General features: G+C 57.5%; 104 protein-coding genes (2 of these 104 only partly in view). 52 read left to right on the plus strand and 52 right to left on the minus strand.

Annotated elements, in window-relative coordinates:
• From K5845_RS10335 to K5845_RS10370, 8 genes are all read left to right on the plus strand, one after another.
• On the plus strand, positions 1–1,464 hold the 3' portion of the coding sequence (locus K5845_RS10335) for a SulP family inorganic anion transporter (RefSeq protein ID WP_287958939.1). The gene continues 291 nt to the left of window position 1, outside the view; only the last 1,464 of its 1,755 coding nucleotides appear in the window; the start codon falls outside the window, past its left edge; the stop codon is at positions 1,462–1,464.
• Between the two features lie 162 nt (positions 1,465–1,626).
• Positions 1,627–2,097: a CreA family protein gene (locus K5845_RS10340; RefSeq protein ID WP_090229385.1), complete on the plus strand. Its 471-nt coding sequence runs from the start codon at positions 1,627–1,629 to the stop codon at positions 2,095–2,097.
• Between the two features lie 100 nt (positions 2,098–2,197).
• A complete protein-coding gene (gene ku, locus K5845_RS10345) occupies positions 2,198–3,145 on the plus strand; it encodes a non-homologous end joining protein Ku (RefSeq protein ID WP_046479198.1) in 948 nt (315 codons plus the stop codon).
• Positions 3,142–5,622 carry a DNA ligase D gene (ligD, locus tag K5845_RS10350; RefSeq protein ID WP_287958940.1) on the plus strand — a complete coding sequence of 827 codons (2,481 nt, stop codon included), beginning with the start codon at positions 3,142–3,144 and terminating at the stop codon, positions 5,620–5,622. Before ku ends, ligD begins: the two co-directional genes overlap by 4 nt.
• A 107-nt stretch (positions 5,623–5,729) precedes the next feature.
• The gene (locus K5845_RS10355) at positions 5,730–6,455 is read left to right on the plus strand and encodes a VIT1/CCC1 transporter family protein (protein WP_046479199.1); all 726 of its coding nucleotides are present in this window, start codon (positions 5,730–5,732) and stop codon (positions 6,453–6,455) included.
• A 78-nt stretch (positions 6,456–6,533) separates the two neighbouring features.
• Entirely contained in the window at positions 6,534–7,484 is a 951-nt protein-coding gene (locus tag K5845_RS10360; RefSeq protein ID WP_090229383.1) for a DnaJ C-terminal domain-containing protein, read from the plus strand.
• 3 nt (positions 7,485–7,487) lie between these two features.
• Positions 7,488–7,826 carry a chaperone modulator CbpM gene (locus tag K5845_RS10365; RefSeq protein ID WP_046479200.1) on the plus strand — a complete coding sequence of 113 codons (339 nt, stop codon included), beginning with the start codon at positions 7,488–7,490 and terminating at the stop codon, positions 7,824–7,826.
• A gap of 57 nt (positions 7,827–7,883) precedes the next feature.
• Complete coding sequence (locus tag K5845_RS10370; protein WP_287958941.1) at positions 7,884–8,801, plus strand: ribokinase; 918 nt, start codon at positions 7,884–7,886, stop codon at positions 8,799–8,801.
• A gap of 24 nt (positions 8,802–8,825) precedes the next feature.
• Here K5845_RS10370 and mdoH read toward each other — a convergent pair whose 3' ends face one another.
• Positions 8,826–10,763: a glucans biosynthesis glucosyltransferase MdoH gene (mdoH, locus tag K5845_RS10375; protein WP_052743883.1), complete on the minus strand. Its 1,938-nt coding sequence runs from the start codon at positions 10,761–10,763 to the stop codon at positions 8,826–8,828.
• A complete protein-coding gene (locus tag K5845_RS10380) occupies positions 10,760–12,385 on the minus strand; it encodes an OpgD/OpgG family glucan biosynthesis protein (RefSeq protein WP_287958942.1) in 1,626 nt (541 codons plus the stop codon). The genes mdoH and K5845_RS10380 overlap by 4 nt, the downstream gene beginning before the upstream one ends.
• A 350-nt stretch (positions 12,386–12,735) precedes the next feature.
• Here K5845_RS10380 and K5845_RS10385 point away from each other — a divergent pair, with 350 nt between their 5' ends.
• Together K5845_RS10385 and K5845_RS10390 are read left to right on the plus strand one after the other, a co-directional pair.
• Positions 12,736–13,902: an OpgC family protein gene (locus K5845_RS10385; RefSeq protein WP_046479202.1), complete on the plus strand. Its 1,167-nt coding sequence runs from the start codon at positions 12,736–12,738 to the stop codon at positions 13,900–13,902.
• On the plus strand, positions 13,902–14,675 hold the full coding sequence (locus tag K5845_RS10390; protein ID WP_502814131.1) for an SGNH/GDSL hydrolase family protein: 774 nt from the start codon (positions 13,902–13,904) through the stop codon (positions 14,673–14,675). Before K5845_RS10385 ends, K5845_RS10390 begins: the two co-directional genes overlap by 1 nt.
• Before the next feature lie 8 nt (positions 14,676–14,683).
• On the opposite strand, the gene K5845_RS10395 is transcribed toward K5845_RS10390, so the two are convergent.
• Positions 14,684–14,929: a hypothetical protein gene (locus K5845_RS10395; RefSeq protein WP_287958943.1), complete on the minus strand. Its 246-nt coding sequence runs from the start codon at positions 14,927–14,929 to the stop codon at positions 14,684–14,686.
• 279 nt (positions 14,930–15,208) lie between these two features.
• Positions 15,209–16,039, minus strand: coding sequence for a hypothetical protein (locus K5845_RS10400; RefSeq protein ID WP_287958944.1), 831 nt, complete (start codon positions 16,037–16,039; stop codon positions 15,209–15,211).
• A 462-nt stretch (positions 16,040–16,501) separates the two neighbouring features.
• Here K5845_RS10400 and K5845_RS10405 point away from each other — a divergent pair, with 462 nt between their 5' ends.
• Positions 16,502–17,065 carry a PRC-barrel domain-containing protein gene (locus K5845_RS10405; protein WP_090228735.1) on the plus strand — a complete coding sequence of 188 codons (564 nt, stop codon included), beginning with the start codon at positions 16,502–16,504 and terminating at the stop codon, positions 17,063–17,065.
• A gap of 229 nt (positions 17,066–17,294) precedes the next feature.
• The gene (locus tag K5845_RS10410) at positions 17,295–17,492 is read left to right on the plus strand and encodes a CsbD family protein (RefSeq protein ID WP_046479205.1); all 198 of its coding nucleotides are present in this window, start codon (positions 17,295–17,297) and stop codon (positions 17,490–17,492) included.
• A gap of 85 nt (positions 17,493–17,577) precedes the next feature.
• Here the strand turns inward: K5845_RS10410 and K5845_RS10415 are convergent, their stop codons facing one another.
• Complete coding sequence (locus K5845_RS10415) at positions 17,578–18,378, minus strand: response regulator (protein WP_046479206.1); 801 nt, start codon at positions 18,376–18,378, stop codon at positions 17,578–17,580.
• Between the two features lie 221 nt (positions 18,379–18,599).
• Here K5845_RS10415 and K5845_RS10420 point away from each other — a divergent pair, with 221 nt between their 5' ends.
• From K5845_RS10420 to K5845_RS10430, 3 genes are all read left to right on the plus strand, one after another.
• Entirely contained in the window at positions 18,600–18,899 is a 300-nt protein-coding gene (locus K5845_RS10420) for a NepR family anti-sigma factor (RefSeq protein ID WP_046479207.1), read from the plus strand.
• A complete protein-coding gene (locus K5845_RS10425) occupies positions 18,896–19,471 on the plus strand; it encodes a sigma-70 family RNA polymerase sigma factor (RefSeq protein ID WP_280136708.1) in 576 nt (191 codons plus the stop codon). The genes K5845_RS10420 and K5845_RS10425 overlap by 4 nt, the downstream gene beginning before the upstream one ends.
• Positions 19,472–19,649: 178 nt before the next feature.
• Entirely contained in the window at positions 19,650–20,153 is a 504-nt protein-coding gene (locus K5845_RS10430) for a Dps family protein (protein WP_046479208.1), read from the plus strand.
• Positions 20,154–20,227: 74 nt separating this feature from the next.
• On the opposite strand, the gene K5845_RS10435 is transcribed toward K5845_RS10430, so the two are convergent.
• The 3 genes from K5845_RS10435 to trxC all read right to left on the minus strand — a co-directional run bounded on the left by K5845_RS10435 (position 20,228) and on the right by trxC (position 22,828).
• Positions 20,228–21,136, minus strand: a complete 909-nt coding sequence (locus K5845_RS10435; RefSeq protein ID WP_197540864.1) for a formate/nitrite transporter family protein — start codon at positions 21,134–21,136, stop codon at positions 20,228–20,230.
• Positions 21,137–21,245: 109 nt separating this feature from the next.
• Positions 21,246–22,343: an NADH:flavin oxidoreductase/NADH oxidase gene (locus K5845_RS10440; RefSeq protein ID WP_287958945.1), complete on the minus strand. Its 1,098-nt coding sequence runs from the start codon at positions 22,341–22,343 to the stop codon at positions 21,246–21,248.
• Positions 22,340–22,828 carry a thioredoxin TrxC gene (trxC, locus tag K5845_RS10445; protein WP_046479210.1) on the minus strand — a complete coding sequence of 163 codons (489 nt, stop codon included), beginning with the start codon at positions 22,826–22,828 and terminating at the stop codon, positions 22,340–22,342. Before trxC ends, K5845_RS10440 begins: the two co-directional genes overlap by 4 nt.
• 312 nt (positions 22,829–23,140) lie before the next feature.
• On the opposite strand from trxC, the gene K5845_RS10450 reads away from it, so the two are divergent.
• A complete protein-coding gene (locus K5845_RS10450) occupies positions 23,141–24,799 on the plus strand; it encodes a CHASE domain-containing protein (protein ID WP_160298704.1) in 1,659 nt (552 codons plus the stop codon).
• 454 nt (positions 24,800–25,253) lie between these two features.
• Complete coding sequence (locus K5845_RS10455) at positions 25,254–26,669, plus strand: sensor histidine kinase (RefSeq protein ID WP_046479212.1); 1,416 nt, start codon at positions 25,254–25,256, stop codon at positions 26,667–26,669.
• A gap of 132 nt (positions 26,670–26,801) precedes the next feature.
• On the opposite strand, the gene K5845_RS10460 is transcribed toward K5845_RS10455, so the two are convergent.
• The 4 genes from K5845_RS10460 to K5845_RS10475 form a co-directional block, all read right to left on the minus strand.
• Positions 26,802–26,981, minus strand: coding sequence for a DUF1328 domain-containing protein (locus tag K5845_RS10460; RefSeq protein WP_046479213.1), 180 nt, complete (start codon positions 26,979–26,981; stop codon positions 26,802–26,804).
• A gap of 86 nt (positions 26,982–27,067) precedes the next feature.
• Positions 27,068–27,505 (minus strand): universal stress protein, encoded by a 438-nt coding sequence (locus K5845_RS10465; protein ID WP_046479214.1) that lies wholly within the window; start codon positions 27,503–27,505, stop codon positions 27,068–27,070.
• Positions 27,506–27,688: 183 nt separating this feature from the next.
• A complete protein-coding gene (locus K5845_RS10470; RefSeq protein WP_046479215.1) occupies positions 27,689–28,633 on the minus strand; it encodes a GGDEF domain-containing protein in 945 nt (314 codons plus the stop codon).
• Positions 28,634–28,806: 173 nt separating this feature from the next.
• Entirely contained in the window at positions 28,807–29,940 is a 1,134-nt protein-coding gene (locus tag K5845_RS10475; RefSeq protein ID WP_502814132.1) for a threonine synthase, read from the minus strand.
• A 123-nt stretch (positions 29,941–30,063) separates the two neighbouring features.
• Between K5845_RS10475 and K5845_RS10480 the strand changes: the two genes are divergently transcribed.
• Positions 30,064–31,152 carry a zinc-binding metallopeptidase family protein gene (locus K5845_RS10480; RefSeq protein WP_287958946.1) on the plus strand — a complete coding sequence of 363 codons (1,089 nt, stop codon included), beginning with the start codon at positions 30,064–30,066 and terminating at the stop codon, positions 31,150–31,152.
• Here the strand turns inward: K5845_RS10480 and K5845_RS10485 are convergent.
• The 9 genes from K5845_RS10485 to K5845_RS10525 form a co-directional block, all read right to left on the minus strand.
• On the minus strand, positions 31,149–32,024 hold the full coding sequence (locus tag K5845_RS10485) for a transglutaminase family protein (RefSeq protein ID WP_046479217.1): 876 nt from the start codon (positions 32,022–32,024) through the stop codon (positions 31,149–31,151). The genes K5845_RS10480 and K5845_RS10485 overlap by 4 nt on opposite strands.
• Positions 32,021–34,564, minus strand: coding sequence for a circularly permuted type 2 ATP-grasp protein (locus K5845_RS10490; protein WP_287958947.1), 2,544 nt, complete (start codon positions 34,562–34,564; stop codon positions 32,021–32,023). Before K5845_RS10490 ends, K5845_RS10485 begins: the two co-directional genes overlap by 4 nt.
• Positions 34,565–34,804: 240 nt before the next feature.
• Positions 34,805–38,101, minus strand: a complete 3,297-nt coding sequence (locus K5845_RS10495) for a transglutaminase family protein (RefSeq protein WP_287958948.1) — start codon at positions 38,099–38,101, stop codon at positions 34,805–34,807.
• 54 nt (positions 38,102–38,155) lie between these two features.
• Entirely contained in the window at positions 38,156–39,199 is a 1,044-nt protein-coding gene (locus K5845_RS10500) for an alpha-E domain-containing protein (RefSeq protein ID WP_287958949.1), read from the minus strand.
• The gene (locus K5845_RS10505; RefSeq protein ID WP_287958950.1) at positions 39,196–40,677 is read right to left on the minus strand and encodes a circularly permuted type 2 ATP-grasp protein; all 1,482 of its coding nucleotides are present in this window, start codon (positions 40,675–40,677) and stop codon (positions 39,196–39,198) included. Before K5845_RS10505 ends, K5845_RS10500 begins: the two co-directional genes overlap by 4 nt.
• 265 nt (positions 40,678–40,942) lie before the next feature.
• Entirely contained in the window at positions 40,943–41,737 is a 795-nt protein-coding gene (otnI, locus tag K5845_RS10510; protein ID WP_046479220.1) for a 2-oxo-tetronate isomerase, read from the minus strand.
• Positions 41,738–41,803: 66 nt separating this feature from the next.
• On the minus strand, positions 41,804–42,226 hold the full coding sequence (arfB, locus tag K5845_RS10515) for an alternative ribosome rescue aminoacyl-tRNA hydrolase ArfB (protein ID WP_170832454.1): 423 nt from the start codon (positions 42,224–42,226) through the stop codon (positions 41,804–41,806).
• A 43-nt stretch (positions 42,227–42,269) separates the two neighbouring features.
• The gene (locus K5845_RS10520) at positions 42,270–42,794 is read right to left on the minus strand and encodes a flavin reductase family protein (protein ID WP_197540865.1); all 525 of its coding nucleotides are present in this window, start codon (positions 42,792–42,794) and stop codon (positions 42,270–42,272) included.
• A gap of 141 nt (positions 42,795–42,935) precedes the next feature.
• The gene (locus K5845_RS10525; protein WP_287958951.1) at positions 42,936–44,543 is read right to left on the minus strand and encodes a phytoene desaturase family protein; all 1,608 of its coding nucleotides are present in this window, start codon (positions 44,541–44,543) and stop codon (positions 42,936–42,938) included.
• 213 nt (positions 44,544–44,756) lie between these two features.
• Between K5845_RS10525 and K5845_RS10530 the strand changes: the two genes are divergently transcribed.
• Positions 44,757–45,038: a hypothetical protein gene (locus tag K5845_RS10530; protein WP_046479223.1), complete on the plus strand. Its 282-nt coding sequence runs from the start codon at positions 44,757–44,759 to the stop codon at positions 45,036–45,038.
• A gap of 401 nt (positions 45,039–45,439) precedes the next feature.
• Here K5845_RS10530 and K5845_RS10535 read toward each other — a convergent pair whose 3' ends face one another.
• On the minus strand, positions 45,440–46,336 hold the full coding sequence (locus K5845_RS10535) for a branched-chain amino acid aminotransferase (RefSeq protein WP_046479224.1): 897 nt from the start codon (positions 46,334–46,336) through the stop codon (positions 45,440–45,442).
• Positions 46,337–46,556: 220 nt separating this feature from the next.
• Here K5845_RS10535 and K5845_RS10540 point away from each other — a divergent pair, with 220 nt between their 5' ends.
• The 3 genes from K5845_RS10540 to K5845_RS10550 all read left to right on the plus strand — a co-directional run bounded on the left by K5845_RS10540 (position 46,557) and on the right by K5845_RS10550 (position 49,444).
• Positions 46,557–47,135 carry a MarR family winged helix-turn-helix transcriptional regulator gene (locus tag K5845_RS10540; RefSeq protein WP_090229380.1) on the plus strand — a complete coding sequence of 193 codons (579 nt, stop codon included), beginning with the start codon at positions 46,557–46,559 and terminating at the stop codon, positions 47,133–47,135.
• Positions 47,136–47,172: 37 nt separating this feature from the next.
• The gene (locus tag K5845_RS10545; RefSeq protein ID WP_082101105.1) at positions 47,173–47,877 is read left to right on the plus strand and encodes a response regulator; all 705 of its coding nucleotides are present in this window, start codon (positions 47,173–47,175) and stop codon (positions 47,875–47,877) included.
• A 139-nt stretch (positions 47,878–48,016) separates the two neighbouring features.
• Positions 48,017–49,444, plus strand: coding sequence for an ATP-binding protein (locus K5845_RS10550; RefSeq protein ID WP_082101104.1), 1,428 nt, complete (start codon positions 48,017–48,019; stop codon positions 49,442–49,444).
• 2 nt (positions 49,445–49,446) lie between these two features.
• On the opposite strand, the gene K5845_RS10555 is transcribed toward K5845_RS10550, so the two are convergent.
• From K5845_RS10555 to K5845_RS10575, 5 genes are all read right to left on the minus strand, one after another.
• Positions 49,447–50,154 (minus strand): TetR/AcrR family transcriptional regulator, encoded by a 708-nt coding sequence (locus tag K5845_RS10555; RefSeq protein WP_287958952.1) that lies wholly within the window; start codon positions 50,152–50,154, stop codon positions 49,447–49,449.
• A gap of 92 nt (positions 50,155–50,246) precedes the next feature.
• Positions 50,247–50,654 carry an arsenate reductase (glutaredoxin) gene (gene arsC / locus K5845_RS10560; protein ID WP_287958953.1) on the minus strand — a complete coding sequence of 136 codons (408 nt, stop codon included), beginning with the start codon at positions 50,652–50,654 and terminating at the stop codon, positions 50,247–50,249.
• Between the two features lie 97 nt (positions 50,655–50,751).
• Positions 50,752–51,576, minus strand: coding sequence for a pyrroline-5-carboxylate reductase (proC, locus tag K5845_RS10565; protein ID WP_046479227.1), 825 nt, complete (start codon positions 51,574–51,576; stop codon positions 50,752–50,754).
• Between the two features lie 31 nt (positions 51,577–51,607).
• A complete protein-coding gene (locus tag K5845_RS10570) occupies positions 51,608–52,105 on the minus strand; it encodes a type III secretion system chaperone family protein (RefSeq protein ID WP_046480679.1) in 498 nt (165 codons plus the stop codon).
• 288 nt (positions 52,106–52,393) lie between these two features.
• A complete protein-coding gene (locus tag K5845_RS10575; RefSeq protein WP_046479228.1) occupies positions 52,394–52,651 on the minus strand; it encodes an accessory factor UbiK family protein in 258 nt (85 codons plus the stop codon).
• Positions 52,652–52,836: 185 nt separating this feature from the next.
• On the opposite strand from K5845_RS10575, the gene lgt reads away from it, so the two are divergent.
• The 5 genes from lgt (at position 52,837) to K5845_RS10600 (ending at position 58,151) form a co-directional block, all read left to right on the plus strand.
• A complete protein-coding gene (gene lgt / locus K5845_RS10580) occupies positions 52,837–53,664 on the plus strand; it encodes a prolipoprotein diacylglyceryl transferase (RefSeq protein WP_046479229.1) in 828 nt (275 codons plus the stop codon).
• The gene (locus tag K5845_RS10585; protein WP_287958954.1) at positions 53,661–54,788 is read left to right on the plus strand and encodes a class I SAM-dependent methyltransferase; all 1,128 of its coding nucleotides are present in this window, start codon (positions 53,661–53,663) and stop codon (positions 54,786–54,788) included. The genes lgt and K5845_RS10585 overlap by 4 nt, the downstream gene beginning before the upstream one ends.
• A gap of 40 nt (positions 54,789–54,828) precedes the next feature.
• Complete coding sequence (pgeF, locus tag K5845_RS10590) at positions 54,829–55,614, plus strand: peptidoglycan editing factor PgeF (RefSeq protein WP_287958955.1); 786 nt, start codon at positions 54,829–54,831, stop codon at positions 55,612–55,614.
• Between the two features lie 199 nt (positions 55,615–55,813).
• Entirely contained in the window at positions 55,814–56,890 is a 1,077-nt protein-coding gene (locus K5845_RS10595; RefSeq protein ID WP_287958956.1) for a hypothetical protein, read from the plus strand.
• 283 nt (positions 56,891–57,173) lie between these two features.
• The gene (locus K5845_RS10600; protein ID WP_046479231.1) at positions 57,174–58,151 is read left to right on the plus strand and encodes a ribose-phosphate pyrophosphokinase; all 978 of its coding nucleotides are present in this window, start codon (positions 57,174–57,176) and stop codon (positions 58,149–58,151) included.
• Positions 58,152–58,188: 37 nt separating this feature from the next.
• On the opposite strand, the gene K5845_RS10605 is transcribed toward K5845_RS10600, so the two are convergent.
• The 3 genes from K5845_RS10605 to K5845_RS10615 all read right to left on the minus strand — a co-directional run bounded on the left by K5845_RS10605 (position 58,189) and on the right by K5845_RS10615 (position 60,120).
• Positions 58,189–58,500 (minus strand): cupin domain-containing protein, encoded by a 312-nt coding sequence (locus tag K5845_RS10605; protein WP_287958986.1) that lies wholly within the window; start codon positions 58,498–58,500, stop codon positions 58,189–58,191.
• Positions 58,501–58,698: 198 nt separating this feature from the next.
• Positions 58,699–59,010, minus strand: a complete 312-nt coding sequence (locus tag K5845_RS10610; protein ID WP_052743874.1) for a MoaD/ThiS family protein — start codon at positions 59,008–59,010, stop codon at positions 58,699–58,701.
• Between the two features lie 27 nt (positions 59,011–59,037).
• Complete coding sequence (locus K5845_RS10615; protein ID WP_046479233.1) at positions 59,038–60,120, minus strand: WD40/YVTN/BNR-like repeat-containing protein; 1,083 nt, start codon at positions 60,118–60,120, stop codon at positions 59,038–59,040.
• A 91-nt stretch (positions 60,121–60,211) separates the two neighbouring features.
• On the opposite strand from K5845_RS10615, the gene K5845_RS10620 reads away from it, so the two are divergent.
• From K5845_RS10620 to K5845_RS10630, 3 genes are all read left to right on the plus strand, one after another.
• Entirely contained in the window at positions 60,212–60,658 is a 447-nt protein-coding gene (locus tag K5845_RS10620; RefSeq protein ID WP_046479234.1) for a MarR family winged helix-turn-helix transcriptional regulator, read from the plus strand.
• A gap of 125 nt (positions 60,659–60,783) precedes the next feature.
• Positions 60,784–61,716 (plus strand): AEC family transporter, encoded by a 933-nt coding sequence (locus K5845_RS10625; protein WP_139165329.1) that lies wholly within the window; start codon positions 60,784–60,786, stop codon positions 61,714–61,716.
• A gap of 918 nt (positions 61,717–62,634) precedes the next feature.
• Positions 62,635–64,044, plus strand: coding sequence for an SLC5/6 family protein (locus tag K5845_RS10630; RefSeq protein ID WP_046479236.1), 1,410 nt, complete (start codon positions 62,635–62,637; stop codon positions 64,042–64,044).
• A 76-nt stretch (positions 64,045–64,120) separates the two neighbouring features.
• On the opposite strand, the gene K5845_RS10635 is transcribed toward K5845_RS10630, so the two are convergent.
• Positions 64,121–65,704 carry an OmpA family protein gene (locus K5845_RS10635; protein ID WP_244512415.1) on the minus strand — a complete coding sequence of 528 codons (1,584 nt, stop codon included), beginning with the start codon at positions 65,702–65,704 and terminating at the stop codon, positions 64,121–64,123.
• Between the two features lie 257 nt (positions 65,705–65,961).
• Between K5845_RS10635 and K5845_RS10640 the strand changes: the two genes are divergently transcribed.
• The 3 genes from K5845_RS10640 to ychF all read left to right on the plus strand — a co-directional run bounded on the left by K5845_RS10640 (position 65,962) and on the right by ychF (position 68,617).
• Positions 65,962–66,615, plus strand: coding sequence for a 50S ribosomal protein L25/general stress protein Ctc (locus K5845_RS10640; RefSeq protein WP_046479237.1), 654 nt, complete (start codon positions 65,962–65,964; stop codon positions 66,613–66,615).
• Positions 66,616–66,713: 98 nt separating this feature from the next.
• Entirely contained in the window at positions 66,714–67,457 is a 744-nt protein-coding gene (pth, locus tag K5845_RS10645; protein WP_287958957.1) for an aminoacyl-tRNA hydrolase, read from the plus strand.
• Positions 67,458–67,519: 62 nt separating this feature from the next.
• A complete protein-coding gene (ychF, locus tag K5845_RS10650; protein ID WP_287958958.1) occupies positions 67,520–68,617 on the plus strand; it encodes a redox-regulated ATPase YchF in 1,098 nt (365 codons plus the stop codon).
• An 80-nt stretch (positions 68,618–68,697) separates the two neighbouring features.
• Here the strand turns inward: ychF and K5845_RS10655 are convergent, their stop codons facing one another.
• A complete protein-coding gene (locus tag K5845_RS10655) occupies positions 68,698–70,113 on the minus strand; it encodes an aminotransferase-like domain-containing protein (RefSeq protein WP_287958959.1) in 1,416 nt (471 codons plus the stop codon).
• A 109-nt stretch (positions 70,114–70,222) separates the two neighbouring features.
• Between K5845_RS10655 and K5845_RS10660 the strand changes: the two genes are divergently transcribed.
• On the plus strand, positions 70,223–70,438 hold the full coding sequence (locus K5845_RS10660) for a YjiS-like domain-containing protein (RefSeq protein WP_046479241.1): 216 nt from the start codon (positions 70,223–70,225) through the stop codon (positions 70,436–70,438).
• A gap of 16 nt (positions 70,439–70,454) precedes the next feature.
• Here the strand turns inward: K5845_RS10660 and sthA are convergent, their stop codons facing one another.
• The 4 genes from sthA to K5845_RS10680 all read right to left on the minus strand — a co-directional run bounded on the left by sthA (position 70,455) and on the right by K5845_RS10680 (position 74,887).
• Entirely contained in the window at positions 70,455–71,879 is a 1,425-nt protein-coding gene (gene sthA / locus K5845_RS10665) for a Si-specific NAD(P)(+) transhydrogenase (protein WP_090229376.1), read from the minus strand.
• Positions 71,880–72,069: 190 nt separating this feature from the next.
• Complete coding sequence (locus K5845_RS10670) at positions 72,070–72,879, minus strand: class II aldolase/adducin family protein (protein ID WP_287958960.1); 810 nt, start codon at positions 72,877–72,879, stop codon at positions 72,070–72,072.
• Positions 72,876–73,967 carry an S-methyl-5-thioribose-1-phosphate isomerase gene (gene mtnA / locus K5845_RS10675; protein ID WP_046479242.1) on the minus strand — a complete coding sequence of 364 codons (1,092 nt, stop codon included), beginning with the start codon at positions 73,965–73,967 and terminating at the stop codon, positions 72,876–72,878. The genes K5845_RS10670 and mtnA overlap by 4 nt, the downstream gene beginning before the upstream one ends.
• Before the next feature lie 389 nt (positions 73,968–74,356).
• Positions 74,357–74,887, minus strand: a complete 531-nt coding sequence (locus K5845_RS10680; protein ID WP_082101101.1) for an adenine phosphoribosyltransferase — start codon at positions 74,885–74,887, stop codon at positions 74,357–74,359.
• Between the two features lie 148 nt (positions 74,888–75,035).
• On the opposite strand from K5845_RS10680, the gene K5845_RS10685 reads away from it, so the two are divergent.
• Positions 75,036–75,464 carry a hypothetical protein gene (locus K5845_RS10685; RefSeq protein WP_287958961.1) on the plus strand — a complete coding sequence of 143 codons (429 nt, stop codon included), beginning with the start codon at positions 75,036–75,038 and terminating at the stop codon, positions 75,462–75,464.
• Between the two features lie 82 nt (positions 75,465–75,546).
• Here the strand turns inward: K5845_RS10685 and K5845_RS10690 are convergent, their stop codons facing one another.
• The 5 genes from K5845_RS10690 to petA form a co-directional block, all read right to left on the minus strand.
• Positions 75,547–75,762: a 2TM domain-containing protein gene (locus K5845_RS10690; RefSeq protein WP_046479245.1), complete on the minus strand. Its 216-nt coding sequence runs from the start codon at positions 75,760–75,762 to the stop codon at positions 75,547–75,549.
• Positions 75,763–75,899: 137 nt separating this feature from the next.
• Positions 75,900–76,775, minus strand: a complete 876-nt coding sequence (locus K5845_RS10695; protein WP_287958962.1) for an S-methyl-5'-thioadenosine phosphorylase — start codon at positions 76,773–76,775, stop codon at positions 75,900–75,902.
• A 194-nt stretch (positions 76,776–76,969) separates the two neighbouring features.
• The gene (locus K5845_RS10700; RefSeq protein WP_046479246.1) at positions 76,970–77,851 is read right to left on the minus strand and encodes a cytochrome c1; all 882 of its coding nucleotides are present in this window, start codon (positions 77,849–77,851) and stop codon (positions 76,970–76,972) included.
• Between the two features lie 31 nt (positions 77,852–77,882).
• Entirely contained in the window at positions 77,883–79,181 is a 1,299-nt protein-coding gene (locus tag K5845_RS10705) for a cytochrome b (protein WP_046479247.1), read from the minus strand.
• An 18-nt stretch (positions 79,182–79,199) separates the two neighbouring features.
• Positions 79,200–79,772, minus strand: coding sequence for a ubiquinol-cytochrome c reductase iron-sulfur subunit (petA, locus tag K5845_RS10710; protein WP_046479248.1), 573 nt, complete (start codon positions 79,770–79,772; stop codon positions 79,200–79,202).
• Between the two features lie 337 nt (positions 79,773–80,109).
• Between petA and K5845_RS10715 the strand changes: the two genes are divergently transcribed.
• The gene (locus tag K5845_RS10715; RefSeq protein WP_287958987.1) at positions 80,110–80,595 is read left to right on the plus strand and encodes a tRNA (cytidine(34)-2'-O)-methyltransferase; all 486 of its coding nucleotides are present in this window, start codon (positions 80,110–80,112) and stop codon (positions 80,593–80,595) included.
• Between the two features lie 20 nt (positions 80,596–80,615).
• Here the strand turns inward: K5845_RS10715 and K5845_RS10720 are convergent, their stop codons facing one another.
• Positions 80,616–82,466, minus strand: coding sequence for an ABC transporter ATP-binding protein (locus K5845_RS10720; RefSeq protein WP_287958963.1), 1,851 nt, complete (start codon positions 82,464–82,466; stop codon positions 80,616–80,618).
• Positions 82,467–82,710: 244 nt separating this feature from the next.
• On the opposite strand from K5845_RS10720, the gene hemF reads away from it, so the two are divergent.
• Positions 82,711–83,613, plus strand: a complete 903-nt coding sequence (gene hemF / locus K5845_RS10725; RefSeq protein ID WP_046479249.1) for an oxygen-dependent coproporphyrinogen oxidase — start codon at positions 82,711–82,713, stop codon at positions 83,611–83,613.
• Positions 83,614–83,841: 228 nt separating this feature from the next.
• On the plus strand, positions 83,842–84,624 hold the full coding sequence (locus K5845_RS10730; protein WP_287958964.1) for a DUF2147 domain-containing protein: 783 nt from the start codon (positions 83,842–83,844) through the stop codon (positions 84,622–84,624).
• A gap of 243 nt (positions 84,625–84,867) precedes the next feature.
• On the opposite strand, the gene K5845_RS10735 is transcribed toward K5845_RS10730, so the two are convergent.
• Positions 84,868–86,265, minus strand: a complete 1,398-nt coding sequence (locus K5845_RS10735; protein ID WP_287958965.1) for a hypothetical protein — start codon at positions 86,263–86,265, stop codon at positions 84,868–84,870.
• 104 nt (positions 86,266–86,369) lie between these two features.
• Between K5845_RS10735 and K5845_RS10740 the strand changes: the two genes are divergently transcribed.
• From K5845_RS10740 to K5845_RS10750, 3 genes are read left to right on the plus strand one after another with little or no spacing between them, the layout of a single operon-like run.
• The gene (locus K5845_RS10740; RefSeq protein ID WP_046480692.1) at positions 86,370–87,038 is read left to right on the plus strand and encodes a CoA pyrophosphatase; all 669 of its coding nucleotides are present in this window, start codon (positions 86,370–86,372) and stop codon (positions 87,036–87,038) included.
• Positions 87,035–87,322 (plus strand): DUF6111 family protein, encoded by a 288-nt coding sequence (locus K5845_RS10745; RefSeq protein WP_046479250.1) that lies wholly within the window; start codon positions 87,035–87,037, stop codon positions 87,320–87,322. Before K5845_RS10740 ends, K5845_RS10745 begins: the two co-directional genes overlap by 4 nt.
• A gap of 10 nt (positions 87,323–87,332) precedes the next feature.
• Positions 87,333–88,616 carry a CCA tRNA nucleotidyltransferase gene (locus K5845_RS10750; RefSeq protein ID WP_287958966.1) on the plus strand — a complete coding sequence of 428 codons (1,284 nt, stop codon included), beginning with the start codon at positions 87,333–87,335 and terminating at the stop codon, positions 88,614–88,616.
• Between the two features lie 76 nt (positions 88,617–88,692).
• Here the strand turns inward: K5845_RS10750 and groL are convergent, their stop codons facing one another.
• From groL to K5845_RS10765, 3 genes are all read right to left on the minus strand, one after another.
• On the minus strand, positions 88,693–90,327 hold the full coding sequence (groL, locus tag K5845_RS10755; RefSeq protein WP_287958967.1) for a chaperonin GroEL: 1,635 nt from the start codon (positions 90,325–90,327) through the stop codon (positions 88,693–88,695).
• A 56-nt stretch (positions 90,328–90,383) separates the two neighbouring features.
• Positions 90,384–90,698, minus strand: a complete 315-nt coding sequence (locus tag K5845_RS10760; protein WP_287958968.1) for a co-chaperone GroES — start codon at positions 90,696–90,698, stop codon at positions 90,384–90,386.
• 453 nt (positions 90,699–91,151) lie between these two features.
• Positions 91,152–91,535, minus strand: coding sequence for an H-NS histone family protein (locus tag K5845_RS10765; protein WP_244464948.1), 384 nt, complete (start codon positions 91,533–91,535; stop codon positions 91,152–91,154).
• A 1,033-nt stretch (positions 91,536–92,568) separates the two neighbouring features.
• Here K5845_RS10765 and K5845_RS10770 point away from each other — a divergent pair.
• Positions 92,569–93,162, plus strand: a complete 594-nt coding sequence (locus K5845_RS10770; protein ID WP_046479252.1) for a superoxide dismutase — start codon at positions 92,569–92,571, stop codon at positions 93,160–93,162.
• Between the two features lie 379 nt (positions 93,163–93,541).
• A complete protein-coding gene (locus tag K5845_RS10775; protein WP_244464949.1) occupies positions 93,542–94,777 on the plus strand; it encodes a patatin-like phospholipase family protein in 1,236 nt (411 codons plus the stop codon).
• A 20-nt stretch (positions 94,778–94,797) separates the two neighbouring features.
• Here the strand turns inward: K5845_RS10775 and K5845_RS10780 are convergent, their stop codons facing one another.
• The gene (locus tag K5845_RS10780) at positions 94,798–96,288 is read right to left on the minus strand and encodes a helicase HerA-like domain-containing protein (protein ID WP_046479253.1); all 1,491 of its coding nucleotides are present in this window, start codon (positions 96,286–96,288) and stop codon (positions 94,798–94,800) included.
• 267 nt (positions 96,289–96,555) lie between these two features.
• On the opposite strand from K5845_RS10780, the gene K5845_RS10785 reads away from it, so the two are divergent.
• From K5845_RS10785 to K5845_RS10795, 3 genes are all read left to right on the plus strand, one after another.
• Positions 96,556–98,523, plus strand: coding sequence for a methylmalonyl-CoA mutase family protein (locus K5845_RS10785; RefSeq protein ID WP_287958969.1), 1,968 nt, complete (start codon positions 96,556–96,558; stop codon positions 98,521–98,523).
• 118 nt (positions 98,524–98,641) lie between these two features.
• Positions 98,642–100,804, plus strand: a complete 2,163-nt coding sequence (gene scpA / locus K5845_RS10790) for a methylmalonyl-CoA mutase (RefSeq protein WP_090228656.1) — start codon at positions 98,642–98,644, stop codon at positions 100,802–100,804.
• Between the two features lie 639 nt (positions 100,805–101,443).
• Positions 101,444–102,244 carry a 2OG-Fe(II) oxygenase gene (locus K5845_RS10795; protein WP_090228655.1) on the plus strand — a complete coding sequence of 267 codons (801 nt, stop codon included), beginning with the start codon at positions 101,444–101,446 and terminating at the stop codon, positions 102,242–102,244.
• Positions 102,245–102,258: 14 nt separating this feature from the next.
• Here K5845_RS10795 and K5845_RS10800 read toward each other — a convergent pair whose 3' ends face one another.
• The 3 genes from K5845_RS10800 to K5845_RS10810 all read right to left on the minus strand — a co-directional run bounded on the left by K5845_RS10800 (position 102,259) and on the right by K5845_RS10810 (position 105,294).
• On the minus strand, positions 102,259–102,846 hold the full coding sequence (locus K5845_RS10800; RefSeq protein ID WP_287958970.1) for a hypothetical protein: 588 nt from the start codon (positions 102,844–102,846) through the stop codon (positions 102,259–102,261).
• A gap of 104 nt (positions 102,847–102,950) precedes the next feature.
• Complete coding sequence (locus tag K5845_RS10805) at positions 102,951–103,352, minus strand: hypothetical protein (protein ID WP_046479258.1); 402 nt, start codon at positions 103,350–103,352, stop codon at positions 102,951–102,953.
• A gap of 73 nt (positions 103,353–103,425) precedes the next feature.
• The gene (locus tag K5845_RS10810) at positions 103,426–105,294 is read right to left on the minus strand and encodes an alpha/beta hydrolase (RefSeq protein WP_244512413.1); all 1,869 of its coding nucleotides are present in this window, start codon (positions 105,292–105,294) and stop codon (positions 103,426–103,428) included.
• A 276-nt stretch (positions 105,295–105,570) separates the two neighbouring features.
• Here K5845_RS10810 and meaB point away from each other — a divergent pair, with 276 nt between their 5' ends.
• From meaB to K5845_RS10825, 3 genes are all read left to right on the plus strand, one after another.
• Positions 105,571–106,572 (plus strand): methylmalonyl Co-A mutase-associated GTPase MeaB, encoded by a 1,002-nt coding sequence (meaB, locus tag K5845_RS10815; protein ID WP_046479259.1) that lies wholly within the window; start codon positions 105,571–105,573, stop codon positions 106,570–106,572.
• A gap of 57 nt (positions 106,573–106,629) precedes the next feature.
• Positions 106,630–107,247 carry a pyroglutamyl-peptidase I gene (locus K5845_RS10820; RefSeq protein WP_046479260.1) on the plus strand — a complete coding sequence of 206 codons (618 nt, stop codon included), beginning with the start codon at positions 106,630–106,632 and terminating at the stop codon, positions 107,245–107,247.
• Positions 107,248–107,312: 65 nt separating this feature from the next.
• Positions 107,313–108,647, plus strand: a complete 1,335-nt coding sequence (locus tag K5845_RS10825) for a TIGR03808 family TAT-translocated repetitive protein (protein WP_287958971.1) — start codon at positions 107,313–107,315, stop codon at positions 108,645–108,647.
• Positions 108,648–108,727: 80 nt separating this feature from the next.
• On the opposite strand, the gene K5845_RS10830 is transcribed toward K5845_RS10825, so the two are convergent.
• A complete protein-coding gene (locus K5845_RS10830; RefSeq protein ID WP_046479262.1) occupies positions 108,728–109,738 on the minus strand; it encodes an asparaginase in 1,011 nt (336 codons plus the stop codon).
• A gap of 321 nt (positions 109,739–110,059) precedes the next feature.
• Between K5845_RS10830 and K5845_RS10835 the strand changes: the two genes are divergently transcribed.
• The 3 genes from K5845_RS10835 (at position 110,060) to K5845_RS10845 (ending at position 115,010) form a co-directional block, all read left to right on the plus strand.
• The gene (locus tag K5845_RS10835) at positions 110,060–112,375 is read left to right on the plus strand and encodes a Tex family protein (RefSeq protein WP_287958972.1); all 2,316 of its coding nucleotides are present in this window, start codon (positions 110,060–110,062) and stop codon (positions 112,373–112,375) included.
• A gap of 188 nt (positions 112,376–112,563) precedes the next feature.
• Positions 112,564–113,973: a DUF1254 domain-containing protein gene (locus tag K5845_RS10840; protein WP_090228652.1), complete on the plus strand. Its 1,410-nt coding sequence runs from the start codon at positions 112,564–112,566 to the stop codon at positions 113,971–113,973.
• A gap of 11 nt (positions 113,974–113,984) precedes the next feature.
• Positions 113,985–115,010, plus strand: a complete 1,026-nt coding sequence (locus K5845_RS10845) for a DUF1254 domain-containing protein (protein WP_090229358.1) — start codon at positions 113,985–113,987, stop codon at positions 115,008–115,010.
• A gap of 162 nt (positions 115,011–115,172) precedes the next feature.
• Here K5845_RS10845 and K5845_RS10850 read toward each other — a convergent pair whose 3' ends face one another.
• A protein-coding gene (locus tag K5845_RS10850; protein WP_287958973.1) for a hypothetical protein crosses the window boundary here: on the minus strand, positions 115,173–115,343 show its 3' portion. Its footprint extends 48 nt past the window's final position; 171 of the gene's 219 nt are visible here — the last part of the coding sequence; its start codon lies beyond the right edge, outside the window; its stop codon occupies positions 115,173–115,175.

Genomic DNA, 115,343 nt, shown 5'->3' on the forward strand with positions numbered 1-115,343 from the left:
AGCCGTTTTCAGATTGGCGGGCCCGCCGGCGCGTTCATTGTCCTTATTGCCACTATTGTCGAGCGGCACGGCTACGACGGGTTGGTGCTCGCCACGTTGATGGCCGGCCTCCTGATGATGGCGATCGGGTTCCTGCGCCTGGGAACCTACATCAAGTATATTCCGTATCCTGTCACGATCGGCTTCACGGCAGGCATCGCCGTGATCATCCTTTCGAGCCAGCTCAAAGAGTTTCTTGGGCTGGCCGTTGAGAAGGAACCTGCCGCTCTTATTCCCAAACTCGAAGTTCTCGTTGGAGCGCTGCCAACGTGGAATTCGGCTGCCGCTGCCGTCGCCGTTTTATCCATCGCGTTGATCTGGTTTGTTCGAAGAGTGCGGCCAACGTGGCCGGCATTCCTGATCGCGGTCGTGGCTGGTTCTGTACTGGCCTACGTATTCCAGCTTGATATCGCCACGATTGGTACACGGTTCGGTGGGGTACCCTCCACGCTGCCCCAACCCGCGTTGCCCGCCTTTAGTTTTGAAAAGGTGCGCGCCGTCCTTCCTGACGCCATCGCAATTGCTTTGCTCGGCGCTATCGAGTCGCTTCTGTCCGCTGTCGTTGCCGACGGGATGACTGGGCGCCGCCATAGATCGAATTGCGAACTCGTGGCGCAAGGCGGGGCAAATATGGCATCGGTTGTCTTTAGCGGCATGCCCGCAACGGGGACGATTGCGCGTACGGCGACGAATGTGAGGTCTGGAGCCAAGGGCCCGCTCGCCGGGGTGTTCCACTCCGTCTATCTTCTTCTATTCATGGCCGTGGCCGCCCCATTGGCGTCATACATACCCCTCGCGACCTTGAGCGCGGTGCTCGTGGTCGTCGCCTGGAACATGGCCGAGCGAGAGGAGTTCATTGCCCTCATCAAATCCTCGACGGGGGATCGCCTGATCCTTCTTGCCACCTTCCTGTTGACGGTCTTTGAAGACCTCACCATGGCAATAGGTGTCGGCGTTGTCCTAGGAGCCTTCCAGTTCCTGCATCGCATGGCCGAGTCCACTCGGGTCGACAGCGAAATCCCCTTGGTCCCCGAGGATGTCGCCGACGATGTGGGATCCACCCGCACCTCTTACGAACCATCACAGATGGGACGCGACGTGATCGTCTATCGGGTTCGCGGAGCGCTGTTCTTCGGAGCAACAACCGCCGTCAGCAGCGTTCTCGACCGTATCGGATCGACGCCGAAGCTGTTCGTGCTCGATCTTACGGAGGTGCCGCTGGTGGACAGTACGGCAGCGAACGCACTTAAACGCTTTGCCAGCAAACTCCAGGCTGCGGGCGCCACGGTTTATCTGACAGGAGCTTCAAAAAGCGTGCGGCGTTCGCTCTTGCGCGACGGCTTGCGCCGGCCGTTGGTGCGGTACGCAAAGGATGTGGAGACAGCGTTGGCTTATACGCAAACAGAAAATGTGGAGTTGGGCTGACCGCTTCTCGCAATCTGGCGGGAACGAACTATGTCTCAAGACGTTGATTGCTGCCGCATAGCTCGGTTGGTCGTCGGCACGCGTTCCCGAGATCACCAAGCGTCATCGAGAGGCCCGCTGTTGCGTATCCCCATTCTCCTGTCAATATGTGCCACCATCGTTATGGGAACCGGCAACGCTCAAGCCGACGATGAGCCGGAGCTCATCTTCAAAAAGACAACCGTCTGGAAGTTCCTGTCGCCGGACCATAAGCTCGCGACGTATGCGATCGACGACCCAGATGTTCAGGGCGTGACATGCTATTTCACGGTGCCGGAAAAGGGTGGATGGACCGGATGGCTCGGCGTCGCCGAACAACTATCGGATGCCTCCCTTTCCTGCCGTCAGGTGGGCCCTGTCACATTCACCCGGCAACTGGAGCAAGGAGCCGAAGCGTTCCGCCAGCGGCGCTCCCTCTTCTTCAAAAAGATGCGCCTCGTTAGAGGCTGCGACGCGCGAAGAAACGTGTTGGTTTACGTAATTTATACGGACAAATTGATCGAGGGCAGCCCGAAGAACTCCACGTCCTCGGTGCCAATCATGCCCTGGGGCACGTCACAGCCGACGCGTTGCGCCGACTGGATCAAGGACTAAAATCGTCGGGAAGTGCACGACACGCATGAGGACACGGAACCAGTCCTGAAAAGCCGCGTTTCAGGTTAATACAGACCGTTTGTAACGCGTAGGGTTTGAAATGGTTGCGGTCCGCACATTTTGGAAAGGGCACATGCGCCTTGCGCTGGTGACCATCCCCATCAGGCTGGTCAGCGCGATATCGTCCGAAGAAAAGATATCATTCCATCAAGTGGACCGCAAAACGAAGCAGCGGATCCGATACAAAAAGGTAGCCGGAGAGGGTGGGCGCGAAGTCCCCTCACAGGACATCTCCTACGGTTATGAAGTCGAGCCCGGCAACTATGTGTTGTTTGACAACGACGAGCTTGACGCGCTGAAGCTTTCCTCGCGCCATACGATCGAGTTGACGGAGTTCGTGGACGCGTTCTCGATCAATCCGCTCTATTTCGACCGGCCTTATTATATCCTTCCGGACGGCGAGGTGGCGGAAGAGGGTTATTGCGTAATTCGCGACGCGCTTCAGAGCGCAAAAAAATGCGGAATTGGGCAGATCGCCATGCGCGGCAAGGAAAACCTTATCGCTCTCATGCCGGCCGGAAACGGGCTCATGCTCGAGACCCTTCGTTATGACAGCGATGTGCGCGACGCGGATGACATCTTTTCCGGACTCGGAACGCAGAAATTTCGGCCTGGCCTGATTGATATGGCGAAGCAGCTCATTGAAGAGCGGTCGACCGAGTTTGATCCCAGCGCCTACAAAGATCATTACGCCGAAACGGTTCGAGAGTTCGTCAAAGAAAAGCTCGCTGGCGGCGAAACGGTTGCGGTCAGTAGTGGCGAAGAAGCGGCCACCGGTGCGGGTACCGTCATCGACTTCATGGAGGCACTCAAGCGCTCGGTCGAGAAGGCTCCTGCCAAAAAGGGCGGTCGGTCAGAGCCGAAACGCGCGGCGGCAGCCTCGACAAAGCGCGATCCCGTAAAGCGATCCAAAGCACCTGAGAAATCAGCTGGCCGAGGCTCTTCCGGCTCAAAGGGCCGATCCGCAACGACGAAGAAAAAAGCGTGACCTCCCGCACCAAAACCCAAGCCCTGCGGCTCAATACGTATGCGGCCAAGCGCGACTTTAAAAGAACACCGGAGCCGCCTCCGACCCGGGGAACTGCACGAAACAAGTCCCAGTCTCATATCTTCGTTGTCCAGCACCACATCGCCCGCCGCGATCATTTCGATCTGCGCCTCGAGATCGATGGAACGCTCAAAAGCTGGGCGGTCACGCGGGGGCCGAGCGCACTCCCTGGAACACGCCGCCTTGCCGTACGGACGGAAGATCATCCTCTGGATTATGCGAGCTTTGAGGGCGTTATCCCGGAAAAATCCTATGGTGCGGGCACCGTCATGCTGTGGGATCACGGCACTTGGTCAGGTGCTTCCGACAAAGAAATGCTACACAACCTCACGCAAGGTCATCTCAAATTCACCCTGCACGGTGCACGCATCCGCGGACGGTGGGCACTCGTGCGCATGGGGCACGAAGGACAGCGCGAAAACTGGCTGCTCGTCAAAGACCGGGACGCTTATGCGGAAGATGACGACAGCCTTGCCGCGCGCTATTCAACCAGCGTTGTTTCGGGACGGTCGATGGACGAAATCGCGGAGGGGCGAGCCTCCTACCGTCAGGCTTCTTCGAGCAGGAAAACGACATCCCTTCTCAAGTTTATCCCGCCGATGTTGTGCACGTTGGCCGACAAGGTGCCCGAGGGTCGCGACTGGCTCTACGAGATGAAATACGACGGCTACCGTACGGAACTCATCACAGGAAACGGCGCGGCGCGACTGTTCACTCGCAACGGCCATGACTGGACAGATCGATTTCCCGACATCGCCGAAGCAGCCGCGACGATTCCTCCTGCAATCCTGGATGGGGAAGTCGTCGTATTCGACGCGCATGGGCTCTCTGATTTCGGCGCGCTTGCCGCCGCGCTTGGCTCTGGGCCTAAAGCTCCGATGACCTTTATCGCCTTCGACGTTCTGCGAACAGGCAAGCGTGACGTGAGGGGCCAATCTCTGAGTAAACGCAAAGCGCATTTGGACACGCTACTGGCCACCTTCGGAAAGCCGGAACTCATTCGGATCGCACCCACCTTGCAAGGAAGCGGCCCCAAGCTTCTGGAAAGGATCGCGAAATCGGGAGGCGAAGGCATCATCGCGAAACGCGCGGGATCGACCTACCGCTCTGGGCGCTCGAAGTCATGGCTTAAGATCAAAGCAATTGCTCGAGAGGATGCGGTCGTCATTGGCTTCACGCCGTCGAGCGCCGGCCGGCCCTTCGCTTCGCTTGCTGTCGCGCAGTCTGATGGCGACAGGCTGCGTTATTGGGGGCGCGTTGGCACCGGGTTTAGCGCGCGGACGGATAATGAGTTGGGCGCGAAGCTTTCCAGACTCGTACGCCCATCACCGCCAGAGGGCTTGGAAGGTTTGGATCTTGTTCCTAAAAAGGTGCGTTGGGTTGCCCCGGAACTCAGGATCGCTGTTCAGCATCGCGGAAAGACGGTCAACGGATTGTTGCGAGCTGCGCGTTATGTTGGCTTGCGCGAAGATCTTTCCAGCGGCAAATCCCATCGATCTAGCTTGCGAGGGTCGCCCGTGCCAAGTCCGTCACGCCAAACGGTTAGCAGGGATACCAAGGTGCCCTTGACGCATGGCTCTCGCGTCATATTCCCAAAGGTGGGCCTGACCAAACGTGACCTCGCCGACTACTATGCCGAGGCTGCGGATCTCATCCTCCCGCATCTGGAAAACCGACCCATCAGCGTTGTACGCGCGCCGGACGGTATCGATGGTGAAACTTTCTTCCAACGCCATCCCATGAAGGCCATGAAAGCCGGGATCATCAGAGTTCCGGACCCCGCTAAATCACATCCCGACTATATGGCCCTCGACGGCAGTCCCGGTCTTGCGACCGTCGTGCAATTTGGTGGCATCGAACTTCACGGATGGGGGGCGAGGCTTCCCGACCTTAATGCCCCCGACCGCATGGTCTTCGACCTCGATCCGGATGGTGAGGTCTCCTTTGCTACAGTGCGGGACAGCGCCTTTCTCGTGAAGGAGGTGTTGTCCAGCGCCGGGCTCAAGAGCTTTGCAATGGCCACCGGCGGCAAAGGCGTTCACGTCGTCGTCCCGCTCAATCGCACACAGACTTGGGACGATATATCCGGGTTCGCCTCTGGCTTAGCGCGGCGGCTTGCTAAGCTCGAGCCGGGTTCGTTTGTCGCCACGGCGAGCAAGTCGCGACGCAAGGGCCGCATCTTTATCGATTGGCTGCGTAACAAAGCGATGGCGACGGCAATTGTGCCTTATTCGGTTCGAGCGCGAGATGTGGCGTCAATCGCTTGTCCGATTTCATGGTCAGCGCTGAAGGACCTGGAGAGCGCCAAACCGTACACTGTTAAGACTATCCGCCTTTCAGGCCGTCAGCCGTGGGCTGGATATTTCAATGTGGATCAGGCGATTGCGCCGCGCGCGCTGGAAATGATGACGTCTTGATCCTTTGTGAAGATATAGGCTCCAATACAGTTCATCGGGTCATACTGTTTCATCGCGTCTGTCGTCCTTCTGATCGGCAACGCCTTTCCATAGGGAGCTGCGGATCAATGGCACCAATACTGGAACACGGGCATACGCCTTCCGAAATTCGTCGGCGTCTCGCTTCCGGTGCGCAGGTTAGCTACACGCGTGACTGGGTCTATGGCGGCATTGATGGAACGGTCACGACCTTTGCTGTTGTTGCCGGTGTTTCAGGGGCGGAGCTGTCCAGCCAGATTATTCTGATCCTCGGCACGGCGAACCTTCTGGCCGATGGTTTTTCGATGGCGGCGGCCAACTATAGCGGCACCAAGACGGAGTTGGACGAATACGAGCGCTTCCAACGCATGGAAGAACGCCACATCAAACTTGCTCCAGATGGAGAACGAGAGGAAATTCGGCAAATATTCCAAGCAAAGGGGTTTGAGGGTGCGGATCTCGAACGAGCCGTTGAAATCACCACGGCGACGAAAGAGCGTTGGGTCCAAACTATGTTGACGGAAGAACACGGGCTGCCTCTGGCGAAGCGGTCTCCCCTACGCGCGGCCGTGTATACCTTCTCCGCATTCGTCGTCTGCGGCCTCCTACCTCTCATTCCCTTCATATTCGGTTTTCATGCCGGTCTGTTCATCGCCACGATTTTCAGCGGGCTGGCATTCATATTGATCGGGTCCCTCAAAAGCCTATGGTCCGCCCGCAGTTGGTGGCGCTCAGGGCTGGAAACATTGGTTATCGGCCTCGCCGCAGCGGCCCTATCTTATTTGGTTGGGCATCTCCTCAGAGGTTTGGCTTGACCATATCTGGAACCGAGGCATTGACGCCACCAAAACGCCTTGGCCATCATCCTGGCGTTTCTTTGGTCAGAGGGTGCGATGGAGTTTAAGGACTATTACAAGATCCTTGGGGTTGAGCGTGACGCGTCCCAAGACGAGGTCAAACGGGTTTATCGTAAGCTCGCACGCAAATATCATCCCGACATCAACAAAGAAGCTAACGCGGAAGCGAAGTTCAAAGAGGTCGGGGAAGCTTACGAGGTCCTTGGCGACGCTGAAAAACGCGCCGCCTATGACCAGCTTGGCTCCGGATATACTCCCGGCCAGGACTTCAGACCGCCACCGAACTGGGATACCGGTTTTGAGTATTCCGGACGCAAAGCGGACGGCGCTGACCACGACTTTAGCGACTTTTTCGAAAGCCTGTTTGGCGGCATGCGCGCTCGCCGCAGCGGTTTTTCAACGCGCACCCAATTTCACTCGCGCGGTGAGGACCACCATGCCCGGGTTGTTATCGACCTTCACGACGCGCTTGAGGGGGCAACGCGGACCCTGACACTAAGGGTGCCCCACGTCGACGAAACGGGACATGTTTCCGTTCAGGATCGAACACTCAACGTCAAGATTCCCAAGGGCGTGACGGAGGGCCAACAAATCCGTCTCAAAGGGCAAGGGACGCCTGGAGTCGGAGGTGGAACGGCAGGCGATCTTTATCTGACGATCGAATTCGCGCCGGATCGGCTCTACCGCGTCGATGGTCGTGACATCTATCTTGATCTGCCGGTTGCGCCCTGGGAAGCTGCGTTGGGCGCTACGGTCAAAACACCAACGCCGGGCGGTCCTGTTAACTTGAAGATTCCGGCGGGTTCCGCGCAGGGGCGTAAACTTCGCGTTAAGGGCCGCGGGATCCCGTCCCACCCGCCTGGGGACTTTTACGCCGTTTTGCGGATCGCCTTACCTCCAGCCGATACGGAGGAGGCCAAGGAAGCCTACCGGGATATGGAACGCCGCTTGAAGTTTGATCCGCGCGCAACATTTGGAGGCTTGTGAACCATGGCCGAAAAGCAAAGTTCCGTTCACACTGCCGAACTCGTCAGTTCGACGACACGCTTGACGATTACCGAGATCTGTCAGTCGTGTAATGTTGATCGGACGTGGATTTCAGAGCTTGTAAGTGAAGGCGTTCTCGAACCCGAAGGACGCTCCGAAGGTGAATGGCGATTTGCGGCCTTTACCGTGAGCCGCGTCGCGACGGCCCGACGCCTCGAACGCGATTTCAATCTCAACATCCCAGGCATCGCTCTGGCGCTCGAACTTCTCGACGAGATTGAGGGATTGCGCGCACGCCTGCGCGCTCTGGAGATACCTTCCGAGGAACCCGAGGACCAGTGATCGCGTCTTTCTCCCACTGTCACCGCAATAACATCGGTTCCCCATGGGCCTGAGCATATGACGATACTGGTGGTCGGCAACTGTGTCGTCGATCGTTCCTACAAAGTGGATCGATTGCCGCGGCCCGGGGAAACAATGATCGCGCGGGAGGCGCGCATTGATTTCGGTGGTAAGGGCCTCAATCAAGCTGTCAGCGCAGCGCGTACGGGCGCGCCTGTCGCGTTTGCAACAGCCGTGGGAGATGATGTTTACGGTCGGGAAATCGTAGACTTGCTGCGGCGTGAAACGATCGATGTCGGACCGACACACATCAGACCCGGACCAACGGACGAAGCTGCGATTTTCGTGCTCCCAGATGGAGATAACTCGATCATCGCGTCGACACATTCGGCGCAGCATGCCGGGCCCGATATCGGCCTGAAAGCGATGGATCGGCTAAAGCCTGGCGATTGGCTGGTAATGCAGGGAAACATCGATCGGGCGACAACCGCGGATACGCTCGAAGCAGCGCGGGCGAAGAATGCTCGCATCGCGGTCAATCCTTCGCCTATCCTTTTCGACTACGAAGGGCTTTGGCCGCTTATAGACTTGGCTTTCGTCAATGCCACTGAGCTGGCGGACCTATCCGGCCTCTCAGAGCCCAACGCAGCTGCAGCGCGATTGATTGAACTCGGATGCGACACGGTTGTTGCGACGCTTGGCTCCGCAGGTGCCCGGCTTTACGCGCGAGGCCGTTCAGAGCCGTGGACCGCGCAGCCACCTGCTGTGAAGGCTATTGATGCCACCGGTGCGGGCGACGCCTTCTGCGGTGTTTTCGTGGGTTCACTTGCGCGTGGGTTATCCCCCGAAGCTGCCCTCTCCGTTGGGGTCCATTGCGCTTCTTTGAGCGTAACGCGGCAAGGCAGCCTGGCCGCCCTACCGACCCGCGAAGAAATTTCAGCGACGGCGCGCGAGTTCGCCACCACGCCGGGATGACAAACTCACGCTTGAACCCATTCCTCAGGTCAAGGGGGCAGGTGCACCGGGTAAGGGTGTAACGCTCACCTCTTTCGTCTTCGTGTCCGTTCTTGCTGGAGACTCGCAAAATCGTCTCCACCGAGCGGCCCGCGTTTCCACCCTACTCACGATATCCGGGACCTTTAAATCTTCGTCGGTGGCGAGCATCAGTGAAATTGACGGCAACGAACATCGGGATGTCAGCCACGTCACCCACGGGGCCAAGATCAGGCCGAGCACGACAGGCGCCATCCAAGCCAGAAGCCACCACGATACGCTTACCGAAATCGCAGCCAGCACTAAGCCGATCATGACGTGCCGCACGTGAAACCGGATTGCCTCCGCAAGGGTAACGCCATCAGCGTCGCGCCGTTGCGCCGCCCAACCGCTATCCCGACCACGTATGATTTCAACGATAGCTTGTAGATGCGTCATCAAAAGGATCGGTGCCAGCAGAACCGATAGGATGACCTCAACGACGGTGCCGGCAATGGTTTGCAACGCAGACGCCACTGATCTCCGCGTCGTAAGAAGCCAGTTCACAAGGCCCAGCGCCTTAGGAAGGAAGAGCGCGCTGACTGTCATAACAAGAACAGTCACGGCATCGCCTGTTACCAGTTCATCCACGTTGGCCATGTTGGCTTCGTCACCCGTGAGAAACGGGAGGGAGAGCGCCATGCCGACGAGCATCAAGGCAACCCAGAAAGCCGAAACGAGATAGCCATATGCGCCCATGAACAGGTGCACACGGCTGGTCAACGTCAGCCCGCGTACCGTGATCAGGCCCAGATGCTGCAAGTTGCCCTGGACCCAACGCCGGTCGCGGATCGCCATGTCGATCAGCGTGGGCGGACTGGATTCATAGCTGCCGGTGAGCTGAGGCGCCATGTACACGGCCCAGCCAGCCCGGCGCAGCAGAGCTGCTTCAACAAAGTCATGACTTTGGATGTGCCCGCCGAAAGGAGGCGCGCCATCGAGCTTCGGGAGGCCTGCGTATTTGGCGAACGGCCGCGTCCGAATGATAGCGTTGTGCCCCCAGTAGTTTGCCGACTGACCCGACCAAGCTGAAAGCCCCCGCGCCAAGATCGGCCCATAGGCCGCGTTCGCAAACTGCTGCAAACGCGCAAAGGTCGTCGTACTGGAAATGAGCTTGGGCACGGTCTGGATGAGCCCGGCGTGAGGGTTGTGTTCCATTGCTGCCGCGAGCCGAACCAGCGTTTCTGCTGACATGACGCTGTCGGCGTCAAAGATCACAAACTGCTCAAATTCGCCGCCATGCCGCACGATCCAGTCCTGGATGTTGCCGGCCTTCTTGCCGACATTCTCCTCGCGATAGCGATAGAAAACCTCCATCCGGCTGGCGACTATTCTCTTCAAAATCTCAAATGTTTCGACCTCAAGATCGCGATCTTGACCCGGCCGCGTGTCGCTCAGGACGAACACAGAAAACTTGTCGCCATGGCCCCGGTCCGCAAGGTCTTTGGCCAATTCTTCAATGGTCGCCGCGATCCGCGCAGGGCTTTCGTGGTAGATTGGAAAAAGTAGTGCTGTTTTTGTTGCGAGCGGCGTATCCGCAGATGGAATGACCGGTATGGCTGGCGCCGCACCGAAACGCATCAGGATGAAACCAAGCAATGCCGCAGACGTGCCGACACTCACCCACACAAAGCAGGATGTCGCAAGAAAGATGAAAACCCCTTCCCACACGTTGATACCGGACGGCGCCAAGGCGCCATAAAGCCAGTAGGCAAAAAATGCGGTCATCATCAGCGTCGCGGCAGTCACGGTAAGCCGTGCCGCCCACGTCGTCGCCGGCGAAGTTCCTAGCTTGGGTTCGGTGTCACGCTCCGCGCGATCCCAAAGCTCCTGCGGAGGCATGAAAACCCCGGCATCAGGAGGAACTTTTGGAGGCGGTAGAGGAAACAGCCTAGCTGTAATCATTGATGCATGCCTTTCGTCCAACGGTACAGCCAAGTTTCCGATCCGCCTTGCAGGGCTGATAAAGCCACGCGCAATTCGGCGGTCTCGCTTGCTTCGGGATAAAACTTGAACGCAACGCGCAACGTGCCGGCCTCTCGATTCACCTGAACCTGGGCTTTGCTGAGGCGGCCTTCGCTTGTTTGCATGGTTGGCAAAATTTCAACTCGGTCGCTCTCGCCTTCGATGCCGTCATACTCAATGACAAACTGCACAGCGCCTTCGCTGCGATCCGAACCGATGCTAAGCCCGGCCATTGTGCGCATGATGCGGACTTTGGGACCAATGTCGCGGAAGGTATCTGGCCACGATAATCTGTAAGCCAGCCGATATGCTTTGCCTGGGGCAAGTGCCTCGTCAGGCCGCCAGAACGCGACGATGTTGTCGTTGGCTTCGGTTTCCGTTGGCAGCTCTACGAGTACGACGCTACCGCGCCCCCAATCGCTCTTGGGCTCAACCCAAACGCTCGGCCGTAAATGGTATTTGGCTTCGAGGTCCTGGTAGGCTGCGAATTTACGTTCGCGCTGCTCAAGACCGAACCCTTTGGGACCATCATCCTGAAACATGCTTACTTCGATTTGTCGCGGATTAGAAAGTGGGCGCCACAGATACTCGCCGCTGCCGTTGTGGATGGTCAGACCATCGGAGTCGTGCACGGATGGGCGAAAGTCACTGACGCGGGTACGATCGCTGCTGGAGACGAGATACATGCTCGTCAGCGGGGCCAATCCGATTTGTGAGATCTCTGTACGAGGAAAAAGTGTCGCCTCGATGTCGATGACCGTTGTGTCGCCCGGATCAATCTTGAACAGGTAGGCACCCGCCACGGACCTACTCTCTAATAGCGCATGCACCACCAATTTATTGGCATGAGGCTCAGGCCGCTCGATCCAGAACTTTGTAAAACGCGGGAACTCTTCGCCACCAATAGCGCCGGTACGCAAGGCAAGCCCACGCGCAGAAATGCCATAAACTTGTCCACGCGACAAAGCTCGGAAATAACTTGCGCCCTGGAAAACGATAATTTCATCGCTCACGTCAGGACTATTCAACGGGCCGTTAATTCGAAACCCTGAAAGGGGAACCCCTTTTGAGAAAGCTGCGACTTTCTTCAATGTTCCCCAATCGAACATATCCGGATCGGCGCGCACGGGGGTTGAAACACCGTTGTCTACAAGAGCCAGCTCAACCTCTTCGTTGTGTATCCACGCGGTGGGCAAAAGTTGCAGCCGGTACTTGCCGACCTTGTCGAGCTGTATCGCTGCTTCAGGACGAAATCTCGCCATTCGATATTCGTCATATGTCCCCGCCAACTCCTTTGCCGGGTCGTGATCGCGCGGCGGGGGTGCGACATATGGCTCGCTGGCGAGCGCTTTGGCTTCTTGGATGACGGCGTCCTGACTGAAGTGGGCAATTGGCCTCTTCAATGCCGGGGGCAGCGCTTCCGCTGCGACCGCGTGCACCTTCACCAAGCCTGCGACAGAAGCGCCCAGGATCAGTAGTAAGCTGCGAATTCCGCTGCCCTTTCTGAAGGTTCTGGACGCAGTCTTTTGACCGTCGAATTTTGCAAAATCGAAGAGTGTCATGATCCACAGATGTTTGTGATTGGCGCGAACTCAACGCAATTCACCGCGTTTGGTTCCTCCGCTGCTGAGTTCAACCCACCAGGTTCTCAGGGGAGGCTTCTCGAGTCTGCGTCATGGAACGCGGACCGGCGCGCTTCCGCCGGTCCGCATCGGACATGCGCCCCGAACGGACATCGCTCGTGTGACGACTCAGAGAGTATGCGCGCATGGTGGCAAAAGCTTGCCGTCGCGACGCAGGTCGGGAACCCCGCCGTCTCACCCGCCATTTTAGAGCTAAGGAAACGCCCGAATCGTTACCTAAGAGCGGGGTACTCACCGTGAAGGCCGCAACTGCTGGAAATATATCGCTTATGCAAAAGAGCCAGGCACCCGTACAAAAACGCGACGTGCGCATCGATTTTTTTCGAGGCCTCGCCTTACTTTTTATTTTCGTCGACCACATTCCCGGGAATTGGCTGGCGGATCTAACTATGCGTAATTTCGGTTTCGCAGATGCTGCAGAAGTTTTTGTATTTCTCGCTGGTTTTTCCGCTCTGCTCGCTTACAGCAAGACCTTCGAGAAGGAGGGCTTCCGCTCCGGGACTTCGCGTGTCGGGCGTCGCATCTTCGACCTATATGTTTGGCACATCGGAACGGTTGTAGTCAGCTTGCTGCTCCTTAGCGCGGCAGCGCTTTTCTTTTCGCAGCCCAACTATCTGAACCACATCGGCCTGCAGTATTTCATCAACTACCCTTCGCATGCGATTCCTCAGGCTGCGGTGCTCTACTATCAGCAAAACATGCTGAACATTCTGCCGCTATACATCCTTCTTCTGGCGTGGTTCCCCGTTATGTATTGGCTGCTGCGCCGTTCGCACGCACTCGTACTCATTATATCCGCTGCGATCTGGCTGGCTGCTTATGCCGGAGGGCTGGGATTGCCGGGGCATCCGGTGTGGGGCTGGTTCTTTAACCCCTTCGCCTGGCAGCTCCTGCTGACTTTGGGTGCAGTGGCTGCAGACCGGGTACGCAGAAATATGCCGCTCTATGAAGCCGTTCTGCTTCCGCCAGCGGCCGCCTATGCGCTCTTTGCGTGCTTAGTTATTGCGCCTTGGACCCGCATTCCCGGGCTGGAAAGCACGCGTCTTCTGCCGGGCGATCTACTTGGCGCGATTGATAAGACGAATTTATCACCTCTTCGCATCTTGCACATTGTGGCGCTCGGGTACATTGTCGCCGCTTGTGTCCCGGCGTCAGCGCGTTGGCTGACGTCACCGGGCGCAGGGGTCATTTCACGTTGCGGTCAACATTCACTAGAAATCTTCTGTCTCGGCACGCTCTTGTCGTTCAGCGGATGGGTGGTGATGCAGGAAGCTGGGACTGACCTCACTACGCAAATTGCTGTGAATACAATAGGTATCTCTGTATTGGGTGTTACCGCATGGTATCTCGCGCAACGCAAGCTGGGGCGCAGTGTCGGGCTCGTTTGGCCCTCCGTTCCGCTTTTCAATCGTGTTTTGCTGCCGCCATCGCGCTGATGGCGGTCGGGTATGTGTCGTCAGCGCATGCTCAAGCAGCCCAAACTGCAACATCTCCTCCAAAGAAAGCCTGTAAGGCACCCAATGAGCTGGTTCATCTGGACTGGCCCATGCCGCGCCTGACCGCCGCTTTTCGGAAGGGAGAAGTCATCCGTATCGTCGCGCTTGGTTCGTCCAGCACACAGGGTGCAGGGGCATCCAGCAAGGCAGCCTCTTACCCGTCGCGCCTTCTGGTCGAGTTGCAACATCGTTTTCCAGAACACAAGTTCGAAGTCGTTAACTTGGGGATCGGGGGACAGCTTGCACGCGATATGCTCGCGCGGATCGCGAGCGCGGTGCTACCGTTGGACCCGGACCTCGTCATCTGGCAAACCGGCGTGAACGATGCGATCCGAGGCGTAAAAATCAGCGAATTTCAATCTACAGTGGATGCTGGTCTAGACCTCATGCAAAAGCATGGGATCGATGTGGTTCTGCTCAATCATCAATACTATCCGGGTGCGGCGCGACTCCCTAATTTCCCGAGCTATTTGCGCATCATGAAAGCGATTTCCACCGAGCGAAAAATCCCTTTGCTGCGTCGTTACGAAATCATGCAGCACATGGTCACTTCGTCACAATTTTCGGTCGAAGAGCTTCTTGCGCCAGACAAGTTCCACCTGAACGACACGTCATATCGTTGCTTGGGCGAGGTTATGGCTGATGCATTGGCGGAGGAACTAACAACTGTTGCCTCTAGAGCCGGGCTGCGGACTCACGTGAGCGGACCATAGTTGGCAAGCTATTCTGTAGAATCCTGCAGCGAGGGGGCTGCTGTCGTCACCCGAGCCAGGGCCAACATAATGTCGTTGATCGCATCGATACGGCTAATGTAGTGGCTGATTTCGCTGGCGGCGGCAGGACCGCTCGCCAGCAAAGCCTGAAGTTGAGCCCAGCACGCACACCGCTCGTCCTGAAGCGTCGCGAGCGATTGCTCTACGTCGTTCAGTGTCTCCACGTGCGTATGCGTCGGCTTATCTTCATGCATAACGTCGGCCATCCCGATAATGACGGGCTACGGGAAGACGCTTCTCTCGTCGCAACGGAGCGACAGTCGGTTCTGAAGCGTTATCACTCTTATGCGCCACTTTTAGTCGCAAAATTCGTTGGCGTAATTCAGCCAGCGGGTGAAGCGGCTTAGGCCTGTAACCAATATTCATTGGGCATAGCTCCGTTCATCTGTTGGCGATCGTGCCCAGACAAACGTTACTACGTATTCACCGTTCCGGTTGTCATTGTCGCAGGGGCTGGGACATTGACATCAGCTCTAAAGCCGGGACCGGCGCGGATAACAAGCTTTGCCCCATGCGCTCACCGAGCAACCTTTGGCCGGCACCGCAGACCACTCTATCGATGGAGCGGACAGGCCCACATTCGCCGCCGAGACGGTTGACGGGGCCCATGCTGCCCAAGCAATCGACGCGACAACGCCCAATCCGACCATTGCCGCCAGAACAAAGGCTGGCCTCGGATAAAACGCGTTGTGATACGGCGTCCTTTCGCTCGGCGTTTTGCCCTGCGGCGATGTCTGTGCGAAAGAGGACTTTAGGTTTCGCCATAACCGGCGCCGGAGGGAAAACGGCAATGCGTACAGAAACGGGACTATCAATTTTTCTCGCGGACTTACGGTCTTTTTGCCGACGTTTTCGACCGCAATGCTATTGTCTCGACGAGCGGAGGCGAACGTCAGCTTCTTGAATTTGCGCATCGAAGACTTCGCAAAAAAAGCGAACCGCTTCTTAAAAGTTTCTAGTCGCGAAGACGCCGGCTTCTTGGGTTCGACGACGTATGTCGCGTTGCCTCTGTCCAGGGCTGTTGCTGTCACCTGACGCGGGCGGCTCGGTATGCGCGGCGCCCCGGCGAAAATCGAACGTGCGATGGACATTTGCGCGCGGACTTCATCCAACATGTCTTGGGCATCATCAAAACACCGCACAAAGCGTTCTTGCGCCTCGGCATTTGGGTTCCGCTTTATTGTCGCTTTGGATTGGGCATCATGCCGGATGCAAGCGCGCGCCGCTTGAATTTCAGTGATCGCCCCGATTATTGAAGCGTCCAACGCGTTCCAATTCAGCGCCGCTCTCGACGGATCGGCCATTTTCATGCTCCGACTCTAAGAACAAATTACATTCGATTCTTAACCAAGTCTGCGTTGCATATATAAAATAGCCGTTAAGCGTAGACAGAAATCAGATCATTTTTTCAGATTTTCATTTAAGCTCCGCTTCTCCCCAAAATAAAAACGCGTTTCTTCCTCATATTCTTATTTTGCAAACGCGTCGCTCCGCGCTTGGCTTGTATGTCGTAATAATTTCCGGTTCCCTCCTCGAATAGTTGCCCCAACAATCAAACTGATCGCCCTACAAATATTTACCGGCGAATTGGCGCATGCGCCTGCTGCTGCCTTAAAACAGCTGCGAATCTCCGCAACACCGGCGGACACATGTGCGTGCCTTTGGTGTCCTCGGCTCCTACCGGGGAACCAGATGACGTCACATGAATTTTAAGAGCGTGGCATGTTGCACATCGTTGCCCGCCACTAAACAGGAGGAGATCATTGATGCGCGGATTCTTGCTGACAGCGAGCGCCATTGTAGCTCTATCGCCTGCGTTCTTCGCAGCGCCGGCGATGGCTCAAACAGCAACAGATACCGCTAATAGCTCAACGTTAGAGTTTATTTCCGGACCGAGCGCGGATGAGGTCAGAGCCTCTCGCTGGATCGGCGCGCCCGTGAAGAACAATGCGGACGAGAAGATCGGTGATGTCAACGATTTGGTCTTGTCGCCTTCGGGGCAGGTTCAGGCTCTCGTACTTGGCGTCGGTGGATTTGTTGGGCTTGCTGAAAAGTACGTTGCGGTAAAGCTTGCCGATACTGAGTTGCGCAAGGAAAAAGATGGATCACATATCGTAATCGTTGACACGACAAAGGAAGCCTTGCAGGCGGCCCCGGAATTTAAAGTCGCTGGCGAGAAGACCATGCGCGACCGGCTTGATGAGGCTTCAAAGGCTGTTAAGAGCGGATACGAGACCGTGAAGGAAAAGGCCAAAGAGGGCTACGAAAAGGCGAAGGAAGCGATGCAAGGCGATGGTTCCAAGCAGCCCGCACCAGCCGAAAAACAATAAGACAACTTAATTTAATCTCGTACCGAGGGGAGCGGTTATCCGCTCCCCTTTTGTTTGTCTGCACCCTGATATTATTCATATTTTTCTGATACTTATTTCTCAATCTTTGAGAAATAAAAACAGGAACCTCCCCGGGTCATCATCCGTTATTCATGCAAGCCGCTCACGAGCGCAGATTGCTCGTGTGGTCCAATGAAAAATATGCTGCAACCGTTTAAGGAGTTTATCCATGAACTGGGATCAAGTCGAAGGTAACTGGAAGCAATTTAGCGGTAAGGTCCACGAACAGTGGGGCAAGCTGACCGACGATGAACTTGACCAGATCGCCGGCAAACGCGAACAGCTCGAAGGCAAAATTCAAGAACGATATGGCATCGCGAAGTCAGAAGCGAAACGTCAGGTCGAAGAATGGATGCGCCGCTGGTAAGCTGGTTTTGTCCAATACAATGCAAAGCCCCGTATCGCCAGAAGGCGATACGGGGCTTCTTTAGTTTTGGCGGCACTTGCTGTTATCAGGCTGCTTTAGAACCAGCTTTCTGTTCGAAGAACAGCGCCTGACTGATAAGAGCTTTGAGCATGGCGGGCTGGAAAGGCTTGGTCAGAAGGAACGTCGGTTCCGGACGCTGCCCGGTCAGCAACCGCTCCGGGTAAGCCGTAATGAAGATCACCGGAACTTCGATTGAGCCCAGAAGTTCGTTGACGGCATCGATCCCCGAACTTCCATCGGCCAGTTGTATGTCCGCAAGGATCAGGCCTGGAGTCCTCTTTTTAACAAGCTCGACGGCTTCGCGGTGCGTTCTTGCTACGCCGATCGGACGATGACGCAACGACGAAACGATTTCTTCCAGGTCCATCGCGATCAGCGGTTCGTCTTCGATGATGAGCACATCGGTGGCGACCTGCGCAGCAATTTCTGCGCCAGCTTCCTCGACCAGCTCATTCAACTCGTTTTCTGGGACCCCCATAATGGCAGCAGCCTCATCGGGAGAAAATTGTTCAACCGATACAAGCAAGAAGGCTTGGCGAGGTCGCGGTGTAATTGCCTCGAGCTTGCGCTCGATCAGCGTGTCCACGGCTTCGTCGGCCTCACGATTGTGCTGAGAATTAACGTCCAACGACCCCCAAAGTTTGAGGAAGACCTGGAATAGCGCCGCGCGTGGCGGGAGAGTGTCAGGGAAGCTGTCAGGGTCCTCAACAAGTGCCTCGAGCGCTGCTGCGACGTAGGCATCCCCGCTTGTCTGACTTCCCGTAAGCGCGCGCGCAAAGCGCCGCAAATACGGAAGGTGAGGAGCGATAACTGTAGCTAGCGACATAAGATGTTCCTGATTGTGGACGTCTAGTGCGATTTGATTTGGTCATCGGCGATGGAAACCCGCAGGCGAAAAAAAAGTTCCAAACTCCGGAACCATCCCACGCTGCACGCGTTTTCGGCTGGTGGTGGGCACCATGCCGTGCAGGTTTGCCGGACTGGTCTGGTATCCGATAGGATCAGTTGATTTGGGATAGATCAACAAGGAATCCCCCGAGGGAACTGATGGCGAACAAGGACCAGGAGCTGCGGCAGGTGGTGGACCCTACCGACATAGCCCGTAAAGGCGGCGGAGAGGACAAGCATACCGATTGCGGAGAAGAAGAAAAATTGAGGCAAGGTGACATCGACACAATCGCCACCAGTTCGGTGCGCGATAGCAATTCGGAGGTGCGTGATGCCGTCGGTCGACGGGTTCGTGCGTCCTATGGAGAGCTCATACAGCAACCGATTCCAGACAAATTTTTGCAGTTGCTCGACCAGTTGCAAGTATCGGAAGAAGCTGCAAAGAGGCGTAAATCGTGACAGCGGCTCAACAATCCGAAGAGATGAAACGCGCCCTGGTGGCTGCGATCCCCAACCTTCGGGCGTTCGCAATCTCACTTAGCGGCAATGCGGATCGTGCAGACGATCTCGTGCAGGAAGCCTTGGTCAAGGCCTGGGACAAGATCGATACGTTCCAGGAAGGCACCAACCTGAAGGCTTGGCTGTTCACGATCCTGCGCAATGCATATTTCTCTGAGTTTCGGAAACGGCGACGGGAAGTTGCTGATGGCGACGGTGAATATAGTTCGAAGCTTTCCGTCCAACCTGCTCAACACGGTCATCTTGACCTCAACGACCTTGTTTCCGCGCTTGAGCAACTGTCGGAGGATCAACGCGAGGCTATCCTCCTCGTCGCTGCTGAAGGCTTCAGCTACGAAGAAGCCGCTGAAATCTCCGGTTGCGCCGTGGGCACCGTGAAGAGCCGTGTCAACCGAGCCCGTGCACGCCTTGCGGAAATCATGCACATCGAGTCTGCTGAAGATCTCGCACTCGAATACTCAGGCGACGTGACCATTCCTATCAGTGGAACGATCGCCGGACGTAACGGCTGATCCTGCCAAGTCTTTGTCACCCTTCTCCAATTTTATTGAACTTTGCCTTGCCTCAAGCGGGGGAACGATAGACTTGCACAGTGCGTTGCCTCTGCGAGCCGGGACGTCCCCCAGTCCGCGGCCCTACGCGTCGGCCTACGGGTCACGCTGTTTCAAATTCAATTAGAGGCAAACAAACATGGCAAAGACCGCTCTTGCCGCGCAGCCGGCCAACGAAAATCCAAATACCGGGCTCAATCAAAAAAGCAGATCAAAGCTCGCTGAAGATCTCGGGAAGGTCCTCGGCGATACCTACACGCTGCTCGTGAAAACTCATGTCTACCATTGGAACGTCGTTGGGCCTGTCTTCCTTCCGCTCCATGAACTTACAGAACAGCATTACAAAAATCTTTTCCAAGCCGCCGACGATATCGCGGAACGCATTCGGGCGTTGGGCTACCCCACACCGCTGAGCTTTGAGAAGCTAGAGTCTATGACCCAGCTCAATGAAGAAACGAGCAAACGGTCAGCCCAGGAGATGGTCAAACATCTTATCGCGGATCACGAGGAAATGGCCCGGCGCATCCGCAGCATCACTGCAAGCGCGGCTGAAGACGAAGACTTTGTAACGCACGATCTTCTAAACGGGCGCCTCGCGTTCCACGAGAAAGCTATCTGGATGTTGGGTGCAATCGTCGCCTGATTGAATGTCGCGGCGTCGGCCGGCGAAAGGACAAAATCCTCGCGCTCAGCCGACGCACATTTCCTTATGCACGCTTACCGTTCCTTGGCGATCTCTTCACGCACCTGCGCATAGGCGACGACGGCGAACAGCACTGTGCCGCCAAACACATTTCCCGCAAGCGTGGGTAAAAGGAATCCCCCGAAGACATCAGCAAGACCAACGCGTCCCTCAAAGAAGAGATAGAACGCTTCTGCAGATCCTGCGATGACATGGGTGAAATCCCCCAACGCGATCAAATACGTCATCAGGGTGATGATCCAAAACTCGCTGCCCTCGGCGGACGGCATCATCCAAACCAGCGCAGCAATAAGCCAACCCGCCACAATACCCTTGAGGAACATCTCGCTCGGTGTGTTGGTCATCATATGCTCGCCGATTTCCGTCACGGCACGGGCAACCTCGGGCGGCAACACACCGCTCTGCGAGATGAAGTACGCAAAGATCATGCAGCCGATAAGGTTGGCCGCCAAAACAATTCCCCACAGCCGTAACAAGACCAGCCACCAAACGTGCCCACCTCTGGAAATAAACGGTAGGACGGCGGTCAGAGTATTCTCGGTGAAGAGCTGTTGACGTCCGAGAATAACGATTAGAAAGCCAACCGAATATCCGAGGTTGTCGACCAACGGTTTCCACGGCTCATCGGGCAGATGAGCCGCAAGAAAAGCCTCTGCGAGCACGGAAAAACCAATTGAGAGGCCCGCGGCAAGGCCGGACCACCACAATGCGGGGAAGCCCCTCGCCAGCTCACCTTGCCCCTCTCGCCGGATGATCTCGAAAACTGCCGCCGCGCGCAGGCGAGAACGCTCGCGGGCTTTTTCTTCCTCGCCGCGTTCTAGCCGGGAGCTTTTGGTCTCGTCGTTCATTTCCCGAACGGTATCGACGGCGTCTTTCTTTTCCCCGGCTTCATCTTGCATTTCTGCAACCTCGTTTTCGTTCATTGTGTTCCACCGAACAATATTCACCACGCCGCGTTTGCGCGGAGTGTCTTTCATTGTGTTGGCGGTTCAAGATCCAAAATTAGCAAGGTCACTCGAAACTCCTTGTGCTCTATCCTTCTAAGAGATGTCGATAGCGCGCAGGTTGGGACCGCAGATATTGCTTGGGCGCCTTAACGGTCGCACCGAGGTGCGCCGCAGCATGCCAAGGCCAATGCGGCTCGTAGAGTATCGTTCTTGCGAGTGCGACGAAGTCTGCGTCTCCATTCGCGACGATCGCTTCTGCGTGGTCGTAACTGGTGATCAACCCAACCGCGATCGTCGGCAATTTAGTCGCGGCCTTTACGGCGCGGGCGAGCGGCACCTGATAGCCGGGCCCGACCGGGATCTTTTGAGTAGGGACCAGGCCGCCACTCGACACATGGACGGCGCTGCATCCGCGCTTCTCTAAGGCCTTGGCGAAAGCAACCGTCTGCTCGCTGTCCCAGCCTCCTTCCGCCCAATCCGATCCTGATACTCGGACACTTACGGGGCGATCAGCCGGAAAGGCCGCGCGTACGACGTCATAGACCTCAAGCGGAAACCGCATCCGGTTTTCCAAACTGCCGCCGTACTCATCGTCTCGCTGGTTGGCAAGAGGTGAAAGAAATTCGTGCAGCAGATATCCGTGCGCCGCGTGAATTTGTATTGCGTCGAGGCCCAAGCGCGCCGCTCGTTTTGCAGCTTCACCGAAGGCTTCGCGGATTATCTCCATTTCGCCGCGATCCAAGGCCACCGGCGGATTGTCGCCTTCGGCAAAAGGTATGGCTGAAGGCGCGTAGGTCTGCCAGCCACGACTTTCATTCGGTTTAATCTGCGCGCCGCCCTCCCAAGGCACGCGCACGGATGCCTTACGTCCGGCGTGTGCCAGCTGAATAGCGATCGGAATATCCGAGTAGCGCCGCACGGTCTGCAACACGCGGCTAAGCGCTGCTTCCGTATCATCAGACCACAGACCTAGGTCGTCAGGACTGATCCGTCCTTCTGGCACGACCGCCGTGGCTTCGATCGTGAGCAGCCCAGCTCCAGAAAGAGCCAGATTGCCGAGGTGGATCATGTGCCAATCAGTGGCGCAACCTTCTTCGGCTGAATATTGGCACATCGGTGCAATGATAATACGATTACGGAGTTGTACAGATCCCACCTTTGACGGTGTGAATAACAAGCTCATGCTTCATCCCCAATTGATTGGCTTGGAAAATGTCGCTGACGCTTTGCCATCGCGTTGTCAATCCAATTCAGAAGTGCCGTCTCGGGCATGGCGCCGGTGGTGCGCGCCAGTTCTTCACCTTTATGCAGGAGAACGAGGCTCGGAATGCTGCGGATACCAAAACGCGCCGCCAAGTCCTGCTCCTTTTCAGTGTCCACCTTGCCCAGGCGCAAACGCGGTTCGACCTTTTGGGCTGCAGCTGCAAAGCCAGGCGCCATTTGTCGACACGGACCGCACCAACTCGCCCAAAAGTCGATGAGTAGGGGGATGTCGCTCGAAGCGGCATGCTTTGAGAAGTTTTCAGAGGTCAACTCTATAGGGCTCCCCGCAAATAGCGGATTGTGGCATTTTCCACATGTGCCGTGGTCGCCCAATTTTTCAAAGGGAACACGATTAAGCGTCGCGCATTTTGGACATGTGACAATGAGAGTGTCTGGCTTTGCCATCTCAGCCCCTCGTATTGCGAGCACCTAGCAATTTGCGAATGGGCCCACGGTTGTGCGCAGCGCCAATCTCACGAACCCGACCTGATTGAACGCGTGTGCGATGCATGAGTTCCCTTAGTTGCGGTCGAAGAGCCAACATTCATCGGTTGGCGGCCTACAGCTTTACGGGACGCACGCACGATGCGATTGTTTGGCGCCATATAGATCTTTCACCCGAGCTCAGCCGAAAAAGCAGCATAAGGACAGTTATTATACCGCATGCTTCCGACCTTTCGACGGCTTCTATCCCATATTCCTGATTGGCGAGCAGCAATGCGGCCTACGGTACGGTCCGTAATGATCGTCGCCGTGGTCGGATTGACGGCCACGACGCTAGCTTGGCGCTTTGGCGTTTCCAGCGTCACGGAACAAGCCGAAAAGGTCTTTCAGGGACGCACCGAAGCCCTCATGGCGGAAATTGAGCGTTCTACAACCGCTTACGAGCATATGCTGCGGGGCACACAAGCCCTTTTCGAAACCCTTCCGGCTGTCAGCCGCACTCAATTTCGTCGCTACGTTGAAGCGTTGCGGATTACTGAGAATTTTCCAGGGATCAAAGGCATCGGCTTTGCTGCCGTTTTGACGAGAACCGAAAGGGACGCGCATATCGCTGCCGTCCGGGGCGAGGGCTTCCCAAGTTACGATCTGAAGCCCAAAGAAGATCGAGACATCTATTCTGCGGTCGTCTTTGTCGAACCGTTTGTACAGAACCGGGAGGTTCTCGGCTTCGACATGTGGTCAGAACCTGTCCGCAGAGCCGCGATGATACGCGCGCGCGACACGGGATTACCGGCGGCCAGCGGTTATGTTACTAGCCTTCAAACCAAAGAGGCGAACAGTGACAGTTCGTCTGGCTTTCTACTTTACCTGCCGCTTTATCGCGAAAACATGCCGACCGGTACCGTTGAAGAACGGCGCGCGGCGCTGCGCGGGTTCATCTACAGCCCCTTGCGTGTGAAAGAACTAATGAAAAGTGTGGTCGAGCGCCAATATCCGCGCCCCGACCGCTTCACGAGTATCGCGATCTTCGATGCCACCGGTGGTGCCGATCCGAAACAGCTCTATCAATCCGAAAACCTTACCGATGGTATGAGCGCTGCGCGATCGAAGCCACGGTTCAGTGTTGAAGCTGCACGCGACCTGTACGGAGCAAACTGGCTTCTGCGCTTTGAATCCACACCAGAGTTCGAGCAATCAATTGATTATTCAGGTGCCCACACACTGCTAGCTGCTGGCTTGATGGCGACCGCGCTCCTCTCATTCCTCGTGCTCTCCATCGGGCAACGCCAAGCAATGGCAGATGAAGCTAATGAACGTATGTCTTTGATGACGCGGGAGCTTGCGCACCGGGTCAAGAACACGCTCGCGGTCGTGCAATCTATTGCAACCCGCAGCTTATCGGACGGACGCAATGTCGAAGAGGCGCGCGAAGTCTTTTCAAAGCGCCTTCACGCACTCGCCCGCGCCCATACGCTCCTTCTCGATTCATCCTGGTCCGGCGCTCCTCTACGCGAATTGGTCCAGGCCGAGCTCGAGGCTTTTGGTGCACGCGCTATAGTCAGCGGTCCCGATGTTCAGCTAAGCGCCGGCACCGCGCAAACACTCGCGCTTATCCTGCACGAGCTCGCGACGAACGCAGTAAAATATGGAGCCATGTCCAACTCGACTGGCCGCGTCAGTGTCCGCTGGAACGTCGTCGGACGTGGCCGTAACGCCGTTTGCCGATTTGAGTGGCAGGAAAGTGGTGGGCCTCCCGTCAATGAACCTACGCGCCGCGGCTTCGGGCAGACGCTCTTGCGCCAATCACTCGCGCACGGACCGGATAGTCAGCCCAAAATCACATTCGCCGCCGAGGGCTTACGCTATGAATTTTCAGCCCCCCTTGCCGCCATAAGCGCGGATGAATCTGACGAACTTACGTTGCCCGACTAAGCCGGCACGCTGCGAAATCAAGTTCACCCTGCGATCCGCGACGATAAGGAACTCTTCTTCTGATCTCGCGTTAACCTTGTCCGAGACGCCTCGATGCGTGATCTCGTCTGCAGGGGACTTCTCACGGCCAAGTACTTGCGGAGTGGTAAGGGATGAGGAAGATGTCGTCCCGCATTTTTGTTCCGTGGACTGCCTATGCTCGTCGAGAAATCACTATGCCGGGCAACCCGAATCAGTTGCTCCCGCAATTATATGTACGTGATGTTTACTTTCCGGAGTTCTCAGAGAAACAGGAATAGGGAACCTGCCATGCTAAAGAACGTTTCAAGAATAGGCGGCGTGCACACTTGTCCCTAATTTTCGCTTCGCCTTGACGTCTTCATGTTGGGCGTCCGGATATGGTCCGCTCGCCGTTTTCATCCCAAACTTTTTATATCTAGTCGCAGGTAACGAATTGGAGCCAGAAACCGGCATCGCAATCGCAGCTCAAGCCATGGTGGGCGCAGCACTTATTGTGATGGCCATTGGAAGCATCCTTCTGATAAAGCGGCTGAGTGAGCTATCTCCCTCGGGGTGGTGGGGTGTGGCGTTGGGGATCGTGTTTGCATTCCTGACTGGCGTTGCGTTGCTGCTCCCTTCGACCTCGCACTGGCTTACGACCTATCTGTCACCCTTGTTTCCCGATGGGCTCGTAGAAAGCGAGATCGCGGAATTTGCGTGGATCAGTGCGGCTATCGTGGCTCCTTTTGCCGCCATTGCTGTGTGCTTGCTGATCAGTGCGGCTATCGAGATGCCGTCCCGTGCCGACCTTGAACATCGCGTTGCCGCACACCGCCGCACGCTCGAAAAACTTCGCGAAACACGGAAGGATTTGGAGGAGAGAGTCGCGGTACGGTCCCGCGAGGTCTACGAAGCGAAAAAACGGCTCGAAATAGCGCTGCGCGATACAAACATCACGGTATCGATGCAGGATCTTAGTCTGCGTTACGTCTGGATACGTAATGCTCCGTCAGGTTTTGACGCTCAGTACATGCTGGGGCGGACCGATGACGAAATCCTGCCAAACAAGACTTCTGAGGAAACGATGTCTCTCAAACAGAGAGTTATCGATACCGGCGAAGAAGAACGCGGTCAGGTCATCGTCCAGAACGGCCATCAGTTGCGCTACTTCGATTTGACCGCGGAGCCCTATCACAATGAGGATGGGTCGATCGCGGGTATCCTTTCCATTGCGGTGGAAGTCACTGAGCAGAAGGAACGCGAAGAGCGTTTACGTAGCGTTTTGCGTGAAATGTCTCACCGGTCCAAAAACACACTTACGATTTTGCTCGGCATCGCGCGACAAACAGCGCAACGGTCAAAGTCTCTAAGCGAATTCTTGGCATCATTCGATGCGCGTCTTCGCGCATTGGTGGGCAGTCAGGACCTCCTTGTGGAGCACGACTGGCGCGCCATTCCCTTGGATGAACTCGTTCGCACACAAATAAAACCCTACCTGGATGGCGCGGAGAGGAGACTCCATCTTGAGGGACCTAGTGTGCGCATAAGAGCAGAACCCGCGCAGAACCTGGGCCTTGCCCTGCACGAACTTGCCCGCAACGCGCAACGATTCGGGGCGCTTTCCGATACCAAGGGGCAAATCAATGTCTTCTGGACACTCGATCCAGCGGATGATCCGAATACGCTCAAAATTACGTGGCAAGAAAAGGATGGACCGGAAGTGTCCCCTCCGACCTCTCCACCCGGTTTCGGGCAGACGATGACTGAGCGGATCCTAGCGCGAGCGCTCGATGGAAATGCTGTCATCAACTATCTACCGGAAGGCGTCGTTTGCAAAATCGATGTGAGCATGGCGCACGTTGAAACGTGAGGGAGCCACTGCTCAACCTCTGTGCCGTCTCAAAGTTTCAGGATTTTCTTAGCCTGGAATGAATTTCAGGAATTATTGGATTCAACATAAAAAAAACCGGGCGCATGCGACACGCCCGGCACATTCTTTTCGTCAGACAGCTGGTGGACGTCGCCCACTTATCAGCCCGTATATCAGAGAAATGACGAACAGAACGATAAAAACCCAAAAGACGATTTGCGCGATTTCCACTGATACTGCAGCTACTCCACCAAATCCAAGTGCTGCTGCGACCAGCGCAATCACTAGGAATAGGACGGCCCAACCAAGCATGATCCACTCTCCGTTGTTGCGTAGTCTGTAGATCGGAAACGCGATATCACTACTTCCGTTCCACACACTTTGGCACGCACCACCGGTTAGCGATGGACTAGGACAGGAATTTTTGTGTGCGCCAGAACTTTTTGTGTTTCGCTGCCTAAAAATAACTGGGCTAGTCCGGTGCGGCCGTGTGACCCTAACACGAGCAAATCGCAACCATTCTTTTCAGCCGCATCGATGATCGCTTGATAGACTTGATCATTAATGACGTGCATCGTTTCGCACGTCACACCCGCTGCCGCCGCCGCCTCCGTGACCTTCTTCAAATTCTCTTCCGCGAGTTGCTGAATACCTTGCATGTATTCCTCTTCCGGGAATGCCACCATAAGCTCGCCCGGCGCTACGGCCTGCCACGGCCTTGAGACGGTTATGGCCGAGACCTTAGCGCCCAGCAGTTTCGCCAGTTGAAAGCCATCGCGCATCGCGCGCTCGGCCGGCTCCGATCCATCCGTTGCCACCAAAATATGTTTGTACATAGCTGTCTCCTTCTCCACGCCGGCGTCCCGGCGAACATTTCCTCTGCCTTCGACTTGGCGTACACCAATCCGGTCCCAGCGTCGCGACGATCAAATTTTGACGGCGCTCGCCCCCTCCGCAATCAAACTATGCATACGGAGTTTAGATCGTACTCGGAGTCGGATTTTACCAGAGGCTAGTGATCAATCGCCACGGGTATCAAGGCAGACGCAATTTCTGCCTGACGATTTGGCCATATAGAGCATACGGTCGGCACGGTTTATGATGCTTTCGATCGTGTCCTGATCACTTACAAAGGTTGAGACACCAATACTCGCCGTTATCTGTGCACATCCGGAGGCGCAGCGGGGCTCTCGCGGCGGTGTTGCTGCCTGTACGCGCGCTCTGATGCGCTCTGCAACGACTGCTGCATTACGCAGGCATGTCGCGGGCAAAAGCAACGCAAACTCTTCCCCACCCCAACGCCCGAAGATGTCGACTTCCCGGATTGTACTGTTGACGGTCGTGACAAAATGTTTGAGCGCCTGATCTCCATAGACGTGACCAAATCGGTCGTTGATGCTCTTGAAACAATCCAGGTCGATCATTGCCAAGGACAGCGGCTCGCCAAAGCGCCTCCAGCGCAAACGTTCCTTCCGAGCTTCCTCCAAGAATGCACGACGATTGCGTGTCCCGGTCAATGGGTCCGTGCTCGCGAGACGCTCAAGGCTCGCCTCAAGCTCTTTCTGTCTGGTGAGGTCGCGGACGAACGCGATGAAACGCACTCCCAATTCATCCTTCGTCTTGAGGATAGAAATCTCGACTGGGAAGGCTTCTCCGCTCGCCCTCAGCGCGTAAAACGTATGATGATGGTCTGAATACAGAAATCTGGATGTGGGAGACGCACTCAGGCGCTCGATCAAGTGTCGACGGTGTCGCCGGTCAGCGCGAGGGATGAGCATATCCAGCGGCTGCCCCACGAGTTCTTCGCGCCTATAACCAAACAATGTTTCGGCCGCCGCGTTGACGTAGCCGATCGTGTGACCCTCATTAGCAACGACGACGGCATCGACACTGCCTTCGACGATCTCATGGAACAGTCGGGGGATGCACCGGGCGGAATAGTCAGCCGCCTGCAATGTAGCCATCGCGTTACCACCATCTGTGTCGGGAACAGTGACGGACGGTAGATGCACCTCGGTTTACAAATTGCTAATTTACGATTACATGTGATCTATATAACATTTTGATTTTTATGTGTTTTGTTTTCAATTTCACGTTGCTGACGTCGCTAGGATTCGCTCATAAGAGTCCCCGTTCGTCAGTGAGAAAAGAGCTCTGTCATAAATGCTGAGGCCTTAAGTCCACTGCCCGTCAGCACGACGACCGTCGTTTCGTCGGGACCGATTTCCCCACGCCGACACAACAAATCAAAGGCGGCCGCGGCCACTGCACTGGTAGGTTCAACATAGAGTCCTTGGGCTGCCAACCCCCGGCACGCCGCGACGATCTGGGCCTCGCTCACGGCGACCGTGTTTCCGCCTGAACGTCGTATCGCTTTAAGTACAGAACCGAGACGCACCGGGTTCTTTATAGACGCGCCCTCAGCGACGGTCGGCGCGAAATGCAACGCATCCATCGCGTGCCTGTCAGCCTGATAGTGTGCATGTATCGGTGCGCAATTTTCTGGCTGAGCTGCGAAAAGTCTCGGCAGCGTATGAATTTGGTCCGCTCGCATCAACTCTGTGAACGCTAGGTCGCACCCGAGAACGTTGCTGCCTGCGCCTGTCGGTATGATGATGTTATCTGGCGGATGAAAGCCCAGATCCTCCCAGAGCTCGTAGCCGAGAGTTTTCGTTCCTTGCAAAAAAAAGGGATGCCAGTTGTGACTGGCGTAGAAAACTTCCGAAGACTGGCGGATCGCTTCAGCTTCCGTGGCTTCCCGTGGCCCCTCCACGAGTTGTACTTCAGCTCCGTACGCCTTGATCTGGGCGATCTTGGGGGGTTGGGCATTAGCCGGTGCAAGTATCTTGACGCGCATTCCCGCAGCCGCGCCGTAGGCGGCAATCGCCGCTCCGCCATTTCCCGAGCTATCCTCCAAAATAGCGGCGATGCCTAGCTGCTGCAGGAACGAGACCATCACAGATGCGCCACGGTCCTTGAAGCTCCCGGTCGGGGCGAACCATTCCAGTTTAAAATGGCACTGGCGGCCATTCCATGTACGCTGGATAAGGGGGGTAACACCCTCTCCCAGACAGACGGGGTTTGCGATCGGAATCGGTAAGGCCTTGCGATAGCGCCAAAGACTGCGTTCCGACACGTCGATTTCGGAAGCACGCAAACCGCATAGCTCGATGATCGATAAGGGGTGGCCATCATCCGACCGCCAACGGGGGTCGCCAAGTGCATAGTGGCGTCCCGTGACGGGGTCAGAGTAGCAAGGTTCGCTGCCCACGGCAGTCATGACCTCATTCGCTTTTGAAGCAGGCGGCGCAACCCATCAGATTGCTCGTACGTTATTCAGGACGGTTTTCTTCAACTCAACCGGGGTTACCCGACATTAGGGTATCGTTGTTCCATGCAGAAATTCAACTGCTCGAATTGCGGGCACATCGTTTATTTTCAGAACGTGCATTGTGTGCGGTGCGGTAGCCCGCTTGGTTTTCTCCCCGAGCGGCTGACGATGTCCGCGCTGCAGCCCACGCCAGATAATGAGTTGGAAACGATCGGTGAGCAGCCCCTCAGGGTTCATTATTGCAGCAATTCACAGCATGGCGTGTGTAATTGGCTGATGCGGCGGGGGGACTTAAGCGGTCTATGCCGAGCATGTGACCTCAACAGAACCATTCCCAACCTTTCCGATAACGGTAGCACCGCCGCATGGGCAGCTCTCGAGGATGCCAAGAAGCGGCTTATCTATGCTTTGATGCGGCTCTCCCTTCCCTTCGACGAGGAGATCGATGGCAAACCCGGATTGAAGTTCGATTTTGTCAGCGGGGCGATGACGGGTCATGCAGATGGCTTGATTACCGTCAACCTGGCGGAAGCCGATGCCGTGGAGCGTGAGCGTGCGCGTCAGCTATTTGCTGAACCCTATCGGTCCCTTCTCGGTCACCTCCGGCATGAAAGCGGCCATTACTACTGGACAATTCTTGTCGACCGTACGCCGCACATCGATAAGTTCAGGCGCTTGTTTGGAGATGAACGCATCGACTATGAGTGCGCGCTCTCACAGTATCGTGCGGCAGGTCCGCCGACTGACTGGCAATCCAGCTATGTGTCGGCGTATGCCAGTTCACATCCGTGGGAAGACTGGGCAGAGACCTGGGCGCATTATCTGCACATAATCGACGCTGTCGACACCGCCGAGGCAAATGGCATTACGCTCGCCAACGATCAAGATTCCGCCAATAGGTTTGACAGCTATTCAGCAGAAGCCTTCGATGATCTCATTGAACGGTGGGTGCCTCTGACACTGGCGCTCAACAGCCTCAGTCGCAGCATGGGGCATCAGGATTTCTATCCTTTCGTCAACCCGTCAGCGGCGCTGGAGAAAATGGCCTTTGTTCACGGCTTGGTGCAAGCTGTGGGAAAAGAGCGGGCCGTCCGCCGGGCAAGCGGCTGGCATGGTGAGCAAAAGGTTCTGCCTAGCCTTTCCAATCACTAGCTAGTGGGTACGACGTCAACGGCGACACGTACCCCGTGCTCGCGTCCGCCCAACAGGACGCCACTGATCGGACACACATCATCATAGTCACGGCCATAGGCGATGGTGATGTGCTCCTCGCCTGGCATGATCTTGTTGGTCGGATCCATATCGACCCAACCGCATTCCGGCGCCCAAATCGACACCCATGCATGGGAGGCATCGGCACCCTGCAACCGCTCGCCCCCTTCAGGTGGCTTCGTCAATATGTAACCGCTCACGTAGCGTGCCGGGAGATGCATCGCGCGCAAGCAAGACAGCATCAGATGCGAGAAATCCTGACAAACACCGCGGCGGTTCCGCAGGACTTCACTGAGCGGCGTAGAGAGATCCGTGGCGGTCGCGTCGAACTTGAAGTCTTGAAAAATGCGTTGCGCAAGATCCCAGGCTGCCGCGATGGCTGGCCGCCGCTCCGGAAACGACGGGCGCGCATAAGTCAGAATCGCCGGTATTGGCTGTGTCAGCCGCGACGGTGACAAGTACTGGATCACATCAAGGTCCAAGTCGCCGTTCCCTGTCGTCACGCGTTGCTGCACATCTTCCCACGCGCAAGTCGCTTCTGGATCAACGGGCTCTGGAGGTTCTGCGACGATCGTAGAACGGGCATGGACGACGAATTCGGAATGCGCCCCGTCGATGCTAAGGATCGAGACAGGATTGCCGAAGTAATCAATCCTATCGATGCGGGTCGTCGGCGCCGGCTCGATCATCAGACTGTGACGCTCGACAGTCTGACGGGCGATAGGGCGGGGCGTCAGGTGCACGCAATGGCTGGAGTGGGAGACCATTGCTGAATAATTGTAGACAGTCTTGTGACTGACGTCGAACTTCATTGAGTGGGCTCTAACCGTGTGAACACACGACTTGGACGCTCGTCGCTCGGATTAAAATAACTACGCATTATGGCATCGGACAATCGCGGAAGCTTGTCCATTTGTTCGGTTAGAACATCCCGGAGCTGGCTATCGCCACTCTTGTCGGCCAGCAATTCGGCCTGCGCGAGCTGGACCGAAGTCCGCAGCCCCAGCACTAGACGCCGCTCCTCCGAAAGGGTATTTCCGAGCCGCCCCTTGGGCAGGTGCTCGAGATGGTTTGAAATAGCAGCGAGCTGGAACGCTATGCTCCGCGGATTTGCTTCGTCGAGGCACAGTAAATCTAGCACAAGATGCAGCATTGGCTCGAGACGATAACGGGAGCGATACGTCATAAAGCTATCGCCCAGTTCAAGCAAAAGAACCAATTCCGCGGAGGAATGTTCTTCGCTTTTCACGATCAGGGCATCGATCGCTTCTGAGAGATTGTAAGCGCGCTCCAGCCGCCTTCCCATATCGAGGAAAGCCCAACCGAAGTTGCGTGTCATGTTCTCGTGGACCAGGCCATTAAACGCGGCAATGGAGGTCAGCCCATCTTCAAGCCATTCCAGCGCGTCGATACGTGCGACGCCACGCAAATCCGCTGCGCGAAGCCGTCTGAGCGTGCGCCATGCTTCGAGTGATAGCCGATCCCGAATATGTCCGAGTGTCCGATGAAGTGCCTCGACGGTTTGGATGAGGCCGCAGACGTGGGTGTCATTGCAGAGCAGCTGGCCGATCATCCAGTTCAACGCATCGATGTCGGATACTTCAGGCCCCGGCAGGTCCACGTCGCTGTCGCGCGCAATCAAACTGGACAAACAGCGCCGTGCCGCTCGCGGTCCGTCAGGCGAAGCCCCCACATCCTGATCAAGCCGCTCCAGAGCACTCCGCAGCGCTCGCATAATCCAATCCGTCCGTTCGGCGTAACGTCCCAGCCAAAATAGGTTGTCGGCGACGCGGCTTTGCAGCGCGCGCTGCGACCGATCTACGGTGGCTGTTTCTATTGCCGGACGCCACAAGCTCGTGTGCGGGCGGCTACGGGTATCGGAACTGATCCAGACGTCTCGGGTCAATGCAGAGGGGGCGCTCAGCGCGACGGATTGGGTCTCCACGGTCATCGCAATGCCACCGGGCATCACCCGATACCCGTCCTCAGTCGCGCTGACGAATATGCGAACGGCGTACGGCACGGGATGCAGACCGTTCTCTCCCAGCGAGGGTGTCGTTGCGAACCCTACGGGTGCTTCCGCGACCATGGACTGACCGAACAGTTCAACCTCTGTGCGGAGCGACTCGGTCGTCCCGGAATCGAGTGCGGAAAGAATGCGGCCCGCTGTTGCACGGCCGGGTCGTCCTGTTCCTTCGTGCGCGGCGCGGAAAATCCATTTGTCCGGATTCCGCAGCACTTGCTCGCGGGCCTCCGCATCACCCAGCCAATAACGCGGCGCATCTCCTAACGTCAGGGGTTCGCCGAGCAGTTCCTGGCACAGTCTCGGAAGGTAACCGCTCAAACCACGGTTTTCGACGATCGCTGATCCCAGAGCGTTGACGATCAAATCCGGGTTGTATTGGGCAGCTTGAACCAACCCTACCGGGCCGCCGAAATAGCTGGGGTTCAATTCGAGCGGATCAGACGAGGCCGCCTCGGTGCAGCGCACCACTTGATCGATGGCCTTCAATCCCTCAAGCGTCTTCAAGTACAGACGCTCGTTCACCACGCTGAGGTCGCCTCCCTCAACAAGGAGGCACCCAAGATATCGAGCGATGTAGGCGTGCGAGAAATAATCGCTATTCGTCGGCCCTGACGTCAGCAGTGCAATGCGGGGATCAGGTCTTTCCGACCGTGCGAAGAGGCTGGCCTGCATGTCGCTGAAAAACGACGACAGGCGCATGATATTTGCGGTTTTAGACAGGTCGCCAGCGACCTGGGTCAGCACAACGCGATTGGCTAGTGCGAAGCCGATGCCGGCCATCGTTTCGGCATGGCTATCTATGATCCGCCACATGCCGTCCGCGCCGCGTGCGATATCCGCTGCGTAAAATTGAAGGGGGGAGCCTGTCGGTTTTATACCAACGCAAGGGCGCAGAAACGCCGGGTCGGAGAATACGAGAGATGGCGGCAAAAGGTTGCGCCGCATGAGGTTTTGTTCGCCGTAGACGTCCTTGAGGATCTCGTCCATCAGGCGCGCGCGCTGGATCATCGCCGCTTCAAGCCAACGCCACTCAGCGGGAGAAATGATCAGCGGAATGAGATCCAGATGCCAGGGTTGTTCGGTGTTGCTCGGGTCAGCGTAGATATCATTCGCTATGCCGAGTTCGCGAACGCGATGGTTAAGACGGTCAGAGCGCTGATGCCGCTCGTGATCACCGAGACCTTCAAGAGCTTCTAGCACATCAGCCCAATGATCCCGGAGCCGGCCGTGCTCATCGAGCAGTTCATCACGAACGCCTGCGATGGGCCGGTAACCGGCTAACAAGCTCCCACTAGGGGGCAAGGCTTGCTGTGCACTCATCGTCATCTATTCGGTGCTCCAGGTCACCGCAGGTACTCATGGTCACGTAGGGAATACATTGCGCGTCCTTTTGAGTTCGCGCCATGTCTTTCAAGAAACGTGCTTTCGGCTGGCTTCTACTTACCGACGACTCGCCCCAAGCTGTCCGATTATAGGAGGCTGCTTTGCCAATCAACGTGACCAAATGAATACACTTGGCCTATGTTTCGGCAGATTCGGCGCAGATTTATGCTCATACGGGTCGAATTAGCGCACAAGACGCAGGTCCAGGGTGACCGGATAGTCCGGATTTCTGGGAGGATTGATCGGCGTGGTGGCTCCTGCCGTGTGGCCATTCCCCTCGAATCTGGCCAACCGCCGTCCCTCCGCCTCAAACGCATTGACCGGAAAGTTTTCGAAATTGCGGCCGCCTGGATGCGACACATGATAGCGACATCCGGCTACGGCACGGCCGCTCCAGGTGTCGTAGATGTCGATGGTCAAGGGCACGTGTGGTCCAATCGTGGGATGGAGGCATGAGGGTGGCTGCCACGCCCGGTAACGTATCCCTGCGACCGCTTCGCCCGCACCACCCGTTTTGGTCAGGGGGAGCTTCACCCCATTGCAGGTGATTTCAAAGCGGTTGTCCGACTGCCCTGTGACCTTGATCTGGACACGCTCAAGCGAGGAGTCGACGTAACGCGCGGTGCCGCCGACAGCACCTTCCTCTCCCATAACGTGCCAGGGTTCGAGCGCCTGGCGTAACTCAACCGTCAATCCGTGGGTCGCAACCTGGCCATAGCGCGGGAAACGGAACTCAAAGTGGGGCTCGAACCAGGATAGCTCGATGGGAAGGCCCGCGGCTCGCAAATCAGCCACAACATCCGCAAAATCCGACCACACGAAGTGAGGCAGCATGAAACGATCATGGAGTGACGTGCCCCAACGGACGAGAGGCCGACGATAAGGCGTTTCCCAGAACCACGCGATGAGCGCCCGCAGAAGTAGTTGTTGCGCCAAGCTCATGCGCGGGTGCGGCGGCATTTCAAACGATCGAAATTCCACGAGGCCCAGGCGACCGGTCGGGCCATCGGGCGAATACAGCTTATCGATGCAGATTTCGGCACGATGGGTGTTGCCCGTTACATCGATGAGCAGGTTTCTAAAGATACGGTCGACGAGCCAGGGTGGCAGGTGCCCCTCCCCGGGGCCCGGCACCTGGGCAAGCGCGATTTCCAGCTCGTACAGACTTTCGTGCCGCGCTTCATCAACACGCGGAGCCTGGGAGGTGGGGCCGATGAACATCCCGGAGAATAGATAGGACAGTGAGGGATGGTTCTGCCAATAGGCGACAAGGCTCGCCAACAGATCCGGCCGGCGCAAGAATGGACTGTCGGCCGGCGTCAGCCCACCCAACACGATGTGATTGCCGCCCCCCGTACCCGTATGCCGGCCGTCGAGCATGAACTTCTCTGTACCGAGCCAGCACTGATGTGCATCTTCATATAGCCCCTCCGTCACTTTGAGAGCCTCCGCCCAGGAACTCACCGGCTGCGTGTTGACCTCAATGACGCCGGGGTCCGGCGTGACCTTGATTTCGTTCAATCGGCTATCGTGAGGTGGGGAATACCCCTCGATGTGGACCTTTACTCCCGTTTTTCCAGCCGCTCCCTCAATCGCACCTGCGAGGGCAGCATAGTCTTCAGCGTCCTCAAGCGGAGGCATGAATACACATACGCGGCCATCTCGCGGCTCGACGGCAAGGGCCGTGCGCACGGCCCCATAAATTTCATCCTTCTCCGGTGCTGTCACGGGCTGTTGCGCCGTAAGCGTCACTGTGCGTCGACGCTGCAAAAGCACTTGCCGTTGCGGCAGCGGCTCGCGGGGCACTTGCGGATCGCGAGGGATGACTTGTGGGTAGTCGACGGGGGCTGCGTAGTTCAGCGAGGCTAAAGGTAACCGGAAGCCGATCGGGGAGTCGCCCGGCGTGAGGAAAAGTTTGTCCCGCCGTAGCGCCCAGCGTTCGGTGACCCAACGCCGGCCGCGGTCGTGCGTCTGCCACGCCTGAATAGGTAAAACATAGCCCACCGGAGTTCCTAGCCCGCGCTCAAAGACCCGGATAAGACGGGCGCGGTCGGCTTCGTTTTCGAGCTTGTTGTCTTCCGGCGTCAGGTTGATCGGTAACTTCTGCTCAATGAGCATGAAGTGAGCGACATCTTCGTATGCGGGAATCCCGCTATCGTTGGGCAAGCCCAGTTCATCGCACAACGCTTTCGTGAATTTTTCCGCGTCCAGCTTTGTGGGTGGTGGCCCCTCTTGCGCCTCGGGAGCTATGAGCGCTTCATCGGTCCAAAGCGGTTCCTGATCAGCGCGCCAATAAATCGAGAAGGACCAACGCGGGAGCTCTTCACCAGGATACCATTTGCCCTGACCGTAGTGCAGCAGGCCGCCCGGCGCGAAGCGGTCGCGCAGACGACGCACAAGATCCTCTGCGTACCGCCGTTTGGTCGGTCCGACTGCCGCCGTATTCCATTCGGCGCCATCCATGTCGTCGACAGCGACGAATGTCGGTTCACCGCCCATCGACAAGCGCACGTCGCCTTTGCTCAACTGCACATCGACGGCGCGACCTGCATTCACGATGTCTTGCCACTGAGCATCGTCGTATGGCTTTGTCACGCGCGGCGTTTCGCGCACGCGTGTTACGGCCATTTCGAAGTCGAACTCGACTTCGGCTTTTTCATGCGCGCCTGTAATGGGCGCCGCGCTCACGGGATGCGGTGTCGCGGCTAGCGGAATATGGCCTTCTCCGGCTAAGAGGCCGGACGTCGGGTCGAGGCCGATCCACCCAGCGCCCGGAACGTAAACTTCGGCCCAGGCATGCAGATCCGTGAAATCCGTTTCGGCCCCGGATGGCCCCTCGAGGGCTTTCACATCCGGCTTCAGCTGGATCAGGTAGCCAGAGACGAAGCGCGCCGCCAATCCGAGATTTCTCAGGATCTGAACAAGCAGCCAGGCGCTATCCCGGCACGAGCCGGAGGCGTTGGTCAGCGTTGTCTCCGGCGTCTGGACGCCTGGCTCCATCCGGATCAGATACCGCACGGCGGATTGCAGTTGGCGGTTCAGGTCGCAGACAAAATCGATCGTCGTTTTCGCAGAACGATCGATGGTCGCAAGGTAAGCCTTCAGCTCGGGGCTCATCTCTTCCGGCAACAGGTAGGGCTGAAGTTCCCTTTGCAGAGCCGGATCGTAGGCAAATGGCCATTCCGCCGCGCTCTCTTCGATGAAGAAGTCGAACGGATTGATGACGGCCATATCGGCGATCAGATCAACCGTTACCGAGAACTCATCCGTCGGTTCCGGCAACACGACCCGGGCCAGGAAATTACCGAACGGATCCTGTTGCCAATTGAGCCAATGCGACTTCGGGGACAATGTGAGCGAGTAGCTCAAAATCGGTGTTCGACAATGTGGGGCAGGACGCAGACGGATAATCTGCGGGCCCATGTTGATTGTCCGGTCGTAGCGATATGTGGTCCGGTGAGTCAGTGCGACATGAAGCATGGAGACCGATGATGAGGTTGCAGCAACGAAGACATTTCGGTCGGGGGAGCGTGCTTAGGAGGGCGCCGAGCCTTGGCTCTGACTTTGGCTCTGCGTCACATTTCCGATCACAGGCATTCCCGGCTCTGGTGTCTGGACGATTGGTTGATGCGGTGCGTATCCGAAGAACGTCGCCCCCAATTCATCGGCAATTGCGTTGAGGCGCCGCTGAAGGCCGTCGTTGAAGGCATGCAGGTTCCCGACCAGATCGGCATGCTGCTGAGCCACCTGCAGGTATGCCGTCAATTCATCGAGATGATGCAACGCACGTCCTGTCCTCGCCAATCGACACCGCATACGTAGTTCGTGCAGCAGGCGTTCCATCTGATGGGTGCAGAAGGAAACGGAGCGCGGATGGCTTGGGTTGAGAAGTAAGAAGACAGCGATGCGATCCGGGTCGACGCGGCAGGCTTCGATCCTCTGGAATGCCTGATACGCGGACGCCGAGCGCAAAACCAATGCCCAAAATGTCGTGTCGGCGATGCGGTCTTGCGGAGACTCTTCGGCAGCGAGCTGTGCGAACTTCACATCGAGCAGCCGGCTCGTCTGGTCGGCACGTTCAAGAAATTGGCCCAGGCCGTAGAAGCGCCAGCCTTCATCGCGATAAAGCGTGCTGTCGGCGACACCAAACTGAGCCTGGCAACCGCTCTTGATCATGCCACACGTGCGCGAGAGGTGCACGATGTCGATTTCCGCTTCGCCTGTCAGCATGATGCGATTGTAGAACTCGTTGAGCTGCGACCACATCTCTGTCGGCAGATAGGCCCGGAGTGCGCGCGCGTTCTCCCGCGCCGCCTTTATAGCCGACAAAATCGAACCTGGATGGTCCAGGTCTCGGATATAAAAATGCAGGACGTTACGCTGAGATGCGTCGGTGTATTTTTCCTCGAACTCCTCGTCATCTGCGTAGAGCTGCACGAGCCACTTCCACGACGTCTCGGACTCGCGCCCTCGATCGTAGGCCGCATGCGTTTCAATAATTCGGGCGAGACTGTCAGCCCGCTCCATATAACGGGCCATCCAGAACAAGTGCTCTGCGTAGCGCGCCAGCAGACTCACTTACACGCCTCCTTCAACACCCACGTATCCTTCGTGCCGCCGCCTTGCGATGAATTGACGATGATTGACCCTTCCTTCAACGCCACTCGGGTCAGGCCGCCGGGAAGCACCCAGGTGTCACGTCCCGTAATCGCATAGGGCCGCAGATCGACATGTCGTGGGCGCAAACCGTGTTCGGTCAGGGTGGGGCAGACGGAGAGGTCTATCATTGGTTGCGCGATGAAGTTCGCCGGATCGCGCAGGATGCCCTCGCGGGCCTCGTCGAGCTCGGCTCGTGTCGCCTTCGGACCAACGACGATACCGTAGCCTCCCGATTCACCGACCGGCTTAACCACCAGCTTGTCCAAGTTGGCGAGCGTATAGGATAGCCCTTCCTTCTCCGCGCAGATGTGTGTCTCAACGTTCCCGAGGATCGGCTCTTCGTTGAGGTAGTACTGGATAATGCGCGGCACATAAGCATAAACCGCCTTGTCGTCCGCAACGCCAGTTCCGACGGCATTGGCGAGCGTGACATTACCACGGCGCGCCGCGCGCATGAGCCCCGCGGCCCCAAGCATGCTCTCGGGACTGAATGCCTCTGGATCGAGGAAATCGTCATTTAGACGACGATAGATGACATGGACCGGCTCTAATCCGGCAACGGTTTTCATAAAGACGCGATCGTTCTCGACGATCAGGTCACGGCCCTCGATCAGCGGGACGCCCATTTCGCGGGCGAGGAAGATGTGTTCGAAGTACGCCGAGTTGTAGACTCCCGGCGACAGAAGAACGACCGTGGGATCAGTCACGCCCTCTGGCGCGACTTCCGCCAGCTTGTGATGGAGGCGTTCGCCATAGTCGGAGACCGAACGCACCTTCAACCCCTGCATGAGATCGGGGAAGGCCCGCTGCATCAAGTGGCGGTTTTCTACGACGTATGAGACGCCAGAAGGCGCGCGGCCATTGTCCTCAAGGACCAGAAACTCTCCATTGGCGTCACGAATAATATCTGTGCCGTTAATGTGGATGTAAGTGCCGCATGGCGGATCGAGGCCAATCATTTCTTCGCGGTAATTGGCATTTTTCAAAACGAGATTGGCTGGAATGACGCCATCGCGAAGGATTTTCCGTTCGTGGTAGACGTCCCATAAAAAGAGATTCAGCGCTTTCACCCGCTGCTGAATTCCCTTTTCCAACAGGTCCCACTCATTGGCCGGAATGATACGGGGGATCACGTCGAAGGGAAGAATACGGTCTATCGCCGTGCGCTCGGTATAGACGGTGAATGTAATACCTAAATTGAAGAGTTCATTAGCCGCTTCAGCGGCTCGCGTTTGCAACGCGTCGAGGCCGAGAGACTGAAGACGCTGCCAGATGCCTATGGCGCTGCTTCCGGGTTCCAGTTTCGTGCCGAGGAGTTCGCAATAGTGACCCCTTGGATCATAATTATCGAAGGGTGCTGGCTGGGTCGGATCCGTCAAGGCTGCAATTGTTGCCATCGATTGCTCTGTAGCTTGAGCCTGTGGAGAGCATTAGCTGTCTTATTGCTAAGCAATCGCAGTATCACCCAGGCAATCGTTAGCCGCAACGATAGTCTTTTGGGCGATGTGCTGAATATATAAGCAGACAACGCGCCAATAACGCATCGTGTTCCCGATTATCGTAGCAAAACTAAAATCTATCTCGACGGGCTGAGAGATCATCTCCCGCAGGTAAAAAATTGTAACAGCGAAATAACACGCATTATCCCGGCTTTTGCGTCGATCAAGCTGTATTGGGTTTGCCGTCAAAACGGACACCGCAGCGCTGCGCCCACATAAGCCCCTCTTTGGTGGCGGCGCGCGGACGATATTCGCAACCGACCCATCCGCGAAAATCACTAGCATCCAACAGATTAAAAATCGCCGCGTAGTCGAGATCGCCAGCATCGGGCTCGCCACGATCGGGAGGGCCGGCGACCTGATAGTGGCGCGCGAGATAACCGAATTCCGTAATGGCGTTTTCCACGCCGCCCTGCTCGATGTGCCGATGATAAAGGTCGAATTGCAGGCCGATGTTGGACACGCCGACAGCTTCAATCGTTGTGCGCGCATCCTCTGTCCGGTTGAGCAGGTAGCCCGGCATATCGCGGGAGTTGATCGGCTCAATCAGGATGTCGATCCCGTGGGATGCCGCCATGCGCGCAGCGCGTGAGAGGTTCGCGTAATAGGTTTCAAAATTTGCTCCGTGCTCGGCTAATCCCGCCATGGCGTGGAGGCGCAGACAGCCAAGTTCGTCAGCATAGCGCAAGGCCTGAGCCACGCGCTCCTCAAAGTCGGCTTCACGACCCGGGATGCCTGCGAGCCCGCGTTCCCCTGCAGCCCAGTCGCCGGGCCAAATATTGAAGAGGACCAAGGTGAGGTCATTGGCCTTAAGTGCCGCGGAAATCTCGCTCGCGGGCCAATCGTAAGGGAACAGGATCTCGACCCCTTCAAAACCAGCCTCAGCAGCAGCCGCAAAGCGGTCCAGGAATGGCAGCTCTGTGAACAGAAAACTTAAATTGGCGGCAAAGCGAGGCATGATCGTTCTATTCCGTTACTGTTGAGGACTGGGCAGACAGAACTCATGCCGCCGCCTTTATGGACTTCAACTCAGATCGGGCTTGGAACGGCGCAGTCGCTTGACATCACTACGCTGCGTTTTGGCCCGTAGACGTCGCTCTTTAGAGGCCCGCGTCGGTTTGGTTGCGATGCGGCGCTTGGGTTCGATGAGAGACTCGCGGATCAGGTCAGCCAGTCTCTCGCGCGCGTCAGCCCGGTTGCGCTCCTGCGTGCGGAAACGGTCGGCCTTGATGATGATCACATCATCATCTGTCAAACGCGCACCAGCTAAACGCCGAAGACGCGAGCGTGCCCGATCGGGCATTTGCTCACACCGAGCCAGATCAAACCGTAATTCTACGGCAGTCGAAACTTTGTTGACGTTCTGCCCACCGGGACCCGACGCACGAATGAAGCGTTCTTCCAGAACGCTGTCGTCAATCGTTAGAGCGTGCGTGATGCGCAGCATCAATGGCTATCCTTCGAGAGATGCCCCGGCCCCATGGCCTCACTCAGCGGGATTCCAGCTTCCAGTAATCCCCACGGAAATACAAAAGCGGTTCGGCCTCGGCGCGAAACGTTCCGGCGATAACGCGACCGATGAATATCGAATGCGTCGTGAACCCGTGGCTTTCCAGAACCTCACAATCAAGGCTGGCCAAGGCACGTTCCAGAACGGGTGCTCCTGTTTTCAGCGTCTGCCAAGCGAGACCGGTGAACCGTGCTTCACCGCTGAGGCCTCTCTTGCCGGAAAACCGCTGGGCAATCTCCTCCTGGTCGTTCGCCAGCAGGTTGATGCTGAAGACGCCAGCCGTCGCGATCACATCGTGTGCGCTCGCGTTGCGGCCGATGCAAGCGAGCAGCGTTGGCGGATTATCCGACAGCGACGATACAGCGGTCGCGGTGAGGCCCGCTCGTGCACCCACCTCGCCAGCAGCGATAACCGTCACGGCTCCCGCCTGATGGCGCATCAGAGCTCGATAGCTCGCACCATCCATGGCATGTGCCACAGGCGTAGGCTTTTCAAATCGCGACACGCCGATCCTTCCTCTATCCTTCGTCTGTAAGACCCCGCAGCGACGGGGTGAGAGCCTCTGATCTATCACTTAGCAAACTGCTCGTTGCACTGCACCTTTCGGCTGCGTCGTGGGACAGATGGTATCTCAGAGCCATTGGGGTCAGCGCTTTAGATCCTTCGCAATTTCCTGAGCTGCATTGCGACCTGGCAACCCTGTGACGCCCCCCCCAGGGTGGGCTCCCGAACCGCAGAGATATAATCCGGGCAGTCCGAGCCGGTAGTTGGCATTTCCCAAAACTGGCCGGGTGGAGAAGAGCTGATCCAAGCCCAGTTGGCCATGGAATATATCACCATCGACGAGGCCCAGGAGGTTTTCAAGATCGAGCGGTGAGAGCACTTGGCGCGCGATGACTGCTTCGCGGAAATTGGGCGCGTAACGTGTCACCGTATCGATGACGACGTCGGCGAATGCTTCGCGTTCAGCCGGGTCGGCCCAGCTTCTATCGCCTGGCAAGTGCGGCGCGACATGCTGGATGAAGAGGCTCGCAACATGTTGGCCGGATGGCGCCAGCGTATCGTCCAGTGTCGAAGGGATCAGCATTTCGATGATCGGCGCCCGAGACCAGCCCTCCAGGCGCGCATCGATGTAGGCTCGTTCCATGTAGTCCATAGAAGGCGCGATGATGATGCCTGCGCCATGGTGCGGCTGCATGGCCTTGCCGGGACGGCTGGTAAAATCGGGCAGCTCCGACAACGCCACGTTCATGCGAAACGTGCCTGAGCCGGACTTGATCGCCAGCATGCGCCGCCGCAGTTCCGGATCAATCGCGGTGTCAGGGACAAGATCGCGGAACAACAACTTCGGCGGTACGTTGGCGGCAACAACTTTGGCTTTAATACGCTCTCCCGAGGTCAGTTCGACGCCGGTTGCCCGGCCGTTCCCGACGATTACTTTCGCCACCGGGGCATCTATTCGGATTTCAGCTCCAGCGGCGCGCGCGGATGCAGCCATTGCCTGAGTGATCGCCCCCATACCGCCAACGGCATGCCCCCACACTCCGGCCTTGCCGTTTACCTCGCCGAAGCAATGGTGGAGGAGAACGTACGCCGTACCCGGCGTCGATGGTGCTGCGTAAGCGCCCACAATCCCGTCGAAGGCAAAGGCCGCCTTGACGACATCGTTTTCAAACCAGCCGTTCAGGAAGTCGGCCGCGCTCTTCGTGAACAAATCAACCAGCAGGCGTTTGTCGTTCAAGTCGAGCCCGATAAGACGGCGGCCCAGCCCTGCCCCTTTGATCAGTTCGATAATGCCACCACCGGCATTGGGTGGCGTTCGCAATGCTAGATCTCGCACGACATCGGCCGCGCGGTCGAGCGCCGCTTCATATACGGGGAGCCGCTCGGCATCCGCCGCCGAGAATTCGGCGATCGCGCGCTGGCGCGCCGCTGTGCCGAACGGCATGACCAGGGCCCTTCGTTCGTCCACGGGCCAGAAATTCGCGACGGGCCGTTCGACAATGCGCAGGCCGTGCGCATGAAGGTTGAGATCCGCGATGACGCGCGGGTTGAGCAAGCTGACCGTGTACGAGGCCACCGAATTGCGGAAACCGGGGTGAAATTCTTCGGTAACAGCAGCACCGCCCACGCATTTGCGGCGTTCTAAGGCTACGACGCGCAATCCTGCTTTGGCGAGGTATGCGGCGGCGGTCAATCCGTTGTGCCCAGCGCCGATAATGACGACATCGTAGGCGCTATCGCGTTTTGACATATCCCGTCCCTAAAGAGGAGGCCTTTCCATAAGCGAACTCACGCCCACTAAATTTCGCGCCGCATCAATCGGAACTCTTAGGACGTAAACGGCGTTATCTGGTCCAATTTGTCACCAGAATGGGTGATTTTATTATCGCTGCGTTAACAACCTGATTGCACGTTGCAGGCCCATACAATTTTGTAAGGGCTCATCTGTTGCGAGGAAGCGGCCATGGGGCGATCCGCCGGTGTTGTACTCGATAACCGTTCCGGCAAAACGGCGAGAGTCGATAACCTGCTTCTGCGCCGGGCCAATCCCACGCTTGGGCTCTTTTTAGTTTGCCTTATCCCTGCAAAGTTCTGGACCGCCGCCTACTTGTTCGTGGCCCATCTGCACGACATTTATTTAAGCTTATCGGTGGTGTTGGCCGTAGGCGCAGGCATCGCAGGGTTCCTGGCGCTTGTCCTCAGCGGACTATGGCGGATGCGGCCTTGTACCGTTGAAGGTCCTTAATCATCAGCCCCACGTGCAACGGATACGTTGGCAGGTTCGCTTCTGCCCCCCGACCTGACAGTTGGCCGGAACGAACTTGCACACCCTGCAGGAATACGAGGATATGCAGCCCCGAAAGGAGCCACCCTTCTTGTAGTTGCACTTGAGGATCGTTTGACAATCCCTGCCGGGATTGATCGCTCCGCCCGGCCCCTCCTGGGCCAGAGCGGAAACGCCCGAAAAACTGAGCGCTACGACTGCTGCAATGATTAATCCGGCTCTCTGCATCGCCTTAGCTCACCTAGATTGCCGCCAATATGCGGACAGTCTCAGCGAGAACGCAGCGCTAGACAATCAGTTGCGTATTTCTTGGTAGACGGACGAACAAGCGACGTGCCGCCATAGCCAAAGTGGGTTGGGTCTCACTCCGCGGCGAGCTGCTTCGAAGGCTGGACCAACTCCATGTAATCTTTCAACAAAGTCTCCGAGATGGTACCAGGTGTGTACTTATATTCACCGATTTCAGAGACTGGCGTCACTTCTGCTGCCGTGCCCGTAATGAAGCATTCGGAGAAAGAACCGAGCTCTTCCGGCTGAATATGGCGTTCGATCACCTCATACCCGCGCTTCTTGGCGAGGCCGATAACGGTGCGACGCGTAATGCCGTCCAGGAAGCAATCCGGCGTCGGCGTGTGGATCACGCCATCCTTAATGAAGAACACGTTTGCTCCGGTGCACTCGGCGACGTAACCACGATAATCGAACATCAGAGCGTCGGCGTAGCCTGCGCGCTCGGCGCGGTGTTTCTCGATGGTGCAGATCATATAAAGACCTGCCGCTTTAGCCTTGCACGGGGCCGTCGCAGGGTCAGGACGGCGATATTTCGCGAGGGTTAGCCGCAAGCCTTTGAGCCGCTGCTCCATCGGGAAATAAGAGCCCCAATCCCAAGCGGCTACGGCTAGGTTAATGCTATTGTGTTGAGCGGAAACGCCCATCTGCTCGCTGCCACGCCATGCAATGGGGCGCAGATAGGCTTCAACGAGATTGTTTGCCTTCATCACCTGACGGCAAGCTTCGTCGATCTCAGCAACAGAGTATGGAATTTCAAAATCGATAATGCGGGCACCTTCGACCAAACGCTCAGAGTGCTGCGTCAATTCAAAGATCTCGCCACCGTAAGCGCGAATACCTTCAAAGACGGCGCTCCCGTAGTGCAGCGCATGGGTGAGGACGTGAAGCTTGGCGTCGCGCCAGTTGATCAGCTCGCCGTTGAACCAAATAAAGCCATCACGATCATGGAATGGGACCAGAGCAGCCATTTTGAGGTTTCCTCGAAGGTGTCTTGAATGCGACCACAACGCAACGAACACTGGTGCCGCTCATCGGCGCAAGGGCCTCGGGCATCAAACAGCAAGTTGCGTTCGCCATTCTGGCGCTTGGGATGGGCTTATTTCAAGGGTGTTCACCCCCTGAATCGGTCTCATAATTCCGCGCTAAATGGACTTGCCAGAGGTATCAATTGGACGCAAATATGTCAACATGACTGACATAAATGATCCGGCCCCCGTCGAGGCATCCAGTCTCCCGGCCGATCAACTACAAGAGAACCCTGGCATGGACGATGCTGACGCGCTGCAGCGCGAACGTCTCATCGCCTGTATCGAGTTGTTATTTTTCGCTTATCGTGACTTCACGGGCGATCCCGATGTCGTGCTCGAACGCTATGGTTTCGGCCGCGCGCATCACCGCGTCCTCCATTTCGTTCACCGCAATCCAGGCTTGCGCGTCGCCGATCTCCTCGACATTCTGAAGATCACAAAGCAGAGCCTAGGACGGGTTCTGAAACAGCTGATTGATGAGGAGTTCATTGCACAGAGGGCCGGAAAGTCCGACCGGCGCCAGCGTCTGCTCTTTACAACGGCGAAGGGTGCGAAGCTGGTGGATCGGCTTACCGAACTGCAATTGGTCCGCATCCGTTCTGCGCTCGATCTGGCGGGTCCAGGCGCAGATGAGGCTGCCCGGCGTTTTCTTTTTGCCATGATTAGGCACGAAGACCGGGCCAAGGTGGAAGCTTTGATCCGGTCGCACACTGGATCAAAGGCCATTAAGTCTACGTAAGCGGGGCCGACAGATCGGAGCTCCCATGGGGAACCCAATGAGACCAATCGGTGACGAGACGTTGCCGGACGATGCGCCGCATGTGTTGGTTATCGACGATGATCAGCGCATTCGGGATCTTTTGGCGCGCTACCTTTACGAGAATGGCTTCCGCGTCACGACGTCCAAAGACGCCGAAGCGGCGAAAGCCGCCATGCGTGGCCTATCCTTCGACCTGGTCCTTGTTGACTGGATGATGCCGGGCCAAAGCGGGCTTGACCTTGCCCGTGAATTAAAGGCGACGAAGGACATTCCGATTTGCATGCTCACGGCCCAGTCCGATCCCGACCACCGGATTACAGGACTAGAGGCCGGCGTCGACGATTACATCCCCAAACCCTTCGAACCGCGTGAGTTGCTGCTACGTCTGCGCAACATCATTCGCCGCGGGCATGCTCCCGGCGTGCCGGGGGATGAAGTCCGGATGGGGGCGTATGTGTTCCACGTTGGACGTGGAGAACTCAAACGCGACGATGAGAGCATCAAGATCACCGAGCGCGAACGCGAGTTGCTGAGACAGTTTGCGAGCCGTCCGGGTGTTCCTATCCCCCGACATGAGCTATCGAACGACGACTCGACGGGCAACGAGCGGGCTATCGACGTGCAGATCAACCGTCTGCGAAGAAAGATTGAAAACGACCCCTCCAACCCAGTCTATTTGCAGACGGTACGCGGCAAGGGGTATATCCTCTACACCGACTAACACTTGACGCGCACTCATCCGAATTTGCAACGTCGACCGGCGGCACTCCGGAGACGAAATTTGTGTCATGGTGCCCACCGCGCCTGAACTTTTTTGAAGGGCCCCGCGTAACGCTTGGAAGAAAGGGGGGAGTTATCGCATGACGTTCCTCCGCACAGCTTCCGGAGCTCCACCTCGTATTAGATGGAACCGCTTCCTGATTAGCATCACGGCGTGGTTCCGGTCGCTGCGGGAGCTTGGCGCGCGCCGGCTTTCGGATGTCGTGCCGAAGGGGCTTTATGCCCGCGCCCTCATTATCATCATCGCGCCTATCGTCGTGCTCGAAGGTGTCGTCGCCTTCGTCTTTATGGAACGTCACTGGCAAGCCGTGACGCGGCGCCTTTCCGAAGCGACCGCGCGTGACGTGGCGGCCCTCATAGAGATCTACGACAATTATCCTTTCAAGGATGGGCACGGACGTCTCGTCGAAATGGCGCGGGACCGGCTCAACCTATCCATGCAGATTCTACCCGCAGGCGATCTGCCGGCCGCCCGTCCTAAGCCGTTCTTCGATCTGCTAGATCGAGCGCTTTCGCGCGAGATTAGCCGGCAAATCGATCGGCCGTACTGGATCGACACCGTTGGCAATTCTCGGCTCGTCGAAATCCGGGTCAAGCATGACAATGCCGTGCTGCGGTTCGTGGCCACGCGAAAACAAACCTACGCTTCGAACTCGGAGATATTCCTGCTGTGGATGGTGGGTTCGTCGGTGATCCTCTTGACGGTCGCCATCATGTTTCTGCGCAATCAGATACGTCCCATCGTGAAACTCGCGGAAGCCGCCGATGCGTTCGGCAAGGGGCGTCCCGCACCAGCGGACTTCCGGCCGCGCGGCGCGCGTGAGGTACGCCAAGCTGCTCTGGCGTTCATGGAAATGCGCGAACGCATCATGACGCACGTCGAACAGCGCACAACGATGCTCGCGGGTGTCAGCCACGACCTGCGCACGATCTTGACCCGCTTCAAGCTCCAGCTTGCGTTTCTCGAAGACACACCCGAAGTGCAGTCGCTACGTTTCGACGTGAACGAAATGCAGCATATGCTGGAAGATTATCTCGCGTTCTCTAAGGGCGACGGTGGCGAAGAGGCCAAACCCTCCAGTCTCAAGAAAATGCTTCGAGAAGTCTGCGACGAGGCCGAAGTGTTAGGTGTCGACATCTCGTTCAAGATGCGGCGTCGCAAGAAGGATATCGTGCTTCCTCTCAAGCGGCACGCGTTCAAACGTGCGATCACCAATCTCGTTTCGAATGCGAGCCGTTATGGAACTTGTGTGGTAATCCGTGCAGCCACGGAGCGCCGTTGGGTTCGCATTGAGGTTGATGACAATGGACCCGGTATTCCGGAGAACGAGCGCGAGAACGTGTTCCGTCCATTTTATCGTATCGACGTCAGCCGCAACCAGGATTCGGGGAACACGGGACTTGGTCTCGCAATCGCGCGGGACATTGCACGCAGCCACGGTGGCGATATCACCTTAGGCGAAAGCTCCATGGGCGGCCTGCGCGCAATCATCAGCGTGCCGCTCTAAAGTCACGGCGCCTCTGGCTGCGGTGGCTGGGGTGCCGTCCCAGCCGGCGGAGCGGACGTTTCGTGCTCCCTGCCTGATTTATCCTTACGCCGCATTGCCGAACGGAATATCCCGCCCACGCGACCGACAAACCCTGCCGCGTCCTCAACAGTCTCCAAAGCACGCTCTCCGCGCCGCAAACGACGATCAAGCACGGCCATCGTTCGCGCGAGACCAGGGTCGTCATCCTCAAGCCACGTCCGCAAAACCGATGCGTAGAGAGTCGCGAGACCCGCCACGCGCAAAGACCCTCTTGCGCCATCCGTATTGATGCCAGCTGCCTGCAACATCCAGGACTGTGAAGCGAGCGACGGTGCAAGCAAAGATGGCTCAAGCCCCACACCGTTCATGATCGAGCGAACAGCCTCTTTATGCGGTTGCAGCGCATCGAACCGGGTCATCAGGACTTCGAACAACGCATCCCGATGTGATTGTCCCTTTTCCATCGGTGGTATCTTGGTCAGAACCTCATCATCGATGCGCCGGGTGAAGGCCGCGATAATGTCGGCTTTGGAGCTGAAACTGCCACGCAGCTCAACCAAGTTCGACCCCGCGGCCTGAGCAATCTCGCGAAGGGAGATTTCACTCCACGGGCGCGATACGGCGAGACGCAACGCAGCGTCGATTATCCGATCCTTGTAGGTGTCTGGATACGCTCCGGACTGGCTCATGTCTGCGCTTTCTCCAAGATTCAAATTACTCATGAGTTAGGAGCGTGCCGGCTCAATTGCCAGAGGCGCGGCATATAAGATTCAGCTCGGACTTACCGGCGGCTGGGAACCACTTCGCCATCTTCCTTGGTGAAGCTGCCGATATCGGGGTTGTCGAGAAGATCAAGAACTTGCTCGGAAGGCCGACATAAACGCACCCCCTTGTCCGTCACAACAATCGGGCGGTTGATGAGGATAGGGTGTTCGATCATGAAGTCGATGAGTTCGTCATCGCTCCACTTCGGATCGTCGAGGCTCAATTCATCATAGGGCGTTCCCTTGCGGCGTAACAGGTCGCGGACGGGAATTTTCATGGCCGCGATGAGTTCAACCAACCGTGCCCGAGACGGTGGGTCTTTCAAGTACTCAATTACCTCCGGCTCCGCGCCGCTGGCCTGTATCATCGCCAGCGTGTTGCGCGACGTTCCACATTTCGGGTTGTGGTAAATCGTGACCGTCATCTCTATCTCGCTCAAAATGGCTGAAGGACAGCTCGGTGCGCCTACTTAGCATGGAGCCGCCGCCTGCCTAGGTGATAGAGAGTTGACGGCCTTCTTGCTAGCCTGCGAGTTCGCGTCCGCGTTTCACCGCGGCGGCCACAGCGGCCTTCATCAGCGGCTTCAAGCCGTCATCGGCCGTCAAGACTTCCAAAGCTGCCGCAGTCGTGCCCCCGGGAGAGGTCACATTCTTACGCAATGTCGCGGCATCGTCATCCGCCGCTTCAAGAAGACGGCCGGAACCGGCGACGGTCGCACGGGCGAGGCGCGCGGAGAGTTCAGCATCGAGGCCCGCAGCGATGCCTGCGTCCGTTAGCGCCTCTACCAAATAGAAAACATATGCGGGGCCGGAACCTGAGACCGCAGTGACCGAATCCATCAAGGCTTCGTCTTCGATCCATGCCACATCGCCGACTGCGCGCAACATCTCCTCGGCAATCAACTTCTGGCTTTCGCTGACGTGCGCGTTGGCGCAGCAGACCGTGATCCCGGCACCGACGGCCGCCGGTGTGTTGGGCATGGCCCGGATCACCGCAGTCCCCGTCGGCAGGTGCTGCTCGAAGCTCGCGATCGTTCGGCCAGCGGCGATGGACAGCAAAAGCGTGTCAGGACCGGCCAATTGCGCCAGTCCCGGCATCACCTTGTCCATGATCTGCGGTTTGACGGCCGCGAGAATGACCGATGGCGGAGCCTCAAGCGACGTGATCGCGGGTGCGCAGCGTACACCCTCGCGTATCACAAAGTCCTGCACCTCAAGCGATGGTGCGGGATCCTGAATAATGACCTGGAACGGCTCAAGTCCCGCCTCTAACAAGCCGGAGAGCATGGCGGTCCCCATCTTGCCGGCTCCGGCAATCAACAACGGTCCTTCGAGGGCCAAAGTCATAATGAAAAGCTTTCTACGGCTGCGATCGCCGTCAGGCTTGGCCTTCAGTCTCGAACATTGTCGAGATCAGAGCCTCACGGCTCTCCTTGCCTGCCCATACGACGAACTGGAACGCCTGATAGTAGCGCTCACAGCTCTCGAGTGCAGCCTGTAACAGCGCTTCACACTGCATCGGGGTGACAACCGACCCATTCAGCAGCAGGGCATGACGGTACATCACCAGACCTTCCTGTGTCCAAAGGTCGAAGTGGCCCAGCCAAAGCTGCTCGTTGATCTGCCCCACGAGACGGTACATCTCACTGAGGCGCGTATCGGGCACCTTAAAGTCAAAGGCGCAGGCAAGATGCAGAGCTTCCAGATCATCGCGCCAATTGAGCGAGATGTGATAATCCGTCCAGGTTCCTGAGACGATCAGTGTCAGTTCATCGTCGCCGGTGCGATCGCAGGCCCACTCGTGACGTCCCGCCAGTTGCTCGACAAGGTCGATGGGGTTCGTCACACGATCGTAGCCCAGCTCAGAAGATGCCATTCTTTTTCCCCAAATTGCGGACGCGTGCCGCGCCATATGTGGTCTTCAGTCTGCCCCGGCCCTCACCGGAGCTCGTCGCGCGGCGTCACGAAAGCATCTGTCGTGCACGAGTCGCAACCAACTGAACACGAGTGTCCACGGTCATGATGGCGAGCCCCCGACATTCGTGGGGCAAGTGCCGTCAGATTCCGGAAAACTGTTGAAAACGCGTGGATATTTAGCCAGAGGCACTTTCTGGCACTCGACATCTTCCGGGTACGCCCCTCATCCCCGGCGAGTCACGTTCGATCAGCTCGTTTGACCGAGCTTAGCCTCAAGAGCGGCAATACGTGCTTCGAGCCGTTCGTTCTCTGCTCGCGCCTTTTCCGCCATGGCTCGTACAGCCTCAAACTCCTCGCGTTGAACGACATCCATCTCGCGAAGAATCTTTTCGCCTTGGGACCGAGCCATCGTCTCGAACTCCTGCTTGACGCCTTGCGCTGCGCCGGCCGCATCGTTCATGAGCTTGGCGAGATCGTCGAAGAGGCGGTTTGATGTTTGCGTCATGTTCGGTCCTTAAGAATCAACACGTGTGGGCGCGTTACCGTCACCACACACGACAAATGTATCTGGGGAATGACTATGAGCCCGCTGCCCCGCGCGTTCAAGCCTCGCACAGCATGTCACCTTGACACTCGCGGGGCTATGTTCATCCCTGGCGTCCAGCTTTCCCCGCGCAGCCAAGGATTCACATGAGTTTGCTCGCCATTTCTTATCCGCAGATCGACCCGGTGGCACTTCAAATCGGACCCATCGCGGTCAGATGGTACGGGCTCGCCTATGCTGCAGGGCTGATCCTGGGATGGGTCTATATCAAACGGCTAGTCGCCAACGCGTCGCTCTGGCGTGATAACAAGCCGGCGATGACCGCCGATGACGTCGATGAATTGCTGTTGTGGGTCGCTGCGGGCGTCGTTGTCGGCGGCCGACTTGGCCACGTACTCTTTTACGAGCCATCATATTATTTTGAGAACCCGTTACAGGTGTTCGCGATCTGGCGTGGAGGCATGGCCTTCCACGGTGGCCTCCTGGGCTCAGGCCTTGCGATGTTTCTTTTCGCGCGCCGGAAGGGGCTTGTCGCCCTATCCGTCATGGATGTCGTCGCGGCGGCCGTTCCGATCGGCTTGTTCTTCGGGCGTATGGCCAATTTTGTGAACGGCGAAATCGTGGGCACGCCGACCGACATGCCTTGGGGCATGGTGTTTCCAGGTTGGGGCGAAGAGCCAAGGCATCCGGCCATGCTCTATGAAGCGGCGCTTGAAGGCATCGTTCTCTTCCTGATCCTGCGTTTCGTGACGCACAAATGGATGGCTCTGAAACAGCCAGGACTGACCACGGGTATCTTTCTCGTGGGCTACGCCGTGTTCCGCATCTTCTGCGAATTCTTCAAGATCATCGAATACCGCCAATTCTCGCCTGAGTATCCGATCACCAAGGGTATGGTGTACTCCATCCCCATGCTGCTCCTTGGCATCTGGTTCATAATGCTGGCGCGCTCCAAGTCACGGGCCTCTACGTGAACTATGATCCAGATGCGCGACGCGATACGCCCCTGTCGTGCAATCTTATCGCACGGATAAAACGCGACGGGCCGCTGACTGTCCGACAATACATGACGGCGTGCCTGCAGGATGCCGATCATGGATACTACCGGCGGCGAGAGGCGATTGGCCGGACGGGCGACTTCATAACGGCCCCCGAGATCAGTCAGATTTTCGGCGAACTCATTGGGTTATGGAGTGCCGTCGTCTGGCAGCAGATGGGTGGCCCGTCCAGAATTAACCTGATCGAGTTGGGGCCAGGTCGCGGCTCCCTCATGCGCGATGCTTTGCGTGCACTTCGCCTTGTGCCCGATTTCCTCTCCGCAGCGAACGTCCATCTTGTAGAGAGTAGTGAAACGCTCCGCGCCGCGCAGACCGAGACGCTTGGGGCAATAGATTTACCGATCAATTGGCATCCTCGCCTGGAGGACGTTCCAGAAGGGCCGACGATCGTCATTGGAAATGAATTCCTCGATGCGCTTCCCGTTGAGCAGCTGATCGCGACGCCGTCGGGCTGGCGCTGCCGTTCGGTCACCGTAGACGACTTGGACCGACTGCAATTCGGCGAAATCGCTTTGCCTCCCAGTGGCCGGCTCGATATTCCAGTGCATGCTGAGAACGCGCCTGCGGGAAGTATCCTCACCGTGCCTAATTTCAGCGAACTTTCCGCTCCGCTCGCCTCACTGGGCAAGAGCGCCCCGCTCGCAGCTTTGCTGATCGACTATGGTCATGCGGCATCTGAGATCGGTGACAGCTTGCAAGCGGTGCGAGACCATCATCACGAACATCCCCTCACCTCACCTGGAGAAGCCGATTTGACGACGCAAGTCGACTTCGAGGCCGTTCGCACCCAAATCACTATGAGTGGATCTGAGAACGCCGCCGACCCGACTCTGGTTGTTGATGGTCCTATTACGCAGGCAGAATTTTTAGGAGCACTCGGTATCGTACAGCGGGCGTCACGTCTCATGGCGGCAAACCCCATTGAAGCAGGCAACATCGAATTGGGTGTCGCACGGTTGTTGGCTCCGCAAGGTATGGGTACACGCTTCAAGGCATTAGGCGTACGTTCCGGCAGGTTGCCGACGCTTCCCGGCTTCTGAACACAATCACGGATTGTCTCAACCGAGACACCTGAGGATCATGGACCTCGACATGCTGACCCCATTGACCGCAGATACGCTGGACGACGTCGCCGGTATTCGTCACGGCTTCTTTACGCGGGACGGCGGTGTTTCAGAGGGGCTCTACGCCAGTCTCAACTGCGGCTTCGGCTCACGTGACGACCGTGAGGCTGTTGCTGAGAACAGATCTCGCGTTGCTGCGCATCTTGGTGCCACCCATTCGCATGTTCTGACACCATATCAAGTCCACTCCGCCGAAGCCGTCATTGTTGATCAGGTCCTTGCACCGGAAGACATGCCGCAAGCTGATGCACTCGTGACGTCTGTGCCGGGCCTTGCGATTGGAATTTTGACCGCCGACTGCACCCCGGTCCTCTTCGCGGACCCACAATCGCGGGTTGTCGCGGCAGCCCACGCGGGCTGGCGTGGCGCCGTTGGAGGCATTCTCGAGGCGACGGTCGCTAAAATGGAAGAGGTTGGCGCCCAACGCGATCGAATAATCGCGGCGATTGGACCGTGCATTCACCAGAATAACTATGAAGTAGGCGATGACTTCGAAGCAAATTTCACATCCACCCAAGACGACAACCTTCGTTTTTTCCGGAGATTTCCTGGGCAACCTCTGCCTTACTTCGATTTGCTTGGCTATGTCGCTTCAAGACTTGGGGCGCAAGGCGTAGGCACCATTGCCTTGGCCACTGCGTGTACCTACGAGAACGAATCGAAATTTTTCAGTTTTCGGCGCACCACGCACAGAGGTGAACCTGACTACGGGCGTCAAATCTCTGCCATTCTCGTGGCATAAGTGCATTATCCACAGCTGGACTGTGCGTAACGACCCGTTCATTAGCCGTACGAACAGGTTAGAGCGCCGGGGGTCTGGACGGCATGTTGGCGTGCAGGTTAAATCGGTGGCTAATGTGTACCGGTTATAGGAGTTTTAGGCCGCAGGGTTTGTACGCCGGCCGCCGGATGATCAGTGGATCATAAAGGGGGACGTCGTCGTGACGACCATTACTTTTGCTGCGGCGCAGCGCGCTACCAGGGATGGCGCGCAACGCGCAAGGCGACCGTTTACGCTGGCGAGCCTTGCTGCGGTTTTGGGCTTTGCACTTGCTGGCTGCGGGACCACCGCCACAGATATATTCTCAACCGCCGGAGGCACGGCGGTCGCTCCTGAGCAAGCCGCACCGGCCTCTGCGACACAGGGCACTAAAATTGCCATCGCACCGGTTATTGGCGCACCTGATGGTGTAGCTAAACAATTGCAGGCGCAGCTCGGCACCGCGATGCAGCGTAAGCAGATCGCTGTTGTCAACTCTCCGAGCGAGCCATCGCAATACACGCTGCGCGGCTACGTCGTGTCCGCTCGTGAAGCGAGCGGCACCAAAATCTCGTACATTTGGGACGTGACAGATCCGGCCGGAAAGCGGGTTAACCGCATTACCGGCGAGGAACTGGCTCCGGCAGGCTCCGGGCGTGACCCATGGGAAGTCGTAACTCCGCAAATCCTAGAGACGATTTCGGAAAAGACCGCGACTTCGCTGGCGACTTGGTTGCCAAGCCAGGCTTCGAATTCTCCTGCAATCGCGGGTAACGCAAGTGCCCAGCCCATGGCTACCGCCAGCAACGGCGGGGCAATGGTGCAGACTGCAGCAGCAACGACATCCGCGACACCCCAAAATGCGGCGGCTACGACCGGAAGCATTGGCCGTGCAGGGGCTGTGAGTGCGATTGTCCCGAGTGTGACTGGAGCCCCTGGCGACGGAAGCGTTTCGCTGACGAATGCGCTGCAGAAGCAGCTCACCAGCAATGGCGTCGCACTGGCCAGTGCCGCTTCGCCTCAGACCTATCGTATCGAAGGTAAAGTGAAGGTCGGCGCCGGTACCGGGGGTAAGCAGCCAATTCAAATCGATTGGCGCGTCAAGGATCCTGCCGGCAAGACGCTCGGCACGGTGTCCCAGAAGAACGAGATACCGGAAGGTTCTCTGGATGGCTCTTGGGGGCAGACCGCAGACGCAGCAGCTGCAGCAGCCGCACAGGGCATCCTGAAGCTGCTTCCGCAAACAAAGACGAACTAGGTTCGGCGCCCTCGGCCTTGGCACATATTTCGGAGATCCCCCTCCCCGGATAAAGCGCTAGGCGTCTGACGATCGAACCGATAGCCCGGGCTGGATGACGAAAGTCACCTCCCGGGCTTCTTTCTCTGTGAACAGCAGCCCGAGTTGCGAGTTTCGGACGGTATCTCAACTCTTTGCTCAAAAAAGTTCATTATTCGATGGGTTCGTTGCTCGCACGGTGTTTACATTAGCGGGTGCCGCTTGCTAGAGACCTGTCATCGAATTGTCGTGGAGTGCCCTAGTGATGTCCTTCGATGCGCACTCAGGTGGTCGTCCTGACGGCCTCCCTCTCAAGCTCGTCGCCGGCAACAGCAATCGTCCCCTCGCGGAAGGTATCAGCAGCTATCTCAACGTGCCCCTGGCCAAGGGGCAGGTGAAGCGTTTTGCTGACATGGAAATCTTCGTCGAGATCCAGGAGAATGTTCGCGGCCAGGATTGCTTTGTCGTGCAATCGACGTCGTTCCCGGCGAACGACAACCTCATGGAACTCCTGATTCTCATCGATGCCCTGAAGCGCGCATCGGCGCGGCGGGTCACAGCAGTCATTCCTTACTACGGCTATGCGCGTCAGGATCGTAAACCCGGTCCGCGCACGCCGATCTCGGCTAAGCTCGTCGCCAACTTAATTGAACGGGCCGGTGCAGACCGCGTTCTTACTCTCGATCTGCATGCTGGCCAGATCCAAGGTTTCTTCGACATCCCGACGGATAACTTGTTCGCGGCACCGGTCATGGTGCGTGACATCGAGAAGAACTACGAAGCCGATGACCTCATTGTCGTTTCGCCTGACGTCGGCGGCGTGGTGCGTGCCCGGGCACTGGCTAAGCGCATCAACGTTCCGATCGCGATTTGCGACAAACGGCGTGAGGCCCCCGGCAAGTCGGAAGTGATGAATGTGATCGGTGAGGTCGAAGGTAAGCGTTGTATCCTCATCGACGACATTATCGATTCCGGCGGAACGCTGTGTAACGCAGCTGAAGCTTTATTGGCGCACGGCGCGACTGAAGTCATGGCCTACATTACGCACGGCGTCTTGTCTGGCGGCGCCGTCAGCCGGATCAAGAATTCGCGGCTCAAATCGCTCGTGATTACGGATTCTATTTTGCCGACCGCTGCCGTTCAGGCGGCCGCCAATATCCGCGTTCTTCCGATCGCGGCCTTGATTGGTGAGGCAATCCTGCGGACGAGCCGCGAAGAAAGCGTCTCAAGCCTGTTCTATTGAGCAACGCAGTTTTGATGCCTCGCGCTAATTGGCGATTCTATCCGTAAGGACTGGATGCGGGGTTTCCGGCCCCGTCAGTCCAAATGTCGCTCGGCAGCGACCTGTGGCGATGGCAGACCCGGTCGTGATCCGGATAGGTTATTTTATCGACTGGTGCACGGCTCCCTACGACCAAGCAACGCGTAGCGGCCTCTCCGCGGTTTTCGAGGAAGTGCCCGGTAGGATCTCCTGCCCGAAACGTTGCGGCATAGCCAGGCTTCAGGAGTGTTTCCGTATCACCTTCGACCAGCGTGATTTGACCTTCCAGCACGAACACCATTTCGTCCTCGGCGCTGTGCCAGTGCTTTATCGATCAGCGGGAACCGGCCGGTAATATCTCTATAAACGCGCCGAACTGCGTAAGACCTCCCGCTTCACTGATCCACAGCGTCTGGTTTGGACCGCATGGATTTTCCGCAGATCCTTCTTCCACTATCATGCGATCCGGTGTGACGACGGTCATAAGGGTCCCTTGGGGTCGGCACTAGTTGTTGATCGCATCAACACGTTAGCCACCTGAGATTGCGGTCAGGAGGTAGACGTCGGAATTCTCCGTCAACGGCGTGTCCAACAATGCCCTTTCGCCACGCACAAAGACATTGATGTGACGACGAATGCGGGGTGTTGAATCACACAATCGGTCGCGCATTCCTGGCCAGCGCTCGTTTAGCTGGTCAATCAAGTCACGCACCGTTGCGGCGCGCAACTCTACGCGCCGCGGTGCTCCTGGGAACAAGTTCACCAATGCCGGAGCAAGTACCGCCGTCACACTCGGCGGTACGTCAGGAACCTGTGTCAGGGATGATCCTGGATTTGTCATCTCACATAGCCTCTTCGCGAAATTTAATTATGCGTCGAGGACGACCGTCTCCACGGAATGGATGGCGGGGAGATAGTCAGAGAGGCAATTCCAGCTATCCCCTTCATCGGCACTGGCGAACAGTGCTCCACCGCCAGTGCCGAAGTAGACGCCAGCTGGTTCGAGGCTATCTGTGGTCAATGCTTGACGCAACACGCCGAAGAAGGCGTTGGTTTGCGGGAGACCATCGCGAAGCGCCTGCCACGTGCCACCACTGTCGCGTGTGCGCCAGACAGCCGCCTTACCGTCCGGCATGTAGCGTCCGGCGATGTCGCCATTCAGTGGCAGAAGGAAAAGGCTGTCCGGATCGCGTGGATGGGCGGCTGCCGGGAATCCAAACGATGATGGCAATCCCGCCTCGATACTTTCCCACTGCTGGCCACCGTTCTCACTCCGGTACATCCCGCAATGGTTTTGCTGATAAAGCCGGTTGGGCATCCCTGGGGCCATAACCAGGGAGTGAACGCACTGACCAAGTTCAGGGTAGCGCTGATCTTCGGGGAGGTAGTCGGCGCGGGTGCCCTTATTGCGTGGTTGCCAAGTCTCACCACCATCCGCGGTGTAGAATACGCCTGCCGATGAAATCCCAACCCAGATCTGTTTGTCGTCTTCGGGATGGAGAACAAGAGAGTGCAAAATCAAGCCACCGCCGCCCGGATGCCAATCTTGGCGAGAAGGATGGTTACTTAGCCCTTCGATATGCGTCCACGTCTGGCCTCCATCTGCGCTATGGAACAACCCTGCTGGCTCGACGCCCGCGTACAGCCCACCGGGTCCAATCGCCAGGCTCCACACGGCTTTCACGGGCTCTTCACCCTCCTTATAAGCGAGCCCCTCGCTCGAATGGGTCCAGGTTTTTCCCTGGTCTGTCGATTTCCAGACTGCAGGTCCGAACCACTCGTTACCTCCGCCGGCATAGATCGTTCCCGTCTTGGGATCGGCGATCACGTGGTTGATAGGCCAAGTATCGCAGAATGGCCCGCGGAGCTCCCATGAGCGCCGCGACGCGTCGCTTTCCAGAATGAACGTTCCCTTCTTGGTTCCGGCCAGAATAAGGACTTTCCTCGCCATTTACGCGCTCCCGTTGGTTGAGGGCCGGCATCGCGGAATGCCGCAGCCAAGAGCCCTAGACAATTTGGGTTGATATCAACATTATTGTTTCATGTCAAAAATCGATAACCTGCCGTTTTCACTCACCTTGGAAGTCCGCGATGCGTGCCTCTGCCTGCACGTACGCCGTGCAGCAAGAACGCTGGCGCGCCGCTATGACGAAGCACTGAGACCCGTCAACCTGACCAGCGGGCAGTTCTCGCTACTGATGTCGCTTAACAGGCCGCAGCCCCCGACGATGGGGGACGTTGCGTCAGTACTCGCGCTGGACCGCACAACTCTAACCGCCAACCTCAAGCCGCTTGTGCGGCGGGGGCTCGTAGACATGAGCGCCGATGAGACTGACAAGCGGAGTCGTCGGATGACGCTTACGGCCGCCGGCCGCGATGCCCTTATTGCTGCGATGCCCCATTGGCGCGCCGCGCAGGAAGCAACCGCAGAGCTCCTGCAAGACCGCGACGCCGAGCGTTTGTGCGCCGATCTGCTGAAGCTTTCTTAATAGAAGCAATCTAATTGCCGCTCTCAAAAATCGCTGTCATTCATGTGGTAGTTCGGGGGATCGTCAAAGCCTTTTTCTTTAATCGGCTGACCTATGCCCGACGCCCCGTCGCATAGGTGGATCCATTGTCAATCAACGCCTTGAACACCATTCTTCCGCTGTTCGGAGTAATGTTGGCCGGCTACCTTTTTGAGCGTTTTCGCATTCTGAAACGTGGTAGCAGCGAGATACTCAGTGGTTTTGTTTTTCTGGTTTCCCTGCCCGCGTTGATATTCATCTCGCTCGCGCGTGTTCCGGTCGGCGAGTTCTTCAACTGGCCATTTCTCGGTGCTCTAGGGGGCGGCATGCTGGCGATGTTCGCCATAAGCTTGCTGATCGCACGCACTGTTTTTCCTGAGAGCCTGACTGCCAACGGGCTGCATGCGCTCGCCGCAACATTCTCCAGCACCGGCTATGTCGGACTGCCGCTTGTCTTAATTGTATTTGGGGAAACGGTACTCGTACCGGGCATCATCGGTGTCGTTCTGCCCGTCGCGCTCCTCATGCCTTTGGCGATCATCATCGCCGAAGCCGACAAGTGTCGCGATGGGGGACGCATTCTCCAAGCTTCGTTGCGCGGTCTCATTCGAAACCCCATGATCGTTGCAACCATCGCAGGCCTTTTAGTTTCCTGGTCTGGGATTTTCATTCCCGAGGCTATTGCAAATGGCTTTCAACTCCTTGGGGATGCATTCATCCCGTGCTCGCTCTTTTCGGCAGGGCTTTTTATGGCCGGCGCGACGGTCAAAGGGGAACGCGTGGAAGTTGGCTGGGTGGTCCTTACCAAACTCGTTTTGCATCCACTCCTTACGTTCTGGCTCGCCTACTGGGTGCTTAAGCTGGAAGAACCGCTGGCCGCGATTGCCGTCATTATGGCTGCGGTCCCCACAGGAGTGACTGTATTTATTCTCGCGCAACAATACGGTGCATTCGTTGCCCGTTCGAACGCCGTTATCGTTGTTTCAACAGTACTTTCTCTTGTGACACTCACCAGCCTTATCGCGATCCTAGGCCGTTGAATTTCAGTTCAAATCGAACAACTTGCTCTTCGCTGAATATTTTTTTGAACCTTTTCCGCTGTCGCCCCGACGAACTCTTCAACAGCGCAATGTCGCGCCGTTTAAGTGATCGAAAAAGGAGACACGGACATGTTGAGGACCACCGTTTTTACTCTCGCTCTCGCTTTAGGTGTCTTGGCTTCAGGCTCTGCAATGGCCAAGAAAGTCTGTACAAACACCTACCATCCGGACGGCACGCGCTGCACATTCTGCTACTACACAACCCAGCCTGGCAGCGGCAGCACGAAGTGCATCAAGATTAAAGCGCCCTCAGGCTCCAGCTCTTCAAACACCAAATCCCCGACCGGTCTTAAACTCGCTCGTTAAAGAGCTGTGGCGTCTGGCCCTCAAGCGGGTCCACGCCCCTCAAACTATTCAGTATCTTGACAAAAATTTCGCCTCCGGCGGCTAAGCCGGAGGCGGTGCTCGTTCCCTTGCCAAGCGCTTATCAACTGCCGAAGAGGTAAGGACTGCCTCCTTATCTTCCGGCTGGATCGGAAATTTCTGGCGGCGGTCCACCATCCGCATCGGCTCCCGCGCAGCCACCAAGAAGCACGGCCGCCAGCAAGCTGGCCACTAAAAGGCTCACACAGGTTTTCATGGCTTTATGTTTCCACGGGTCCCGGCGCCGACAATCGGCCCCGGCCGGACCTCAACAGCGCCCGAATCTCTCCTTCAGGCGCGGATTTTGAGACGCCTCGATTGCGGCTGATCGATGGCTAACACCATTTCCGTTATTGCCCAGTGTTTGCTCACGGCTCAAGCTAGGTCACGCGCTTTTCTAGTTGGCTCACGTTCGCGTCATGACTTAGTTGGGGGAGTTGGCATTTGCGGCCCACGGTGTATCGATGAGCGAACACATACGGGGAGCCGCCGCCCATGCCGGACAATATCTCTACGCTTATCGCGGTTATTGCTGTCGTTGCGATTGCCAGCATGTGGCTCAGTCCGCGAGCGAAGACATTTCTTTCTTTTTATCGCGGCCACCATCCTGATGGCAGAACCCCAGGTGTCGTGGCGCTGACCCTGTCCCAGGTCACAACCTGGATTTTTGCCCGGTCAATTCTCAACGCGGCAATCCTTGGGTACGCTTTTGGAATTGCGGGTGCGCTCTCCTATACCGCCTATTACCTGTCATTTCTGACCGGCGCCTGGATCATTTCCAGTCTGCGCTTTCGCAACGGCTTCGAAAGCGTGCAGGCCTTTCTCCAAGCCCGCTTCGGCAGTGTTGGAACGTCCACGTACAATTTCGTTATTGGCGTTCGGTTGCTCTCAGAAGTGTTCGCCAATTTGCTGGTGATCGGGCTTATCTTCGGAACCGACGGGTCCGTGGCTTATGTCGCTTCCATTCTGCTCGTCGGCGCCGTGACACTGGGCTATTCACTCGTGGGTGGGCTCAACGCTTCGATCCGAACCGACGTATTCCAAATGGCGGTATTTCTGATCGCGCTGGCTCTTCTCGCCGGCATCGCTTTGTCAACCGGAACGTTCGACATTGCAGCAGTCACGGCCTCCTCTGCCGATATGACCAATCCCGGCTGGGCATTGTTGGCGGTCGCTTTGCTGCAGGTGTGGAGCTACCCAATGCACGATCCGGTTATGATGGATCGGGGCTTCATCGCCGACCGACGCACAACTATGGCGAGCTTCTACCATGCCGGTTGGATTTCCATCCTATGCATCCTCGCGTTCGGCCTCCTCGGCGTGTGGTCCGGCCTCTCAAAGGCCGAAGGAGAGGCCTTTATTCCAACCCTAACGCGGCTCATCGGCGACGGGCCAATGCTCGTGTTCAACGTTGCGCTGGTCGTGTCTTGCATGTCGACGATCGATTCAACGTACTCCAGCGCGGCAAAACTGACGGTTGTTGACATGCGGCTTGCGCGACCGACGCTCGCCAATGGACGCAAGGCCATGGCGTTGTTCCTGCTCGGCGGTCTCATCATGGTGTTCCTTGGATCCAAGGACCTGTTCGCCGCGGTTGCTGTATCGGGAACAGCTTCTATGTTCCTTGCGCCAGTTGTGTTTTTCTCGCTCTGGGGCGGGTATCATAATGTCCCGGTCTGGAGTTACCTCACCGGGTTTTTCGCCGCGATGACTGCGGCTGCGCTCTATTTCACAGAGTCTTCGGGCTACTCTAATATTGTCGCTTCACTGACTGGGTTCGAACACAAATACTCGGTCCTCCTGATCCTTTCGGCCGCGACGTTGATCATTGGCTGCGGCGCGTTTGCTCTGGGGCTTGCCATGGGCGGATCGCGCGGTGACCTGCGCACCGCCGGAGAAACCTGATCCACGCGTTCCTCTCTACTGAACGAAAAAGGGCCGGTCGAACCGGCCCTTTGCATTACTTCTTGCGCGCGTTCGTTTAGCGGTTCCGGCTTAGAAGAGGCGTAATTCGCCGGATGGTCACGCGCCGATTTCTGCGCTCCGGTTCTGGTGTCTCAACCAGCAAGTATTCCTCACCATATCCCTGTGTCGTCAGGTTTTCGGGGGGAATGCCGAAATCTTCGCTCAGGACAATCGCGACGCTTTCGGCACGACGATCAGACAATGTGAGATTGTCTTCATCCTCGCCGACGGCGTCCGTGTGTCCTTCGATCAGGAAGATCTCATTCGGGTTCCGATCCAGAGCGCGATTGATCGCCCGCGCAACCTCTTCCAGGTGGTCGAGCGCTTCGTTATCAAGCTCCCACGAACCGAACTCAAAGTTGACCGTGTTGAGGTTGACCGAACGCATTCTGGCGCGCAGCGGATAGTTGTAGCGCACCTCATCAAGCGAGTATTCACGCTCGATATCGACGACCGGCGGTGCAATCAGCGTGTCATACAGATCGTCTTCCGAGGCCCTATCGGCGTCCACAACATAGTAGCGGCGCTCAATGTTCACCCGCGGCATGGTGAGGTCTAAAAGGAACCAGAGCACGTTATCGCCACGCCGATCCGGCCCGTGACGGTGATGGCGACGGTTGTCGATAAGCACAACTTCGCGGCCGTCACGTCCACGCCGGACGCGTCGCAGCAAGCGACCGTTTTCATCTTCGATGGTAATGATTGTAACACCGTTGGGGCGTGTGATCGTGGTGATCCGCTCGCCGTTGCGCCGGCGGACATCGACATTGCGTGCATTGCGGCGGAAGCGATCGGCATCATCGTGACGGATAATCGTGCGCCGGCCTTCGCGAATTATGCGACGGTTGCCCGGTTCTTCAATAACTACCCGACCACCCTCGCGGCGCTCTTTACGCTGGCGTCGAATTTCCGAGATATTACCCTCGCGACCTTTGCGGCCTTCGCTCGGTCCCGCGCGCCGCTGTTCGCGCTTTTCCCGACGCTCATCGCGTCTATCGTCCTTGCGATCGGCACGATTGCGCTCGCGGTTCTCTTGACGATCGTCGCGTCGCTCTTCCTTACGCTGTGCACGATCCTCTTTGCGCTCGGCTTTATTCTCGCGCTTTTGTTCGCGATTGTCCTGACGATCATCCCGCCGCTCTTCTTGGCGTTGCGCGCGATCCTCTTTGCGCTCGGCCTTGTTCTCGCGCTTTTGTTCGCGATTGTCCTTACGGTCCTCTCGTCGTTCTTCCTTGTGCTGTGCGCGATCTTCTTTCCGCTCGGCTTTTTGGTCGCGCTTGCGTTCTTTGTTTTCCTTGCGATCGTCGCGTCGCTCCCGCTTACGCTCTGCGTGATCGTCCTTCTTTTGCTCGCGTTTTTCCTTGCGTTCAGACCGTTGCTCTTGCTTGCGTTGTTGCTGCTGCTTTTTCTTTTCTTCCTGAGCCTTTTGGTTTTGTTTTGCGCGTGGATGAGGTTCATCACCGCTTCCTGCCTGCGCCAAAATAACTGGATTGGAGACTGGGACAGTTGTGTCAGCAGCCTGAATTGGCAGTGGCCAGGCTACAGAAAGGCTGATGGCGCCTCCCAACGCCATGTATTTCGCACGTGTTGTAGTGCTCATTATTTTATTCACTCCAATGGCTGCATAGTTGTTCATACCCGGCGGAACCTGCCCAACGCATGGCGGAACAAACCGTTGCAATCAAGGCGAATGCGTGTTGCCGATTGTATATCGTGCGTTGCCAAGGGGTCCCCATGCCGTTATAAGCCAGTCTTCTCACTTAAATCGTGTGAGACGCGTGACGGCACCCTTGGAGGCCGCACAGCGTGTTTGGGGCCCAATCCAGGGCCCCTCTTAGCATTTGGAGACGCAAGCTAATGGCTACATCGACCGTTGAGCTCGATGCCTTGGCGCGCCCGCGTGTTGGCAAGGGGGCCGCACGCCAGGTTCGTCGCGAAGGTAGAGTTCCCGCCGTAATCTACGGCGACAACAAGCCACCCGAGGCTATCGCCCTCGACTATAATGAAATCTGGAAGCAATACCTGAAGGGTCATTTCACCTCGACGGTATTCAAGCTGAAGATCGACGGTGAAGAGCGCCTCGTCATTCCACGCGACATGCAGCTCGATCCCGTGCGTGACACGCCGGTGCACATCGACTTTCTGCGCATTGGTAAGGACGGCTTGATCCGTGTTCTCATACCGGTCCGCTTTATCAATGAAGCGCAATCACCCGGTCTGAAGCGCGGCGGTGTCTTGAACATCGTGCGCCACGACGTTGAAGTCTGGTGCCCCTACGACAAGATCCCAGCTGCTTTCATCATCGATCTTGCTGGCGTGCCGATCGGTCGCTCGATCCACGTTTCTTCGATCAATATGCCTGAAGGCGTAGTGCCGACCATCACCGATCGCGACTTCACCGTCGCTACTGTGGTTGGTCGCGGTAAGCAGCAGGCAGAGGAAGACACAGAAGCTACCACTACGGCGGAAGCTGCTGCACCGGCTGCTGCTGCTGCTGAAAAGAAGAGCTGATGTGCTGCTAGAATTCGGAGACAGCGCAGGAGCTTAAGGCTTCCGCGCTGTTCCTTCGGCGATCCTCATGAGATGTCGCCAAGCCATCGGAAGGCCTCATGAAGCTTTTTGTCGGCCTCGGCAATCCCGGAGCAAAATATGAGCGCAACCGCCATAACGTCGGGTTCATGGCGGTCGACCGCATTGCTGCGGACCATGGGTTTGGCGCATTTCGTCGCCGCTTCAAGGGACTCGTAGCGGAAGGGACGATTGCAGGCGAGCGCGTCCTTATTCTCAAGCCTGACACATATATGAACGAGTCCGGGCGAGCTGTTGGCGAAGCCGCGCGTTTTCTGAAGATTTCAGAAGCAGACATCGTCGTGCTTTACGACGAAATCGACCTCGCGCCCGGCAAACTCAAGGTCAAAACCGGCGGAGGGAATGCCGGACACAACGGATTGCGCTCGATTTCGGCGCATCTTGGCAATGACTATGTGCGTGTGCGGATCGGCGTGGGCCATCCGGGCCAAAAGGAGCTTGTCGCGCACTATGTGCTGCACGATTTCTCTGCTGCTGACCGGGATTGGCTAGACCCGCTCCTCGAAGCCATTTCGAAATCCGCTGGCCGTCTGGCTAAAGGAGATCAGGCCCGCTTTCTCTCGGAGGTCGCGCGCGCCACTTCGGCCGATGAGGCTTCGAAGGCGGCCGCCCCCTCACCATCTGACGTTCCAGATGCCGCATCTGAACTCAAGCGGCCTACGTCTAAACGGCATCCCTCAGGCGAACGCATGTCAAAGCGGCAGAGCGCGCTTGCGGAAAATCTTCAAAAGTGGCTCAAGGGACGCGACCCGAACCGGAGCTGATATTCCAAGGCTCCCCCCTTAGCGCCGGACGCAAAAAGAACATTCAAAGGACCGGATAAATCATGGGCTTTAAATGCGGTATCGTCGGTTTGCCCAACGTCGGCAAGTCGACCCTCTTCAATGCGCTGACCCAAACGGCGGCAGCTGAAGCGGCGAATTATCCGTTCTGCACGATCGAACCCAACGTCGGTGAAGTCGGGGTTCCCGATGACCGGCTCCAGAAACTTGCGACAATCTCCAAGTCGCAGCAGATCATCCCGACGCGGCTGACATTCGTCGATATCGCCGGACTTGTCCGAGGCGCCTCTAAGGGTGAAGGTCTCGGCAACCAGTTTCTGTCTCATATCCGCGAAGTCGATGCGATTGCCTACGTGCTGCGTTGCTTCGAGGATGACGATATCACCCACGTTGAAGGCCGTATTGATCCGCTTGCCGACGCAGAGACGGTCGAGACAGAGCTCATGCTTGCCGACCTTGAGAGCTGCGAGCGGCGCACGCTCAACCTCGAAAAACGCGCAAAATCCGGCGACAAAGAAGCCAAGGCGCAACTCGCGGTTATTGACAAAGCGCTTGAGTTGCTACGCGCCGGCAAACCAGCGCGCCATGCCGTTCTGACGGACGAAGAACGGCGCGCGTTTGAAATGCTGCAGCTGCTGACAGCCAAGCCGGTCCTCTATGTCTGCAACGTTGATGAGGGCTCGGCTGCGGATGGCAATGCCCATTCCCAAAAAGTGGCCGAAGCCGCTGCCGAACAAGGAGCTCAGTCCGTTGTCATCTCGGCAAAAATTGAATCGGAGCTTGCCGGGCTTGAAGATGACGAGCGCGAAGCTTTTCTGAGTGACCTCGGTTTAAAAGAGCCCGGCCTCAACCGCCTGATCCGTGCTGGCTATCGCCTACTCAATCTTGTTACCTACTTCACTGTTGGGCCGAAAGAGGCTCGCGCGTGGACGATTACGGTGGGAACCAAAGCTCCGCAGGCTGCCGGCGTCATCCATACTGACTTCGAGAAGGGCTTCATCCGAGCCGAAACGATCGGTTACGACGATTACATCAGCCTCGGCGGAGAAACCGGGGCCAAGGAAGCGGGCAAAATGCGGCTTGAGGGCAAGGAATACGTCGTCAAAGACGGCGATGTGATGCACTTCCGCTTCGCCAACTAGGGTCTTTGCTCGCCCGTGTGCTTCTTATCGGAAAACCGGTTCCCACTTTTCCGGAAGCACTCGGACCGGCAATCGCTTCCTCAAGCAGGTGTTTTGTATTCATCGATCGCACGCGCCAGATTTTCGTAGATCTTTTGATTGCGCGATTGGGCGATGTTGAAGCGGAGGTATTCGTTTGCGCTTCGCGACACGCTGAAGACGTTGCCGGGTGCCAACGCGATACCTTCTCGCGCTGTTTGCCGCGCGATTTCGGTCGCATCCACGCCTTTCGGCAATTTTGCCCATAGGAATATGCCGCCTGCCGGTTCCGTCCAAAGCTTCAACCCCGTCTGCTCAATCTGTCGGCGAACAACAATGGACGTCCGGCCAAGGCGCTCCCTTACGCCCGCGACATACCGGCGATAACCGCCATCCTGCAAGACGTTGTGGACGAGTTGGGCCGACAGTTCATTGCTCGTTACTGCGATCGCGAGCTTCAGGTCACGGAGCCCTTCTAACCAATCCTGGCGACATGCGATCCAGCCACATCGACAGGCGGCCGACATGATTTTCGAGAAGCTGCCGACATGGATGACGCGGTCGAGCTGATCCAAAGTTGCCAGGCGCGCTGATGGCGTTTCCTCAAAATCGGCATAGATGTCATCTTCGAGGATGGGAATGTCGTACTGCTCAGCGAGCTTTAAGAGCTGATGCGCTGTTGCGGGGCTGAGCGTCGCGCCGCTCGGATTATGGAGCGCGGAGTTGGTGATGTAGAGGGCGGGCCGCTCGCGTTCGGCGGCGGCGGCAAAAGCCTCAAGATCTGGGCCTGTTCGCGTGTACGGGATACCGACAATGTTTGTACGCTGCACTCGCAAGTTGTTGAGTAAATTGAAATAACCAGGATCGTCAACAAAGACGGTCTCCCCCGGCTTCACCAGAAAGCGAACGATCAAATCGATGGCCTGCGAAACGCTGTCCGTCAGCATGATCTGACTCGGAACCGCTGCAATCTCTCGACTGGCCAGAACGATCTGAAGCTGATGCCGGAGCGGCGCGAATCCGAGGGGCTGACCGTAACCGACCAGCTGTGCGTCGGCAGAACGGGAGATTTTGCGAAGGGAACGGCGGATACTATCTCCATCCAGCCAGTCATCCGGCAGCCAGCCACAACCTGGCTTCAGCATGGACGGATCGTCCTTGAGCGCCTGACGCATCATCCACAGAGGATCCACCTCACGTTCGCAAGGTTCGCTCGCGTCAGCTAGCTCAAGCGGCGCTGTTCGGCTAGCGACAAAGAAACCAACTTTGCTGCGAGAGCTTACCAAGCCGCTCGCAACAAGACGGTCATAGACCGTCACGGCGGTAGATTTTGATATGTCATTCTGTTCGGCGAAGCCACGCACAGACGGCAACTTATGACCAGTCGGCAAACTCCCGGACTGTATCATCTCGGTAATGCGCGACACTGCTTGGTCGGCGAGCCGTCCCTCTCCTCTTGTTAGTTCCAGCCGCAGCATCTGTGCTTTCCATTGTACCGGTACAGTCTTTTTGTATTCCCGAAATCTGTACCTGTCCAGTGCAACACAGATCGGGAATGTTCGGCCCGCTCAAGTAGCGGAGACGAGCATGTCAGAACTAAGCAAGACCCACACTCATCCAGCGCATATCGACGCTTCTGGTTGCGCTTCATCGCAGCGCGGACTGTGCTTCAGGCTGTCCGCAGCTCTCCAGCGTTGGTATCAGCGCCGTCGTCTGCTTCGGCTCGACGAGCGCATGCTGCGCGATATTGGGCTCAGCCGGTGTGATGCGGAACGGGAGGCCGCAAAGCGCTGGAGAAAATAGCCTCCCGGGCAAGTTCTCAGGCCATGGCGCGGGAGGTCATCGCCATGCGGTTCCAAGCATCGAGGGCGGCGATTTTGTAGGCTTCCGCCAGGGTCGGATAGTTGAAGGTGTTTTCAAGGAAGAAATCTATCGTTCCCTTGAGATTCATGACGGCTTGGCCGATGTGGATCAGCTCTGTCGCCCCTTCGCCGAGGATGTGGCAACCAAGCAATCGCCCTGTCTTGATCGAGAAGATCATTTTCATCATGCCGGACTGGATGCCCATGATCTGTCCGCGAGATGTCTCCCTGAACCGTGCAATACCGCATTCATATGCGATACCACGCCCGGCGACTTCCGCTTCACTCATTCCGACTGTCGAAATTTCAGGGACGGCGTAGATGCCATAGGGGAAGTATTCCGGCGCTGGCGGTGGCGGAACGCCGAAGGCGTGGCAGGCCGCGATTCGGCCTTGTTCCATCGAGGTCGACGCGAGGCTTGGAAAGCCTATGACGTCCCCCACGGCATAGATATGCGGGACAGACGTTTGGAAGGTGTTCGAGTCTACCGTCACGCGGCCACGATGGTCCACTGCCAGCCCGATGGCCTCAAGATTAAGCGGACTGGTGGCGCCCACTCTGCCGGCCGCAAACAAAAGCATATCAGCATGAACACTGCGGCCGCCGGCGATCTGGACGATGGGCCGCATTCCTGAAAGCGTGATCTGCTCGACCGTGGAGCCCAACCGCATTGCGACGCCGCGATCGCGCATCTCGTGAGTGAATTCGGCGATGATTTCGCTGTCTACGAAATCCAAAATCGACGTTCGCGGTTCAATCAACGTGACCTGCACATCGAGCGCACTGAATATGGACGCGTATTCAACGCCAATCACGCCAGCTCCGATGATCGCCATACTGCGGGGGATGTGATCTATCTGAATGATGTCGTCGGTATCGAGAACAGTGACCTGATTGAACGGAACGTAGTCTGGTCGGAATGGTCGCGTGCCGACGGCAATCACGAACCTTTCGGCACGGTAAGTGCCGATAGAGCCTTGTGCCGTCATCACCTCGACACGCCCCGTGTCTACGAAGCGCGCCGTCCCGTAGATGGTTGTGACACCATTTCTCTGAAACTGATGTTCAAGAACCTCGACTTCATGATCGAGCGTCTTGTGCTGGCGTGACAATAGATCGACGGCGCGGATGTCTTTCTTCACCCGGTAGGACCGGCCGTAAAATCCGCGCTCGCGCCAGCCCGTCAGATTCAGCACTGTCTCTCGCAGGGTCTTCGAAGGGATCGTTCCAGTGTGCAGCGAGACCCCGCCGACGCGGCGGTTCTTCTCGACAACGAGGACCGATTTTCCAAGTTTTGCCGACTGAACGGCGGCGCGTCTCCCGGCCGGACCGCTACCAATTACAATGACATCGTACGTGTTCTGCGCAGTCACGTAGTTCATGCTCAGATCCTCGCCACGGACGACCCACCATGAATGCCGCACGTACCGTTGCTCATTCGGGTTCCGCCCCAAGCAATCCGCAATGGAGACCTCGTTGCCGTCACCGGAACCTTTTGGCTCCGATGGCTTCAACATTCGACTTGTCGGTACTTTGCTTAAGGACGATTCCTTGCGGCAGCCTGAGCGGCTGTTAGTCCTGGGCGTGCTGGCCGTAACCCTTGAACCGCTCCAGAACGACTTTCATTTCCGAGGTGGACAGCAGCTTCGGCTTGCCCAGGGTCAACACCTTGAAATACTGCTCCGCCAGAAACTCGACCTCGTGAGCTAGCTCCAGTGCGGAACCAAGTGTTGTGCCGACTGCGATCTGGCCATGATTGGCCATCAGGCACGCATCGCGTTCGGCGAGCCCGGCCGCCACGATATCCGCGAGTTCTTTGGTGCCAAACGTTGCATAAGACACAAGGGGGATGTCCATCCCACCAGCGATCGCGACCATATAGTGGAAGGCCGGAATCGATTTATGCGCGCAAGCAAGCACCGTCGCGTGCATTGAATGGGTATGTATGACGGCATGGCGATCAGGGCGGGCATGGTAGGCAGAGAGATGGAACTGCCATTCACTTGACGGCTTCCGCGACTTGGGCCGGACGCTGCCGTCATCAGCTACGAAGACAATGTCGGCGGGCTCGATCTCTTCGTACGCCATACCGGACGGCGTAATCAGCATACCGCCCGGCCATCGGCACGAGACGTTGCCGGAGCGTCCTGGCGATAAAGCCGTCCGGCTCATGTCAAGCGCCGTTGCGATTACCGCTCTACGTTGCGCGACCTCGCTCGTCTTCGCTTTGCGAACAACAGGACGTTTGGCGCGCGCCGTCTGGGACCGGGTTTGGCTTGCCGATTTCTTTGCAGGTTTCTTCGCGACCTTCGCCGCAGGCGCGGACGCTCGCGCGGTTTGTGCCCGAACGGTACGCGGCTTACGGGTACGGCGGTCGCTCATTTCTTTTCCGAATACAAAGATGCCAAACCGTCGGAGGTCGCTTCGCAGATGCCACGCTCGGTAATGAGGCCAGTTACAAGCCGTGCGGGCGTGACGTCGAAAGCTGGATTACCGGCGGGTGAACCTGGCGCAGCGATCTCGACCGTCACGACGGTGCCGTCAGCCAAGCGCCCCGGCATTTTCAAAACTTCATCGACCGGCCGTTCCTCGATAGGGATGATCCTGCCGTCGTTGAGGGTCCAATCGATCGTGGTGTGTGGTAGGGCCACATAGAAGGGAACGTTATTATCCTTGGCCGCCAGAGCTTTGAGATAAGTTCCAATTTTGTTGGCAACATCGCCATTGGCGGTAACCCGGTCGGTCCCGACAATACACACGTCCACCTTGCCATGTTGCATGAGATGGCCGCCGGCATTGTCGACGATGATCGTGTGCGGAACCCCGTGGGCCCCGAGTTCGAACGCCGTTAGGGCCGCACCTTGATTGCGTGGGCGGGTTTCATCGACCCAGACGTGAACGGGGATACCCTTATCGTGCGCCATATAAATCGGCGCGGTGGCTGTCCCCCAATCGACGCAAGCAATCCACCCCGCGTTGCAGTGCGTCAGAATATTGACAGGCTCGCCCGGGGCCTTCCTGCTCGCGATCTCTTCGATAATCTTGAGGCCGTGCGTCCCAATCAACCGGCAGGTCTCGACATCCTCATCGCAAATCTCGGCAGCCCGCTTGTAAGCAGCAGCAAGACGCTCCTCACGCGGCAGATTCTGGATCGCCTTGCGCATCTGATCGAGCGCCCAGCGGAGATTGACCGCCGTCGGTCGTTGCTTGGCGAGATAGGCAATCGCTGCGTCAACGGCTTCGTCCGACGCATCTTCCTGGAGGGCGAGGCAAACCCCGTAGGCGGCTGTCGCACCGATCAAGGGCGCACCACGCACCTGCATCGTTAGAATGGCGCGCCCAGCGTCTTCCAACGTTCGCAGGGTTGCCGTTTCAAATTCATGAGGCAAGCGCGTCTGATCGATGATTTCGACGCTCTCACCATCCTCGGCGCGCCAGATGGTGCGGTAATGCCGGCCGTTTATTTTCATAAGCCTCTAACTTCCTAAAGGTTGTGCTGTTTTGATCCGGCTCGATGATGCGGGGCACACCCGTTTATCGCGATCTCTAGCCCTACACTAAAAAGTATATCGTTTGGTTGAGCGAGGATCAGTTGCGATATGCAACGAACCATAACTAGGCTCGATATCCCGGACATGAAGCCCGATGGAGGGGCGCGTCAAGCCCACAGGACTTACAGGTAAACAGGTACCACTCAGCGTGCGGGCGTGCCGAACAATCGCGAATGGTCACTCCAGCGGCACCGCATCGCGGACAGCGGCATTCAGCCATTGGATCTGCCTCCCACGCGAGCAACTGGGCGACCGCGGGCTCTATTTCCTCGGCGAGGAGCCGCTTCTCTATGGGCCCGCGGTACATATCAATGTCCTTCGAAAGCCATCAGGGTATGGCTTTTTACGCCCATAGCGTCGAGACGTTTCAAGCCGCCCAGGTCAGGCAGGTCGATAACGAAGGCCGCCGCAACGATGTCGGCCCCGGAGCGCCGGATCAGCTTTGCGGTTGCTTCTGCCGTGCCACCCGTGGCGATCAGGTCATCGACAATGAGAATGCGCGATCCCGCTGCCACGGCATCTTCATGCATCTCTATGACGTCAACTCCATATTCGAGCGTGTATTCCTCGCCGATCGTTTTCCAGGGCAGCTTGCCCTTCTTGCGGATCGGTACGAATCCGCAGCCAAGGCGGTCTGCGACGGCACCGCCCAGGATGAAACCCCGGGCCTCGATGCCGGCCACCGCGTCGACGGGTATCGTGCGGAACGGCTCAGCAAGTTGAGCGATCGCCGCTTTGAAGCCCTGCGCGTCACCCAGAAGCGTCGTCACGTCACGAAACAGGATACCGGGCTTGGGATAATCCGGGATCGTACGAATAAGGCTCTTTAGATCTTTCAATGACCACCTCCACGTCAAAATAGGGGCGCAAAATAGCAACAACCTGCCCGCTGGGGTAGGACGTAGCGGCAATGTCGCGGGCTTTTTGATCGCAGAGTGATTTGATTGCGGCGCTTAAAACTGTGCTGCTGATTACCGAGGTGAAGTGATGGCCAGTATCGATTATCCGTTGGCGGCGGATGAGGGGCTCGACGACCTGCCGCGCACGTTTCGCCGCGAGCGCGAGGCGCGCGAAAGGGAAGCCCGAGAACGCGAAGCACGCGAAAGGGAAGCTCTAGGGCGCGAGGAGCCGTCCATGAGTGCCCAATCCTTCCCCCATGACGAATTCGGCGCGACCTTCTCGGCAAGCCATGATTACACTGCTGCAACAACGTATTCGGTCGAGCCCGTCCCGGCGGCTGTCAAACGCTTTGACGTGCCGTTTACGACGCTGAGCTTGTTTTTCCTGAAGGCTGTGGTCGCGGCAATCCCTGCCCTGATCCTTCTGGGTGCCATTTTATGGGTCGCGGGCGACATTCTGCAGGCCTACTTCCCGTGGCTTATCAAGATGCAGATCTTCATCCATTTCCCGGAATGAAGACGGTGCGCCGCCTGCAAAACCATAACCTACGGATGCAACGCTCCGCCGGACGAATTTTCGCGGCAACACACGCGCTTCGTCAGGAAGCCGTTCGGACGCTTTGATAGACGGCGAAGGCGTGACCGATCAATCCGAGGCCCCAGCCCGCCAACGGCCAGAAGAACCAAAGATTGTTCGGGTTGGTCATCATATTGATGACAAAGAGGAGCACGTTGACTGCGAGGTACACTATGAGGTGTATCCGAAAGCCTTGATCTGCCAACACCGATTTCATCGTATTTTGAAGTGCTGCCATTTTTTGGTATCCGCTAAAATTAGCCTGACGTCGAAAATCGGCCTCGCGGCAGTATTATGCAAGCCCCTTGGATTCTGGGGCGAGGAAAATGCTTTCGTCTGAAAGGATGAAGGGCCGGCTTTGACCGGCCCCCATCGTTATCCCTTCAACACGCGACCGGCGACAGCTTCCAGCTTGGCGAGCAGCGCGGGATCTCGCGCTTCCGGCGGCGTGATGATCGCCACGTCCAAGGCCTTGTCAGAACCGATCGGGCACGCGGGGTGCTCCTTCGGCATCGACTTCGCCAAATTCAGGACAAGCCGCTGAGCCTTTGCCGTATTGTCCTTCATCACAGCAATGACCGAGGCGACATCGACGTGCGCGTGCTCGTCATGCCAGCAGTCGTAGTCGGTCACCATGGCAAGCGTCGCGTAACAAAGCTCGGCTTCGCGCGCGAGCTTGGCTTCGGGCATGTTGGTCATACCGATTACGCTGCAGCCCCAGGAGCGATACAGCTCGCTTTCCGCTTTGGTCGAGAACTGCGGGCCTTCCATCACGAGATAGGTTCCGCCGCGTGTTGTGGGAACGCCTTCGGCGCGTGCGGCGGCTTCAATCGCATCGGCCAAGAGCGGGCTTACCGGCTCGGCGACGGACACGTGCGCCACACAGCCTGCGCCGAAGAAGCTTTTTTCGCGCGCGAACGTCCGGTCGATGAATTGATCGACGATGACGAAGTGACCTGGAGGCAGTTCCTCTTTCAAGGATCCGCACGCCGACACGGAAACAAGATCCGTGACACCGGCGCGCTTAAGCGCATCGATATTCGCCCGATAGTTAATGTGAGACGGTGAAACCTTGTGGCCGCGGCCATGTCTCGGGAGGAACCGGATCGGCAATCCATCGATTTCAGCGAATAGAATGTCATCGGAGGGGCGCCCCCAAGGACTGTCAACGTGACGCCATTCGGCGTTATCGAGGCCGGGGATGTCGTAGAGGCCACTGCCGCCGACAATGCCGAGTACCGTTTGCACCATTGTTCAGATCCCTCCTGATACCGATGCGCTCTTTGTCTGGTCGTGCTTCTTGCAGGAAAACCGGTCCCACTTTTCCGGAAGCACTCAAACTACGCCGGGGCAAGGCTTTAACGAGAAAAGGCCCCGCACGCGAGGCCTTTTCTTGATTTTATCGACGTCCGGCGCATTCCAGCGCCAGGGTTACACGAAACACATTAGCGCTTCTTCACGCGCGCCCAGATGCGGTGCTTCGCGATATAGAGCAGGACTGTCGTGACCAAAAGGTAGAGCATAACCTGCCAGCCGATGCGCTTGCGCGATTCCAGCGACGGGTCGGAAGCCCAGGCCAAGAACGCCGTGACATCCCGCGCGTTCTGCTCAAGCGAAGACTTAGCGCCAGCATTTTCCTGATACTCTACCGCACCCTCTGGTGGGATCGGCGGGTTCATAGCGATCTGGTGGCCAGGGAAGGCTTTGTTGTAGTGCATGCCTTCGCTGAGCTCGAACCCCGATGGCGGATCAGTGTAACCCACAAGCAGAGCATGGACGTAATCCGCGCCTGCTTCCTGATACCCCGTCAGGATATCGCGGCCCATCTTGAACACATGTGCGTACCACGCATCGTGATTTTCGATGGTACGGGCTTTGATGATGTTCGAGAGGTCTGGCGGATACGCACCATTGTTTACGAAGCGCGCTTCCTGCTCGTTCTTGTACGGGCCGTGGATCGGATCCGACAATTTTGCCGGACGCTGGAACATGTTGCCCTCATCGTTAGGGCCATCCGTGATCTGGTTCGGCCAGTCCTTCGCCAGCGCCTGGACGGACGCTTCGTCGAACATGGGGCCACCCGGCTCCGCAAGGTTGCGGAAGTAGACGCGGCTGAGCCCATGGCACGCAGCACAGACGTCCTTGTAGACCTGGAAGCCGCGGCGCAACTGGGGACGATCGAAGTGGCCAAAGAAGCCACCGAAGCTCCAATCCTCACGCTCGATGTGGATCGGTTCGCCACCTGCAGCGTTGCCCGGGCCGGTCATGACAGCGGATGTCGCCAGCACTGCGGCCAGCATTCCGGCGGCCCGAAGGGTGTTGCTCATTAGCGTTTTCATCTTGTCTTCGTCCCCCGTCCTATCGGCTTTCTGGTGCAGCAGCAGCACCCTTGGGCTTGGCTGCGCCACCTGAACCGTCCCCTTTGCCGCCGAGCACAGCGTCAGTGATCGAACGCGGGAGTTTCTTGGGTGTTTCGAGGATGCCGACGATGGGCATTACCAGCAGGAAGTGCGCGAAGTAGTAGAAGGTGAAGATCCGCGCCCAGAAGACGTAGACGCCTTCCGCCGGCTTCGATCCCAGATAGCCCAACGCGAGGCAAGAGAATGCGAACAGCCAGAAGAACCACTTGTAAATCGGCCGGTACTTCGTCGAGCGGACACGCGAGGTGTCGAGCCAGGGGATGAAGACCAGGATAGCGATCGCTGCGAACATCGCGATTACGCCGCCGAGCTTGTCGGGAATGGCGCGAAGGATCGCGTAGAAGGGCAGGAAGTACCACTCCGGCACGATGTGCGGCGGCGTCACCAGCGGGTTCGCCTCTATGTAGTTATCCGCGTGCCCAAGGTAGTCCGGCAGGAAGAACACAAACCAAGCGAACATAATCAGGAAGATAAACATCCAAAGCAGGTCTTTGGACGTTGCATAAGGGTGCATCGGCACTGAATCCGACTTGGTCTTGATATCCAAGCCCGTCGGATTGTTCTGTCCTGCGACGTGCAGAGCCCAGACGTGCAAGACGACGAGGCCAGCGATTACGAACGGCAGAAGATAGTGCAGTGAGAAGAAGCGATTGAGCGTCGTGCCGGTTACGGCATACCCGCCCCATAGCCACTCCACAATCGCCGTGCCTAGCCCTGGGAAGATGCCATCCAGAGACGAGAACAGGTTGGTGATGACCGTCACACCCCAGAAGCTCATCTGACCCCAGGGGAGCGCGTAGCCCATGAATGCGGTCGCCATCATCACAAGGAAGATGAGAACGCCGAGGATCCATAGGATCTCACGCGGAGCCTTGTAGGATCCGTAGTAGAGACCGCGGAAGATATGGATATAAACCGCGATGAAGAACATCGAGGCACCAACCGCGTGGAAGTTGCGGATCATCCAGCCGTAGTTGACGTTCCGACGGATGTGCTCGACCGAGTTAAAAGCTTCCGCAGCGCTCGGCTGGTAGTGCATTGCAAGCACAATGCCCGTCAGGATCTGCGCCACGAGGCAGAACGACAGGATCCCGCCGAAGGTCCACAGATAATTGAGATTGCGCGGCGTCGGATAATCCACGAAGGAATCGTGAAGGAGCCGCATCAGTGGCAACCGCTCATCCCACCAGCGAGCAGTTGCGGATTTGGGCACGTAGGTCGATTCGTGTTGAGCCATGGCGCTCTATAGGCTCCCTTACCCGATCTTGATTTTTGTGTCTGAGACGAAGTCGTACGTCGGCACTTCGAGGTTGCGCGGCGCAGGTCCTTTGCGGATGCGGCCAGCGGTGTCGTAGTGCGAACCATGGCAGGGGCAGAACCAACCGCCGAAGTCCCCCTTTGTATCAGAAAGCGACTGGCCCTTGGGAATGCAGCCAAGGTGCGTGCAGATACCGACCATTACTAGCCAGTTCTCGTGGCCCTGCAGCGTACGATTTTCGTCGGTCGCCGCTGCATCGGCAGCAATGTTGTCGTTGCGTGCCGCTTCGTCGGGAAGATCGGTGAGCGGAACCTTCTTCGCCGCGTCGATCTCTTCCTGGGTACGGTGACGGATGAAGACCGGCTTACCGCGCCACATAACCGTGATGGCCTGCCCGACCTTGATCGGCGAAAGGTCAACCTCGATCGAAGCCAGGGCCTTTGCGCCTGCGTCCGGGTTCATCTGCTGGACGAACGGCCATATCAAGGAAGCGGCGCCGACAGCCGCAAAAGCGTTGCCCGCGATTATCAGAAAGTCCCTACGTTGGGGATCTTCTACATCAGTTGCCACACATGCCTCCCTCGAGCTCGGACCGTTGCGGCATCAAGCGCAACGCATAAAGATAGTCATCGAACCCCTGCGAGCGGGTCGCGTCCGCGGTACTGAAGTAGGATGGCGCCAGCGATTGAGCCAGAGAGAAGGTGTTCCGCCCTTGGCCCGGCGCCCCGTTTGCGCAGGATTCAGATCAGCGCCAGAACGGCGCAAATATGTACGCGACCTTTTGGCATCCTTTCGTTGTTGCCTCAAGGCTGCACTAGTCGGAGCTAACAGGGCAATTTGGCGCATGCGACCGGTAACGGGGCGTCGCCTTCAGTTTATCGTCTATTGCACCAACACGGATTGTGCGATGCGCATTGCGCTTTATCAGCCGGATATTCCTCAGAACACCGGCACCATCCTGCGCCTCGGGGTATGCCTCGGTGTGCCTATCGACATCATAGAACCTGCCGGTTTCAGCTTGAGCGACAAAGCCTTAAAGCGCGCCGGCCTCGACTATCTGACGCATCTCGACATGCATCGCCACGAAAGCTTCGCGGCTTTCGACACCTGGAGGCAGCAACAGGGGTGCCGGCTTGTTCTACTCACGACTGCTGCGGCGCAGCGATACGCTGAAGCTGCCTTTGCGCCCACTGATATTTTACTTTTAGGCCGGGAAAGTGTGGGAGTTCCGCGCGAAGTCCATGCTCAGGCCGACCTATCAGTGCGGATTCCGATGCAACCGGGAATGCGATCTCTCAATGTCGCCGTCGCCGGGGCGATGGTCCTCGGCGAAGCGCTACGTCAAACCGGACAACTGCCGGTCGAGGCTGTCAGAAGTGGGGCCACTGACTGAGTCCGGCCCCACCTCGCAACTTACTCCGCAGCTTCACGGGCGAGGAACCCGCCCGACTGGCGGGCCCAAAGTTCAGCATAAAGCCCACCACTTTTGATGAGCTCGTCGTGCGTTCCTTCTTCGACGATGGCACCGGAGTCCATCACGACAAGCCGGTCCATCGCGGCAATCGTCGATAGCCGGTGAGCGATGGCGATCACAGTTTTTCCGCTCATCAGGCTCGCTAAGCTGTCCTGAATTGCAGCTTCCACCTCGGAATCGAGTGCGCTGGTCGCTTCGTCGAGGATCAAGACCGGAGCATTCTTCAAAAGTACGCGCGCGATGGCGATGCGCTGGCGTTGGCCGCCTGACAGCTTCACGCCACGTTCGCCGACGTGGGCATCATAGCCCCTGCGCCCTTTCATATCGACTAGGCCCACGATGAAATCATGCGCGTGAGCCTGTTTGGCGGCCGCGATTGCATCTTCGCGCGTGGCCTCGGGACGGCCGTACACAATGTTGTCATGCACCGAACGGTGCAGCAACGAGGTGTCCTGCGTGACCATTCCAATGGCGGATCGGAGACTCTCCTGGCTGACCTTCGCGATATCCTGACCGTCGATTAGAATGCTGCCTTTCTCCAGGTCGTAGAAGCGCAGCAACAAACTGACGAGTGTCGACTTGCCCGCACCGGAGCGACCGACGATACCGATCTTCTCTCCGGGCCGGATCTTGAGCGAGAGGTCCTGAATGACTCCGCCCTTCTTCCCATAGTGGAAGCCGACATTCTGGAACTCGATGGCTCCGTGATCGACGTGGAGGGGACGTGCCCCCGGTTCGTCGACAACGGTTCGCTCGCGTGAGAGGGTGGAAATACCATCCTGAACCACGCCGATATTCTCGAACAGGCCTGCGACCTCCCACATGATCCAGTGCGACATGCCTTGAAGCCGCAGAACGAGCCCGACGGTCAATGCAATTGCGCCGGTCGTCACTGCCGAGATGGACCACAGCCAGATCGACAAAGCAGCGACAGAGAACAAAAGGAATGCGTTGAGCAGGTTGAGGGCAACCGTGAGCAACGTGACCAGGCGCATCTGACGGTGCACCGTGCTCAGGAAGGTGTCCATGCTGTCACGCGCATAGTGGTCCTCGCGCTCGGCATGGGCGAACATCTTGACGGTTTGGATATTGGTGTAGCTGTCGACAACGCGCCCCGTCATCACCGAGCGTGCGTCAGCCTGCTCCGCGGAAATTTCCCGCAACCGCGGGATGAAGTAGCGAACGGCGGCGATATAGCCGACCAGCCAGAGCAACATAGGTGCGGCCAGCCGCAGGTCCGTCGCGGCGAATGCGATGACCGCACCGACGAAGTAGACCGACACATAAACCAGAACCTCTGCCATGATCATGACGACCTGGCGGACAGAGACCGACGTTTGCATGATTTTCGTGGCGACGCGGCCTGCGAAATCGTCCTGGAAAAACCCAAGCGACTGGCGCAATACATAGCGATGCGCTTGCCAACGCGTGCGCATTGCAAAGTTGCCCATCAATCCCTGGTGCACACAAGCTTCGTAAAAGAACTTGAGCAGCGGCAGAACGATCAGGACAAGGCCCCCAAGCATCACAAGGCGCGAGCCGTGCTCCGCAAAAAATGCCTGAGGATCCGAGCTGGACAGCCAATTCACGAGGCCACCGAGGACCGCAAACAGCGAAACCTCAATCAAAGCAATTGCACCGCCGAGGATCGAGGACGCGAGCAGGAGCGGCCAGAACGGGCGCGTATAGTGGATAATGAATGGCACGAGTTTGTCGGGTGGCATCTGAGCAGCCCCGCCAGGAAACGGGTCCCGGCTCGACTCCAGCCATTCAAAGATGCGAGTAAACATTTCAAGGGCTCCTCGCGCCGGATCGGCAGAAACGCCCCCGCACGCCGACGCGAAGTGCCCAGCGCGATATAACACGCGCAGAAAGGGTCAGCTCGGTTGGATTGCAGGGCGCAGCCGGAAGCCGTCGGCGCGTCTTATGAGATTTGATCCGCGTCAAAGTAGCTATCGCCTCACATAGTCAAGATGATGGCGGATTAAACAGTAGTAGCCAAAGGGATAACGCGAGAATGGTGCAGATCGATCGATGACAACGCAGCTTACGGGACGCCAGGAAAAGGCGAGGGAATGGTTCGAGAAGCTACGCGACGATATCTGCGCGGCATTCGAGCAACTTGAAGAGGAACTGCCGAAAGGACTGCCGCTGTCACTAAGACCGGCCGGTAAGTTCTCGCTCGAACCCTGGACACGCACCGATCAAACGACTGGCGAAGCCGGCGGCGGTGGCGTTATGGGCATGATGTCTGGTCGCGTGTTCGAAAAGGTGGGCGTGCACACGTCAACCGTCCACGGCAGCTTCGCGCCAGAATTCGCCAAACAGATTCCAGGCGCAGCGGAGGATCCGCGTTTTTGGGCGTCAGGCATCTCACTTATTGCGCACATGCAAAATCCACATGTGCCTGCGGTTCACATGAACACCCGCATGGTGACGACGAGCAAATGGTGGTTCGGCGGCGGCGCTGACCTTACCCCGGTGCTCGAGGCGCGCCGCACGCAAGAAGATCCGGACACGGTTGCTTTCCATGAAGCCATGCGCTCGGCTTGCGAGGGGCACAAGGTCGCCGACTACGACCGCTTCAAATCCTGGTGCGATGAGTACTTCTTCCTGCCTCACCGTCAGGAGATGCGTGGTATCGGCGGGATCTTTTACGATTATCTGACGCCGTCTGAGGAGGACGGGGGATGGGATGCCGCCTTCGCCTTCACTCAGAGTGTCGGTCGTGCGTTCCTCAATATCTATCCCGAATTGGTGCGCCGCAACTTTGCGACGGACTGGACTGAGGCCCATCGGGATGAGCAACTGATCCGCCGCGGACGCTACGTAGAGTTTAATTTGCTCTATGACCGCGGCACGCTGTTCGGGCTGAAGACCGGGGGCAACGTGCCGTCGATCCTGTCGTCCATGCCGCCTATGGTTAAATGGCCTTAACGAAGAGCGGCGAATGTGAACCATTTGCCGCAATTTTTCCCGCCTTCGACCTACGGCCGCCACATAAAGTTCTTAACAATCTCGTGTCATGATGAAAGATGGCTTGAGGGAATGTATTGAAAGCAAACGCTTTTCGCGAGGCTCTTTCAATTCTCTCGGAGAACAGGCACGGGGGGACCCTGCCGAAGCTCACAACCCCAGGTTTGAAGTTCTAGTAAGGGGCTACTCGTGAAGTTTTCAGCGCAGAAACTGGCACTGGTAACACTATGTGCCGCAACTGGTGGTCTAGCCTCAGTTCCAGCTTACAGCGCCGGTGCACCGCTCGGCGTGTGGGTAGATGAAGAAGGTCGCGGTGCCGTCGAAGTACGCGAGTGCGGCGCGCGGCTTTGCGGCTATGTCGTCTGGGTTCGCGATCGCAAGGACCGTCACGGCTGCGGACGTCAGCTCATGGGCGACGTCGTTGAGGTTGCTTCCGGATGGGACAACGGCTGGATCGCCAGCCCCGACGACGGCACGAAGTACAGTGTCGCGCTAGAGCCGGTCAATCGTTCTACCATGAAGGTTATCGGCTATTCCGGTAGCAAGTTCTTCAGCAAAACGATGATTTGGCGTCGCGCACCAAATAATATCGAACGTTGCGACAAGCCCGCAGCCGAAGTCATCACGGCGAGCGTAACTCCGAAGGTGACCCCGAAGAAAGAACCTGTCTGGACAGGGCCGCGTGACGCCCCAGCCCCTCAACGCAAGCCACTTGTTGTCGCTGCTATGAGCGAGCCCGCAATTGTCGCACCTGCACCCACGCTGGCACAGCGACCACGTCCGTTACCTCAAGCCATGGGGCTTGGAAGAGGAACGGACGACATCGTCGTGGTCAGCACACGGGTTGCCTCAGCAGCTGAGACCGGCACATCCCCCGACACGCGTGCAGACGCTGCATTGAATGACAATGACTGCGGCCTCCGTGCACCATTCTTCGCGTTGTTTGGCGCTTCCACCTGCGGCAAGAAATAACGCCATCGCGTGAGACGTTGAGGCTGGCACAATTTATTGCCGGCCTCTTTTCCCGTTGGGGCGCGCTTTGTTTATCAGCTCACGACCTTTTATTTCTACGCTCAAATCTATTTGGACGAAGCCACAATAGAACCCCATTACCGTCTGGCTTTGCGGCCGCTTATTTCCCCCAAAAATAAGGGGACCGCCAGAACGCGATCCCCTTAAACTGCGATGATCCAGCTTGTCGCCGTACCGCACCTTCTAGCGGCGTGCCTCGGCAGTCAGCATGTCAAAAACCTCAGCGAACTCGACAGCGCCCGAGTTTTTGACGTTGTGGTTCATGCGATCTTCCAAGGCTTTCAAAAGCTCAGCCGACGTTCTCCCACGCACGATCGAATTGCGCTCATAACCGCGGCGAGAAAAGAAATTGACCGTGGGCATACGCAGCCCCACAGAGGTCATCATCTCAACACCAGTGCCTGGACCAGCCAAGTTCATCAGCTCAAGTTCCGTCGGATCCAGATTGTAGCGATTCTTTCGTTCGGCAAATTCCTTGATACCTTTGAGTTTGATGACCTGCAGCCACGGTCCAATGTCCCCATCCAAATTGATGGGGTGAATACCCATTCCGTGCCCCGTTTTGGCGAACGCTTGGTGTCTCGACCAGACATGCGGGATGCTTTTCGCCTTTTTGAGCATCCTGCGTAATATGCTGGCCTTCTTTTGAAGATTTTGGCTTCGTTCAGCACTCACCTCGTGACTGCGGGACATCCGTTCCAAACGGGCGACGAAGTCAGCGCCATGCTTGACGAGCTCGTCTACCGAATTCGCACTGAGTAGCTGGGCATAGCCGAGGGCCGAAGAAATGGGGCGGCCTGTTTTTCTCAAAGGGTGGATCCCAGCTTGCATGTCGGCGGTACCGATGCCACCGGTCTCCAACGCGTAAACACGCACGACCTGATCCTTGGAAAGCCCTAACCGCAGGGCTTCTCGTGCGTAGCGTAGTTTGAATTCGCGTTCGGAAATGCGCTCGGGAACAAATCCATAGTGGCGTTTTGCGGCGGCCAAGTAGTCATTGATACCCGGCAATTCGTCACGCGGACGCTCTGGCTTTTTTTCGTCACCCGCCAGGAATTTCGCCCAAGCGGCCGCCAAACGTTTGCTGAGGTTGGGTCCTTCGAACTCGGGCGGATAACCAGTCACGTAATCCGACTTCCTGACGAGGTCGCCCCGGCGAATCTTTTTTCGGCGCGCACTGCGCTTAGATTCCACCTGGTCCCAAAAGGCATCTTTTTCCGCCTGATGAAACGTCCACGCCTTGTAGTACTCTTCAAATTGGCGGCGATCGTCCGCTGATAACTGTGTAGCAAATTCGGAGGCGCTCCCTCTCGCGTGCGCCTCGGGAACCTGTACGCTTCCGGTCAACAGCAGCGCGCCCAGCAGCATCGAGGCTGCCATGCAGCGTTTTTTGACTATCATCGTGGATCCCATATCTTTTTTTAGAGTACTAAGTTTCACGCCACCCGTAGGCGAGCCACTTTCCCACACGATGCCCGCTTGCTCGTTAGCGTCGCTCACCGCTTTGCCTGTTGCATGTGCGTAAAATGGGGCAAAGTCCTTGCAAAGGTCCAGTTTCATTGCTTGTTCGGGGGGCGGCACGTAAGTTGGTCGCCTACGGAGCGATATCTACTCCCAAGGTCTTGCTGAGGAATTTAGAAAGGGTGGCTACCATCATCGAAAGTGGGCCGATCCTCGGAGAACGCATGAGCACCAGTACGGCGGATTCATTCACTGCTGCGGACAATTTTCGCCAACTCGCGGAGCGGGTGCTTTTTCGCGATCCCCCGTCAATCGATGAAGATTCGACCGCGAAGCCTGCCAGCTTGGGCGATTACGATCTCAATCCCGGTATCTTGCCGGACCCAGCGCAGATCCTTCCCCCCAAACCTGCTGCTGTTCTCATACCTATTCTCGCCACGACGCCTCTGAGTGTGTTGCTCACCGTACGGAGTGACCACCTGCCGAATCACGCCGGACAGATCTCTTTTCCAGGCGGCAAACTCGAAGAACGTGACGCCGGACCGGCCGCGGCGGCCATGCGGGAGGCTGATGAAGAAATCGGTCTCGATCCGCGCTTCATCGAGCCTGTGGGCTTTCTAGACTGGTATCGTACGGGGTCGGGATACGTTATCAGTCCGCTCGTCGCTCTGATCAAGCCCGGCTATACGCTCAAAGCTGATCCCGGCGAGGTGACGGACATTTTTGAAGTTCCACTGCCCTTTTTGCTGGATGTTGCCAATCACCAGCGCCACTCGAGAATATCCCGCGGCCGGCAGAAGCATTTTTATGCGATGACCTACGGCGAGCGATATATCTGGGGCGCCACCGCGGGCATTATCAAAAACTTGCATAAGAGGCTCACGGACTCATGATCCGCGTCGTTATCGAGAATATTCTGCTGCTTTTGCTGCCGACCCTCTTCTACGTGGCATATATCTTCCTAACGGTCGGCTCAAAGGGTGCAAAGCAGAAGATCAATGACGCGCCGTTCATGTGGCTCTTCGTGGCTGGCGTCGTTCTGGCTATCGCCGTTCTCGCAATATTCGGAAGCACTTCCGGCGGACGTCCGGGCGAAGCCTACCAACCTCCCGTTTTTGAAGGCGGTAAAATCGTTCCCGGCCATATCAAACGAGACGAACAGTCCTCAGGTGGATGAAGGCGCAAAAATGCAGGGTGATCGAGATCGGCCGAACTCCGACGCTGGTCTGCCCAACCTTGCTGGCGCTGACTGGTTGAACTCGGCCGGAATTCAAGCAGTGTTCGACGCCCTTGAGAGAGGAGGATATTCGGCGCGCGCCGTTGGCGGCGTTGTGCGCAATGCCCTGTTAGGTGAACCAATCCATGACGTCGATATTGCTACGACGGCCGAACCCGACCACGTGATGCGGCTGGTCCAGGCTGCAGGTCTCAAAGGCATCGCGACGGGTGCAGCACACGGAACAATTACAGTTATCTCCAGCCACGTGCCCTTCGAAGTCACGACGCTCCGGCGTGATGTGGAAACATTCGGCCGTCACGCAACCGTCGCGTTCACAACCGAATGGGAGGAAGACGCCCGTAGACGCGACTTCACCCTCAACGCGCTCTACTGCGATCGTAAGGGACAAGTTTATGATCCTGTCGGCGGCTACGCAGACCTCCTCGCACGGCGCGTACGTTTCATTGGGGATCCCGTCGCGCGCATCCGAGAAGATTATTTGCGCATTCTGCGATTCTTCCGTTTTCAAGCGACGTACGGCATCGGCGATTGCGACGGCGAAGGGCTGGCAGCATGTATCGCCGAGCGAGATGGGCTGACGCGCTTATCGGGAGAACGCGTCCGCTCTGAGATTTTGCGTTTGCTGGTTGCTGTTGGCGTGTTGCCCGTTGTCGATGTCATTGTTCGCTCGGGAATCGGCGAAATCGTTTTCGGCCGAAAGGGCGACGTCGCTTCTCTCTCACATGTCGCCGAGATCGAACGCGCCTTAGAGCGAAGTCCCGATGCTATCCTGCGTTTGGCGGCGCTCGCCTGTTCCACATTGGACGAGGCCAATGCCTTGGCTGACCGCCTAAGGCTCTCCAATTTAGAGCGCGGCCAACTTGAAGCCGCTGTGCTGACAGATCCAGCCCTTGGGCCCGAAGCTAATCTTGCGCGTGCGAAAGCCTGCCGCTTCCGGCTCTCACTCGATGCATTCCAACGAGCATACATTATGACATGGGCTCGATCCGCAGCCGGTGCGGCCGATGAAGCTTGGCACGTACGCTTCCATGAACTCTCGACGTGGAAGGTTCCGGAGGTGCCTTTCAAAGGTTCCGACGTTGTCGCGCTCGGCGTGCCCCCTGGACCCAACGTCGGTATCGTCCTGCGGCAATTTCAGGACTGGTGGATCGCCGCCGATTTTCCGGATGATGACGCGCAGCTTCATCATCACCTCGCAACAGTCGCAAGGCCCTACATTGCGAATGCCTGAGTCAACAGATTGAGAAACTTAAAACATAAGGGCCGGCTTAATGCCGGCCCTTCTCAAATAGTATGACGGAGACGGGTTAGAAGCCCATCCCGCCCATGCCGCCGGGCATTGGACCTGCTGCGGGCTCCTCCTTCGGATGTTCGGCGATCATCACCTCGGTGGTGACGAGGAGGCCTGCCACGGAGGCTGCATCCTGCAGGGCGCACCGGACAACCTTGGCCGGATCGACGACCCCCGTCTGAATGAGGTCTCCGTAGCCATGCAGTTGGGCGTTATAGCCAAAACTATAGGCGTCGTTTTCCAGGATCTTGCCGATGATAACGGATCCATCTTCACCCGCATTGGTGAAGATCTGTCGCGCGGGCGCCTGCAGAGCCTTGCGAACGATATTCATACCGGTCTTTTGATCCTCGTTTTCAGGCGTCAACCGGTCAAGCACGGTAGCAGCGCGCAAGAGTGCAACGCCGCCGCCAGGGACAAGACCTTCCTCAACGGCCGCACGTGTGGCGTGTAATGCGTCGTCGACGCGGTCCTTGCGCTCTCTAACTTCCATCTCGGTAGCGCCACCGACCTTGATCACCGCGACACCGCCCGAGAGCTTGGCTAACCGCTCCTGCAGTTTCTCGCGATCATAGTCGGACGTCGTTTCCTCGATCTGGGCTTTGATCTGACGGCACCGGGCTTCGAGGTCGGCCGCGCTGCCACCACCGTCCACGATCGTCGTGCTTTCCTTGTCGACCGTGACGCGTTTGGCGGTTCCCAACATGTCGAGCGTCACGTTTTCGAGCTTGATGCCGACATCCTCGGAGATGACGGTGCCACCCGTCAAAACGGCGATATCGGCTAGCATCGCTTTGCGGCGGTCGCCAAAGCCCGGAGCCTTGACGGCGGCAACCTTCAGGCCACCGCGTAGCTTGTTGACGACCAGTGTCGCCAAGCCTTCGCCCTCAACGTCTTCAGCGATGATCAGAAGCGGCCTGGCGGATTGCGCAACAGCTTCGAGGACAGGCAGCATTGCCTGAAGACCTGAGAGCTTTGCTTCGTGGATGAGGATCAATGGATTCTCAAACTCGACGATCATCTTTTCCGCATTGGTGATGAAATAGGGGGAGAGATACCCGCGGTCGAATTGCATCCCCTCGACGATATCCAACTCGGTTTCGAGACTTTTCGCCTCTTCGACGGTTATCACGCCTTCATTGCCGACTTTCTTCATTGCTTCGGCGATAATACGGCCCACTTCTGAATCGCCATTCGCCGAAATCGTGCCGACCTGGGCAATCTCTTCGTTCAGCGTGACTTGCTTGGCCTTCTGCGCAAGTTCCGCAACAACGGCTGCTACCGCGGCATCAATGCCGCGCTTGATGTCCATGGGATTTGCGCCGGCCGTAACCGACTTTACACCCTCCCGGACAATTGCCTGGGCCAGAACGGTCGCAGTGGTCGTCCCATCACCGGCGAGATCTGCGGTCTTTGAAGCGACTTCGCGCAACATTTGCGCGCCCATGTTCTCAAACTTGTCTTCAAGTTCGATTTCTTTGGCGACCGTTACGCCATCCTTACTGATACGCGGCGCACCAAATGACTTTTCCATTACGACGTTCCGTCCTTTCGGACCGAGCGTCACCTTCACCGCATTTGCCAGGATATCGACGCCGCGGAGCATCTTTTCGCGCGCGTCCTGCGAAAACTTTACGTCTTTCGCTGCCATTTTGAACCACTCCTAAAATTGTCGCGAGTGTAAAATGATGGATGCTTGGAGATCGATCAGGCGGCCTGCTTTGCCGCTGCCGGACCCTCGAGCACGCCAAGAATGTCATTTTCTTTCATGATCAGAAGCTCCTCGCCTCCGATCTTGACCTCAGTGCCAGACCATTTGCCGAACAGAATGCGATCTCCGACCTTGACGTCGAGCGGGACTACTTTGTTGTCGTCAGCGCGCGATCCGGGGCCGACAGCAACAATCTCGCCTCGCTGTGGTTTTTCTTTCGCTGTGTCGGGAATGATAATGCCGCCGGAGGTTCTGGCTTCTTCGTCAATTCGACGAACCAGGACCCGATCATGAAGAGGACGAAACTTCATGGCGATAACCTCATTGTACGGTTCAATGTTTGCGTATTGATCGCGGCCTTTGAAATCAGGCTCGATCACGACGCTTCGTGAACCGTCAATGCCACGCAATACGAAATTGAGGTTCTCACGCGCCGCGCCAGCGATATGGCGAGCTGGATTAGCACTGTCAAGGGGAGAGTGCTAAGGCAAATTCAACCGCCTACAACGTCTTCAGGCCTGCCGTCTGGGATCCTACGGTTCCGAAGCCGCCGCGTTCTGAAACTGACTTTTCCTGTGGGGCGACCACTGCTCACGCCACACTGTTGGCGTGGCTCTCGGCCTGTTTTAGCGTTGGCGGGTACCTGCACCGGGAGGCCGGCATTTATCAAAAGGTCGTTACGTCAAAAAACAATGCCGGCCGCTTGTCGCGGCCGGCATTGTTGAAATGAACATATTAGATTCGAATAGAACCCATCATTCCTCTCAAAGCGCGAAATCTTCGAGCTTTGAACCCTTATTCAGCTTCGCGACGAGCCAATTTGGCTTACGGCCGCGCCCCGTCCAAGTTTCCGAACGATTATCGGGATTGACGTATTTGGCTGCCGAGATCGACGCTTTTCCTTTGCCACGCCCTTTGCCACCGACGAGCTCGTTGATAGAAAAACCAGCGTCTTGTGCCAGCTCTTCCATCTTGGCTAGGATTTCCTGACGCTCGCGTTGACGCGCGGCCAAAATCGCTTGTTCCACATCACTCTGAAGCGCGATGAGTTCCTTCAGAGACATTTTAGCCAGATTGACGTTGGCCATCTTAGGTGCTTTCCCCTTCTTGGTCACTGCGCGCTGTCTCGCCATATCGATCAAACCCACATCTGTGTTCCAGTTTCCATTCTAGGTCTTGCGCCAGCTGCGTGAATTAACCATTAACAATAGCGCAGATTCTATTGTGTTTTTGATCTCACCTGGAATTAGAAATTCTCTTCTTAATGAATTTCTTCAATCAAGGTCTGGCAAATAGCGAGTTATCGTATGCCAGAGCAGCCGTCAACTCGAAACTATAAGTGCTCACCACTACTCGCAACTTGTTTATTTCATTTTTTGAGTTTGGCTATTTGCTACTTCATCTCAATCCAACAATATTCTTTATGTTCTCAAGTCCGGGTTCGAAGAGTTTTCAGAGGGCGGAGATCACGGCGCCCCATCAGGCGCGAACACCAGTCGATGAATGGTAGATGAACAAGTCAAACAGGGAGCGTTCAGAGAGCGACACCTATGTTGGCCAAACCCTGAAGCCCATCTTCCCCGGCGTGATCAGGGGGTGCAGTGCTCAGGGTCGCTGCATCCCCACCTCTTCTTCTCTCTGATCTTAAAATTCCAGCTCAGTTCAAGCGCCTATTCGTAACGCCTAAATTTCTCAATTACAGGCATTGCGACAACCGGACGCGGAATATGCGGTCTTTTGCTCTCTCATGTCACGTCGTCAATTTCAATCATTCTAAACTTTAAGCTCGACTGTTGGCCCGCATTTACGAAGGCCAACTGCAATATCCCGCACTTCTCGTTTGTCAGTCTTCGCGTTATAGGCGCTTTCTATCCTAGACCCTAAAATCTCATAATGACTTCACGTTACAGACCGGCAGCTGTAGCGACGCCAAAATCTCGCTGAACGGATTCCCCGGCCGACAATCTCTTGCTGATGCTGTCTGGTGCACAAGCACACGTGCGTCATACAGGACTAAAGTCAGACTTCCGGCTTTTTCATTTGTACGTATTTCGAGAATTTGCGGTTGCTGCAGCTCGGAACTTGGCGCAGCACGGCGCGTTGCACCCGCGCGTCCAAAGATATACGGTCTGCGCGCAAATCACCTATCGGAATGACCGACCAAGCCCCGGAGGCCTACTAATGTCGTTTTCCTTGCCCGCTCTGCCTTACGCGTACGATGCGCTTCAGCCATACATGTCGGCAGAAACCCTTCAGTTCCATCATGACAAGCACCACCAAGCCTACGTCGACAAGGGGAATGAGATCGCCGGCAAGGGTTCAAAGTACGACGGCATGAGCGTCGAAGATATCTGCCGCAAAGCCTTCGCTGATGGCGACCAAGCGGTCGTTAACCAAATCGGCCAGCACTATAATCACATTCATTTCTGGCAATGGATGAAGCCCAACGGCGGCGGCAGCAAATTGCCGGGCAAACTGCAAAGCCTCGTCGACGAATTCGGCGGCCTTGAAAAGGTACGTCACGAGTTCATTGAGGCCGGTAAAGGTCAATTTGGGTCGGGCTGGTGCTGGTTGGCTCTAAAAGACGGAAAGCTCATCGTCAGCAAGACGCCGAATGGCGAAAACCCGCTGATGCATGGCGCCCAGCCCCTGTTGGGCTGCGATGTCTGGGAACACAGCTACTACATCGACTATCGCAACGCGCGTCCGAAGTACCTTGAGGCTTTCTTCGACAATCTCGTCAATTGGGAGCACGTCGAATCCCTCATGGGGTGACGCATAGATTTTTCGGCCCTGGATAAGGCTGACTGACACTCATTTGATGGCGTGGGTTTTTCTCTCTCGAGAGAGATCCACGCCATTTCAGTTTCGGCACGGCAGAGGCGTTGGATATACCGTTTAGTTGTAGGAAGGCTGCGAAGTTCTGCCCAATATTTGAGCACCAAAGATCTTTAGCATCGAATTTCTGACAGATGATGCTGCCAAACTCTCGACGGAAGCTTGGCTTTAAGCCATAGATCATTGGCTTACGAAGCAAAAAGAACAAAACGGCTGCGTTGAGTTCTTGAGGGGCTTGGAAGCTGGCTGCGCTCGGCACGAGGTTGTGAAACGAGTTCAGTTTGTAACGGGGATTGCATGTCTTGGGGGCGTGCTCTTGCCAGATCGATTGTATGTCGTGCCGCTTTGGCGAGCTATCGGCGTCGCGCTGCTGATGATGGCAATCGCGGCCGCCGCGGGCGGCTGCGCTACGCTTGATTTGCGCGATGGCATCGATGATGCGCGCTTAGCCCGGCAAGCTGTCGTAGCCGGACTGCCAGGCGTCCGCTTCTGGGGTGATGAAGTTCCCGCGGATATCGGTGCGGAAGTCAAACGACGCCTGCCCAATATGCCCGGTTTTTCGCTCGCATCGGTGAAGCTGAAGGAACGTCCTGTCGTCGATATCCTCGCATTGTCGGGTGGTGGCGGTGACGGAGCATTCGGCGCTGGCCTGCTTGCCGGCTGGACGGCGCGAGGGGATCGCCCGGAATTTGAAGTCGTCACGGGTATAAGCGCCGGTGCGATCATTGCACCGTTCGCCTTTCTGGGCCCGCAATACGACAAAGACCTCGAAGAGATCTGGACCGGCTACAAGACCTCGCAGATCGCGACCGCGCAGATTCTGCCCGGCCTTCTTGGCGGCCCGGCGCTTGCAGATACCGCGCCGCTCAAGGCACTCATTGCACGCTACGTCGACCATCGGATGATGCGAGAAATCGCGCACGAATATCAGCGCAGGGGGCGTATCCTGCTCGTGGGCACGACGAACCTCGACGCCCAGCGCCCGGTGGTTTGGAACATGGGTGAAATTGCCGCCAGCAAGCACCCAAACGCCCTGCATCTTTTCAGAGACGTCATTCTCGCCTCAGCCGCCATTCCCGGGGCATTTCCGCCGGTCGATATCAAAGTGCAGGTCGACGGCAAAATCTATTCGGAGATGCATGTTGATGGCGGTACGACGCAGGAGATTTTCGTCTCACCGGTTAAAGTGCCTTTCCGAGCCTTTGACAGACTTTACAAGAAGCCTCCCGTGCGCCGCATCTACATCGTCAACAATGCCAAAATCGACCCCGAACAGAAGGTGATCCGCTCGCAAACGATACCGATTGCTTCTCGGGCAATCTCGACTCTTATCAAGAGCCAAAGCCAAGGCGAGATCTACCGCATCTACCGCATGGCTAAGGACGCTGGCGCCGATTTCAATTTCATTGCGGTACCCCGCGAGTTCGAGGTGCAGTCCGAGCAGTTCTTCGACCCGGTCTATCAGCGCGCATTATTTGACGAAGGCTACAAGGTCGGCAAAGCCGGAAACCGGTGGCTTAAACAGCCACCGGATACAATTGCGCAGAATTAAGAACTTTATTCTCGATCGGGTCAGCGCCCTCGCATGATCGAGCGCACCAGCGTATTTACGAGCCGACGCATGATCGACTTGCTTGCATAGCTGACGGCTTGTTCACCAAGCGACTTACCACCGCGTGGGCCGCGACCGAAAATGACGTTCCCCAGCCAGCTGCCTGTGCCTCCGGAGTTCGCCTGTTTTTGCAGTTCAGCCTCCTTGGCCGCGAGCTCTTCAGCACGCTTCGCCAAGATCTCATGGGCGCTTTCGCGATCAACCGCCTCATCATATTTGCCGTCGACGGGACTACGCTTCATGAGCGTTGCGCGTTCCTCGTCTGTGAGTGGGCCAATCTGACCTTCCGGCGGACGGATCAATGTCCGCTGCACCATTGACGGTTCGCCCTTATTTTCAAGCATCGAAACGAGCGCTTCACCGATGCCGAGATCAAGGATCGTGCGCTCGGTATCGATGTCCGGGTTTGGCCTGAAGGTTTCTGCCGCTGTCTTGACTGCCCGCTGTTCCTTAGGAGTGAACGCGCGCAACTGATGCTGAATGCGGTTGCCGAGCTGCGAAGAAACGCTGTCAGGGACGTCGAGCGGGTTTTGCGTAATGAAGTAAACGCCGACGCCCTTCGAACGAATGAGACGCGCGACTTGCTCAATGCGCTGGAGAAGGGGTTTTGGAGCTTCATCAAACAGCAGATGCGCTTCGTCGAAAAAGAAAACCAGCTTGGGCTTCGGCTGATCGCCAACTTCCGGCAGCGTCTGCCAGAGTTTCGTCAGCATCCACAGCAGGAACGTGCCGTAAAGCCGGGGCTTTTGCATGAGCTGATCTGCAGCCAGCAAATTCACTATACCGCGACCATCCATGCTGACGCGCATGAAGTCGTTTATATCGAGCGCCGGTTCGCCGAAAAATTGGTCGGCCCCTTGCTCCTCCAAAACCAGCAGACGCCTCTGGATCGCACCGATCGATGCGGTCGCAACGTTCCCGTACTTCATCGAGAGCTCTTTGCCGCGCTCGCCGATGTTGTGTATCTGCGCGCGCAAATCTTTCAGATCGAGCAGAGGAAGTTTCTCTTCTTCAGCGACACGGAACGCGACATTGAGGACGCCTTCCTGGACTTCATTGAGTTCCAGCATGCGCGAGAGAAGCAGCGGCCCCATGTCTAGGATGGTCGTGCGGATCGGATGACCCGATTTGCCGAAGACATCCCAAAAAACGGTGGGATAGGCTTGATTCTGGTATTCCGTCAGGCCGATCTTTTCATTGCGTTTGACAATGAAATCCTTCGGCTCACCGGCTTTTGCTATGCCAGATAAGTCGCCCTTGATATCGGCAGCGAAAACAGGGACACCATTCTTGGAGAAGCCTTCGGCCAACACCTGCAAGGTCACCGTTTTACCGGTACCCGTCGCTCCAGTAATCAAGCCGTGGCGGTTCGCCAATTTGAGATCGAGATACTCAGGCTTAACGCTGGTTCCGAGATAGATCTTGCCATCCTGGAGAACCGATTGGCTCATTGTTCATGACCTCGCGGGATTAGTGACGGTATCGAAGCGACTCAGCTTACGGACAGATCTGACCTCTATGCACGTACATCCGCGCTTTGCAAACCCAGTTGCATGACCGACTAACATCTTTGCAAGATATCTATTTGTGTGACACCACAATGACTATGCTGTGCTGCACAAAAGTGGTTGGAGCGACCAAACACCCAATTCCGCTTCGCTGCTTTTTCGTGCGAATTGAGATCTGCACTAAATCACTGGAATGGAGAGACACGCCCAATGACAACTGAAGCTCGCCCCCTCGCGGCCGACTTCGAGCCGGGAACACACGATGCCTGGGTCAAGCTGGTGGAAAAGGCGCTCAAGGGCGGCGACTTCGAAAAGCGTATGGTATCGCATTCCGCCGACGGTCTCCGCATTTTGCCGCTTTACGGGCGCGCCGGTGACAAGCCACGGGTCACGCGAACCGAGACGGAACGGCCATGGCGGATCTGCCAGCGTGTCGATCATCCTGATGCGCACGTGGCCTCGCAACTGATCCTCGATGACCTCCAGGGTGGAAGTGACGCGATCGCTATCGTGCCGCACGGCAGCCGCGCGGCACGCGGGTTCGGGCTGACAGCACAAACCGTCAGTGATCTTGATGCTGCTCTTGCCGGCGTGGCGCTAGACATGATCACGGTTCGGCTTGAACCTGCGCATGGCGGCCGAGCGAATGCCGCAATGCTGGCGGCCTTGATTACACAGCGCGGACACACGCCATCAGAATGTGCGGTCGACTTCGGACTAGATCCGATCGGCACCATGACCGCGACGGGAGTAATGTCGGCGCCTTGGGCGGCCATTTCCAAGCGTCTAGGCGATGCCGTAGTGGCACTCAAAGCGCAGGGCTTCACCGGTCCATTCCTCACATGTGACGTACGCGGGTACCATGAGGCCGGCGCCTCCGAAGTCCAGGAGTTGGCCATCGCGCTCGCTACGGGTGTTGCCTATCTTCGTGCGCTTAGCGATACGGGCCTGGACATTGATGATGCGGCACGTGCCTTATCGTGGACGATCGCTGTTGATGCCGACCAGTTCCTAGGAATTGCGAAACTTAGAGCGTTGCGACGTCTCTGGGCGCGTGTCGAGGAGGCTTCCGGCCTCACTCCGCGTCCGATTAAAATCCACGCAGAAAGCGCTTGGCGCATGCTGACCCAGCGCGATCCCTGGGTGAATATGCTGCGTGGAACCATGGCTACGTTCACGGCCGGCATTGCAGGCGCGGACACCATCACCGTGCTTCCCCACACGGCTGCTCTCGGATTGCCGGATGGCTTCGCACGGCGCATCGCGCGCAACACTCATCTTATTTTGCAGGAAGAGTCGAATATCTGGCGCGTCGCCGACCCCGCCGCCGGATCAGGAGCCTATGAAGGTTTGACGGACGAGTTGGCTCAGGCCGCATGGACGCTCTTCCAGGAGATTGAAGCTGAAGGCGGTATCGTCGAGAGCCTCGTTGCGGGCAAAATCCACGATCGCATCGCTCAGGTTCGCGAGAAGCGCGCAAGCGATATCGCGACGCGTCGTGCCGCGGTCACGGGAACGAGCGAGTTTCCTTTGCTCAACGAAGCTCCAGTGAAAGTTCTCGATGTCGAACCTCGAGCAACCACACCGCCAACGGCTCTGCGTGAAGGCGATAGCGAGCTGACATTCGCGGAACTCATCTCAACCTTCAAGGAGCACGCGACGCGCAGCAAAGTGGTGCAAGCAGAAGTCGGCGCAACAACAGCAACCCCGTTACCCTGCGTTCGGCTCAGCGAGCCTTTCGAGGCATTACGCGATGCCTCCGATCGTTATCTTTCGGAGAAGGGACAGCGCCCACAAATCTTCGTAGCTGCTCTTGGTGCGATCGCGGAACACACGGCACGCTCATCCTGGATCCGAAATCTGATGGGCTCGGGCGGCATCGAAGCATTGATCTCCGATGGATATGCCAATGCCAATGAAGCGGCGGAAGCATTTGCGGCAAGTGGGGCTCGCTTGGCCTGCATTTCATCTAGCGATGCGAAATACGCTGATATGGGTGAAACCGTCGCAAAAGCGTTGAAAGCGCAAGGTGCCAGCCATGTATACATGGCGGGGCGTCCGGGCGAACAGTCCGCTGCACTCGAAGCCGCCGGGGTCGATGCCTTTATTTATGCCGGCCAAGACGTCCTTAGCCTATTACGCAAGTTGCACGATCATCTCGGCATCCCTACCCAATAGGGTGTTCTCCGTTTGCGCAAACGCGTGTCAAATAGCTTTGCCAGCGGTACACTGTGAATTGTGCTAATTAATAACGAAGGCGACAGCCGTAGCGCTCGACCTCTCAAGGCCAAATAAAATGACGCGAATTCCTGATTTTACGAAGATCGATCTTGGTGCCGCTCAGGCTGCCGATGCCGCCGCAGGCGGCCCCGTCTGGCAGACGCCCGAGGGAATTCCCGTCAAGCCTGGCTTTTCCAACGCCGATATCGACGGGTTGGACTTTGTCGACAACGCTTATCCTGGGATCGCGCCATTTTTGCGCGGCCCCTATCCGGCGATGTACGTGACGCAGCCGTGGACTGTTCGCCAATACGCGGGCTTTTCGACAGCTGAGGATTCCAACGCATTTTATCGGCGCAATATTGCAGCCGGGCAGAAGGGCCTTTCGGTCGCTTTCGATCTGGCGACGCACCGCGGTTACGATTCCGACCATCCGCGGGTGCGTGGTGACGTCGGCATGGCGGGCGTTGCGATCGACTCCATCTACGACATGCGCACGCTGTTCTCGGGCATCGACCTGTCGCAGATGTCGGTCTCCATGACCATGAATGGCGCGGTCCTACCCGTTCTGGCTCTCTTTATTGCTGCGGGCGAGGAACAAGGCGTTTCCCCGGACAAGCTTTCGGGAACGATCCAGAACGACATTCTCAAAGAATTCATGGTGCGGAACACTTACATCTACCCTCCCGCACCTTCGATGCGCATCGTCTCCGACATATTCGCTTACACCAGCAAGAAGATGCCGAAGTTCAATTCCATTTCGATCTCCGGCTATCACATGCAGGAAGCTGGAGCGACGGCAGATCTGGAGCTGGCATACACGCTTGCTGACGGCATCGAGTATGCGCGCGCAGGCGTGGCGGCGGGTCTCGACATCGATGCGTTCGCGCCACGGCTGTCGTTCTTCTGGGCGATCGGCATGAACTTCTTCATGGAAATCGCCAAGATGCGCGCCGCCCGTTTGTTGTGGGCCGGCTTGGTCAAATCCGAGTTTGCGCCGAAGAATGAGCGCTCGCTTTCGTTGCGTACCCACTCACAAACCAGCGGATGGAGCCTTACGGCGCAGGACGTTTTCAACAACGTCGTACGGACAGCCGTAGAAGCCATGGCGGCGACGCAAGGGCACACGCAATCTCTGCATACCAACGCCTTCGACGAAGCGATCGCGCTGCCGACCGATTTCTCAGCCCGCATCGCGCGCAATACGCAGCTATTCCTGCAACAAGAGTCGGGTACAAGCCGGATCGCCGATCCGTGGGGCGGCAGCTATTACATTGAGCGGCTGACTTACGATCTGGCGCAACGCGCACTGAAGCACATCGACGAGGTCGAGAGCCTCGGAGGTATGGCGAAAGCCATTGCCGCCGGTATTCCCAAAATGCGCATCGAGGAAGCCGCGGCACGAACGCAGGCACGCATCGACTCTGGTCAGCAGACCATTGTTGGCGTCAACAAATACACGGTAGAAACAGACGCTGAGTTTGAAGTCCTAAAAGTCGACAACAAGGCGGTCCGTGAGCAGCAGATCGCCAAACTTGAGCGGTTGCGGGCCGAGCGAAGCGACGCAGAAGTCGCCGCGGCCCTTGAGGCCCTGACGTCCGGCGCTGCCGGCAACGCCAATCTGTTGGAACTCGCCGTAAACGCAGCCCGCGCAAAAGCGACCGTCGGCGAAATTTCGGACGCAATGGAAAAGGTGTTCACGCGACACCGGGCGGAGATCCGCGCAATTTCCGGCGTCTACGGCAAAGAGGCAAAATCGATGAACAAAGATGTTGGCCGTGTGCTGGCATTGGTTGAAGATTTCGAAAAGCACGATGGCCGCCGGCCACGTATTCTCATCGCCAAGATGGGCCAGGACGGACATGATCGCGGCCAGAAGGTGATTGCCTCTGCATTCGCGGATCTCGGTTTTGACGTCGACATCGGACCTCTTTTCGCCACCCCTGATGAAGCAGCGCGACAAGCCGTCGAAAACGACGTCCACATCATCGGTGTCTCTTCACTCGCCGCTGGCCATCTGACATTGGTACCGGAACTGCGTACAGCGCTAGAAAAGGAAGGACGCGGCGACATCATGATCGTCGTGGGCGGTGTCATTCCACCAGCGGACTACGATGAATTGTTCTCTTCTGGCGCCAAGGCTGTGTTCGGTCCAGGCACGAACATTCCGCAAGCGGCTGCGGGGCTCATTGCAAAGCTCAGTCAAAGCCTGGGTTATGCAAAGGAAGCGGCTGAGTAGTCGGCAACAGTGGGGCGTGCGGGCACTACGTCAGTCTGCTTTTTGATACTGGCGTGGTTGGCTGTCACGGCATCTCCAGGTGGGATACTCGTGTGGCACTCCTGGCCACGGCCTGCGCCCAATCACAATAAGCCGGTGCTCTACTGCACCTATTTTTCTGGGACCGGCTTTTTTGAGCGCGCCTTCCTGCACAATCGGTCTGACCAAGTCGGATATCGCATATGTCCGCTGTGGTCCCGGCCGATAGCTATTCCGATCCAATGAGGGAGGTCGTCGTTCAATTCTAATGCAAAAACGAGCTCCAGCGTTTCTGAGCATTTATTATGTCTTGCATATAGAATTTCAGCCGCCGCCTCAGCTTTATGTGTTCAAATTGTTGCAGCGATAAGCTCCCATTTTCGGAACTCCCTTGCCTGGCGCTTAATTGTGCGGCTCGCGTCCTTCCGCATATCTACATGATATTTCTACTCTTTCCCTGTTGCGTCTCCATGATCGTCGCTTGCTATTATCGACCGCATTAGCACAACCTTGCTGTTGTGAACGCGCCGGAATGATCCGTCTTGAAACCATCGGCAAGGGAACCAATCTGCGCTAGAATGTTTTGAGTGATTTGTTCGCGACTTGAGGAGCCTTAACGTGATGTGGCTTACCCTTGCTGTGGGCTTTCTCTTATTCAGTGCCACTTTGGCCTATCTGCGCTACAGCAGAGTGCAGCTTTATAAGTCGCTGGAATCCGAAACCTCTGCTGTTTCAGAATTCCTCACTGGCGATGTGCTCAACTCCCGAAGCCAAGAACGCCTTCCGTCTTTCGACAGAAGGCTTGTCTACCTTGATGACGTATTGCCAGCCGACCAATTCGCGGCTCTGCGGTCTGAAATCGAGACGCTCGTCGAAACAGAGCGCAGCTATCTGCCCGCGCACAAAAAGGGTGGCACCGTTGCCTACGAGACGTTGATGGTGAAAGCGCCGCGTGTGGTCGCCCTCTACAGATCCCCAGCTCTTTCAAAGCTCGTATCTTCGATCCTAGGCGATACTGCTCGTCCCACACCAATCAACGACCAGAGTTCCTGCTCCATCCTTTTTTATGACCGTCCCGGCGATCATATCGGCTGGCATTACGATCACAATTTCTACCGAGGGCGCCACGTCACCGTTCTCATTCCAATCATCAATCGGAATGCAACGGGCGATGGTCTTTCTGCCGCGCGCCTGGAAGCACGCTTTGGGCGGGACATCGACGTGGTCGAAACTCCACCGAACCGTTTCGTCATGTTCGAAGGGCAGAAGGTCCTGCACCGCGTGACGCCGATCGCCGCCGGAGAACGCCGTGTCATGCTGTCGATGACGTTCGCAACCGACACGCATTCGAGCGTCGCCCAGGGCATCAAACGCCGTATCAAAGACACAGCGTTTTTTGGCCTTCGTGCGCTTTGGACCTAAAGGAGACTCCGATTTTATCGGGGCTCAGTGCCTTGGATGCGATCGTACCAACGGGCTCCCGTCTGCGCTGACGGCTTCGACGCCTTTGGCTCGACCGTCGTCAGCCAGTTCATGGCGTCTGATCCAATGTCGCCTCCCGCAAAAGCCATTTGGGGTCCTGCATCGGTGTAGCATCCGCCGACGCAGACTGCTGCATTGCTCAGAAGCTCTATCATGGGTATTTCGCCGTTGCCCGCTGCTGGTTGGGCGGGACGACGTGGCGTGAGATCAACGACCCCAACGCGTCCGGAGCTACAACCGGCTTCGCACACGACAGCGAAATCGTTGGGGTAGTTTTCAGTCAGAGGGTGACGTTTGAAATGGACTTCGTTTTCTAGTTTGCTTCGCGACCAATCGGCGTAAGGGTCGCTTTCATCCCTATCGCCTGGCCCCTTGGCGTTTTGGCTCGCGTCGGGAACCTCAGCCACTGCAAAGTCGCGTTCTGGAAATTTTGAAGCCTTTAGCGCCGGGTCGGCCTTTACAGGCTGAATTCCTGCGCAAAAACCCAAGAAGAAAACGCTTAGAGCCAGCCGCATTGGGCTCGCTGAGAAAACAGAACGCATGAAACACCCCCGCAGTTCGCGTACCGCTCGACGCACGGCTCCTACGGACTTTGGCATTTCCTACTTAACTGACAGTTTATCGGCGTATCGATGCCAAGCAAAAGCTAACGCTTGTGTTCAAAGAACTGCGCGGAACCGGGGCTTGCGTTGATGATGTGAACGTTCCGGTAGTCGGATTCGACTTCTTTCTTCGCTTTTGGTGCTGCGGCCTCTTGCCCCTCGGGAACGGCGAAGCCCGCAATTTCAACTTCTGGCTTGCGATCGGGGAGCGGCGCCTGCATCGGGGCCCAAGACGGTTGTGGTGCAGCTGGTTGCTGAGGCTGTGGCACGCCCCCGAAGTGGCGCGCGACACAGGGGTCGGTGCGCTTCATCAACTCCAATTGCCCGGGCAGAACCGTGACCTGGCTGCCATCTTCGCAGATAAAGGTCTGATTGGCGCGGGCTTTCGTCGCCGCTCCGATCAGTATGAGCGAAAGCAAGGTCAGCGCGCCAATTGCGCGAAACATGGAAGTCCTCCTAACGGGCGTACACTCGCAGGTCTGGTGTTAAACTGCACGACAGCCCGTCGAAACCCATCCCTTATTTCCCCGTGCCGGCTACGTCTGGGACAGCGATGGCCGGATAGCGCCAGTAGGTGCCACGGTCGATGGTTACGCGCTCAAGCGTCGGCACCCGTTTTTCTGGCGGTCGCAGGCCTGATGAGATCAATCTGCCAATATCCTCCAACAGCGCATTGTTCTCAGCGTAGCCGGAGTGGTTGATGCCGATGCTATCCATACTGCTAGCTGTCGCATCGATTGTGTCTACTCCTTCCAGGATAATGGGGCCATCATCGGGCACGTCTCCCGCACGCGGAACACCACCGTTGACGCGGCGGGAAATCTGCAGCGCCTGATCATTAGCAGCCGAATAAAGCGTGATCCCCTCTGCAATCCCCTGGATCGATCCTACGATGTATTCAAAGCTGTCACGGTCGACATCTGGTGCGGCCAATACCAGCTGACTGATTAGAACACCGTCGGGTAGAGAACGCTTGAGATCCTGCAATACACGGAGCAGAAGTTGGTTCCCCATTGAGTGGGCGATGATGCTGACCTTCTTCGCGCCGGTATCGCTGACGACCATTTCAAGGAACTTGCGCAGATAGGGTTCCGCCTGCGCCGTGCTCTCCCGGTCATACGTATAACCTTGAAGCGTACCGCCGGACGGCCAGCTATAGAGGAACGGCGCACCGTCAAACTTCAAATCGTAAGAGATTTGAGCGGTACGGAAGATGGCGTTCTCGAAGGTCGTTTTATAGCCGTGCACGAAAACAAGAGCGTGGTCCTTGAAGCGCGTTGACCCAGCAAGGCGCATACGCACGAGATCCAGAAATTCTTCACGGGTGAGCGCCTTCAACTCCTTGATCGTGAAATGCTCTTTGGGGTCTTCTTCTGCTTCGTACAGAGTGACGTTGATGTAGGGAATACGGATGGCCCACGGCCGCTCGACCATCGGCACGACGTGATCCTTGGGGATCGTAACAAGCGCACGTCCCAACTCGAGACGTCGCCCCCGCTGCCAGTCGTAGCTAATCTTTTCCGTGGCCTCAGTGTTTGTACTTTTCCGTTCGCGATCGGTTCCGTAGAAAACGGGAACAACACTCCAATCCTCGTTTTCAGATTCCGTTGCCGACTCACTCGGTACAACGGCCATTTCAGCTTCTGGAGCAGCCATCTCCGTTTCGGGAGGGGGGGCAATTTGCGGTGCCGCCGTCGGCGCCGTCGCACTGGGAGGAGGCACGGCGGATGGCTGAAATTCCGGTCGGGCAGGTCTCGCCATTTTAGCACCAGGTGGTGCTCCTGATGCTTCAGGCCTACGGAAACTGCGGCTATATGATTTCTTCTGAGAACTTTCGCCCGTTGCTCGAGATCCGCGTGTCGCACCGCCAATTTCCGGAAGTTGGGTAAGTCCACCGGAGGAAGGCGCGGCCCCTGCACTGGGCTCTCTGCGCTCTTGTTCAAGTACTTCGCTTGATTGCGCCGTCGCGCCTTTTTCCGCCGCACCGCGCTCCATCTCCTCCTTCCTTTCTGCGGCCAGTTCCCCAATCCGGCGCCCGGCTTCCTCTTCTACGCGACGCGCCTCTGCGCGCGCTGCCTTTTCCTGAGCGGAAGCGGTAGCTGTGTCTTTCTCCGGTTCTACGCCTTCCGGTTTGGCAGCCTGCTTTTTCTCCGCAACTTCTGGCGTCTGCTGCGTGGGTGCCGCGACTTCTGGAAGTGGCGCGCGGAGCTCCATCTCGCTTGCTAAGAACAACAGTGCGAGGGAGACGAGAGAGGCGGTGCCAACAACAATTCTTGTTGCGATGCGTGCCATGGGAGGCGCGCGGCGGACAGCCCACCAAACCATGGCGCACAGAAAAAATACTGCGACGCCTAGCGCGATCATCGTGGTTGGAGAGAAATCCGACATCTGCAATGCTCCTCGGCGCCGGAAAATCCGATCGGCGCTTCGTCGTTAATACGTTTCGCGTGCGGCACCCTGATCCCAATACAGGCCATTTGACATGGTGACACGGGCCCTTTCTTGACTGAAACAGCCTTGGTAAGAGAACCGGGCGGTTTCGGGGCGTGGCGCGGCTCGTATGCATCACATTGTACACGAAGCGTCGCGCCTGATGCCGGGGTCACCGGTCCCTTGAGCCGCAGATCAAGGAAACGCAATGCAAGGTCATGGAAGGCCGTAGGAATGTTGAACCAGACGGCCAAGAGCCAGCCCAGCGCTGAACAATTTGCCGAAGGCGTCGCCGCAGGTGATCGCGCTATGCTGGCGCGCACCATCACGCTGATTGAAAGCACCAAGGCTGAACATCAAGCTCTCGCGCAACGGGTGCTGCAGCTTTTGCTGCCTCGCACCGGCGGTGCCGTCCGGCTTGGCATCACTGGTGTGCCGGGTGTGGGTAAGTCGACCACCATCGACCAACTGGGCATGAACCTCGTTAATAGCGGGCTGAAAGTCGCGGTGCTCGCGGTCGATCCGACGTCGCGGCGAACCGGGGGCTCCATCCTTGGCGACAAGACCCGCATGAGCCAGCTTGCGCAGAGCTCACAGGCCTTCATCCGACCGTCGCCGTCCTCGGGCACGCTGGGGGGCGTTACGCGCAAGACCCGTGAAACAATGGCTGTGGTCGAAGCGGCCGGCTTCGATGTCGTGATCGTCGAGACGGTGGGTGTCGGACAATCCGAAACCGCCGTTGCCGATATGGTCGACTTCTTCCTCGTGCTGTTGCTGGCCGGTGGTGGCGATGATCTGCAGGGGATCAAGAAGGGCATCATCGAGATTGCGGACATGATCGCGATCAACAAGGCCGATGGCGACAACGTGTTGCGCGCGAAGAATGCCGCTGCCGAATACCGCAACGCACTGCATATCCTCGCGCCGCAATCGACGACATGGTCGCCGCCGGTTCTTACGATTTCAGGCGCCACGAACAATGGTCTTGATGAACTGTGGGACAAAATCAAACAACATCGCGAATTGACGACGGCTTCCGGTGAGTTCGCCGAGCGGCGCCGTCATCAGGCTGTTGGCTGGATGCGTGACATGCTGGAAGCGCGGCTGATGGGAGCATTGCACTCCAATGCGAAGGTCGCTGCTGAGCTGCCTCAGATCGAAGCTGATGTTCGCAATGGACAACTGCTGCCAACGCTCGCTGTTGACCGGATCATGGCGCTGATGGGCATGTCCTGAGCCAATAGAGCCGTTCGGTAGCTTGTGAGTCTGCCCAAGCGGACTAAGTTTGCGAGAATGACCCAGATAGCGACGGCTCGCGTGCTCATTACCGGTTTCGGTTCGTTTCCAGGTGTACCTGAAAACGCCTCCGCGGTCGTTGTAGAGCGGTTGGCGCTCTCGATCGCAGCACTTCCAGGCGTGCGGCTGACTTGGCGTATCCTCCCCGTCGATTGGGAGGTTGCTCCCCGACAGGTCGCTGAATTGATTGCAGACGAAAATCCGCAAGTCATTTTGCATTTCGGGGTGTCACGCCGCGCGGAGGGGCTTGTTATTGAAACCCTCGCTCGCAATCATTGCCACAGCAGCGTTGATATCTGCGGGAGCTTTCCGTTGGCCCCGAAAATTGCGGCCGACGCGCCGGATGCGCTCCCTTCGACCTTTCCGGCGGCCTCCATCGTCGATCGGCTCCGCGCGGAGGGGTTTCCCGCGCAGCTCTCCGAGGATGCGGGCGGCTATCTGTGCAATAACGTGTTGTATACCTCGCTCAACCGTCTATCTGGAAACAACAGTTGCATCGGCTTTGTTCACCTTCCGGTCGACCTCAGCGGCAAGAACGGCAGGCTTTCCGTAGACGACATCGTTAACGGTGGCGTTGCGATCCTGCAGACTTGCCTCGAGGAGAGGGGCTTCTGAGGGTTTTATGGCCCGCTGTTTGCATGCTCAGCCACTACTGATCATGACCGCGGAGCCGCTTCCCTATGGATTTCAATCGCAGAGCCGTTCTGGCGACGAGTACCGGCCTTGCCTTCGCTCTTGGCGCCACCTCGGTTGCCGCGCGCCCGACACAAGCGGCTGCCGTCGATGACGGATCTGCGCTCAAGTTGCGGTCCGGCTCCGCCCGAGATCAAGCCGCTGTTCTACAAGATGCAATCGACGTCGCGTACGCCGCGGGTCGCCCTGTCCTGCTTCCCGCTGGCCGCTTTGTCGTAGGCGGGCTGGAATTGAGAAACGGCACGCGGCTGATTGGAGCTCACGGCACGACGGCGCTCGTGGGCGCTAACGCCGAGAGCATCATCTCCGCACGCAACGTATCGAATATTGTCATTGAGGGGATACGGCTTGAGGGCAGTGGACAGGTTCAACACGTCGTATCGCTGGAGGACTGTCAGAACATACGGCTCGAAAATCTGGAGATTCAGGGAGCTTCAGGCTCAGCGCTTCGTGTTCGGGCCTGTGCGGGCCGCATTGAAGGTTGCATGATCTCAGAAATCGGCGCCGTCGGCATTTTCGCTTTGGATTCCGCGGGGCTTGAAATCACCCGAAACACCATTGCCCATTGCGGCAATAACGGCATTCAAGTTTGGCGCTCGCATGCGGGCGATGACAGCACGATGGTCTCCGGCAATCGCATCTCACACGTTACGGCCAGAGACGGTGGCGACGGGCCGAACGGCAACGGCATCAACGTCTTTCGCGCAAACAACGTGACTGTCGCCAACAACAAGATCAGCGATTGCGCGTTTTCCGCTGTACGGGGCAACGCCGCGTCGAACATTCAGATTGTCGGCAATACGTGCCAAAGGCTCGGCGAGGTCGCGCTTTACGCGGAGTTTGGCTTTGAAGGCGCGGTGATTTCGCAGAACCTCGTGGATACGGCGGCCACCGGTATCGCCGTCACCAACTTCAATGAGGGCGGACGGCTTGCGGTGGTGCAGGGCAATCTTGTGCGCAATCTATTCCGGCGTGAGCACGAGCCGGTCGACAAACGCGGCGAGGGCATCACCGTCGAGGCCGACGCGACCGTAACGGGCAATACGATCGAGGAGGCGGCGACCGCTGGTCTCGCAATCGGCTGGGGTGCTTACATGCGCAACGTCTCGGCGACGGGGAACGTAATCCGGGAGGCGAGCGTCGGCATCATGATTTCCGCAGACAAAGACGCCGGAGCCTGCCTTGTTTCCGGCAACATGATTTCAGGCTCGCGAAACGGGGCGATCCGCGCAATGGATCATGGCCGTGTGATCGGACCAGATCTTTCGACAACGACCACGCAAACGGGGCGCGTGTCGATCTTCGGCAATCTGGCCGTCTAGGGGCTTTGTTTGGTTGTGCTTCTTATCGGAAAACGTGTGTCCACTTTTCCGGAAGCACTTCGATTTGCCTGCTCGTGCTTCTAGATCTTCAACTGATCAAAGGCGCGCTCCAGCGCGGGGGCTGTGCGGATCGTTCCAACTTCAGCGCCCCGCCAGCTCTTCAAGACATTGCGCTGCATCAGGTCGGGCGTCTCGGGAATGACGCGTTCGACGAGCGCCAATGCCGTACCGGCTGACGCGCGTGTCGTGCCATCGTCGATCTTCAAAGCAAACCCTAGCCCAAGCTCAGGGAAGCCGCCGCAATACACACCTTCGGCGCCTGTCTTCATAAAGACACGTCCGGAGAGCTTGCGCATGACGACGCTATCGGCCCGCCCGGGACCTGCGACCAGTTCAGGTTCGCTCCAGCAGGCCGACATGATCGTACGAAAGGCCGAGGCGCGCTCGGAGGACAGACCTTCTCCCGTCACCAGCCGCGCAAACATGCCGGCCAAGGTCGACAGTGGCAGGGCCCAGTTCGGAACCGAACAACCATCGATTCCCATGACATCATTGCCCAGCGGAAGGTCGCTCATGCTTGCCATGATCTCGTGCACGCGTTTCTGTACGGGATGTTCCGGCAGCCAGTATCCGGTTATGTCCTCTCCGAGATGCTTTGCGGTCGCGAGCATGCCTGCATGCTTGCCCGAGCAGTTGTTATGCAGCTGATTTGGTTCGTTGCCTGATCGCCAAAGGGCTTTGGCGGCGGATGCGCCAAGCGGTGAATGCACGCCGCACCCAAGCGCATCCTCCCCCAGGCTGATCTTCTTCAGCATCGCGGCCGCCAGGCTGGCGTGACGCTCACTGCCGACATGGGACGCGCAGGCCAGAGCAATATCGGCGGCATCGAAGCCATAGTGTTCCGCCGCCCCCGATTCTATCAACGGCAGACACTGGATCGACTTGATGGATGAGCGTGGAAATACGGGACGTGTCACGTTCCCCAGGCTCAGGGCCAGGCTCTGATCCGTGCGGGCGATGGCCAACGCACCCGTGTGCGTGCTCTCGATCAAGGCACCACGGGTGACCTCGATCAGGATGGGATTGCTCATTGATGCCTCAACACTTTGAACGGCCGCTCGTGACATGGCAGGCTCATTTTGCCCGCAAACTCGCAATTCTCCGGGCCATGTCAAATGTTTTTGCCCCGTTCTAGGCCTTTCGCACTACGGCCAGACCGCCAATTTCTTGGTCAGGGACACTAAACCCCATTTTTGCTTCCGCCAGACCCGCTTATGTTCCGCGTCCGCGTGCCATCGATTCGGCTATATGAGCGCACCATTGTCGTGCCGCGGCCAGCCCCTATTTGGATCTAGGGATAACCGCGCTACTCCTTCGCGATCTCTCGTCGTTTGCTTGTTAAGGGACAGCTCTTGAACGCTATTAATGCCCGTATCGCCAAAGAACTGGATGTTCAACTTGCCCAAGTCACCGCAGCCGTCGACCTGCTCGGCGAAGGGGCGACTGTGCCATTTATCGCACGTTACCGGAAAGAGAAGACCGGCGGTCTCGACGACACGCAATTGCGCAAGCTTGAGGAACGCCTCGGTTATCTCACTGAGCTAGAGCAACGCCGGGCAACCGTGCTGAAAAGCATTACAGAGCAAGACAAGCTGACGCCCGAGCTTGAGCGCTCAATCCGCGCTGCGGAAAGTAAGGTCGAGCTGGAGGACCTTTATGCGCCCTTCAAGCCCAAGCGGCGCACGAAAGCCCAGATTGCACGCGAGGCGGGGCTTGAGCCTCTCGCCGACATGCTTATCAACGATCCAACACGCGATCCCTCGCAGGAAGCCACGAAATTCATCAACGCTGAACAGGGCGTCGTGGACGCCAAGGGCGCGCTCGATGGCGCGCGCGCTATTCTGATCGAACGCATTGCCGAAGACGCCGCGCTTGTGGGCGATTTGCGACAATGGCTGTGGAGCAACGGCGTTCTCACTTCGAAGGTCATCAAGGGCAAACAGGACGAGGGCGCCAAGTTCTCGGACTACTTCGATTTCAGCCAGCCTGTCCGTGACGTTCCTTCCCACAGAGCGCTGGCCCTTTTACGCGGTCAGAATGAGGGATTTCTCAGCCTTAACCTCGACGTTTCTGTCGAAGGGCGACAGCCCCACCCGGCGGACATGAAGATTAGGGCGGCGGCCAACATCGCCGACCGGAACCGTCCTGCTGATAGCTGGCTTGTCGAGACGGCCCGCCTCACCTGGAAGAAGCTACACGGCTCGCTTTCCACGGACCTGATGGTGCGACTGAAAGAAGATGCCGACACTGCCGCTATCGGAGTTTTCAAGTCCAACCTCAAGGATTTGCTCCTTGCTGCGCCTGCCGGCGCGCGGGTGACGATGGGGCTGGACCCCGGCATTCGCACGGGCGTCAAAGTTGCCGTCGTCGATCATACGGGCAAGCTGCTCGATACGGCCACGATCTATCCGCACGAGCCCCGCAACGATTGGGCTGGCTCTCTGGCGGTGCTCGCGGCGCTTTGCGCCAAACACAAAGTCAATCTCATCGCGATTGGAAACGGCACGGCCAGCCGGGAGACCGATAAGCTTGTCGGCGACCTGATGAAGAAACATGCGGAGCTCAAGCTCGCAAAAATCATGGTCTCGGAAGCTGGCGCGTCGGTTTATTCGGCATCCGAACTCGCTAGCCAAGAATTTCCCAATCTCGACGTGTCCCTGCGCGGCGCGGTCTCCATTGCGCGGCGCCTGCAGGATCCGCTGGCGGAACTGGTCAAGATCGAGCCCAAGGCTATCGGCGTCGGCCAGTATCAGCACGACGTCAATCAGACCGCGCTTGGCCGCTCGCTCGACGCTGTCGTCGAGGATTGCGTGAACTCGGTGGGCGTCGACGTCAACATGGCCTCTGCTCCTTTGTTGGCACGCGTTGCCGGTCTCAATGCCACCATCGCGCAAAACATCGTGCTGCACCGGAACGAGAATGGCGCCTTCAAGAAGCGCTCCGAGATCAAGAAAGTGGCGCGGCTCGGGCCCAAGGCCTTTGAACAAGCGGCCGGGTTCCTGCGCATCATGAACGGCGCGAACCCGCTCGACGCCTCTGCTGTTCACCCCGAGGCCTATGCCGTCGTGGAGCGGATCGCTGAGACGACCAAGCGGCCCCTCAAAGCCATGATCGGCGACGGCGCATTCCTGAAGTCTCTCGATCCCAAACAATTTGCTGACGAGCGCTTCGGTACGCCGACTGTCATCGACATCCTCTCGGAACTTGAAAAGCCGGGGCGCGATCCACGGCCAGAATTCAAAACCGCCGAATTCAAGGAAGGTGTCGAGAAAATCGCCGACTTGCACCCGGGCATGGCTCTTGAGGGCGTCGTGACGAACGTCGCGGCCTTCGGTGCATTCGTCGATATCGGCGTGCATCAGGACGGGCTCGTGCACATCTCGGAATTGGCCGACCGGTTCGTGAAGGACCCGCGCGAGGTGGTGAAAGCGGGTGATGTCGTGCGCGTACGGGTAAAGGACGTCGATGTCGACCGCAAACGCATCGCGCTTACCATGAAGTCTGGTGCAATCGATGGGACATCGTCAGGACCGTCCTCGCAGGCGGGCCGTGATACGTCGCGAGGCGCGCAGCGCTCAACCTCACGGCCCCCGCAGACCGCTCCCTCCGGCGGCGAATCCGCATTTGCCGCTGCGTTCAAGCGTGCGCAGGGGCAGGAGAAGGGGTGAGGGGTGGCGGCGCGCTCTGCTCAGTTATGGCGGTTCTTTCAGGGTTAAAGCGGACTTCATAATCCGTCGCCGCAAATTCTGCCTTTGCCCCAAGGCGGCTGTTGCTGGGTCTTTTAGATGCGGCGATGGCCATGTATTGGGGATTGTTCTAGGTTGGAAATTGCAACCGAACGGAGGGAAGTCGCGGGATGCAAAAAATGGTCCGCCGCATCTTTGGAGCCAGTCTGGTCTTCGGGGCATTGGTATTCACCGGCTCGGCGCTGAGCCAGACGATTTCGCCGAAGGAAACGCGGGCCATTGCAAAGGAGGCCTACACCTGGGGCTTCCCGCTGGTCGACAGCTACCGCATCCAGTATTCGTATTTCGTCGACAATGGCGGCGCTGAATTCAAGGCGCCCTGGAATACGATCTATAACAACGCCCGGGTCTACACACCCGAGGACAAGGCGATCCAGACACCTAATTCCGATACACCGTATTCCTATGTCGGCGCTGACCTTCGCGCCGAGCCTATCGTCCTGACCGTCCCGGCTGTCGAGGAGGCGCGTTACTACTCGCTGCAGTTCATCGATATGTACACCTTCAACTTTGCCTACGTAGGCAGCCGCGCGACCGGTAATGAGGCCGGTAGCTTTCTGCTGTCGGGGCCGAACTGGAGCGGCGAGACACCGTCGGGCATCAAGGCAGTCATCCGATCCGAGACGGACTTCGCCTTTATCCTGTACCGCACCCAGCTTTTCAGTCTGGAGGACATCGGCAGCGTCGAGAAGATCCAGGCGGGGTACAAGGTTGAGCCGCTCTCGGTCTTTGTCGGTGGGTCCGCGCCCCCGGCGGCACCCGCAATCGATTTTCCAAAGCCCATCTTGGCCGAAGAGGAAAAGTCCTCGCTCGCCTTCTTCAACCAGCTCAACTTCATCCTGCAGTTCTGCCCCACCAACCCCGCCGAAGTGGAGCTTCGGAAGCGCTTTGCCAAGATTGGCATCGAGCCTGGCAAGGCATTTGATGCGGCAGCGCTCTCGCCTGAGATGCGGAAGGCGATCGAGGACGGGATGGCGGACGCCTGGGCGGAGTTCGAGAGCTACAAGAAGAACGAGATCGACACCGGAAAAGTGTCGAGCGCCGATGGTTTCGGCACCCGCGCGTTCCTCGACGGCCGCTATCTCGATCGCATGGCAAGCGCTGTGCTCGGAATCTACGGCAACTCGAAAGAGGAGGCTCTTTATCCGGCCTACTTCGTCGATGCCGGCGGTCAGCCTCTCGCCGGATCCGATCGATACACGATCCGCTTTACACCCGGCGAGCTGCCGCCGGTGAACGCCTTTTGGTCGCTCACGCTATACGAGCTTCCCGCAAGCTTGCTCTACGCGAACCCGATCAACCGCTACTTGATCAACTCGCCGATGCTTCCGAGCCTTAAAACGGATGCTGACGGCGGATATACTCTCTACGTGCAACACGAGTCTCCCGGCACGAGCGAGGAATCGAACTGGCTTCCCGCTCCCGCGGGGCAATTCTTCTTGGTAATGCGGCTCTACTGGCCGAAGCAGGAAGCGCTCGACGGTGCGTGGAAAACCCCGCCGCTCCAGCCGGCAAACTGAAGGAGTCTGAAGTGAAACGGAACATATACATCGCCGTGCTCGGCGCCGCTGCGCTTCTTGCTCTGCCTGCGGCGGCAGCGGAAGACGAACCAATTCCCGTCAGTGTCGATAACTTTGCCCGGGCCGAATCGGACCTTTATTTCAGCAACGTGGTGAAGGAGGATGGCTTCGGGCAATTGACGCACCGCCGCGAGCCAGCCGACATCGACAATCAGTCCGTCATCCGGCTCAATCGCGATACTCTCTATTCCTCCGCAGTGTTCGATCTCGACGCCGGGTCGGTCACCGTTACCATGCCCGATGCCGGCAGCCGCTTCATGTCGCTCATGGTACTGACCGAAGATCACTATGTGCCGATGGTTCACTACGGCGCCGGGCCGGTGACGCTTGAAAAGGAAACAGTCGGCACCCGATACGCTGTCATCGCCATCCGGACGGTGGTCAATCCCTCAGACCAGGAAGACGTTAAAACTGTCCACGCGCTTCAGGATGCGATCAAGATCGATCAGGCGAGCCGCGGCAGCTTCGAGATCCCGAACTGGGATCAGGCCAGCCAGAAGAAAGTACGCGATGCGCTTCTGATTCTTCAGTCGACGCTTCCCGATTTCAAAAAGGCCTTCGGTTCCAGGGAAGAAGTCGATCCAATCCGGCATCTGCTGGGCACGGCCGCAGGGTGGGGCGGCAACCCGGACAAGGATGCTTTCTATCTAAACGTCACGCCCGACGGGAACGACGGCAATACCGTCTACAAGCTACAGGTGGGGGATGTGCCAGTGGACGGGTTCTGGTCGGTGAGCCTTTACAATGGGGACGGCTACTTCGAGAAGAACCACTACGACGCATATTCGGTCAACAACATCACCGCCGAGAAGAACGACGACGGGACGATCGAGATTCAGTTTGGCGGCTGCGACGGAAAGATCCCCAACTGCCTGCCGATTATGAAGGGCTGGAACTACACTGTTCGCCTCTATCGGCCGCGCGCTGAGATTCTGGACGGCTCCTGGACCTTCCCGGAGCCGCAGCCAGGCGGTTGAGATGTTATCGATCCACTGGCCGCGCCAACCTTTCGCGGATGAGCAGGCCCCAGCCGATGGCCGCTTATGGCGCAAAGCGGACCGCGGCTCCGCTACATGAATCCGACGCTGCTGGTAAGATCCGATTTCTCGCCGTTTGTCGTCACGGATCGGAGCGGCTCTTTACACCGCCAATTGACGATCCTCTTGGGCCAGGCCGCCATAGTCCCGGGCACTTGCAGCAGCCTCATGCACGACGACATAGGTGGCGACAGGCAGGCCGGTACCGCGCACGCTTCTCAAAAGGTCGTTTGCTGCCTTTACGAAGCGTGCCTTCTCAACGCGGACAAGAGC

Origin of the sequence: Filomicrobium sp., from assembly GCF_025698805.1 — a bacterium.
Lineage (GTDB): Bacteria > Pseudomonadota > Alphaproteobacteria > Rhizobiales > Hyphomicrobiaceae > Filomicrobium > Filomicrobium insigne.

Coding starts and splice junctions, on each gene's coding strand:
- K5845_RS10535 (WP_046479224.1), bottom strand. CDS start 46,336: ATGGCTGCTCTGGTCCCATTCCATGATCGTGATGGCTTTATTTGGTTC.
- K5845_RS10495 (WP_287958948.1), bottom strand. CDS start 38,101: ATGCTTCATGTCGCACTGACTCACCGGACCACATATCGCTACGACCGG.
- K5845_RS10800 (WP_287958970.1), bottom strand. CDS start 102,846: ATGCGTTCTGTTTTCTCAGCGAGCCCAATGCGGCTGGCTCTAAGCGTT.
- K5845_RS10640 (WP_046479237.1), top strand. CDS start 65,962: ATGGCTACATCGACCGTTGAGCTCGATGCCTTGGCGCGCCCGCGTGTT.
- ku (WP_046479198.1), top strand. CDS start 2,198: ATGGTTGCGGTCCGCACATTTTGGAAAGGGCACATGCGCCTTGCGCTG.
- pgeF (WP_287958955.1), top strand. CDS start 54,829: ATGGACCTCGACATGCTGACCCCATTGACCGCAGATACGCTGGACGAC.
- K5845_RS10770 (WP_046479252.1), top strand. CDS start 92,569: ATGTCGTTTTCCTTGCCCGCTCTGCCTTACGCGTACGATGCGCTTCAG.
- K5845_RS10760 (WP_287958968.1), bottom strand. CDS start 90,698: ATGAAGTTTCGTCCTCTTCATGATCGGGTCCTGGTTCGTCGAATTGAC.
- K5845_RS10370 (WP_287958941.1), top strand. CDS start 7,884: ATGACGATACTGGTGGTCGGCAACTGTGTCGTCGATCGTTCCTACAAA.
- K5845_RS10540 (WP_090229380.1), top strand. CDS start 46,557: ATGACTGACATAAATGATCCGGCCCCCGTCGAGGCATCCAGTCTCCCG.
- K5845_RS10575 (WP_046479228.1), bottom strand. CDS start 52,651: ATGACGCAAACATCAAACCGCCTCTTCGACGATCTCGCCAAGCTCATG.
- K5845_RS10670 (WP_287958960.1), bottom strand. CDS start 72,879: ATGAGCGACCGCCGTACCCGTAAGCCGCGTACCGTTCGGGCACAAACC.
- K5845_RS10745 (WP_046479250.1), top strand. CDS start 87,035: ATGATCCGCGTCGTTATCGAGAATATTCTGCTGCTTTTGCTGCCGACC.
- K5845_RS10395 (WP_287958943.1), bottom strand. CDS start 14,929: ATGCATGAAGATAAGCCGACGCATACGCACGTGGAGACACTGAACGAC.
- K5845_RS10415 (WP_046479206.1), bottom strand. CDS start 18,378: ATGTCGCTAGCTACAGTTATCGCTCCTCACCTTCCGTATTTGCGGCGC.
- K5845_RS10485 (WP_046479217.1), bottom strand. CDS start 32,024: ATGAAGTTCGACGTCAGTCACAAGACTGTCTACAATTATTCAGCAATG.
- K5845_RS10690 (WP_046479245.1), bottom strand. CDS start 75,762: ATGGCAGCACTTCAAAATACGATGAAATCGGTGTTGGCAGATCAAGGC.
- K5845_RS10660 (WP_046479241.1), top strand. CDS start 70,223: ATGTCAGAACTAAGCAAGACCCACACTCATCCAGCGCATATCGACGCT.
- K5845_RS10825 (WP_287958971.1), top strand. CDS start 107,313: ATGGATTTCAATCGCAGAGCCGTTCTGGCGACGAGTACCGGCCTTGCC.
- K5845_RS10570 (WP_046480679.1), bottom strand. CDS start 52,105: ATGGCATCTTCTGAGCTGGGCTACGATCGTGTGACGAACCCCATCGAC.
- K5845_RS10780 (WP_046479253.1), bottom strand. CDS start 96,288: ATGAGCCAATCGGTTCTCCAGGATGGCAAGATCTATCTCGGAACCAGC.
- K5845_RS10705 (WP_046479247.1), bottom strand. CDS start 79,181: ATGGCTCAACACGAATCGACCTACGTGCCCAAATCCGCAACTGCTCGC.
- K5845_RS10810 (WP_244512413.1), bottom strand. CDS start 105,294: ATGTCGGATTTCTCTCCAACCACGATGATCGCGCTAGGCGTCGCAGTA.
- scpA (WP_090228656.1), top strand. CDS start 98,642: ATGACGCGAATTCCTGATTTTACGAAGATCGATCTTGGTGCCGCTCAG.
- K5845_RS10635 (WP_244512415.1), bottom strand. CDS start 65,704: ATGAGCACTACAACACGTGCGAAATACATGGCGTTGGGAGGCGCCATC.
- K5845_RS10450 (WP_160298704.1), top strand. CDS start 23,141: ATGCGGCCTACGGTACGGTCCGTAATGATCGTCGCCGTGGTCGGATTG.
- K5845_RS10820 (WP_046479260.1), top strand. CDS start 106,630: ATGACCCAGATAGCGACGGCTCGCGTGCTCATTACCGGTTTCGGTTCG.
- K5845_RS10380 (WP_287958942.1), bottom strand. CDS start 12,385: ATGACACTCTTCGATTTTGCAAAATTCGACGGTCAAAAGACTGCGTCC.
- arfB (WP_170832454.1), bottom strand. CDS start 42,226: ATGCTGCGCATCACGCACGCTCTAACGATTGACGACAGCGTTCTGGAA.
- K5845_RS10805 (WP_046479258.1), bottom strand. CDS start 103,352: ATGTTTCGCGCAATTGGCGCGCTGACCTTGCTTTCGCTCATACTGATC.
- pth (WP_287958957.1), top strand. CDS start 66,714: ATGAAGCTTTTTGTCGGCCTCGGCAATCCCGGAGCAAAATATGAGCGC.
- K5845_RS10525 (WP_287958951.1), bottom strand. CDS start 44,543: ATGTCAAAACGCGATAGCGCCTACGATGTCGTCATTATCGGCGCTGGG.
- K5845_RS10490 (WP_287958947.1), bottom strand. CDS start 34,564: ATGACGATGAGTGCACAGCAAGCCTTGCCCCCTAGTGGGAGCTTGTTA.
- K5845_RS10340 (WP_090229385.1), top strand. CDS start 1,627: ATGGGAACCGGCAACGCTCAAGCCGACGATGAGCCGGAGCTCATCTTC.
- trxC (WP_046479210.1), bottom strand. CDS start 22,828: ATGGCAAAGCCAGACACTCTCATTGTCACATGTCCAAAATGCGCGACG.
- lgt (WP_046479229.1), top strand. CDS start 52,837: ATGAGTTTGCTCGCCATTTCTTATCCGCAGATCGACCCGGTGGCACTT.
- K5845_RS10555 (WP_287958952.1), bottom strand. CDS start 50,154: ATGAGCCAGTCCGGAGCGTATCCAGACACCTACAAGGATCGGATAATC.
- K5845_RS10405 (WP_090228735.1), top strand. CDS start 16,502: ATGCGCGGATTCTTGCTGACAGCGAGCGCCATTGTAGCTCTATCGCCT.
- K5845_RS10470 (WP_046479215.1), bottom strand. CDS start 28,633: ATGGCTACATTGCAGGCGGCTGACTATTCCGCCCGGTGCATCCCCCGA.
- K5845_RS10355 (WP_046479199.1), top strand. CDS start 5,730: ATGGCACCAATACTGGAACACGGGCATACGCCTTCCGAAATTCGTCGG.
- K5845_RS10420 (WP_046479207.1), top strand. CDS start 18,600: ATGGCGAACAAGGACCAGGAGCTGCGGCAGGTGGTGGACCCTACCGAC.
- K5845_RS10390 (WP_502814131.1), top strand. CDS start 13,902: ATGGCGGTCGGGTATGTGTCGTCAGCGCATGCTCAAGCAGCCCAAACT.
- groL (WP_287958967.1), bottom strand. CDS start 90,327: ATGGCAGCGAAAGACGTAAAGTTTTCGCAGGACGCGCGCGAAAAGATG.
- K5845_RS10740 (WP_046480692.1), top strand. CDS start 86,370: ATGAGCACCAGTACGGCGGATTCATTCACTGCTGCGGACAATTTTCGC.
- K5845_RS10695 (WP_287958962.1), bottom strand. CDS start 76,775: ATGGTGCAAACGGTACTCGGCATTGTCGGCGGCAGTGGCCTCTACGAC.
- hemF (WP_046479249.1), top strand. CDS start 82,711: ATGACAACGCAGCTTACGGGACGCCAGGAAAAGGCGAGGGAATGGTTC.
- K5845_RS10505 (WP_287958950.1), bottom strand. CDS start 40,677: ATGGCAACAATTGCAGCCTTGACGGATCCGACCCAGCCAGCACCCTTC.
- otnI (WP_046479220.1), bottom strand. CDS start 41,737: ATGCCTCGCTTTGCCGCCAATTTAAGTTTTCTGTTCACAGAGCTGCCA.
- K5845_RS10365 (WP_046479200.1), top strand. CDS start 7,488: ATGGCCGAAAAGCAAAGTTCCGTTCACACTGCCGAACTCGTCAGTTCG.
- K5845_RS10685 (WP_287958961.1), top strand. CDS start 75,036: ATGGCCAGTATCGATTATCCGTTGGCGGCGGATGAGGGGCTCGACGAC.
- K5845_RS10410 (WP_046479205.1), top strand. CDS start 17,295: ATGAACTGGGATCAAGTCGAAGGTAACTGGAAGCAATTTAGCGGTAAG.
- K5845_RS10430 (WP_046479208.1), top strand. CDS start 19,650: ATGGCAAAGACCGCTCTTGCCGCGCAGCCGGCCAACGAAAATCCAAAT.
- K5845_RS10545 (WP_082101105.1), top strand. CDS start 47,173: ATGAGACCAATCGGTGACGAGACGTTGCCGGACGATGCGCCGCATGTG.
- K5845_RS10795 (WP_090228655.1), top strand. CDS start 101,444: ATGTGGCTTACCCTTGCTGTGGGCTTTCTCTTATTCAGTGCCACTTTG.
- K5845_RS10615 (WP_046479233.1), bottom strand. CDS start 60,120: ATGGCGAGGAAAGTCCTTATTCTGGCCGGAACCAAGAAGGGAACGTTC.
- K5845_RS10720 (WP_287958963.1), bottom strand. CDS start 82,466: ATGTTTACTCGCATCTTTGAATGGCTGGAGTCGAGCCGGGACCCGTTT.
- sthA (WP_090229376.1), bottom strand. CDS start 71,879: ATGAACTACGTGACTGCGCAGAACACGTACGATGTCATTGTAATTGGT.
- proC (WP_046479227.1), bottom strand. CDS start 51,576: ATGACTTTGGCCCTCGAAGGACCGTTGTTGATTGCCGGAGCCGGCAAG.
- K5845_RS10630 (WP_046479236.1), top strand. CDS start 62,635: ATGCCGGACAATATCTCTACGCTTATCGCGGTTATTGCTGTCGTTGCG.
- K5845_RS10385 (WP_046479202.1), top strand. CDS start 12,736: ATGCAAAAGAGCCAGGCACCCGTACAAAAACGCGACGTGCGCATCGAT.
- K5845_RS10750 (WP_287958966.1), top strand. CDS start 87,333: ATGCAGGGTGATCGAGATCGGCCGAACTCCGACGCTGGTCTGCCCAAC.
- K5845_RS10440 (WP_287958945.1), bottom strand. CDS start 22,343: ATGAGCTTGTTATTCACACCGTCAAAGGTGGGATCTGTACAACTCCGT.
- K5845_RS10465 (WP_046479214.1), bottom strand. CDS start 27,505: ATGTACAAACATATTTTGGTGGCAACGGATGGATCGGAGCCGGCCGAG.
- K5845_RS10655 (WP_287958959.1), bottom strand. CDS start 70,113: ATGCTGCGGCTGGAACTAACAAGAGGAGAGGGACGGCTCGCCGACCAA.
- mtnA (WP_046479242.1), bottom strand. CDS start 73,967: ATGAAAATAAACGGCCGGCATTACCGCACCATCTGGCGCGCCGAGGAT.
- K5845_RS10715 (WP_287958987.1), top strand. CDS start 80,110: ATGCGCATTGCGCTTTATCAGCCGGATATTCCTCAGAACACCGGCACC.
- K5845_RS10400 (WP_287958944.1), bottom strand. CDS start 16,039: ATGGCCGATCCGTCGAGAGCGGCGCTGAATTGGAACGCGTTGGACGCT.
- K5845_RS10610 (WP_052743874.1), bottom strand. CDS start 59,010: ATGACAAATCCAGGATCATCCCTGACACAGGTTCCTGACGTACCGCCG.
- K5845_RS10360 (WP_090229383.1), top strand. CDS start 6,534: ATGGAGTTTAAGGACTATTACAAGATCCTTGGGGTTGAGCGTGACGCG.
- K5845_RS10600 (WP_046479231.1), top strand. CDS start 57,174: ATGTCCTTCGATGCGCACTCAGGTGGTCGTCCTGACGGCCTCCCTCTC.
- K5845_RS10840 (WP_090228652.1), top strand. CDS start 112,564: ATGCAAAAAATGGTCCGCCGCATCTTTGGAGCCAGTCTGGTCTTCGGG.
- K5845_RS10830 (WP_046479262.1), bottom strand. CDS start 109,738: ATGAGCAATCCCATCCTGATCGAGGTCACCCGTGGTGCCTTGATCGAG.
- mdoH (WP_052743883.1), bottom strand. CDS start 10,763: ATGATTACAGCTAGGCTGTTTCCTCTACCGCCTCCAAAAGTTCCTCCT.
- K5845_RS10620 (WP_046479234.1), top strand. CDS start 60,212: ATGTCAAAAATCGATAACCTGCCGTTTTCACTCACCTTGGAAGTCCGC.
- K5845_RS10550 (WP_082101104.1), top strand. CDS start 48,017: ATGACGTTCCTCCGCACAGCTTCCGGAGCTCCACCTCGTATTAGATGG.
- ychF (WP_287958958.1), top strand. CDS start 67,520: ATGGGCTTTAAATGCGGTATCGTCGGTTTGCCCAACGTCGGCAAGTCG.
- K5845_RS10700 (WP_046479246.1), bottom strand. CDS start 77,851: ATGAGCAACACCCTTCGGGCCGCCGGAATGCTGGCCGCAGTGCTGGCG.
- arsC (WP_287958953.1), bottom strand. CDS start 50,654: ATGACGGTCACGATTTACCACAACCCGAAATGTGGAACGTCGCGCAAC.
- K5845_RS10530 (WP_046479223.1), top strand. CDS start 44,757: ATGGGGCGATCCGCCGGTGTTGTACTCGATAACCGTTCCGGCAAAACG.
- K5845_RS10460 (WP_046479213.1), bottom strand. CDS start 26,981: ATGCTTGGTTGGGCCGTCCTATTCCTAGTGATTGCGCTGGTCGCAGCA.
- K5845_RS10435 (WP_197540864.1), bottom strand. CDS start 21,136: ATGAACGAAAACGAGGTTGCAGAAATGCAAGATGAAGCCGGGGAAAAG.
- meaB (WP_046479259.1), top strand. CDS start 105,571: ATGTTGAACCAGACGGCCAAGAGCCAGCCCAGCGCTGAACAATTTGCC.
- K5845_RS10785 (WP_287958969.1), top strand. CDS start 96,556: ATGACAACTGAAGCTCGCCCCCTCGCGGCCGACTTCGAGCCGGGAACA.
- K5845_RS10480 (WP_287958946.1), top strand. CDS start 30,064: ATGCAGAAATTCAACTGCTCGAATTGCGGGCACATCGTTTATTTTCAG.